Source organism: Pseudovibrio sp. Alg231-02 (assembly GCF_900143565.1).
Lineage (GTDB): Bacteria > Pseudomonadota > Alphaproteobacteria > Rhizobiales > Stappiaceae > Pseudovibrio.
In genome coordinates, this window is sequence record NZ_FREX01000003.1 from 455,189 (window position 1) to 567,217 (window position 112,029).

The window sequence follows — 112,029 nt, forward strand, 5'->3', positions numbered from 1 at the left end:
CGCTGCTGAGGTCTTTTGAGTTCATGCAGCCCTCGCTGATCCTCGGGTTTACCATTGGCGTAATCTATACCCTCTCGACGGTCTTGCCGTTTGTTTTGATTGAGCGGCTTGGGTTGACGCCTTTGCAGTTCGGCATGGGGATGGTGCTTCAGTCAGGTTCGTTCTTTGCTGGTGGCGTAGCCACTCGGCTGCTTCTACGGCGGTTCAGCACAGAGGCGCTTCTTGGGCCGGCGCTGGTTTTGTGCGGCTTGGGTGGATTGGCGTTGTTTACAGTCACGCAGCTTGAATACCTGAGCTTTTTGAGCATCATGATCCCGATTGGTGTGTTTGCTTTTGGCGCTTCAATGGCCCTGCCAGCTCTCTCTATGCGCGGAATGGAGCCGTTTCCCAAGATTGCAGGGGCTGCTTCTGCTTTGATGGGCTTTATGCAGATGGCGGGTGGTTTTCTGGGAAGTCTGGTTACCGCGATTGTTGTGCCTGATCCTGTGACTGCTCTGGGCGTTGTGATGCCAGGCATGGCCTTTCTCGCGCTGTTCCTGTTTGTGTTGCCGGTAAAAAAACGAGACGTGGAAGAACAGTCTGTCAGTCCTTAAAAGCACGCTGATTTGATCACCATGCAGTAAATATCGGCCATATCTTGTAGCAGGTAGAAAAGGTCTTTTGATTTTTGCTGGAAACAAAGGCGATGGGAGGCTATGAGGGGCCAGAAATTGGGAGGGAACCCTTATGGCAGAGTTTGATCATGGATTGCTGGAAAGCTCTCAGCGTCCGCTCGTCATGGGCATATTGAATGTAACTCCAGACAGCTTTTCTGATGGCGGGCAGTTTGATGCGCCAGCAGTGGCGTTGGCGCATGCAAATGAAATGATCGCTGAAGGTGCTGACATCATTGATGTTGGTGGTGAGAGCACGCGGCCCGGAGCGACGGTTGTTCAGGAACAGGATGAGCTGGAGCGTGTTCTGCCGGTTCTTGAGCTGATCAAAGAACTGCCGGTGCTGATTTCCATTGATACCTATAAGGCGAGAGTTGCTGCTGAGGCTTGCAAGGCCGGTGCGCATATCGTGAATGACGTTTGGGGTCTGCAGAAAGACCCTGAGATGGCTGATGCTGTGGCAGATGCTGGTGTGCCGGTGATTATGATGCATAACCGCACAGAGGTGGATGAGCAGCTGGATATCATGAGTGATATCGACCGCTTTTTTGAGAGATCCCTCAAGCTGGCCTCTGATGCGGGCATTGCCGAAGAACATCAGATTCTTGATCCCGGTTTTGGGTTTGGCAAAACTCTTCAGCAGAACTATCAGATCCTGAGCCGGCTCTCAGAACTTCGGAAATTCGGCCGTCCTGTCCTAGCGGGAGCTTCTCGCAAGCGGATGGTTGGATATGTGTTGAATAATGAAGCGCCAGAGCGTATGGCTGGGTCGCTTGCAGTACATACGCTGGCTCTGCAAAACGGAGCACAGATCCTGCGAGTTCATGATGTGAAACCGCACGTGGATGCAGTACGGATCTTCCAGGCGATGAAGGAACTAGGCAGCAGCCAATAATGACACAAGAAAAAATTGTTGCAGCTCTAGGTTTGGGCTCAAATCTTGGCGATACAAAAGCGAATATCGACGGTGCAGTGGCCGCATTGAATGCCGTCGACGGAATCTCAGTTTTGCAGAAATCATCTGATTATCGGACTCCGCCTTGGGGACCTGTGCCACAGGATGATTACCGCAATTGTTGCATTACCGTGGAGACGGTTCTTTCTCCGCGTGCGCTGTTGAATGCCGGTCTTGATGTTGAGAAGCAGCTGGGCCGTGTGCGTGATGTGCGCTGGGGGCCGCGGACGATTGATATTGATCTTCTGATCTATGATCATGCAAGCGTTGAAGAAGAGGGACTTCAAGTGCCTCATCCGCGCATGGGCGAGCGTGCCTTTGTGCTTATTCCGCTTGCAGAGATCTGGCCAGAGGCGCCGCTATTGGACGGACGAACTGCAGCAGAAGCGTTGGAAACCTGCGGAGAGAAAGAAGGCATCTACAAGCTGTAGATGCCTTGTCTTTGATCAGGCCGTTTTCATTCTGGCGACAAGATTATCTTTCAGTACCAGTTGATGATACAGCGCTGCGATGACGTGCAGCGCAAATGATGCAAGCAAGATCGGGGCTGCATAGCCATGGATTGCGGCTGGCGGGATGGTGATGTTTTCTGGCCAGGCTTGCCAGTCTCCTGCCATTGCGAGTTCCATGAGGCCTGCAAACAGTGACATGCTCATGCCGGAGATGACCAGAGCCAGTGGCGCGAGGTAGAGGAGCAAGTGGACCAGCTTGGATAAGCTGATCATGACGATGCCCCAATTGGGATCTGGTTTTGGACGTGCATGCTTGATCAACAGGACGATGCGATAGACGAGGAACAGGCCTGTCAGAGTGCCTAGCCCTGCATGTGCCATGAAGATATTGAGTTTTTCAGGCGAGATTGCGCTTCCTTCGAGAACTTTTCCCAAAATGAACACAGCAATGATGGTGACGGCGAACAGCCAATGAAGGATGATTGTCGGGCGGCTATATTTTTGTGGTGATGACATTGGGCTTACCTTTGGCGATAGGAATGTAGTTATTTTAGTTTACATGTAAATTAGATGTCAATAATATAATGAGATCAAAATATTCAGGAATTCGATGACCGAGACCCCCTCATATCTGCCCTCTATGGGGCGACTGCTGAACACCTTGTCTGAAGCAGCTTGCAACCTGGCTGAGGACTACTTACGTCCGCACGATATTTCTTTGGCTCAGTGGGTCGTGCTTTCTGCGTTGTGGCGGCAAGATGGACTGAACGTCTCGGAGCTTTCGGAGTATTCAAGCAAGAAGACAGCTGCGCTTTCTCGCTTGCTGGACCGCATGGAGAGCAAGGGGCTGGTCAGCCGTAGTGCTGTTGAGGATGACAAGCGGTCGGTGAAAATCCATCTCACGGAGAAAGGGCAGGGACTGTCTCATCTGATTGATATGTACAAGCATGTGAATGGGATTTTGCTGTCAGATTTGACCGAAACTGAGAAGGAACAGTTGCTCCCAATGCTGGAGCGTATGCTCAAAAGCGTTCAGGTGAAATCCAGAAAGTCGTGAAATCTGAACCTGATGCTAGCGTTCTCTGTCAAAACAGCAGGGGCCTCCGAAAAGAAAATTCATAGAATTTGCATTTTGCTCTTGAAGCTATAGCGACTAGAGGTCTTATCTTCTCTTGCAATGAAGAAATTGCATGGAGCGGATCATGTCCAACGCGGAAGATCGAGGCCAGAAACTCTCTCCGGAAGAGATCGAAGATCAAACCACGAAAAGCTGTTGTTCTAACAAAGCGGTGCAGCCTCAGGATACTGAGGGTTCCTGCTGCTCTGGTGACAGTGCTGTTCAAGAGAACGAGACCTCTTGCTGCTCCTCCGATCATGATAGCTCTGAAGATGATTGCTGCAGTTCTGCTAGAGAGCATGAGCATACGCATATACATGCTCATACAGGTTGCGGGTGTTCCAGCCAGAGTGAAGCGGCTATTCCAGATGTAACCAATTGGAAGGGCGCACGTTCTTTCCGGGTTGAGGGGCTGTGCTGCGCGGAAGAGATGGGAATTCTTCGCCGTGTTGTTGGGCCTGTTGTTGGTGATCCTGAATACCTTGCGTTTGATGTTTTGAACGGCAAGATGATCGTCTCTCCTGTTGCTCGCGACGTCGCTGATGAGAAGATCATCAAGGCGGTTGATACGACAGGCATGAAGGCGGCTTTGTTCATTGAACAAGAAGCAGCGGATGCCCGCGCGAAGCAGCATCGGCGTCTTGGTACATTTACAGTTGCCAGTGGCTTGTTCTGGGCAATTGCGCTTGTTGTTCAGGCGGTTTTGTTTTTCTCCAGCACCAACTCTACGGATGTGTTTAGTGTTTTCCAGTCCGTGCCGTCCGGGCCGGTAGAGGTTCTGTATATGCTCGCCATCGTCGCAGGATTGCGGTTGGTGGCGCCTAAGGGATGGTATGCGCTCAAGACGTTGCGGCCTGATATGAACCTGCTGATGCTGGTTGCTGTCGCTGGTGCTATCGGCATTGGAGAGTGGTTTGAAGGTGCGACGGTTGCCTTCCTGTTTTCTCTCTCGCTTTATCTGGAAAGCTGGAGTGTTGGGCGGGCGCGTAAAGCTGTTGCAGCGCTTATGGATATTGCCCCAACCGTTGTTCGCTTGCTCAAGCCTAACGGAAGTGAAGAAGACGTTCCTGCCAACAGTGTGAAGCCTGGCGCGACTTTTGTTGTTCGCGGTGGAGACCGTATTCCGCTTGATGGCGTCGTGCGCAAAGGTGTTGGCAGTGTTGATCAAGCTCCTATCACCGGTGAAAGTGTGCCGGTGATGAAAGAGGCAGGTGATGATGTTTATGCTGGTACCATCAACGGGGAAGGCAGCTTTGAAGTAGAAGCAACCAAGGGTGCTGATGACACCATGCTTGCCCGCATCATCCGTATGGTGAGCGAGGCACAGGCCCGGCGTGCTGCAGCAGAGCAGTGGGTCGAGAAGTTTGCCCGCGTTTACACGCCTGCGGTGATGGTTCTTGCGATTTTGCTCGCTACGATTCCACCTCTGCTGTTTGGTGCAGCCTGGATGGATTGGTTCTACCGTGCCCTTGTGCTGCTGGTTATTGCCTGCCCATGTGCGCTGGTTATCTCTACGCCCGTCTCCATCGTGGCTGGCTTGACCTCAGCAGCTCGCAATGGCGTGCTGATTAAGGGCGGTGTTTTCCTTGAATTGCCTGCGCGGTTGAAAGCTTTGGCCTTTGACAAGACTGGCACCATAACAAACGGTCTGCCGACTGTGACTGATGTTTATCCGTTGTCTGGGCATAGCGTTGAGGAGCTTCTTACACGTGCTGCTTCTTTGGAAGCTCGAAGCTCTCACCCACTTGCAGAAGCTATCCTGACACGCGCTAAGGAAGATGGTGTTGAGTATCAGGCTGCTGAGAATGTTGAGCTGTTGCCGGGTCGTGGTCTTTCTGGCCAACGCAACGGTAAGAGCTACTGGTTGGGATCTCGTCGTTTCCTGAATGAAAAGGACTTCGAGATTGGTGAAGCCGATGCGAAGGCTCGTGAACTTGAAGCTGAAGGGAAGACTGTTGTTGCAGTTGGAACTGACGCGCATGTCTGCGGGTTGATTGCCCTGGCTGATACCGTTCGCGATACGGCAGAAGAGCTGGTCTCTCAACTGCATAAAGCTGGCGTTGAGAAGCTGGTTATGCTGACTGGTGATAATAAAGCGACGGCTGAACGTGTTGCATCCTCTGTCGGTATTGATGAGGTGCGTGCCGAATTGCTGCCGGAAGATAAGGTCGCAGCCGTTGAGCAGCTCTCTCATGAATATGAGACAGTTGCGATGATTGGTGATGGTGTGAATGATGCGCCTGCCATGGCACGAGCCAGCTTTGGCATTGCGATGGGCGCGATTGGTTCTGATGCTGCTATTGAGACCGCTGATATCGCGTTGATGAAAGATGATCTTTCCCGCTTGCCGTGGCTCATTCACCATTCCAAGCGGACGCTCCAGATTATTCATCAGAACATCGCATTTGCATTTATCGTGAAGGGTATTCTGGTGGTGCTGACCGCGATGGGCTTTGCCAGCCTCTGGGCCGCGATTCTGGGTGATGTGGGAGCCACGTTGATTGTGGTAACCAACGCTCTGCGGTTGCTAAAGGACAAAGCGTAATCGCTAAAGCAGTTCGCATTTAAGCTGAATCACATGAACTGCTTTAGCCTTTGTTTTTGCGTATCTTTATCCGAAAACCGGTTTCCACTTTTCGGAGATACGCTGTAAAAGAAAAGCCGAGGTGGTTTGCCTCGGCTTTTTATCTCTTATTTTATGTAGAGCGCAGTTTCATTTGCGATCTGAATGTTTTTGTTGCGCGCAGCACCCATAATCAGGAACCAATCGATCAACGTCCAGATGCCGAGTGCACCGAGTGTGATGAGTTTGAGGATTCCGAGGCCGATCTGACCGGTGTAGAAGCGGTCGATGCCAAAGCTGCCGAGGAACAGGCCAAGCACGAGCGCTACAACAGGGTTCTTTTCTCTGCCTGCAAACATCACATCAAAGTCAGACTGTTTTTCAGCTGGGATGTTATCTCTCAGTGCTTTCAACTGCATAAAGTAATTTGCTTTGTTCATAATTCACCTTTCAATTGCACAGATGTGCGGGTGCAAATTCTTGATCGAAGAAGTAGCTCTTATATCTTTTGAATTGCAATCTGCAAGGTTTATATCGGTATCTTTTCGTCTGTTAAATTACTTAGTTGTTAGAGGCGGTTGGAAACTGGAGGTTTCGTCATTTGAGAGGTGAAATGACTGCCTTAACGAGAGGCTTGCGGAGAAGAGGGTTTATTGATCCACCATCCGCCTGACTCTCGACCAGCAACAATCCAGTAGATAAAACCTGCGATAAATCCGGCTGAAGCGGCGATGGATGAACCGGGGCGGAAGCCTTCGGAGGCTGGTGTTGGGACTGTGGTTCCTGATGTTGAATAGGCGATGATACTGCCCGTCTCGCTGGATGCATAAAACAGGTCGGCTGGAAGAGCACCGTCAATGCCCCAAAGTACCAGCGCGATAATACCACCTGCGGATACGTGGTAGATAACGCCGCGCCATTTCATGAGTTCTGCAAAGCCAATTGCGAAGCCGCTTGGGATGAGAGAGAGCGCGCCAATCGCGCTTGCAGAGATGATGGTACTCCATGTGATCACCAGTAACTGAATGATGTCAGCCTCTGGTCCACCATGAACGCTCAAAGTTCTGAAAAAGCCCCAGGATAAAAACAGGCCCGCCGCAATGATTGCGAGTGAGAAACCAAGAGCAATCCGGAGCAACTGGATGAATAGCTTGGTTCCGTCGATCATTGTGCAGTCCTTTGCATCTGTCTCTGGTGTCTAGGAAAACGGCTCACCCAGAGTACACCAAGAGCTACTGAGCAAATGAGGATTTCAAATGCAAATGTCCAGTGCAATATGAAGCTCCAAATATAGTTGTCATAGATAGCTGGAATTTTGACCAGTTCAACTTGAAGTTTGGAAAATGGTGCAAGCCAGAACACGGGAGCAGCAACACTATCAAGGAGCATATGTAAAAGGCCGCCCATACCAAGGCCAAGCGGAATGACACCAACACGGAAGTTCCGATGCAAAAGCACGGCAGACAGGGCAATAAGCATCATCCATGTCATTGGCCAGTGAGTAAGATAGTGCCGGTGATGGGTGCTCTGATTGTCTATGAAGTAGAAATAAAGCATGTCAGCGTCAGGTAAGACGCTGCCAATTGAAGTCCAAATGATGAGCCGCTTAGATTTTTGATCTAGGTATTTAGTTGCCGCTTTTCCGAGTAGATAGCCGGCGGGCAAATGAGCGATAAACATGATTGAAACCAATAGACTATGAAGTTCTGAGAAGCTTCAATCATGACTGTGGCGAGAGTTTGTGATGATCGCACAAAATACGCTGACTCGTATAAACGATTGGGTTTCAGCTGTTCTCTGTTCTGGTCAGCAGCATGGCTACGCTGATGAAGTGGAAGTCGTAGAGGTGTGGAGCCTCGCGGACGCGCTCTTCGCCTCGGGCATAGATGCTGTCGAGGAGCTCGCTGAGGTTTGGTGTGCCTGAGAGAGCGGCCTGTAGTGGAGCTTCAGTGAAGGCGCGGTAGAAGTTCACCATCTGGTTTGCGTAGGCTGATGCGTCGTTGTCTTGTTTGTACTGGTCAACAAAGGGGACAGGTGTTTCGTAACATTCTGCTTTGTCTATGGTGAACAGGTGAGATAGCGAGCCACTTTCGGGTTTTACTGGGGCTGTGAGCTGCTCCAAGCTGCGTATATAGACAGGATGATAGTAGCGCTCGTAGGTATCCTGAGAGATTGATCCGTTGGCGACGTGATCGAGCAAAGACAGATTGAACAAGTTCACGATCCCGTCTGCGGTTGAGACATGCTCATTTCTGCCGACAGTTTGCAGCAGGAGTTTGCCGCCGGGCTCAAGCTCATTTGCCCGTGCCTTCAAAAATGTTTCTAGGTCATAAGCAGCCTGTTTCTCGAAGACTTCTTTATCCTGTGCTGAAATTGAGCCTCTCTCGTTAGCAAGGCTCGGGCCGTTTGGCATAACGTAATCGGGCAGACGCTCCAACGGGCGCTCAGAGAGGAATACCGTGGCATTGAAGGATGTGGCCAGATGCGTGGAACCGGGCGGCAAAAGCTGGTTGAACATGGAACCACCGACAATGCTGCCGAAAACAGTTGGATCGGTGTAGGGTGACTGGGCACGGTTGCCGATGGCGTCAAGCAGAGTGGAGTAATCGTTGCTGGGCAGGTCACTATGGATTGTTTGGATCGAGTTGGAACCGCGCTGTCTGGCAGCTTCAGCGAGCTGCGCCATGATCTGCATTGAGTTTGCGCCTTCAGAACACCCATAATCTACAAAACGCAGGAGAGAGCTGTCATTTGGTATTGGCAGGCTAGCAATGGCTTCATGCAGCCATGGATACACATAAGCAATCGTGGCTTGTTGTGGTGTGGAGTTCTTGTTGTAAAAACCATCGCCCTTCATGCCGGTGGTTGTGGCGTGCTTTTGTGAGGAATGTGCTTTCTCGGTCATTGCATCGATATCCAATCTATCGCTCCGTCCTGAGGGGCACGATATTCAAACTCTATGCATATGAAGTGAACGAGACAAAGAAGGCCGGCGTTTCAGACAAACGCCGGCCTTCTTTTTGTAATCTTGCTTTATTTTGCTTAGGCGTCGCCTTGAGCCTGTGCTTTTTCCAGCGCTTCACGCTCAGATTTACGAAGACGCTCTGAAGCTGACTTCAGCTGGCCGCAGGCTGCGAAGATATCGCGGCCGCGTGGTGTGCGGATTGGAGAAGCATAGCCTGCGCGGTTCACGACATCTGCAAACTCTTCGATCTGTTCCCAATCAGAGCACTCATAGGGAGAGCCCGGCCATGGGTTGAATGGCAGCAGGTTGATCTTTGCCGGGATGCCTTTAAGCAACTGAACCAGTTTCTTTGCATCTTCCAGGCTGTCGTTGACGCCCTTCAGCATCACGTATTCGAAGGTGATGCGTTTTGCGTTGGACAGGCCCGGATAATCACGACATGCCTGAAGCAGTGTTTCCAGATTGTACTTCTTGTTGATCGGAACCAGTGTGTTGCGCAGCTCGTCATTCACAGCGTGCAGGGAGATTGCCAGCATGCAGCCGATTTCATCACCTGTGCGGGCGATCTCTGGCGTTACACCAGATGTCGACAGGGTGATGCGGCGCTTGGAGAGGGACAGTCCGTCTCCATCAGAGGCGATCAGAAGTGCTTTCTTGACGTTCTCAAAGTTATAAAGCGGCTCGCCCATGCCCATCATCACGATGTTGGTGATGCGGCGACGGTTGGATGTGGATGCATCCAAGCCACCTTCCGGTGCATCTGCATCCGGGAAGTCGTTGAGGCGATCTTTTGCGAGCATGAGCTGCGCAAGGATCTCTTCAGCTGTCAGGTTGCGAACCATCTTCTGTGTGCCGGTGTGGCAGAACGTGCAGGTGAGGGTACAGCCGACCTGGGAAGAGATGCAGAGCGTGCCGCGATCTTCTTCCGGAATGTAGACGGTTTCGACTTCAACTGGCTTGCCAGCACCGCGTGATGGAAAGCGGAACAGCCATTTACGGGTGCCATCAACGGAGACCTGTTCAGTGACGATCTCTGGACGGGCAATGGTAAAGGCAAACTCCAGCTTAGTGCGCAGGTCTTTTGAGACATTGCTCATTTTGCCGAAATCGGAAATGCCCCGGACATAGAGCCAGTGCCACAGCTGGTTGACGCGCATGCGGATCTGGCGCTCAGGGACTCCAACTGCAGCAAGGGCATTGCCTAGCTCTTCACGGTTTAAGCCGATCAGAGATGGCTTTTCTTCCTGCACAGGAATGGTTGCAGGAGAAGGGTTTGCTGCGCTGGTTGCCGCCGGATCAGCGGATTTGTGCGCGATGTCTAACGATACCGCCATGGTCATTCACCAGTTTTTCTTAGATGCTTGGCTTTAAGCTTATGTTCTTTGCGTATTCAAACCCGAAAAATGTGCCTCACTTTTCGGCAATACGATTCAGCAGGAAAAATAACAGGTTAAGTATACCCGTTGCTCGCTGCTAAAAATGCGAGAGGCGGTCGCTAGCAGCAACCGCCTACGTATTCGGCACGCTTATAGCCGAAATCGCTTAGTTTGAACATCCCAGATCTCAAATTGCGTGGCGGCAAGCTGGCGCAGGCAAGAGATCTCTGTAAATTCAAACAATTTCGGGCATCAGAACCTTATTGGCAGGCGCTGGATGCGTCTCTGACAGCAGCAGTGATGCCGCTCAAAGAGAATTTGTAGGAAGTTTGGGTGCCACGTGCGGACTGACCAGAAATAGACATGGAACTGCCTGCTTTCATTGCGTCAACCAAACGCTTTTCTTCCGCAGCGTTCTGAACCCATGCGCCGTCACCTTTGGTGAACATGGTGAACTGCTGACCATCAACATTGGTCGTGACCAAGGAGCCTTCTTTAAATGGATAACCCACTATAAAGCTTGGTTCATTGGCAACGCCTTCACTTGGACGGGTAGAAACGAAGAAGAAGACCTCTCCATGGTTTCTATCAGTCGGCAGTGACTGTGTTGGTGCGGAAATGGCATAACACACCTTACCACCGCTCTGGGTGTTAAAGGTGTAAGTTGCCCAATCCTTGTTTTCTTTCAAGAGGGCAGGAGACTGCGCATTTGCAGTCGCGCCCGAGATACCAAGAGCCATAAAGGCAGTTATCAGGATACGTGCTTGCATCTTCTCCAAACCGCGTTGCGTACGACAAAATCTGAGATTCTGTGCGAAAACCCATAAAACTTAATGTTAGGGTTACTTTAAAGATGGTTACAAAAGGGTTGATACCCTGTTTTTACAGAGGCAAAAAATTATTTGCCTTTGAACCGCTCTATGAATGCTGCCATCAGAAATCTGGCGGGAGTGTGGCACGCACAGCCATAATATCAAGCGTAAAGCCACTAATGAATTTCTGTTTTAAGTGATCGAAGACAGTAGATATGCAAGTTGATTTTCGGTTGTATTTAACGCGCTAGTAAATAAGGGCTAATCGCCTTTAAAAGCTCAGATTTTCCGGCATGTTTTCAAACTAATTGGCGGCATTTTACCCAGTAAAAAATATGGGCACCTTTCCACATAGTGTGCACAGATTGAGAGAAAATGCGAAGTGTGGAGCCTCAAAGAATTACGAATTTGTAATGTGAAAGAGACTGGGTGTGGAAAGGGAAACACCTTAAAAATTTATACAAGGCATTTGCTATGGTGAGAAATAAAGGTTGCCGTTTCAGAGTATGTATCAGAAATGGCAACCGTATTTCGAATCACTCATGAGTTGCTGTCGAAGCCGGGAACCTTTCGGCCACTTCGGAAAATTGGAGCGCCGTGAATATGTTCCAGTAATGGATCTTTCGGGGCGCCTGCAGTGAGAGAGCGCTCAGCGTACTTTCCGTGTGCCATATAGCGGTCATACAAGACCAGAGCGGCGGCTACACCAACATTCAAGCAAAACTTGGTTGGGATTTTGACGATGTAATCGCAGCGATCCTGCATCTCTTGTGACAGAGACCCACGTTCTGGCCCGAGTATATAAGCTGCTTGCAACGGATGTCCGAAGCTTGGAAGCTCGATCGCATCGTCGGTGAGCTCAACACCCACCATTTTACAGCCACGCGGGAATTGCATCTCATCAACCGAGTTCCAGGCGAAGTAGGGCAAGTGGTCCGGGCTCTTGGAGGTATCAGCCTTCATTGCTTTGCCAAGGCTTTTGATGTGCGCGTCGACTGTAAAAAAGTAACTTGCTCCGAATGCATGACCAGTACGCATCAGCGTGCCAACATTCATGGATTTTGAAAGCCCTTCAGAGCCAATAGCAAAATAACCGCGCATGCCCAGTTTTTCTCGTTGTTGATGTTGTGCGCTTCATACCTCCAACTGTGGTGTTCCCGCAAGTGTAGCGGCATGTATGGGTGTTTTAATCGCAAAATGGCACCAAAGACGGCTTTGAGATTTTGTGAATGCCCGTGTAATTTTGGAGGTCAGAGAGAGGGCCACATTTTATGAAAGCTGTTATCTGCGAAAAACTTGGGGGGCCGGATGATCTGGTCATTCGAGAACTGGACGACCCGAATTTTGGAGCTGGAGAGGTGTTGGTTCGTGTGAAAGCGGCGGCACTCAATTACTTCGATACATTGATCATTCAAGGGAAGTATCAGTTTAAGCCGGAGCTTCCGTTCTCACCATCAGGTGAGATGGCGGGCATTGTTGAAGCCGTCGGTGATGGTGTTTCGCGGTTCAAGGTTGGGGATCGGGTGGCCTCCTACGCGAAATGGGGAGCTGCAAGAGAGCTATATGTTGCTCCTGAGCATGAACTTGTGCGGGTGCCGGATGAGGTTTCGCTCAAGCATGCAGCTGGACTTTTGATCACTTACGGAACGGCTATTCACGGCCTTCGTAGCCGGGCGCGGTTACAGGCGGGGGAGACTGTTGCAGTGTTAGGTGCTTCTGGCGGAGCAGGACAGGCTGCTGTGGAGGTTGCAAAGCTGATGGGGGCCCGGGTGATTGCTTGCGCGTCTTCGGAAGATAAGCTTGCTCACGCAAAAGCTTGCGGCGCTGATGTTCTGGTCAACTATTCAGAGGGTGGTCTGAAACAGAAGCTGAAGGGTCTAACGGATGGTAAAGGGCTTGAGGTGGTCTATGACGTCATAGGCGGGGATCATGCTGATGATGCCTTGCGCGCTACGGGATGGCGTGGACGTTATCTGGTTGTTGGATTTGCCTCTGGTACGATCCAAAAGATACCCGCGAACCTTACCCTGCTGAAAGGCTGTGACGTTCTGGGTGTATTCTGGGGGGAGGCAGTCGTTCGTGAGCCTGAGGAGCATCACAAGGATTGCGAGCAACTGTTCCAATGGGTGGCTGATGGAAAACTGAAGCCGCATATCCATGCGGAATATCCGCTGGAAGACATTGCTCTGGGATTGGAGGAAATCTCCAGCCGCAGAGCCAAAGGCAAAGTGCTGCTCATTCCTTGATGGGTAGATACGGAAAAAGCGGGAGATGCTCCCGCTTTTCATCGTCAAATGGTAAGTCAGATTTCGTGAGATCAGACTTCCAGCATAGTCATGACTGGTGCGTGGTCGGATGGTTTTTCCCAACCGCGTGCGTCGCGAATAATCTGGACGTCTTTGGTGTGCTGTGCTGTTTCCGGTGTCATCCAGACATGGTCGAGACGGCGACCTTTGTTGGAGGCTGACCAGTCTTTGGCACGGTAGCTCCACCAGGTGTAAATCTTCTCGTCCATCGGCATGTGTTTGCGCATGGTATCTACGTAGTTGCCAGCTTCGCGCACATCTTCGAGGCGCTGGCATTCCAGCGGTGTGTGAGAGACGACTTTGATGAGTTGCTTGTGAGACCAAACGTCATTTTCGTAAGGTGCGATATTCAGGTCGCCGACGACGACTGACTGGCCGTCGAAGCCTTTGAACCAGCTTTCCATTTCATCGAGGAATTTGAGCTTGTGAGCGAATTTGTCGTTGACCTCAGGGTCCGGCACATCGCCGCCTGCTGGGACGTAGAAGTTATGGATGCGGACTTTACCGCCATTAAAGGCAACATCTGCTGCGATATGGCGGGTGTCGCCCATCTCGCAAAATTCTTTGCGCTCAACATTTTCCAGTGGCACGCGTGAGAGAAAGGCTACGCCGTGGTAACCCTTTTGGCCGTGTACCTCTACATGACGATAGCCAAGCTTATTGATTGCAGCCGTTGGGAAGCTTCCATCCGGGCACTTTGTTTCCTGCAGGCACAAAACGTCTGGGGCGTGGTCCAGTAACATTTTCTCGACAATAGGAAGGCGGAGGCGGACTGAGTTAATGTTCCACGTTACAATCTTGAGGCGGTTCGTCATGGGGGCGTGTTTACCTGCTTTGGAGAATCATACCTCGAACCTAAGGCTTAGGCGGGGTTCTGGCTAGAAAAACTGATGTGAACTGTGAATTTGTTCACGTTATATTCTTCAAGGCAAGACATAAATTGCTTCTAAAACCCGATGTTTTGTCAGTGCACGTTGTTAGCCCCTTGGTGGCACTCTTCTCTTAATTATGCTGGCTGTTGGTTTTGGCCAGCCTGCAATTAGGACTAGGGTCAAATGAAATACGCAATGCTTGTAGGCTGTTGTCTCGCAGCAGGTGTCGTGGCTCAATCTGTGAGTGCAAACAGCTTGTCTACGCGTTCAGGGTCCGTTGATTATCCTGGATTTCAGCAGGTTCAGTTCAATGAGCGCAGTAATATTATCCCGCCCATCAAACCTCTAGATCGTCCGGTTGAACCGGGAGATAGTTTGAGGCCGGGGCAAGCGCAGCCTTATTTGCCGACGGATCGGGATGCGGATCACTCGCAGTTTAACCCGCCTCCGGGAGCTTATCCTGCAGGGTCTGCGCGTCCGGGGTCTTTGCCCCCACCTCTGCCGGGGCCTTCCGGTCCTCTGCCTGCAGCTCCTCCGATTACAGGATTGCCTCCTTCACCGGGATCGCCTGGTTCACCCGGTTTTAGTGGGCCGTCCTATGGAGGCCCTTCTTATGGGCGATAGCACCTTAGAGAGGCTGGAGGGCAGTTTTATGAAAATTTTGGCCTGGGTGATTGCCGGTCTCGTGCTTCTGGCTGTTCTTATCTATTCCAATGCCGCCTTTGCGCAGCGTGGGCATGCCGGATACACCACGAATGGTGTAAACATGAGGACAGGGCCTGGCACCAGATATCCTGTCATTACGACAATACCGGCAGGTGGCGTGGTTTTCATCAATTACTGCACCAAGAACGGTTCGTGGTGTGATTTGACATTCCGAGGTGCTCCGGGGTGGGTTTCTGCCAGATATATTCGATATGGAGTTGAGGGACCGCACTATTCCCGTACGCTCCCTTATGTAGCGCCGTATGTGGGGCTGCCGTTTGTCTATCGACGCTATCCAATTTACCCGCGTTATCCGCGTTGGCGTCCATATCCGCGCCCGCGGCATGAAATTCCTGCTTATCCGCTGCAGCCTTCTCGTCCGATTGAGGTGCCTGCTGTCCCAATCAGGCCTGCTCAGCCGATTGCTCCGCCAATACGGCCATCTATCCCGTTAACACCAGCTCAGCCAATTGCGCCGCCATCCATTCCAGCGACGCCGTTGTCGCCTGCCCAATAGAAGAGAGCTCACGAGGTGTCTCGTGAGCTCCTGTTTCTCTATAGCTTATGCTGCCAGCTGACTTCGCGGTATTCAAAGGCATTTCCGGCTTTGCGAACATGCCCAAGACCTGGGAAGTCATGGTGGATGCCGACGACTGGTGTTCTATCTGCTGAAACCCGATCCAGTATTCTGCGCCGTGTCTGGCGAGCTGCATCCTGATCTACGTCGAAGGCGATTGTCCAATCCGGATTGGCGAACTGGAGCCCGATGGAGTGGATCGTGTCGCCCCAGATTAGCACTTCCTCATTATTGGAGTGAACGCGGATGCCCATATGTCCGGGTGTGTGACCGGGAAGGAAGACAGCATCCAACCCCTTGATGAACTCACCATCTTTGCTGATGAGTGTTTTGCGGTTTTGATAGGGCTTTGACACATTCTGAGCGAGATCGATGAAATGCTGGAGGTCTTTGGGAAACTTTGAGCGTGTGCTTTCATCATGCCAGAAGTTGTGTTCGACCTCATGAACGATGAACTCAGCGTTTGGGAAGAGCTTTTCTCCCGATTTAGAGATCAGCCCTCCGACGTGGTCGATGTGCAGGTGGGTGAGAACTACGGCATCTACATCAGAGGCGTTATAGCCTGCGGCTTTCAGGTTCTGATGGAAGCGGCCAAGTGTTGGACCCATTAAGTCTGCGGTGCCGGTGTCGACTACCACCAGTTTGTCGCCCGTATTAATGAGATATCCGTTTACAGAGATAGACATGTCCTGCGTATTGGGACTGAGGAAATTTTGCTTTAGAGTTTCCTGCGCTACCTTCTGGTCAAACCCAACGACCAATGACGGATCTAATCCCAAGTGTCCGTCCAGAATTGCCGTAACTTCAATGTCTCCTACAGAGAAGCGATAGATGCCGGGAACCTGTGTTCCAATTTTAGGCGCCGCTGCGAGCGCAATAGATGACATTGCCGGGGCAACTGCACCTGCGCCAGCAAGGGAAGCGGCTGCGGATAAAAAAGATCGGCGGGAAAGTGTCATGAAAGGCTCCTCATTTACAAGCATGGGAGCAATATTGTGGGGTTGATACTGGAAGTGCAGAGGGCCAAGTCTTATCTTGGATATAAGCAGTGCTTATGGGGCAGTTATGGATCTTCTGAATTTGCTGGAGAGTTTTGTTCGCGTCATCGACAATGGATCGTTGAGCGGTGGTGCGCGTCAACGCCATATCAGCCAGCCAGCAATGAGCCAGCAGCTGAACCTGCTTGAAGCTCAGGTTGGGCAGGAACTTGTTTTTCGTACCAACAAGGGCGTTAAGCCGACGGCTGCCGGAAAGACTGTCTATGAGCATGCGCAAAAGATGCTGCGTCAGAGTGCTTTGATGTTTGAAGAGGTGCAGGACCAGGCAGCAGCAGAAAGCGGTTCTCTGGTTGTTTCGGTTTCTCAGCCCATGGGCGCTGATATCATAACACCGCTTATCTTTGATCTTCGCAAACAGTACCCTGATCTTTCTGTCTCAATCAAAATGGACGACGACCTGATTGATGTTGTCCAAACCGGTATCGATCTGGCGATCCGTACGGGCGTTACTGGCGATACTTCTGGGATTTCCAGAAAAATTGCGATTGTTGAAACGTGTTTGGCAGCAAGCCCGGACTTTCTTGCAAAGCATGGTGTGCCGCAGACACCTGAAGCGTTGTCGGAACTCAACTACATTCAGTACAGAAACGAGAAGCTGGTCAGTTCGCTAGATCTGTTCAGACATGGGCAAAGGCATGTGGTCGCTTTGCAGTCTGAGTTTGTCGCTGGGCACCCTCAGGTGATGGTGCAGGCCTTGTTGAATTCGGTTGGATTTACGCGTATGCCGCTGTTTATGATGCGAGATTTTGAAGCAACCGGGCAACTGCAACGGCTGCTTCCTGACTATCAGTGCGAAGAGAAGCCGGTATATCTTGTCTACCCTTCACGCGAAGCTGTGACGCGAAAAACCGAGATCTTTATTGATGCGATGATTGAGCGGTTTCGGGATGTTGCTGGAATACGGCTGGTCGGGCAAAAGCCAGTGCAGCTTGCCCAACCAGCCTAAGTATTCTGGTCTTAGACCGTCTCGTTGACTTGCTCATCCACGATGCGGACGATGTCTGACATGATTTCTGTCAGGTGGAAGTCCTTCGGTGTGTAAACGGCTGCAACACCCGCTTTTTTCAGTTCTTTGGCATCCTCTGACGGAATAATGCCACCAATAATAATCGGGATGTCGTCCAAGCCGTTTTCTTTCATTTTGTCGAGCACATCATGGACCAGTGCCAGATGTGAGCCAGACAAGATCGACAGGCCGATGACGTGGACGCCTTCTTCAAGGGCAGCGTTGACGATTTGGGCGGGTGTCAGGCGGATGCCTTCGTAAACGACTTCCATGCCGCAATCACGGGCACGCACTGCAATCTGCTCGGCGCCGTTGGAGTGGCCATCCAGCCCCGGTTTGCCAACGAGGAATTTAAGGCGTCGACCTAGTTTCTCTGAAAGCTCGGAGACTTTTTGCTGCACACCTGTGAGGCTCTCGTTGTCATCCGGTGCTGCTTTACCGACGCCAGTTGGGGCACGATATTCGCCGAAGACTTCACGCAGGGCTGCGCCCCATTCTCCTGTGGTTGCACCTGCCTGAGCTGCTTTGATGGATGCTTCCATAATGTTGTTGTCAGAAGAAGCTGAAGCGCGGAGCTCCTGCAGAGCGGATTTAACTGCATTCTCGTCACGTTCAGCCCGCCAGGCCTGAATGCGTTGGATTGCTTCTTCTTCCACATGCTCAGGAACCGTGAGGATGCCGCCGTCTTCATCTGATGCCAGTGGAGATGGTTCGGTTTCGGTCCATTTGTTGACGCCGACGACGATCTGATCGCCAGATTCAATGCCTGCCAAACGTTTGGAGTTGGACTCCACGAGCTTTTGCTTCATGTAACTGGATTCAACGGCTGCGACTGCTCCACCCATTTCTGCAATACGCGCTAGTTCTTCTCGTGCTTGCTCTTTGAGTAGCTCGACCTTGGTTTCAATCTCTTTGGAACCATCGAAGATATCGGCATATTCCAGCAAGTCCGTCTCATAGGCCATGATCTGCTGCATGCGCAAGGACCATTGCTGGTCAAACGGGCGTGGCAGGCCAAGAGCTTCGTTCCAAGCGGGGAGCTGAACTGCACGAGCGCGTGCGTTTTTAGAGAGAACAACAGCCAGCATCTCAACGAGAATTCGGTAAACGTTGTTTTCGGGCTGCTGCTCCGTCAAGCCGAGGGAATTGACCTGAACGCCATAGCGGAAGCGGCGGTAGCGCTCTTCTTCAACGCCATAGCGTTCGCGGCAGATTTCGTCCCAAAGCTCTGTAAACGCCCGCATTTTGCACATCTCAGTGATGAAGCGCATGCCTGCATTTACGAAGAAGGAAATCCGGCCCACGAGTTTAGGGAAATCGCTTTCAGAGATGACACCAGAAGCACGAACATTGTCCAGAATTGCGATTGCGGTGGCGAGCGCGAAGGAGAGTTCCTGTACTGGTGTCGCGCCTGCTTCCTGCAGATGGTAGGAACACACGTTCATCGGGTTCCATTTGGGCATGTTCGTGTAAGTCCATGAAATCACATCTGTTGTGAGGCGCATGGATGGGGCCGGCGGGAAGACATAGGTGCCGCGGGACAGGTATTCCTTGATCAGATCATTCTGCGTGGTGCCGGCCAGCAGAGAGCGGTTAGCTCCTTGCTCATCAGCAGCAGCCACATAGAGCGCAAGCAGCCAAGGGGCTGTTGCGTTGATCGTCATGGAGGTGTTCATGCGCTCTAGCGGGATCTCGTTGAAGAGGGTGCGCATGTCTCCCAGATGAGAGATGGGTACACCAACCTTGCCAACCTCACCGCGAGAGAGCGGATGGTCCGGGTCGTATCCTGTCTGAGTTGGAAGATCGAACGCGACAGAAAGGCCCGTCTGACCCTTTGAGAGGTTCGTACGGTAGAGCCGGTTGCTGTCTGCAGCGTTGGAGTGTCCTGCATATGTGCGGAACATCCACGGACGGTCTTTTGTTGCGCCTTTAGGTGAACCGGTACTCATAGTCTATTGCCTCCCTGATCCTCCCAGCATTTTATAAGGGACAAGATCTCAATTCTGCCTACACCTTTGCATAGGTTTTAGTGGTTGGTGCAATGCAACATTAGAAGAAGTATTCTTCGCAAGTTAAGCAATAGTTGTATATATTTTATGAGTTCTTTGTAATGATAATTCTCAAATAGCCGATATTGACAGGTTGTATTGTTTTGCGTTGCAGCAAATAGTGGATTGGAAGCGTTAGCAGAGGACTTGCTTTCACTCTCATGAGGGAAGGGCGCAACGCAAACTTGGAGGAGAATATCATGAGTTCCGTTGCACGGGTTGTCGAAGCTGGGTCAGAGGGTGGCTCTGAGTTCAAGGACCTATATGAGATTGGTGAGATTCCACCGCTGGGACATGTTCCTAAGAACATGTGGGCGTGGACCATTCGCCAAGAGCGCCATGGTTCCCCTGATACAGCGATGGTCAAGGAAGTGGTGCCAACGTGGGAGTTGGATAGCCATGAAGTGCTCATTCTGGTTATGGCAGCAGGCGTGAACTACAACGGCGTTTGGGCTGCCCTTGGCGAGCCGATTTCCGTTTTTAAGGTTCATAAGCAGCCCTATCATATCGCTGGCTCTGATGCCTCCGGTATTGTTTGGGCGGTTGGTTCCAAAGTTACTCGCTGGAAAGTAGGCGACGAAGTTGTCGTTCACTGTAACCAGGATGACGGGGATGATGAGGAGTGTAACGGTGGTGATCCGATGTTCTCTAACTCCCAACGGATTTGGGGTTATGAGACACCTGACGGGTCATTTGCGCAGTTCGCTCGTGTTCAATCTCAGCAGCTGATGGCGCGTCCCAAGCACCTGACTTGGGAAGAGAGCGCTTGCTACACGCTTACACTGGCGACTGCATTCCGTATGCTGTTCGGTCATGCGCCGCATGATTTGAAGCCAGGTCAAAATGTTCTGGTTTGGGGGGCTTCTGGCGGTCTTGGCGTGTTTGGGGTTCAGCTGATTGCTGCTGCCGGAGCGAATGCGATTGGCGTTATTTCAGATGAGAGTAAACGCGAATACGTGATGTCGCTTGGGGCGAAGGCCGTCATCAATCGAAAAGACTTCGATTGTTGGGGCCAGCTGCCGAAGGTGAACTCGCCTGAGTATGATACGTGGACCAAGGAAGCGCGTAAGTTTGGTAAGGCGATCTGGAACATTACCGGTAAGGGTAATGACGTTGATATGGTGTTTGAGCACCCAGGTGAAGCAACGTTCCCAGTATCAACACTGGTTGCCAAACGTGGCGGTATGGTTGTGTTTTGTGCGGGTACCTCCGGCTTCAACCTGACCATGGATGCACGCTATGTCTGGATGCGTCAGAAGCGTATTCAGGGTTCGCATTTTGCGCATCTGAAGCAGGCGAGTGAGGCGAATAAGTTCGTGATTGATCGTCGTATCGACCCTTGCATGAGTGAAGTGTTCTCATGGGATCAGATTCCACAGGCTCATATGAAGATGTGGAAGAACCAACATGCCCCGGGAAACATGGCTGTTTTGGTGTGTGCACCAAAGACTGGTTTACGCTCCCTTGAGGATGTTATTGAAGCCACTGAAAACTAAGTAGGCTCACGAAAGGAAGTTGGCGCTTTTATGCGGCCAACTTCCCAATTTCCTTAAGTTTCTCACTTATATTTTTTTATTGAACGATGATTCAATATTATTAAATGAGCGCAGATTTTCTCTGCGCTTTTCTTTTTGTAATCTACGTGATTATTCGACATCATTTGACGTGATTTTTTTATTTCAATTTACTGTGACATTACCTGAATTTTCCGTGGGGATTACCTGTAAAAGAAAGTTTAAAATAGTCGTTTTGCTTCAGTAAATTTTTTTTCTCTTATTTTGCGTTTTAAATGGTGGTACTAGGGAGTTATGAAAGCTTTATAACTTCATATTCAGTGTATTCACGAAGTATATCTTTTTATATTTATTTTAAAAAAATATCTTGAGCAGATGTCTAAGTTGACAGAAAATTGAATATATCTATTTTTAACGGTGCAGTTGATGCGCTCAACCTAGTGTGTCCTGCAATTGCTGAGTTTTTGACTTAGCATTACGGCCAGAACGACAAGCTGTCCTTGGCGGCTTTTCTCTCTGACCGAACAAAAAGTATGTTTTGGTTGTTTGGAGGCATCCGTGTTGAATTTTAAATCTGCTCTCGCTGCGTGCGTAGTTGCATTCCCTTTTGCTGTGTCTACAGCAGAAGCTGCAGATCCTGTTTGTGAAGTTGACCGTCCTATCGTGTTTGCTGGTTTGGATTGGGACTCCAATGCTTTTCACAATTCTGTAGCTCAGTTCATTGCTGAAAAAGGGTACGGCTGTGAAACGGATGTCATCCCAGGCTCCACTATTCCGCTTCTGAACGGTATGGCGCGTGGTGATATCGACGTGACCATGGAAATCTGGCCAGACAACGTGACTGAAGCTCTTGCTGAAGGCAAAGCGAAGAACCAGTTTGTTGATCTTGGTGTGAACTTCCCTGATGCGACACAGGCTTGGTTTATTCCAAAATACCTGGTTGAAGGCGATGATGCGCCTGCAAAAGGTCTGAAGTCTGTATCTGACCTGCCAAAGTACAAAGACGTGTTTTCTGATCCGGAAGAGCCAGAAAAAGGTCGCTTCTACAACTGTATCGCTGGTTGGGGCTGTGAGGTCATCAACTCTAAGAAGCTCAACGCTTATGGCTTGCTTGATAGCTTTGTGAACTTCCGCCCTGGTACAGGTGCTGCACTGTCTGCTGCGATTGAATCTAACATTCGTCGTAAAAAGCCAATCGTATTTTATTACTGGGGTCCAACCTGGGTCATGGGTAAAGTCGCTGATGATCTGATCCAGCTGGAAGAGCCTGCCTACAGCAAAGAAGCCTGGGACAAGCTGTCTGCAGAGACAGATCCATCCAAAGTGACCGAGGCGGTTGCGTATCCTCTGTCTGCGACGCACGTCTTCGTGAACACAGAGTTCCATACTTCTGCGCCTAAACTGGTTGAGTTCCTGACTGCTTATGAAACCACCAGTAATGACGTTTCCAAAGCTCTTGCTTACATGCAGGACACTGGAGGAACCACAGATGATGCTGCTGCTGAGTTCCTGAAAAACAACGAAGAACTCTGGACCGGTTGGGTTCCAGCTGATGTCGCTGAGCGTGTGAAATCTGCTCTGTAATATCAAAGACAGCTGACTGTTTTTGAAAATTAGCGAATGAAAAGCGATCACGGAACTTGTTTCCGTGATCCTTGCTAAGAAGAATAAGAGGATCACATGGCTTTCGACGTGTTTCCCAACTTTGGGAAACCTATCCGGACTTCCACAAACGATCTGGTTGATTTTCTCGTCGTGAATTACGGCGATGGATTTGAGGCCTTTTCCAACTCCATCCTATTTTTGCTGGTGCGGTTAGAGCGACTTCTCCGTGGCGCAGATCCTATCGTGATCTTGATCTGCATCGGCCTGATTACCTTTGCTGCGAGCCGCCGTTGGGGGCTTAGCCTGGTGATGGTAGGTGCAATGTGGTTCATCGGTACATTGGGGCTTTGGGAAAAGTCTATGCAAACAGTGGCGATCTTGCTTGTCGCTGTGCTGATTTCCGTTGTGATTGGCGTGCCGCTTGGCGTTATCTCTGCTCGTTCAAACCGCTTCAGAGCTTTGCTCAATCCGGTCTTGGACTTGATGCAGACCATTCCAAGTTTCGTTTATCTTATTCCTGCGGCCATGCTGTTTGGTCTGGGTAAGGTGCCAGCTATTCTGGCTACTGTGATTTATGCTGCACCACCGCTCATTCGTCTGACGGATCTTGGCATCCGTTATGTGGATGAAGAGGTTGTTGAGGCCAGCCGGGCCTTTGGTGCAACGCGCTGGCAGATCCTTAAGGGCGTTCAAATCCCACTTGCGCTCCCTTCCATCATGCAGGGTATTAACCAGACTATGATGATGGCGTTGGCTATGGTGGTGATTGCGTCCATGATTGGTGCTCGCGGCGTGGGTGAAACCGTTCTGCTTGGGTTGCAGCGTAATGATGCAGGACAAGGTTTGCTCGGCGGCTTAGCGATTGTTGTTCTTGCCGTTGTGTTTGACCGTATCACACAATCAGCCGGACAACGGATGCAGGCGCATCGCAAGGTAACAGGGTGAGGCGCTAACACATGGCATTGATCGAAGTACAAAACATTACCAAGATTTTTGGCAAGGCGCCTGACAAGGAGCTTGCCAAGGTCAAAAATGGTATGGGCAAAGATCAGCTGCTTGCTGAAACTGACCATACACTTGGCCTGCATGATGTCTCCCTTAGCATCGAGAAGGGTGAGATCTTTGTGATCATGGGCCTTTCCGGTTCTGGTAAGTCTACGCTTATTCGTCACTTCAACCGCTTGATTGACCCAACAGACGGGCACATTCTGGTTGATGGAGAGGATGTTATGGCTCTTTCTGATAAAGAGCTGGAAGACTTCCGCCGTCATCGTATGTCGATGGTGTTTCAACGTTTTGGCCTGATGCCGCATCGGACAGTACTGCAGAATGTTGCTTACGGTCTTGAAGTGCAGGGCATTACAAAAGCAGACCGTGAAACCACAGCGCGTGAGTGGATTGAAACGGTTGGGCTTGGTGGTTTTGAACATCAGTACCCAAGTCAGCTTTCCGGCGGCATGCAGCAGCGTGTTGGTCTTGCCCGTGCGCTTGCAACGGATGCTGACATTTTGCTGATGGATGAGGCGTTTTCTGCACTTGATCCGTTGATCCGCTCTCAGATGCAGGATCAATTGGTTGAACTGCAAGAGAAGCTACATAAGACTATCGTGTTCATCACGCATGATCTGGATGAAGCTTTGCGTATTGGTGACAAGATTGCGATCCTTAAGGATGGTGTTCTGTCACAAGTCGGTACGCCGCCAGAAATTCTGCTTGAACCAGCTGATGATTATGTGCGGGCGTTTGTGCGTGATGTGAACCGTGCTCGCGTGTTGACCGTTGATACCGTTATGCAGCCACCTGCTGTGCGTATTACCCATGACAACATGGAAAAAGCGCTGGCTGATATGCGTCGACATGACGAAGATTTCGGTTATGTGGTTGAAGACAAAGAGTTCCGTGGCATTGTTACGCAAGAAGGCCTTGCTGAGGAAGTTGCTAAACCGGGTGATAGTCCATCCCTTTATGCTTTTGCTGATGACAGCAACGCAGTGGAGCTGGAAAGCACTTTGGAAGAAGCACTTCCAACAACATTGGAAGCAGATTATCCAGTTCCAGTTGTTTGCGAGGATGGACATCTCATGGGCGTGTTGAGCCCAGAGGAGATGGGTAGCGTGCTGACGCCTCCAGAAGAGCAAACCGATGCTGAGACTGAAGGTGCTGAAGAGAAGAATGAGACGGCTGAAACAGCCAAGCCTCATGCTTTGAAAGAAGCGTCCTAACGTTCTTACCAAGAAGTTTGAAAGGCCGGCTTTGTCCGGCCTTTTTTAATTCACTTATACGTGTGCTTTTAGTTTGAGCTTGGTTTGCCTCATTTAGTCGGTAGTGTGTCCGAGAGATTCGAAATTTGCCGAAAAGTGATTTTGTATGAAGACGTTTCGTGGTGGGAGTATTGCTCTGGTTCTTGCTGTTGGACTGATGCTCACTGGTTGTGTCAGCCCTGATGAAACGCCAAGCTACTATCAGAACTTAGAGAGCCACTCTGCGCAGATTGATGCGAGTGTTGTGGCTTCAATGATCTCCAGCTATCGTTCTCAGTCTGATTTATCGCCGGTTACGGTTGATCCAGCTTTGATGCGTGTTGCTCAGGCACAGGCAGATGGAATGGCTCGTGCAGAGGATGTTAACGTTGCGCGCAAGGGCGATCTTAAGCTCGCCGTCTTGATGAAGGGGGCCGGGCAAGGTGATGCTCATGCGGTGGGCAATCTCAGCGCTGGTTATCGCCGATGGGCCGAAGCCTTTTCTGGCTGGCGTGACTCGCCAAAACATAATGCAGTGATGCTGGATGCAAATGGAACGCGTATTGGTGTTGCAACGGCTTATGCGCCTCGTTCAAAATACAAGGTTTTCTGGAGCCTTGTTGTAGCTGGACCGCGTTAACCCACTTTCCTTTGGAGGCTAAAAGAGCGACCAAAGGCCAGTATCTCGTTGTGCGCTGCAGCGATAAACTCTCTTCACTAATGAATTTGGGTTTAGGGGATTTCTGGTGTGCTGCCACCACTGACTTCATACGAGGAATTGCGAGCTGAGTTTCGCTGGACTATTCCTGCGCGCTATAACATTGCGCATGATGCTTGTGATCGTTGGGCGGATATTGAGCCTAAGCGCACAGCTTTGCTGCATGTGCTGTCTTCCGGCGATGTTGAAGCGTGGAGCTATTGGCAGCTCAAAGGACATTCCTGCCAGCTTGCAAACTCGCTGCAGTCTTTAGGTGTAGCTCCGCGCGATCGTGTGGCATTGTTGTTGCCTCAAGCGCCTGAAACTGCCATCTCTCATCTCGCGATTTATCGACTCGGAGCTATCGCAGTTCCATTGGCTGCTTTGTTTGGTCCAGATGCGCTACGATACCGGCTGGAGGACGCTGGTGCGAAAGTGGTGATTACCAATCAGGCTGGACTTGAGAAACTTTCTGCACTTCGTGAGCAACTTCCGCTTCTTGAGCATGTTATCTGTGTCGATGGTGCAGAAAATGGAGCTCTTGGCTTCTGGAACTTGCTTGAGCAAGGCTCTGACAGCTTTGAGAGCTATGCGACAGGCCCTGATGATCCAGCTTTGATGATTTATACCTCAGGCACAACAGGGCAGCCCAAAGGCGCACTGCTGGCGCACCGTGTGTTGCTTGGGCATTTGCCGGGCATTCAAATGGCACATGAGATGTTGCCACAGGCTGGGGATGTGTTCTGGACTCCAGCTGACTGGGCCTGGGCGGGTGGCTTGCTAAATGCACTGCTGCCTTCGCTGAAGTTTGGGGTGCCTGTGGTGACTGCCCGGATCGACAAGTTTGATCCGGAAGGTGCATTTGACTTGATGGCTCGGCATGGTGTTCGCAACGCGTTCATTCCGCCCACCGCACTCAAGATGATGCGCAGTGTTGATCATCGTAAGTATTCTGAAAAACTTCGGCTGCGCTCTGTTTGCTCAGCGGGAGAGGCATTGGGGCGTGAAGCATTTGCCTGGTGCCACGAAGCGCTCGGTGTTGCGCCAAACGAGATGTATGGACAGACGGAATGTAATCTCGTGCTCGGGTCAGGAGCAGGGATGGGAGTTTCCCGTGCCGGGGCAATTGGCAAAGCTGTACCTGGGCATGACGTTGCTGTTATCCGACCAGATGGATCTGTTTGCGAACCAGAAGAGCAAGGCGAGATTGCAGTTCGTCGTGGTACGCCTGTTATGTTCCTGGGGTATTGGCAGAAGCCAGAGGCAGATCAGAGCAAATTCCTTGGTGATTGGATGCTGACAGGTGACCAAGGTGTTGTTGATATGGATGGATATGTCCACTTCGTCGGTCGCAATGATGATGTCATTACTTCAGCTGGTTATCGCATTGGGCCAACTGAGATTGAGGATTGTTTGATCAAGCATGAGGCGGTTGGATTGGCTGCTGTGGTCGGCAAACCTGATCCGGTGCGGACGGAGATCGTAAAGGCTTATGTTGTGCTGAAAGATGGCTTCGAACCAAGTGAGGGTTTGGTTGATGATATTCGCCAATATGTGCGCGTGAGTCTTTCTGCTCATGAATATCCACGGGAAATCGAGTTTGTCTCTGAAATGCCTTTGACGACCAGCGGCAAGGTTATTCGCCGGATTTTACGGAGTAGAGCGCAGGAAGAAGCTGAGTTGGTTGAAAGTTAGATTGCTATTTTCGACCAAGCAATTTCTTTATTTTGCTCTTTAATGCCGACTTTGCACGAGCACCTGCTTGTGCCTCCCACATTGCAAAGCGTGCTATTGGACCTTTACCAATAAAAACCGTGGCATATGAGAACCTTGAGGTCCAGGCCTTGTTTGCCATCTGATTGTCTGGTGTCGAGAGGGAATCGGCACCTGAGAACTCAGGGTCTTCGAGGAGTTTTTGGGTGCTGAAATAGATGAGAAGCTGACCGGGGGAGAATTTTGCGAGACTCTCGTCGAAGGTTGTTTTCCAGCCAAATATGCGGCCTTGCTCGCGGAGCAGGATGTTGGCCGCAATCAACTTGTCGTCGAGCCGTAACTGACCAATACGAATGTTATCTGCTTCGCCTGACTTTGATACCAGCTCACGCGTGAAAGCGGCATCAGGTGCTCTGGAAAGGAGCGCGGTGCCTTGCTTGCCTTTCCAGCCAACTGCCTCGAGTTTCAGAAAGTCTTCAAGGCCTGCCTGAATGTCCTTTGAGGTTTCCAGCATACTAAAGGAAAGCGATCCTTCCTTCTCTAGCCGGCGCTGGTTTTTAAAGGCACCTTTCCATGAGGACCGTTTTTTGAGGGCGTCAAAGTCGGCGCGACCTTCTCTGCCAGATAGCTGGAAGGCGCGATCTTCCTTTGAGGAAACCTGATACTTCCATCCGTGTGCTGAAAGTACGCTCTTCAGACACTTATAGACGGGGCCGCCGGCTCCATGGAAAGGGAGGATTAGTGTTTTAGTCCAGCTTAAGTTGCAGGCAGTTTCCAGCAGTTTGTTGAGTACCGCTGGCGTCGCTTCCTCAGAAATCAGCAGGGTGCCGAGTGGGCCATAATCACCAGCTAATGTGCTTGGTAGTTTGAAGAGGAGGCCACGCCTTACCATTACGACGGGCAGTGCCGCGTGCGCTTTTGTGCCGGAAGGATCGAGTGCCAATAACAGCTTGATTGAGCCGTTTGCCTTGTGTGCGTTGAATGCACTGACGAAACTGCTGGAGAAGAACGGGTTGGGCTCCAGTGCCTGTTGAGACAGTTGTCGCCACAGCTGTTCAGCTGTTTTGTCTTTGCCGGGTGTCAGCAGTTTAATCGTGGTGCTATCCTGCTTCATTGACTGGAGTTTCCCGTCTCTTCAATGGCAATATGAATGTGTGCAGGCCAAGGCGTTTGTAGGCGCTGCGGTAAAGAATGCATGCTTCAAAAAAGATGACGGATGTCGTCGCCAAAGCGGCTCCATACAGGCCGAATACTGGAATAAGTGCCGTGTTGAGAATGAGGTTTACGACAAAGACACTGGCATAGATCTTGGCGCAGGTGTTTTGGTGCCCTGAGAGGGTCAGTAATGCGTCAACCGGACCAACGGATGCACGGGCTAATACACCAATAACAAGGATGTAGAGGATTGGTGTGCCTTGAGCAAAATCCTCTCCAAACAGGGAGAGGAGGAATGGTCCGACTGCCATGACAAAGCCGCCCATGAGTAGTGTTGGCCAGAAGGTCATTTTGGCAGCGCTTGTCACGAAATCCTTGAGGCCATCTCGGTCACCAGAGTGATAAAGACGTGCCATGCGCGGTGCGCTTGCTGCGCGTACTGCGTAATAAACAAAATGCATCAGTGCGAGGGTGCGTGATGCTGCGAAATAAATGCCGACTTGATCTGGTGGGAGCCAGAGGCCGATTAAGATGACATCAGAGCTGGTGATGAGCTGGAAGAAGCCATCAACTGCCAGCATGGGAACCGATACAAGCAGCCATGACTTTATCTGAAGTCTACGTGGAGCAGGGTGCTGGACTTTTCGCAGCGAGACTTCCATCATGATCGTCTGAAAGAAGGTGATGGTCCAGACGGCTGCGATGGTGACGATGCAAGCTGTGATAGCTGTTGGCGGATAGCCCAGCAACAGCGCGATCAACATGAATGCGAGCACTAAAAGAGGGCGGCCAATAAAATCTGGCAGCATTGCTTTGAGTTGCCAGTCTTGCGCACGGGCAATGCCTTCCAGCATACCGGTGTAGGTGTGCATGGGCAGGCAGATTGCGATGAGATAAAGCGGCAGGATGTATGCATTGCTAATGAAATCAGAAAAGGTCCAGGCAATGGCTACACCGATTACTGCAATGGTTGTTGAGCTGAGCAATACAAGGAACCGAGCGCTGAAGAGCAAGCCGTTGAGAAGCTCGTGTTGCTTCTTCTCCAGATATTCTGGAATGAAGCGGAGAAGGGAGACAGAAAACCCAAGTCCTGAAAATACGCTCAGTATGATGATGACCGTCCAGACAACAATGAAGATGCCGTATTCAGAAGCGCCCATCCAACGAGCCAGAAAGACCTGCATGATGTAGGCGAGTGCTGCGCTCCCGATGCGTAAGGCAAAAACGATCAATGCTGAGCGTCGCGCTCCTCCAGCCTCGCCTTTGCTGAAGAGAGTGCTGAGTATTTTTCCAAGAAGCGGCAGCAGTTTTGCATGAGTGCTGCGAGGTAATAGCACTGCTGACCATTTGAGGAGGAGTTCTTGCACGCGATACGCCTTAATTATTTCTGGTCAATTATTACTAGTATGAAAATTAATATTTTCAGAATGCTGTTCTGTGGCGTTGTCGTGTTGATTGGTCCTTGAGTTAAAACAGAGGCTTAGCTGGACCTTGAAGGCTCTGAAGCTTTTGTTTTGATACTCTCGCAGTTTTTGATGCTTGACTCCTGTGCGATTTGACGGAATCAATATGAGAACATATAGAGAACAAAATGAAATTTACCGAGAATGATATGAACGCGAAAACATCGCAAATTGCAGAGCTGCGCCACCGCCTCGCGGTGTTAGAGGGACGCCTCCCTTCTGCCGTGCAGCTTGCGCCGGTCCCTGCATCCGCCCAAACTGAGCAGGGACCGGCTCCTCTTGGTGAGGTGCTGACTGTATTAGTCTGTAAAATGGCTAAGACAATCACGCTGGAAGGGTGCTCTAGTGGCTTATGATGAGGAACTTGGTGATCGGCTTCGTGAGGAGTTGGAAGGTATTATGGGGATTTCGGAGAAGCGGATGATGGGTGGGCTGTGCTTTTTTCTGGATGGAAACATGCTGGCCGGGGCGCACCGTATAAAGAGTGAAGAGGCTCGCTTTATGTTTCGTGTTGGAAAAGACAATGAAGTGGAAGCGCTCGGCCGAGAGGGGGCTGAGATTGTTGAGCTTGGTGGTCGCCGAATGGGAGGATTGGTGTTTGTGGCTGCTGAGGTGTGTGATCAGGCGGCGCTTAGAGAGTGGATTTCGCTCAGTATGAGTTTTGTCGCTGGGCTGCCAGCCAAACAGTTGAAAGGAAAAGGCTGACGCAGGTTGATCATAATCTGATCGCCTTCAATGTCAGCGCCTTCATATGAGCGTCACAGCTTTGTCGGTTGCTGTTCTTATAGACGCGGGTCTTCGCAAATTTGGGCGTCGCCTTTTAGTACTTTTTTGATTTCGTTGAAGGCTCGTTTCATGGTTGTGCCCTTGATCCAGCCAACGACCAACAACCGTAACCCAGGGTTCTTAGGGTGCTTTCCTGCGATGACTTTAACAGCCCAATATCGCCGTCCTGCAAAGCCAGGTTCAACGAGTTTGTAGGCGCGGAACTGTAAGTACTGGATTTCTGATAGGTTTTTTTTAGAAAAACTTTGTAATAGTGTTGTGCAATCTTGATTGGGCTTGCTAATTAGGACTAAAGATCCATCGTTTAAGTGTAGCTCCTTAGTAGATTCATAAATTTCACATCCGGACCCTACAGTATTAGGCGTGTTTTGTATTAGTGATCTCCACTTCATAAACTCCATTCTGTTTGCGTGAACTACGTTCATTTAGATATTTCCTGATCGATACCCATATTTGTGTGACATACACATATGTACCGATAGTTTGAAATAGTTTTTTTTCTAATTTTAATAAGTTTGGATGTAACGAGACTTGTCTGAACCTTGTCGGCGTTCCGCTAACCCGTTACGCAAAGGCGTTTTTCCCTGCGGAATGTGGTTGTTAATGAAGCAACCTAAAGGTGTGGGAAACTCGTGCTGACATACCAAAAATATATGGAAACGATGTTTTCTAGTGTTGGCATCTTATGCTGCTAGCTGATGCAGAATATCTTGGTAAGCCTCAGTTTAGGTTCAGTCATTGGTATGATGAGCTGAAAATGGCTTGTATGTAGTCGGTAAATGATAAGTCTGAGATCTCTGTTTTTAGACTTTCACGGAGAAGTTTGCTGACCTGGGTGAGGATCGGAACTTGCTTGTAGGGGGAGGTAAAGCCTTATCTGCATTGTGATATGGTCGTTACTGATGGAAGGCGCAGAGAAGTTGACTGTTGCTCTCGCAGCAAGACTGTTTTTACGCTCAGTCGATTTTGGATCAGGCTGTGAGGTTTAGAGGCGGCTGCCATCTTCCATCGGTTCAACATAATACCAGCGGCCCTTGCGTTTTTTGAAGAGGCTCAATTCTCTCTGTTCTCCGACTTGGCCATGGGCAAGGTATTTGGCGCAGAAGAGGACGCTACCTTTTGCATCACCTAGCTGCCCCTTATCGGTGCCCAGAATCTCAAGCCCTATCCATTGAGTTTGGGCAGCATATTCTGCGACCTCAATTGTACTGAAGGTTTTTTGGTAGCGGGGCCACAATGTGTCTTTCAGGTAGTCAATGCTTTTTGTGGCATAAGCGCTGTAACGTGAGCGCATGAGCTGCTCTGCAGTCTCGGGTAGGGCCTTGCCTTCCAGAAAAGGCTGGCAACAGATTTCAAAGTCTTTTCCTGATTTGCAAGGGCAAGGTGTTGTCATCGAATACCATCCTTTAGAGCTTGGAAGGCAGCTAAACGACAATTTTGAAGCCAGGTCAAGAAGGGCAAACAAGCTCCTCCAAGAGTGATTAAAGTTCGCCTTACTGGTTCAACGCTCCAACAGCGTCTTTTGCATAAGCTCGCAACAACAAGCCCTGTGTACGGTAGGATGGCAATGCAAAGAGGATGCATTCTGATTGTTGGGGCAGGGCCCAGTGGGCTGACTGCCGCAATTGAGCTGAAGCGACGCGGCTTTACGCCTCGTATCATTGATAAGAACTCGCGCCCTCACGCTCAATCTCGTGCCCTTGCCATTAATCCTCGAACCCTCCAAATCCTGCGGCCATCTGGTGTGGCAGACAAACTGCTGCAAAAGGGATGGCGGATGAACCATGTCCACTTTCGTGGGCCAAGTGATGAGCTTTTAGAGGTTGATCTATCAGATTTAGATGGGCCTTTTAATTTTATGCTGGCCCTGCCGCAATATGAGACTGAAACTGTTCTTGAACGACATCTGACAGAGCTGGGAATACCGGTCGAGCGGGAGTGTGAACTCGTCAAGCTGGAGCAGGAGGATGAGGTCGTCACTGCAGTTATACAAACCAGTAGCGGTGACGAAGAGGTACTTCACCCACCCATGGTGATTGGGGCAGATGGTGCACACTCAATTGTTCGTTCGCAAATGGGGTTCACCTTTTCAGGCAGTTCGTATCCGCAAGATTGGGGGCTGGCAGATGTGGAGTTGGAACCGACGCTGACGATGGATGGGCCGACGATGTTTGACAGGTCACCAAATATCTTCGGGGTCATTCCCTTTTCTGCGACACGGGCGCGCATTGTTGCCGATCACTCTGATCCACTTGAGACTATGCCGCCGATTTTGAAAGTTATCAAAGTCAATTGGAAATCGTCTTTCCGGATCTCTCACCGATTGGCCAATCTCTATCAGAAAGGGCGGGTCTTTCTGGTGGGAGATGCTGCGCATGTGCATTCTCCCTTTGGAGGCAGGGGGATGAACTTAGGGATTGAGGATGCTGCGTGGCTGGCGTGGCAAGTTTCTACTGGGCATACGCATCAATATATGTTGGATCGACGACCTGTTGCCGCGGAGGTTTTGAAGACGGTCGATACTGGCACACGGTTTTTAGCGTCAAACAACACAGCGATCCGTCTGTTCAGGCAAAAGTTTCTACCGGTGTTGGGACGCACAGATTATTTCCAGGCCCGGTTCATGAACATTATGTCTGCTGAGAACACACCATTTCCTCCTTGGCTTGAAGAGGATTAATTTGCTTAAGGCTTTGAAAAGGATGGAGAAGTGCAGATAACAAAAAACCGCCTTGCGGCGGTTGTTTTGTTTTTTTGGAGCGGGCGAGGCGATTCGAACGCCCGACCCTAACCTTGGCAAGGTTATGCTCTACCCCTGAGCTACGCCCGCATATCCAAAAAATTCCAACTTCGCGAAAACTCAGTTTCTTAGAGAAACTGGAGCGGGCGATGAGATTCGAACTCACGACCCTAACCTTGGCAAGGTTATGCTCTACCCCTGAGCTACGCCCGCATCTGTTTCGCTAGAGCCGTTTGTTGCGGCCCCGTCGGTGAGGTGGGAGCTATATGACAAAAGCTCGGGGTGAATGCAACAAGGAATTTGAAATTCATTGTGGGGTTTCTCAGAGCTTGTGGATGTGGAGGTCGTGAAGTGCCTCATAAAAAATATTATATAACAACAAGATAGATAGTTTTTTAGAGTTGTTTGATCGTTGTGGAAATAATTGCACTCGAGTAAAATAACCTATGTGATTTTGTCCGAGGTCGTGGATGGGCTGCATGAAAAAGAAACAGGTTCCCTCATATATCTCAATAAGATCAGGAATTTTTTAGTCACATTCAGAATGAGCATTAGCGAGCGTGGCTAAGAACAACATCCAGACGTCGTCAGGATCACAATTTGTAATTGGGGGCAGTATGTCGCAGCCGTGTATTAGTATATTCTAAGAGAATGTTTTGGGGGAGAAGTACATGCCCTTGAGAAACGTAAGTTGCACGCGGTCAAAGCTCTCAATTTTTTGTCTATATTAGAGTTATTCTAAGTGTAAGGAGGAATGCTTCGTGTATGCCTCGTGATTATAATTCTCGATATTTGTAGTATTAATAAGTATTGGTGAAATTCATATTTCAAGTATTTTTTGTATATCTCAATATATTCGATGATGGCTTTACGTTTTAAGCTGATGAAATTTTTGATATTACCATAGTAAATGTCAAGCGGTTGCATCAATGTGCTTTTGTTTGTAGTGATTCTAAACTCCATTATCTCGTGATGATGGAGGATTTCATGCGAGCAATAATTAAGACATTGATTGGCGCATCTGTTTTCAGCATGGCTGTTCAGGGAGGAGCTTTTGCTCAATCTGAGTTGCTGGAAGAGGCGCGTTCTTACTTCAAGCCGATCCCGCACGCTGTACCTAGTGTTAAAGACAACACGATTACCCGCGAAAAAATTGATCTTGGGCGACAGCTCTTCTTTGATCCGCGATTGTCGCTTTCGGGATTGTTGTCGTGTAACAGCTGCCACAATCTCGGCATGGGTGGGGATGATAATCTGGAAACATCCATCGGCCATGGATGGCAAAAGGGGCCTCGTAACGCACCCACCGTGTTGAATGCTGTGTTCAACCTTGCCCAGTTTTGGGATGGTCGTGCAGAAGACCTGAAAGAGCAAGCCAAAGGCCCGGTGCAAGCTGGTGTTGAAATGGCCAGCACGCCAGAGCGGGTTGAAGCTGTTCTGAACAGTATGCCGGGATACACTGAGCAGTTTTCAAGAGCATTCCCAGGTGAGGAGTTACCAGCGAACTTCGACAATATGGCGAAGGCAATTGAAGCGTATGAGGCAACTTTGATTACGCCTGCTTCCAAGTTTGATCTGTTCCTTGAGGGTAATGAAAATGCTCTCAATGCGCAGGAAAAGCAGGGACTACAGGTATTTATGGATACCGGGTGTGCCGCTTGTCATGGCGGTGTGAATATTGGTGGTGAGGGGTACTATCCATTCGGCGTGGTTGAAAAGCCGGGTGCAGATATTCTTCCCGTTAACGACAAAGGCCGGTTTGCTGTTACTCAAACTGCCGAGGAAGAATACGTTTTCCGTGCTTCACCGCTCCGCAATATTGATCTGACAGCTCCTTACTTCCATTCCGGCAAGGTTTGGGATTTGAAGCAGGCGGTTTCTATTATGGCCAGCTCTCAGCTTGGTGCTGAGCTGAGTGAAGAAGATATTGATGCAATTACTGTTTTCCTGAAGACCCTTACCGGAGAACAGCCAAGCGTTGAGTACCCAATTCTGCCAGTTCGGACCAACACCACACCACTCCCTGATCCGTCAGTCATGACGGCTCACTAAGCAAACTATTCGCCCTCGGTTTGCTAGAGGCAGGCGGTTCTTATGGACCGCTTGCCTTTTTCTATAGGTGGCTTAAAACGGTGCAGCATTTATGTGGCAAACACTTGGTTTGCCTCAGAGACTTGGGAGAGGTCGTTCTACATGCCAGCAAGCCGTTCACAACTGATATCTTTCTTGGAAGACTTGAACATTCCGGTTTCTACAATTGATCATGAACCGGTTTTTACGGTTGCTGAATCTGCTGATCTGCATGAGCGTATTCCAGGCGGTCACACCAAGAATCTCTTCCTTAAAGACAAAAAGGGTAATCTCTTTTTGGTCGTGGCCCTTCATGATGCTACGATAGATCTGAAGAAGATATCGAGCATCATTGGTGCATCTGGTCGTGTTTCTTTCGGCAAAGCTGATCTGCTTGAAGAGGTGCTGGGTGTTACTCCAGGATCCGTCACGCCCTTCTCTCTGATCAATGATCGGGAAGCACAACGCGTGTCCGTGGTGTTTGATGCAGATATGATGGAGCAGGAGGTTCTGAACTTCCATCCATTGCTAAATAATGCTTCAACGGCGATTTCAGCGGAAGGTCTGATGGTGTTTGCCAAGGCATGTGGGCATGATGCCAATGTGCTTGCGGTTTCCGCAGAGGCGCAGAAAGTCACTGAAGATCTATAAAAACTGGGTGATCGCCAATTGTAATTGGTCTCATCTAAGACCATTTTAGGCAGCAGTTAGAGATTTTGATATGAGGAGCGCTGATATGAGCAGCTCCCGGTTCAGTAAAGGGTCAAAATAATGAGTGGATCCGGTTATTCCGTAGGTGGCAGCTTTGGTGGCTCCCTTGGCGGTGGATATGGCGGTGGTTACCAGACCAACACACAGGCTGGCGCGGCATCTCCATCTGCAGCTCCGGCAGCCAATGCTGCTGACTTGATTGTTGATACGACCACTCAAACCTTTGTGCAGGACGTAATCGAGGGCTCCCGTAATCAGGTGGTCCTCGTTGATTTCTGGGCGCCTTGGTGTGGTCCTTGTAAGCAGCTTACGCCGACGCTTGAGAAAGTCGTCAAGGAAGCGAATGGTGCTCTCAAGCTGGTGAAGATGAACATCGAAGATTATCCGGAAGTTGCCGGTCAGATGGGTGTTCAGTCGATCCCGGCAGTGTTTGCGTTTAAAGGTGGCCAGCCTGTTGACGGGTTTATGGGTGCGCAGACCGAAGGTGAAATCAAAAAGTTTCTCGATCGTATTGGCGTAAATATTGGTCCAAGTGATCTGGAAGTGATGCTTGAGAAGGCTGATGAGCTTCGTGATGCTGAAGGGTATCCAGAAGCTGCACAGCTTTACGGTAGCGCGCTTTCTATCGACGCTGGCAACGTGCAGGCGTTGTGTGGGCTTGCTATGTGCTATCTGGCGCTTGGTGAGAAAGACCATGCAAAACAGATGCTCGATATGATTCCGGAAGATGAGCAGAACTCCCAGCATTTTGCAGCAGCCAAGGCTGCGCTTGAACTCGCTGAGCAATCTGAAGGGCTTGATGACCTTGCAGAGTTGCGTGAGCGTGTAGAAGCCAATGCAGATGATCATCAGGCTCGTTTTGACCTTGCGCTCGCTTTGGGCGGTAAAGGGGACAAGACTGGTGCTGTTGATGAGCTGATTGAGATTATTCGCCGTGACCGTGAGTGGAATGAAGATGGCGCGCGCAAGCAGTTGTTGCAGTTTTTTGAAGCCTGGGGCTTTAAAGATGCAGGTTCTGCTTATGGTCGCCGTAAACTCTCCTCAATTTTATTCTCGTAATCTAGGCCTAATGATAAGAGCGGAGAGCACTTAAGTGGCCTCGATGACTGTTGGAAATGCGACCTACGCAGGTCTGGATGATCTGCCGCAGGTTGTGCCGTTGTTTGTTTTGCCGGGAGCTATCTTGCTCCCGCGCTCCCACATGCCTCTCAATGTTTTTGAGCCGCGCTATACGTCGATGATCGACAGTGCTTTGCGTACTGATCGCATGATTGGGGTAATTCAGCCGCAGTTTGAAACCAGTGATGAAGAGTTAGCCGGTAGGCCAAAACTTTGCACTGTTGGCTGTATGGGGCGCATTACAGGGTTTCAGGAAAGTGGCGATGGCCGCTATCTGATTACGTTGTCTGGCGTTTCTCGCTTTGTGCTTCGTGGTGAGCTGGAAGAGCGTGCCCCATTCCGTCGTGGTCACGTTGATGCGACCCGCTTTGCTGGTGATTTGACGACCGGTATCGGAGAAGATGATGTCGATCGAGATCTGCTGCTTTCAACGCTCAAAGAATATTTGAGTGTGAATGACCTTGAAGCGGACTGGGATAGCGTCAATTCTGCCTCGACCGAGGTATTGGTCAATGCATTGTGCATGATGAGTCCTTATGGACCGAAAGAGAAGCAGGCTCTGTTGGAAACAGAGAATCTGAAAGTGCGTGCGGATACGCTCATTGCGCTGGCTGAAGTTGAGTTGGCACGTGGCAATGGTGGTACTGGCAGCACGCTTCAGTGATGCAGGTAAAGACAAAAATGAATGAGGGCTCTATGAGCGAATTTGAAGCGCCACAGCTGGACCGTCGGCTTTTGGAGCTGTTGGTTTGTCCTGTGACGAAGACAACGCTTGAGTACAATCCTGAGAACCAGGAGCTGGTCTCTCGCGCTGCGAAGCTGGCTTATCCAATTCGGAATGGAATTCCGATTATGTTGGAAGAAGAAGCGCGCAAGCTTGAAGACTAAAACGTATCCATGAGAACTGATGTGGGTTCTCTGATCGGGGTTACGTGCAGAGCTTATCTTTGAAGGCTAGGAGAGATGATCTTCTAGCCTTTTTTGCAGCTCTTGTGGTTCGCCGTAAACACGTAGTGTTTTTATGCGGGCGGTGGAACCTGCAATCACTTCTGCCGATGATTTGGGAACAGAGAGTGCTTTCGCAAAAAGGGCCGCAATGGCTTTGTTTGCAGCGCCTTTTTCTGGCACTGCGCGAACGCGCGCCATCACGAGCGGTCGGCCATCGGACTGCTCGCCTATCTTTTCAATTTGATCTTTGGAGGATCTGGGGGTGAGGCGGACGGTAATGAGAATTCCGTCAGCCTGCAGTTTCCAAGGGCGTTCTTGTTCAGCCACTACTTAAAATACGTAGGGATAAACGTAGAGGCCGATGACGCGCTCAATAAGGAAAATGCCGAGCAGCAGCACAATCGGAGAAAGATCCAATCCACCCATTGCTGGCAGGAACCGGCGGATAGGGCGCAGGAGCGGTTCGGTCAGATTGTAAAGTGTCTGCCCGATCATCGCGATGAACTGATTGTTTGAGTTCACCACGTTGAACGCATAGAGCCAGGAGAAGATCACATTCGCAATAATGACCCACGTGTAAAGATTTAGGATGATGAAAACGACATCAAGAATAGCGCGCATGGACTGGTTAAACTCCAAGTTTGCGAAGATGAACTAGCTGAATTGCTTCCCTGAAGACAGAGCTTGGGAAACAGAGTTGTTCCTCATGTAACTTTGAACTGAGGCACCTGCAAGGTCCAGCATGCCTCATTTTTCTATATTTTGAGCTAATTTCACGAAGCGGTACCTGAAAAAGTACCAATTAGCAGGGGGCGTTTGCCCTGAAACTAATAGGGCAAACAATTTTTGCTCTCATCTCGCATGCTTTAGCCAAAATGGAAGGCTGGCTTAAAGCTCTCTGGCAAGTGGATCGTCTGGTCTTGTTCAGGGAACATTTCCTGCATGAGGCAGGCGGCTATGCGGTGAGAAATGGCATAGGAAATTTTGAAGCCACCAGTTGCCACCCATGTTTTGTCTTTGCCTGGAATGAGGCCGACCAAAGGATCCCGTTTCTTACATTTTGGGCGGATGCCTGCCCAACGGGTGAGGATGGGTGCGTCTTTCAATGAAGGGCAAAAGTCAACTGCCTTGGAGAGCATGGTCTGAATGTCTGCTTCTACTGGCTCTTTACTGGTCCACTCCTGCTCTGAGGTGGAGCCGATAGCAACGGTGCCATTGGCATGTGAGACAACATAAATTCCGTTGTCATAGATAACTGGGAGAGGTTTGTCGGCCTTATATTCGAGCAAAAGGGATTGACCTTTCACACCCATGCCGATGGGTTTACCTGCGATCTTACTGAGTGGTTCGAAACCTTCATAACCTGCTGACAATACAACGCGATCAGCACTCAGGCTTTCACCATTGCCCAATGAAACGGTGCCTGTAGTCTCATCAAAGCCGAGATACTCGGTGTGTTCCATGATGTCGATGCGTGTTTCCAGCAGGGTTTTGAGACCTGCAGAGACAAGACGCGGATTGGCCCGTGCTGCCAAGGTGTCCCAAATGATGCCAAGTGGAGCGGCTTCTGGTGTGAGCCAGTCATTGAACGGTGTTTCTTTCACCACATTGAAGGTGAAGCCAGTTTCATCGCTTCTCCAGCGCTGCTTGCTTTCTTCAACGCGGGAGAGAGCATGTTCGAGCTTAGGTTCGGTGTAAAGCGGGATCAGGCGACCTGCACGGCTGTAGCCGACAGAAAGGCCAGTGGCTTCTTCCAGCTCTTCCACGATATCGGAGAGTTCGATCAGTGCATCCAGCTGGAACTGCTTCTTGTCGTTCCATTTACTCGGTACATGGGGCATCAACGCACCAACAAGGCCAGCGCTGGCGCCTGATGCGATGGTGTTTTTTTCCAGAAGAGCGACTTTCAAGCCTTTTCCGAGTGCGGCTTTGGCGACGCTAAGTCCGAAAATTCCCCCTCCAACAACAACTATATCGTAGGTCATGTTTTTTTATTTCCCAGGTTGGGGTATAAGCCCAGACCGATTTTTACGTTAGAGATTTGGCTTAGACATATGACAGAGCGCCCAAAATTGGAATGGGATGATGCGAATGTGCCTTATGCGTCGCAGTTTGGAGATACTTATTACTCCAAAGCCGGTGGATTAGGCGAAACGCGCTACGTATTTCTGCAGGGTAATCAACTCCCTGAACGCTGGGTGGGTGCACAGTCTTTTACTATTGCTGAACTGGGATTTGGAACCGGGCTTAATTTTCTCGCCACACTGGAATTGCTTCTGAGTTTGCCGGAAGCTGAGCGGACCAAGCTGACTTACGTTTCGTTTGAGCTGTATCCGATGGAAGCTGCGGAGATTGAGAAAGCGCTGTCGCCATGGCCCGAGCTCAAAGGGCTTAAAGACAAGCTGTTGGCTGCATGGAAGCCTCAGCCGGGTTGGAATCCAATCACCATTGATGGTGTGCGACTGCTGCTGGGTGTTGGGGATGCTCGTGAGATGTTGCCAACCCTGTCTATACCCGTTGATGCCTGGTTCCTTGATGGCTTTAATCCGGCACGGAACCCAGAGCTTTGGGGGCGAGATCTTATGCTTGCTGTTGGAGAGAAAACCGCTATTGGCGGGACTTTCGGGACATACACCGCGGCAGGTTGGGTGCGCCGAAACCTGCAAACGGCAGGTTTTGAGGTTGAGCGTATCAAAGGCTATGGCACAAAACGCCAGATGATGGTGGGGCAGAAAACTGCCACCACCGCAACCTGAGTAATCAGCATTCTGGCAGGTTGACTGCCAGACCACCTTTGCTGGTTTCTTTGTATTTGTCGTTCATCTCCACGCCAGTCTGGCGCATGGCTTCAACGCAGTTGTCCAGCGGCATGTAGTGGGAGCCATCTCCACGCAGAGCGAGTGAAGCTGCTGAGACTGCCTTGATAGCGCCGAGGCCATTGCGCTCGATGCATGGCACCTGAACGAGGCCTCCGACCGGATCACAAGTCATGCCAAGGTGATGCTCCAGAGCGATTTCAGCGGCGTTTTCAATTTGCTCGTTGGTGCCGCCAAGAGCTGCGCAGAGACCTGCTGCTGCCATTGCTGCGGCGGAGCCAACTTCGCCCTGACAACCAACTTCAGCGCCGGAAATAGAAGCATTGTGCTTGATTATGCCACCAACAGCTGCTGACGTGAGCAGGAAGGTTTTGATGCCTTCATCGTTGCTGCCCGGACAATGCTCGCGGTAATACTTGACGGTTGCCGGGATAACACCTGCTGCACCGTTTGTTGGTGCAGTGACAACTTTGCCGCCCGCTGCGTTTTCTTCGTTTACGGCCATTGCATAGACTGAGAGCCAGTCGTTGGCGACGTGCGGCATGCTCATGTTATTGCCGCGTTCGTCTTCCAGCTGTTGTTTGATTGCAGCTGCGCGACGCTTGACTGTAAGGCCACCTGGTAGCTCGCCTTCAGTATTCAGGCCGCGCTCCATGCATGCGTTCATCACATCCCAGATCTGCCAGAGCTTGCTGTCCAGTTCTTGTGGATCCAGAGAGGTGATTTCGTTGGCGCGCTTCATCTCAGCAATGGTTTTGCCGGATTTTTGTCCCATCTCCAGCATTTCTTGCGCTGTAGCAAATGGATAAGGCATGCCTTTAATTTCGTCGGGAGCCTGATCACCTGACGCTTCTGCTGCTTTCAGGCGGTCCAGTTCTTCTTCGGTCAATACGAACCCGCCACCGATGGAATAGAATGTTTCCTGAAGGTGCAGGCGGTCTTGGGCATCGTACGCTTCGATCACCATACCATTTGCGTGGCCTGGCAAGTTTTTCTCAAAGTCGAAGATCACGTCTTTATCAGGATCGAAGTCCAACTCTGGCAGGTCAGGAAGATGGAGCTTCTTTTCTGTTGCGATCTGTTTTTCGAGCGCCTCTGCTTCATCTGGATCCAGAGTTTCAGGCGTGCAGCCAGCAAGTCCCAGAACAACGGCTCTGTCAGTCGCGTGGCCTTTGCCGGTCCAGGCGAGTGAGCCGTGAAGCGTGCAGCGCAATCTCTTTGGTGCGCCTGCGCCGGGCCATATGCGGCGACCGTCTCTCAACTCATCCAGAAAACGTGCGGCAGCGGTCATCGGTCCCATTGTGTGGGACGAAGACGGACCTATACCGATCTTGAAAATTTCAAAGACGCTGAGAAACATGTGTTTGGCACCTTTCAGATGGCTGGGGGCGTTGTTTTTGTTTCATTAGGATAGAGAACAGCCACTATCACTGAATTTTCTAGGAATAATCGTCATAGCCTCTGAAACCAAGAGGATTATTTTTCCGGACATTTCAAATTGACGTCGCGTTTGTCCAGATACTGCAGAATTTATCTGTTCTGCTCGGAGGCTTATTGATTCAAAAAGATTTTTTTGGCACCGATTTACTGAAAGGATTGAAGAAAACGCTTTGGTTTCACGGGGAATTGATGGACTTGTTTTACTCAGTCAATGTGAATTGAGATGAAAAAACTACTAGTTGTTGAGTTTTATGATGCCAATGGGCAACAGTCTGTAGAAAACTCCTGAAACTGCAGGTCTCCAAAGTGACTTAAAACGTATATCATAGGTGGTAATTGCTTTTTCCCGATCAAGGCTGCACCTATGACCGCCTCTCTTCGTATTCTCGCAGGCTTAGCGCTTGCTTCCGTTTCCAGTCATGCACTGGCAGAAGATAGTTTTACGCCTGGTGATTTGACTGAGGAGCAAGCCAGCAAGAGATACGTCGTTGATATTGGCGTGGCTGGTTTTGTGAATCCCAAGTATGACGGTGCGGATGAATACATCATCTATCCGCTGCCACTGATTGCGTTTTCGCGGTTTTACCTGCCGGGCTTCGGTCAGGTGAAAGAGGGTGAAACACAAGGCCTCTTTATCTATCCGTCTTTTGGGTTTGTTGGAGAGCGTAATCCTTCAGATTCCTCCTCTCTGACAGGGACAACTCGTGTGCCTTGGGCTGGAGAAGTTGGCCTTGGTGGTGGCTTCCGTCATGATTGGTTCCGTGCATTCATCGAAGTGCGCCACGGTTTTAACGGTCACCGCGGCTTTGTTGGGCGCGCTGGAATTGACGTGATCACCGAAGTTACGGATCGTTTGACGTTTGTATTCGGCCCGCGCGTTGATGCTGCTGACGGTTCATACATGAACACCTATTTCAGCGTTGCAGCAGGTACTCCATTCGGCCCATACACCGCAGAAGGTGGTTTCAAGAGCGTTGGTGGTGTTGCGCGTGCGAGTTATGCGCTGACTGACAGTATTGGGCTGCACCTACAAGGTGGCTATGACCGTTTGATTGGCGAAGCTGCAGATAGCCCGATTACGCAGAACGACAATATGTGGTCTGTCGGGTTTGGTGCGACCTATCGGTTTGCTTGGGATATGTTCTAGGTAACCAGAGCATCGAATAGACTTGATGAATGAAGCCCGGAAGGATCTCCGGGCTTTTTTATTTTCTGCATGCACTGTGAGTTCTCACTGACTGTGCCGTGAATAAAGCGGCGTTTGAAGTGAAGCTTTGTGTATATTCATGAATAACAAGGTATGTATGATGTATTGGTATTGAGAGTTATATTACCTCAGTATTGAAGTATCCCTTCTGAGAGATCGTTAATAATACCCTTAGAATAAGTCGATGACAGACTCCTGCAGGTGCGCATGCTAATTCACCTTAAGTATTGCGTTGAGTGAGGGGGCTTCAGTATGCGTACAATTATTACTATATCAGGACTTCTGTTTATCTGTTTATTGCTTATGGTTCCGGCCAAGGCATCCTCCACTAAAGTGTTGGCGAAGATTGATATTTCCGAGCAAAGGATGCGGATCTTCGTGGATGGGAAGGTTCAGCATTCGTGGCCTGTTTCGACGGCCCGGCGGGGATACAGAACGCCAGTGGGCACCTTTAAGCCAACGCGAATGCACAAACGGTATTTCTCCCGTAAGTATAACGGGGCACCGATGCCTTACTCTGTGTTTTTCTATAAGGGGTATGCCATTCATGGAACGGATGTGGTTAAGCGCTTGGGTGCGCCTGCCTCACACGGTTGCGTGCGGTTGCATCCGAAAAACGCCAAGAGATTGTTCAGTTTGATTCAGGCAAATGGCCGATCAAACGCAAAGATTGTAATTGTGAAATAGTGAACACGCTTTACGTGCAGCTCTGAACATGATGTGATATCGGTCAAATAAGGCCCTTTACCCTTGCGAGCGCGTGGGTTCCTTACTAAATCAAGGGCTAAGAGATGTGCTTGAAGGCTTGTGAGCGGAAGAAGCAAGTCGGGTCGCAAACGCCTGCTCCTTCCGCTGTAGCGCTGAATACGCATAACTCAACAATCAGCGTGTCTTTCCTAACGCTAAAATCTTGCCAAAAGGTTGGCACGCTGATTTTTTTGAAAGACTTTTTTAGGGATAAAACGATTTTTCTGAGAGTTGTGTGTCGGGAGGATGCATTGCCCAAAGAAAAAGAGGGCTTTGAATACACGCTCAAAAACCCTCTTTATATTCTCTAAAGCTGATTACGCAGTACCTTGATATCAGCTGCTTATTTAAAAGCAAAAGCTGTGCCAGTTTTGCGATAAATTTTTGGCACAATATCTGGGGTGGCTGCGCTTCTTCTCTCCAACATGCGGGTTAATTTAACAGGTTGCTTACCTATGCTGCGTCGCAATTTGCAATGCGGTTTGGGAGTGTTAACCTTTGCGTTCAGATCTAGTTAAATTCGTGATCCAGGTTCAGCGTGCTGCGTTTGCCAATGCTGTCGTAATTGTCGTGCGCCCACTTCTTTGCAGCCTGGCGCCCAATGTCGTGCAAAAGTTCTACAAATTCCCACTGGGCGTTTACCTTGGATGAAGCTCCGAAAGGGGCGAGATCTTTTGTTGCTTCTATTCTGTGCATGTAAACGCGGGTGTATTCGTTCGAATCAAGACGACCTTCATCAATAAGCCGTGTCACAAACTCAATTGCGCGAAGCTCGCGCAGCAGGGTTGAGTTGAAGGTGATCTCATTCATGCGCTCTGAGATTTCCTGAGCGGTGTGCGGAAGTTCAACTCTCTCAACCGGATTGACCTGAATAAGAAGTACATCAGTAGAGCCACCGTGTTGGAATAGTGGAAACAAAGGCGGATTGCCCATAAAGCCGCCGTCCCAATAGGCCTCGTCGCCAATTTCTACCGCTTGATACATATGTGGCAAGCAACCAGACGCCATGAGTGAATCAAGGGTGAGTTCTTCCTTTGCAAAAACTTTGATTTTCCCGGTTCGAACATTGGTAGCGGCGACATAGACCTGCATCTGGTCGCAACTTCGCACACGTTCGAAGTTGATTTGCTCAGCAACGAGATCGCGGAGTGGATTATAGTTGATTGGGTTTAGTTGGTAGGGAGACATGACGCGAGAAAGCAGGTCCCATGCCAGATATGTCGGAGAGTTGTCCATGCTCCAATTGCCACAATAAACATCCATTGGGCTGCGTTGGAACGGACTGGTCTCTGCAGCTGCGCTGACGGACTTCCAAAAGCGGGCGAGGGCATCTCTTGCGCCTTGCTGCCCGCTTTCAACTAGGCCATCTGCCATGACGGCTGCATTCATGGCACCTGCACTTGTGCCTGAGATGCCAGTGATCTCCCAATCTTCGTTTTCAAGGAGCCAATCCAGAACGCCCCAGGTAAAGGCGCCGTGTGCGCCTCCACCTTGTAAGGCCAGATTGATTTTCTTTCGTTCTTTTTTCGCTGTCTTCCGAGTAGTCGCCATATGGACCTCCATGGGCCGCTTGGAAAAGAAAACTCCGGGAAATCATCTGAGCGTTATTGTGCTGTCCAGCCGCCGTCCATTGGCAAGAGAGTGCCGGTGATTGAAGCGGCTGTATCAGAGCACAAGAACACGGCTAGGCCGGCAACCTGATCGACTGTCACGAACTCTTTGGTTGGCTGAGCAGCGAGCAGGACTTCTTTTTTCACCTGCTCCTCAGTCATATTACGGGCTTTCATGGTGTCAGGGATTTGCTTTTCGACGAGCGGTGTCCAGACGTAGCCGGGGCAAATGGCGTTCACTGTGATGTTGTTTTCTGCAACTTCCAGTGCAACGGTTTTGGTCAAGCCTGCGATGCCGTGCTTTGCAGAAACGTATGCCGACTTGAATGGAGATGCCACCAATGCGTGAGCGGACGCGGTGTTGATGATGCGACCCCAGCCTGCTTTGCGCATGTAAGGCACGGCGGTACGGATTGTGTGGAATGCGGAGGACAGGTTGATCGCAATGATGGCATCCCATTTGTCGACCGGGAAATGCTCAATGGCTTCAACATGCTGAATGCCTGCATTGTTGACGAGGACATCGACTGAACCGAGGGATTTAACCGCATCGTGGATCATTGCGTGAATTTCATCAGGCTTGGTCATGTCGGCTGATGAGTACACGCACTTTACACCGAAGTCGGCTTCGATTGCAGCGCGCTCTTTCTCAATGGCATCGGCATCGCCAAACCCATTGATCATGATGTTGGCGCCTTGCTCTGCCATTGCGCGAGCGTAAGCAAGGCCGATGCCGGATGTGGACCCAGTGATTACAGCGGTTTTTCCTGAGAGCATTTCGAGTCTCCTGCCCAAATGTATTGAAAAAAGAGTTGGTGTGAGCTTGCGCCACTTTTTAATCTGGTTGCATTAGCAAAAAGCATAGTTGTTTAGCGTGCGGTGCAAAAAGGTCAGAACTGACCGCCGATCTGTCTTTTGTCCTTAATGGAAGGTTAGAGATGAGTGCATTGCGTCAAAAGTCGCTGGCTATTTTCAGTAGGCTGATGATGGAGTGGACCTAGCATCATTCTGAGGAGAGGTTTACTGTGAAAACTTGGGGTGCATGATGGCGTCTTGAGATGACATCAAACTGAATTGAGCGTGCGCTAAAAAGTTGACAGCGCGGGCTGCATGCTGCACTTGCTTGCCTAAAGATTTATCCCAGTGGAATGATCATGACTGACAAGAGCCAAACCTATATTTCTTCCCCGTTTCCGCGCCGTCGTTCTGTGGCTGTAGACGTTGGTGGGGTTATTGTTGGCGGCGAAGCGCCTGTTGTTGTTCAGTCCATGACGAACACCGACACCGCTGACATAGATTCAACGGTTGCGCAGGTTTCTGCTCTGGCGCGTGCCGGGTCCGAGCTGGTTCGTATTACGGTTGATCGTGATGAAGCTGCTGCAGCTGTTCCGCGTATCAAAGAGCGTCTGGACCGGATTGGGGTCAATGTTCCGCTGGTCGGGGATTTTCACTACATCGGCCACAAGTTGCTGGCAGATCATCCTGATTGTGCTGAAGCGCTTGATAAGTACCGGATTAATCCGGGCAATGTTGGTTTCAAGACCAAAAAAGACAAGCAGTTTGGCCAGATCATCGAAATGGCGATGAAGCACAATAAGCCTGTGCGTATTGGTGTAAACTGGGGCTCTCTGGATCAGGAACTGCTGACACACCTGATGGATAAAAACCAGGAGGAAGGCTCTCCGCTGACTGCGCAACAAGTGATGCGCGAAGCGATTTGCCAATCTGGTTTGTTGTCTGCTCAGCGTGCTGAGGAATTGGGGCTTGGTCGCGACAAAATCATTTTGTCTGCGAAAGTCTCACAGGTTCAGGATTTGATTGCCGTTTATACGGATCTGGCACAGCGTTGCGATTATGCTCTTCACCTTGGTTTGACTGAAGCTGGTATGGGCACAAAGGGCATCGTGGCGTCCTCTGCTTCCATGGGTATTCTGCTTCAGCAAGGCATCGGCGACACCATTCGTATTTCGCTGACACCTGAGCCGGGTGGGGATCGTACGCGTGAAGTGCAGGTTTCTCAGGAACTGCTGCAGACAATGGGTTTCCGCAGTTTTGTGCCTATTGTTGCTGCGTGTCCGGGGTGTGGACGTACGACCTCCACAGTCTTTCAGGAACTGGCTCAGGACATTCAGGCGCATATCCGCGAGAGTATGCCGAAGTGGCGTGAGCAATATCCGGGTGTTGAAGAACTCAACGTTGCTGTCATGGGCTGCATCGTGAACGGTCCTGGTGAATCCAAGCATGCTGACATCGGTATATCTTTGCCTGGTACTGGTGAAACACCTGCTGCACCTGTGTTTGTTGATGGTGCTAAAACTGTTACTCTTCGTGGGCCAAACATCGCTGATGAGTTTAAGGCGATGGTTCTGGATTATATCGAGAAACGTTTTGGTACTGGCGTTTCATCTGAACACGAGATTTACTAGATGTCGCTTGAGCGGTTTGTCAAAAAAGTAGAACACAAAATCAGAGAAAGCGCCCCGAAGGAAAAACCTTCGGTTCTGGTGATCTCTTCACAGGTTGTCAGCGGATGTGTTGGCATGCGCAGTGCTGTTTTTGCACTGGAGCGCATGGGCTTTAATGTCTGGATGCTGCCTACGATTGTTCTGCCATGGCATCCGGGACAAGGTGCTGGTGAGCGTATCTCGGCCAGTGAAGAAGCCTTCAAGCATATCGTTGAACAGATTTGCGCCAGTGATCGTTTGGGCGCTGTGAAGGGCGTTATCTCTGGCTACATGGCAAATGCGGCTCAGGTTTCTGATGTTGCAAAGATTGTGCAGGAAGTGAAGGCTCGCAATGATGATGCGGTCTATCTGTGCGATCCAGTCATTGGTGACAAAGGTGGTCTTTATGTTGCCGAGCCGATTGCTGAAGCTATTCGTGACCAACTGTTACCGCTTGCTGACGTGATTACGCCAAACCGTTTTGAGCTCGCCTGGCTCAGCGGGTTTGGTACTGAAATGGAAAATGAAGCTGTTGCGGCAGCGCGGACGCTGCAAGTGGAGCGGACGATCATCACATCGTCGCCAGCAATCCGTCGCAATTCCATTTCCAATTTGTTGGTCGGGCCACGTGGTAGCCTTGCGATTGAACATGCGGAAGTGCAGGGCGCTCCGCATGGCACTGGTGACTTGTTGGCAGCGCTTTATCTGGCTCGCAGTCTGAGTGGGCAGAGTGACGAAGAGGCATTGAAGAAAGCGACAGCTTCAACGTTTGAGTTGGTTGCGCGCTCTGTCAAAGTTGGTTCTGATGATTTGCTTTATGCTGAGCACCAAGATCCGCTTATCCAACCTATGGCGCTTGTGAACACTCGCCGCGTGGTAGAGGCGCCTGAGCGTGCCTGAAGCGGTGGCAGTTGATCCCGTCTGTGTGGCTGGGGTTGACGGTTGCAAAGCAGGTTGGATTGCCGTTTTCCGCTGGGTTGGTTCAGACCGTGCACCTGAAGTGCAGATCTTTCCTCATTTTGCAGATTTGCTGGCCTCTGAGCATGAGCCGCGTAAGATTGCGGTCGATATGCCGATCGGGCTGCCGGAGAAGATTGGCAGCAATGGTCGTGGGCCTGAGAAGGCGGTTCGTCCTCTTTTAGGTATGCGACAGTCAACGGTGTTTTCCATTCCCGCGCGGGCTGCGATCTATTGTGAGGATTATCGCGAGGCTTGCTCTGCTGCACTGGCGCATTCAACGCCACCCAAAAAAGTATCCAAGCAAGCGTTCCATATCTTCCCAAAAATTCGGGAGATTGATCAGCTCATGACGCCTGAGTTGGAAGCGCGGGTGTATGAAGTTCATCCTGAGGTGGCATTTTGGCGCTTAAACGGGCAGGAGCCCATTGCTATTCCTAAGAAGGTCAAGGGAAGCAGCTATCCTGCGGGCTTGGATGCGCGGAGAGATTTACTTGTGCAGTTTGGCTATGTAGCGAGCTTTCTGGACCAAAAACCGCCTAAAGGTGCCGCGCGGGATGATCTGATGGATGCTGCTGTGAATGCAGTTATTGCTGAACGGTTGCTGTATGGCCATGCGGAGCCGTTTCCGGCTGACTTCGGGCGAAATGAACGCGGTCTGCGCATGGCAATCTGGGCTTAGGTGTCGTCAGGTTCACGGCTTGCCAGTACGTCCAAACGTGGTTCATGGCCAACTCTCTTAAAGGTTTTGAAGCCCTGCTCCTCCAGAAGGTTTTTGAGCATGTTTGGATCAGACCATCTGACATCTCTCTCATAGAAAACTGATTGAACTCGAGGAAAGAAGCTTGTCTTGATGAGCTCTTTAATCACGGTTTCTTCATGCCCTTCAGCATTGAGTTTGACCACGATGTCGATTTCATCGGTGATCATCTCATCTAACTGCTGGGCAGAGATGGCTTGAATCTCTTCGGTTTTTTCGTCTGAATGCACGGTGTTCTGGCTGAGGGATGCGCCGCCGCTATGGGTTTTGCTGAGGAATATCTTAGCTTGACCAGTGTGATCGGAGACTGCTGCCTGTACTGCCTTTATGCGAGATGTAGCAAGGTTAAGCTCAATGTTTTGTTCCAGTAATTGGAATGTGCTAGCGACGGGTTCGAAGGCTATGACTTGCTGGCAGTTTGTGTTTTGAGCTGCAAGCAGGCTGAAGAGGCCTTGATTTGCGCCGATATCCAGCATGATGAAAGGCTTTTCATAGTCGACAAGATAACTGGTGAGGAATGTGCCGTAACCACCTTCGCAGCACATGCGGAATGTGGCGTCGAAGACATTGGGTGTGAGTTCAACACCATACCTCGTCAGAATGCCGGAGGAGAGGCCTAGTCGCACACCCCAGGACATTGGAATGTACTTTATGTAATAGCCAAGGAGCCCACGTAAGTGGCGGCGTTCGTTGATGTACTCTTTGCTGTGGTACTTTCCAAAGAAGGTTTTTGAGCCTGGCATTTGCCTAACCTGACTTGTTGATCTTCATTGAGACCAGCGTACATAAGTCAGGCTAGGTTTCGATTAACACAACGTCACAATTGCGGTTTGATGCGTGGTGCAGGGGCGGCTGGGTATGGATCTACGACCTCTGCAACGATCTTCTTCTCTTCACCAACACGACTGTTAGAGAACAGGGATGTGAAGTAGCTGAAAGCGCGTTCTGATTCAGAGGCTTTCTTCGGTGCTGGGGATGGTTCTTCAGATGCCAGCGCCAAAACTTTTGCAGCTTCTACATTCACAGGCGTTGCGTTTGGTGCTTCTGCTTTTGCGACGTCAGTTGTTGAGGTGCCACCAAAGAACGCTGCAATCTTTTCTTTGCGGCGTTTACTGCTTTCCATAGCGATCTGGATCTCAGCGGTTTCGCGTGCATCCCGGGTTTGCTTTTCTGCTACTGCCACCGCGATGTGCTCAGGCACTGTGTAGGCAGGGCAAGCGCCGCGTGCATTGAATTTGGTTCCGCGTGCGTCTGCCTTCGCGTTGAAGACGTATTCTTTTTCACAGACTTCAATGGATGGTGGGCGTTTGGTGACTTCAAAGTGGTCATAGCCACGCTTCAGCATGCGCCAGAATTCATAATGCTCGGAACTTGCGTTCTTGGCCATGTTGTCCGGTGTCATGCGGAATGGGAAGGCCTGAACCTGAAACTTTCTCTGACCGCCAAGGAAGCTATCGCGACCCAGAGAGTAGATATCTGCAATCTGCTCGTCCGTCATGGCGTAACACCCACGAGAAGAGCAGGCACCATGGACCATCAAGTTTGAGCCTGTGCGGTCATGAGCGCGGTCAAACTTGTTCGGGAAACCAAGGTTGAATGCGAGATAGTAAGAGGAAAACGGGTTCATCAGGCCCGGCGTGACTTCGTAGAAGCCTTCTGGTGCCTGCCGGTCGCCTTCCTTAATCTTCGGGCCGAGTTTGCCAGACCATTTGCATATCTCATAGGTTTCCAGCAAAGCATACTGGCCTGATTTGGTCTGTTTCCAGATCTCCAATTCAGACTCTTGCTTGAACAGGCGAACCATGATTGGAGACTTGAGCTCCATGTCCTTGGACTTCATTCTGTTGGAAAGGCTTTTGCTCACAGGTTGCTGGTGCTTCTCAGCGCCAAACTCTGTTCCCTGACAAGCGGCTAGCGTTAAAGCCAGCGCAAGCGCAGCAGCACGCTTTACGTTCTTGCCAGTCTCTCCCTGAAACACTCTAATCATGTGCTTGACCCACCATGCTGGGGCTAGTTTGCCCGAACCCCAATCTCGACTCGATACTAAGACTATCTGGGTTAAGGTTGATCGAATCTTACCACAGATCATTCTCTCTGAGATTGTGGGGTATTCCCCAAGATGCACTTTCCCCCGAGTTTGATTGGATCAAACAAAAAAGGCATCAGATATACTTCTGATGCCTTTTATAAAAAATTTAGTGGATACCCACAATAAATCCTAGGTTCGAATCAGCCGAGTTCACGACCTATGCGTAAGAACTTCTCGCGACGCTGCTTCTTGAGCTCGTCTGCAGACAGACCAGCCATCTTACTCAGAGCGGTTTCGATCGAGTTGCCTGCGCGATCAATTACGATCTCTTTTGCGCGGTGAGCACCGCCGATTGGCTCTTTGATGATCTCATCAATGACGCGGAAGCTGGAAAGGTCTTCTGCAGTGATCTTCATGTTGGTTGCCGCGTCTTGTGCACGGGTGCTGTCGCGCCAAAGAATGGATGCGCCTGCTTCTGGAGAGATCACGGAATAGATGGAGTGTTCCATCATTGCTACGTGGTTGGTGGTTGCAATTGCAATCGCACCGCCTGAGCCACCTTCACCAATGACGATGGAGATGTTTGGAACTCCAAGACCGAGGCACATGTCAGTTGAGCGTGCGATCGCTTCTGCCTGACCGCGCTCTTCAGCGCCGATTCCCGGGTACGCACCTGCTGTGTCCACGAAAGAGACAACAGGGATGTTGAAACGGTTTGCCAGTTCCATGATGCGGACGGCTTTACGGTAACCTTCCGGACGTGCCATGCCGAAGTTATGCTTCAGGCGGCTTTCGGTGTTGTTACCTTTTTCTTGACCAAGAATAGCGACTGATTGTCCACGAAAACGACCAAAGCCTGCGATAATGGCGCAATCCTCGGAGAATTTGCGATCACCGGCAAGAGGCGTGAAATCTGAGATCAGGGTATTGATGTAGTCCAGTGAATGCGGACGGTCTGGATGGCGAGCCACCAGAGTTTTCTGCCAAGGCGTCAAGCGAGAATAAATGTCGCTGAGTGCTTGATCTGCTTTTTCCTGAAGACGGGCAATCTCGTCTTCCACATCAACCGCTTCCCCACCTTCAGCCAGGATTTTCAATTCCTGTACTTTACCTTCAAGGTCAGCAACTGGTTTTTCGAATTCGAGGTAACTGCGCATATTGGATATTCACTCGTAACAATCAGCGGGCTTGACCCGCCGACTAAAAGGCGTTGGAGCGCGCTATAATTTTGGCGCGACACTGGCGACAGCTGGGTCATCTGTCAAGGCTTTGCATCACAAATGTGGGTGTTTGAACCCCTTCAGACAAGAAGGTTTGGGATTAAAGTGCAAATCCTATCTTGAAGCTGTTTTTTTGCGAAGTCCTGACGTTTGCGGCATATTGAGTTCTGCTGCTTCCAGGACAAGTGTACCTGTCGATGTCGGAATGGAGACCTTGTAAGGAATAAGAATACGGGTGTTTCCGATCGGTGCGAGCCATGTCTCAATGTTTGCGTTTTTGGCCAGATACTGAACAGCCTTTTTCTCTGGACGATGTCCAGCAACAGGCTCCCAGCGTGCGGAACAGACGACAACCGGACCGTTATAGCCTTTGCCTGAGACTTCACGCACTTCTTTGAACTTCATATTGATATTGAAGCGCGCCCAACCATCATAAATTGGCAGTTTGCGATTACATACTGATGGATCAAGCACTTTTGAGCGGGACGGTGCGCGTACAATCGCTGCACTTAACGGGTCCATCGCATTGAGCTTGTGCTTGCCAGTGACCTTAACGCGGGTCTTGGACGGTTTGTATTTTGGCGTGACCTGAGTTGTGCGGACATGGCCAGACCCCTGACCGAGATTGACATAGAAGTCTCGGTTGGATGCTCGAGAGGCCATGGTGTAGGTGCTTGGAAGGACTTTTGCGCCTTTCATCCACCCGGTCGCGTGTGCGCCGCCTTTGCCTGTGGAGAAGAGGGTTCCAATGCCAGCTGGCTCCATACCCACTTTTGCGGAATAGGCGTTCTCTCTGAGGATAAGCGATAAGGAGCCTTTTGCCACAGTGAAGCCTGCATAAGAAATATTGTAGACACCACCTAGGCGCTCTGTTTTCCCCAGAGCAGCTGTGGATAGTGTGCCAAATGAAAGTGCTGCGACGGCTATTACGCTCGATTTGCCAAGAAAATTGCAAACCTTAGAAACTGTTACTCGCACGATACTGTACCTCCGCAGCCGCAGACATTCGCGCCTGACAGCCTGAGAACTCAGGAAACTGAACAAAAAATTCAAACTCATTGAAATATGAAACTACCTAAACATGGTAACACGGTGGTTAAGAGATGTGAGTTTGTTCGAGTTTTGATTGAAAAATGGGCTTCGAACAGGCAAATAGGCAGCAAAGCCTTGACGAATTCTGCTGTACTAATTATAGCAAGCCAACTTTTCCGTACAGGGCCGGAGGTGGTTCCGCGTGACCGTGGTGTCCGCGACCTGCCGGTTTTAACAGAATGCGCCCAAAAATGAGGGCGCCTACAAATTAAAAAGGGTGACCCTCATGGCACGCCGCTGCGAACTTACCGGTAAAGACGTGATGACCGGCAACAACGTGTCTCACGCAAAAAACAGGAGCCGTCGTCGGTTCTTGCCAAACCTTTGTAATGTTTCCCTGATGAGTGAAACTCTCGGCGAAACTTACAAACTGCGTATCTCTGCACACGCTCTGCGTTCTGTTGAGCACCGCGGTGGTTTGGACGCATTCTTGGCGAAAGCAGTTGAAGCTGAGCTTTCTCCTAAAGCGCGTTTGCTGAAGACCGAAATCAAGCGTCGTCAGGCAGCTGCTTAATCACATCATTCTTGAAAGGGATTGAACGTGACTAAGTCGAATACTGCTCGACCACTGGCTCTTGCTATTATGGCAATGACCACAGTGGTTGTTGCTTCGAATTACCTTGTTCAATTCCCTGTTCAGGGAATGTTCGGGGCTGTTAATCTAGCAGACCTGCTTACTTGGGGTGCATTCACTTATCCAGTGGCATTCCTTGTAACTGATTTGATTAACCGACAGTTTGGTCCTGCTGCTGCACGCAAAGTCGTGTACGCTGGCTTTGCTGTTGCTGTTGCTCTATCTATCGTTTTGGCAACACCACGCATTGCAATTGCGTCAGGAAGTGCATTCCTGATTGCTCAGTTGCTGGACGTAACTGTGTTCCATCGTCTTCGTGATGGTCGTTGGTGGAAGGCGCCTGTCGTCTCTTCTACACTGGGCACCATGCTAGATACCGCGCTGTTCTTTAGCCTTGCTTTTGCTACACAGTTTGCGTTCTTGGGTTATCACGATGCGTTTGCGGTAGAAGTTGCACCATTGTTTGGTGTGTTTGCTCTGGAAGTTCCTCGTTGGGTTTCCTGGGCGATTGGTGACTTCAGCGTAAAGATCATCGTTGCGATGAGCATGCTTGTTCCATACCGCATCGCATTGGGAGTAATCGGCGCGGTACCTGCTTCGCAGCGCGGATAAGCTGTTCGTTTGAAAAGAATTTTAAAAGGCATCGGATTTGGTTCCGGTGCCTTTTTTTTGTTTTTGGGATTGAATGTCGGTGTAGCTCACAAAGACAGTCGTCGTTTACCGAGGCTTCGGTTTTGGCGCTGGGACGATCTTTGCCTCTTTGGGCGCACGAACGAATGGCTCTCTGAAAGGTTCGTTGTCTGTCAGAATGAAGCGCAGCAGCAAGGTGCGCTGCAAGAATGAGCGGTTATCATCTGACATGAGGGACAGGACTGTTTCTCCAAAAGCGTTCATATGAACGCTCAGAGCTTCCATATTATCAATCTGATAACTGAAATCAGCGGTCAGGAGCGTTTTGCCTGTATGGAGATGATCTGGTCGCAGGTTGGTGCCATCCAGCTGCCTGATGCGCATCCCAAGGCCTTCTGAGAGGTTGAATAAGCGCTCCAGGATCAAGAGATCGCCATTGGGAAGAAAGGCAGCATCCGTAACATCGTAGTTGCCTTGTTTTCCTATCCAGAATTTCCCCGGTCGCGGGCCTCCGATAATCCACGCTGGTCTGTTGTGCTTCAGAGATTTTCCGCGTTCGGCGATCGTTATGATCGCGCCGGAGAGTGGAGAATTGGGAGGGGCGACGGCAACAGATTCAAGGCTCTTGTTCTTTGCCAAACCTCGGATCTCTTTGGGGATCAGAAGGTGCTTAGCGCGTTCTTCGCCTGTTTTCAGGTTAAGCGGGTATGTCATGATCCCGCCTTTTCCTTCATGGCTGACGAAAATGCGAGGTGTGTTGGCTGAGCCGCCAATGCTCAGACCTTCTGTGTCGGCCCTGTAGGTGCGTTTGAGATTTCTGCCCTTGCTATCCAGCAGGGTTGCGGTTTCTGCGCCCAGCAGCTTGAGAGGCTTTCCTCGGCTGGTCTGGGATAGTTCGCCGCGCAGCCAGTGGCCGCGATCTGAGATAGCAATGATGTCTGAGCCACTGTTGAGCGTCAGCAAGCCGGAATAGCCGCCGAAGCGACCGTTTGAGCTGCTGAGTTCCAGGCCACCAAGAAACATGAGGGGGCCGTATTGCTCTGCTCGGGTACCAGAGAACTTGAAGCGGTTGATTTCCTTGGAGCGGACTTTCATTTGCTGAAAGCCGCTCTGCTGTGCGGTGCTCTCGCTGAAAGGCAAAGAAGCAGCGACTGCGGTTGTTACCGCTGCCGCTGCTCCTGTTAGCAAAATGCGTCGTGTTAATTTCATCGGCGTCCGTGACGTCTACCGCGATCCTGACTGCTGTTTTCATCAAACAAATCAGCAAGCTGATCAGTCATCGCGCCAGCCAGTTCTTCTGCATCTACGATTGTTACCGCACGTTTGTAGTAGCGGGTCACATCGTGGCCGATACCGATTGCGATCAACTCGACCGGAGATCTGTTTTCAATATCAGCAATCACACTGCGCAAGTGTTTCTCCAGATAGTTGCCTGGGTTCACTGAAAGTGTGCAGTCATCCACTGGTGCGCCATCGGAGATCATCATGAGGATGCGACGACGTTCCGGACGTGCAAGCAAACGCTTGTGTGCCCAGTCTAAAGCCTCTCCGTCGATGTTTTCCTTAAGCAGGCCTTCTCGCATCATCAGGCCGAGATTGCGTTTGGCGCGGCGCCAAGGGGCATCTGCGGATTTGTAGATGATGTGGCGTAGATCGTTCAGGCGTCCCGGATTAGACGGTTTGCCATCCTTGAGCCAAGCTTCACGAGATTGGCCGCCTTTCCACGCTTTGGTGGTAAATCCGAGGATCTCCACCTTTACGCCGCAACGCTCAAGTGTACGTGCCAGAATGTCGGCACATGTGGCTGCTACGGTGATCGGACGACCGCGCATGGAGCCAGAATTGTCGATCACCAGAGTGACTACGGTATCGCGGAACTCGGTGTCGTTTTCCCATTTGAACGCAAGCGGCTGCAGTGGGTCTATGACCACTCGATGGAGGCGGGCACTATCGATGATGCCTTCTTCCAGATCGAAGTCCCATGACCGGCTTTGCTGCGCCATCAGCTTACGCTGCAGGCGGTTGGCTAGTCGGGACACCGCACCAGACAGAGAGGCCAGCTGCTTATCGAGGAAGCCGCGGAGACGATCCAGCTCTTCCTGATCGCAGAGATCTTCTGCTGCAATGATCTCGTCGAAAGCCTGTGTGAAGATGTGATAGGCATCAGCAGACGGCTGATTGCTGAAGGGATGGTCCCGGCGTTCCTGTTCGCCCGGCTCTTCAGCCTGATCGGACATATCCTCTTCGGACATATCCTGCATCTCGCTGTCGACGCCTTCGGTTTCGCCGCTTTCCTGCTCTTCGCCGGAAAGCTCCATCTCTTCAGGCGCGCCCTCTTGTTCACCCTGATCTTCCTGCATGTCACCAGAGTTATCGGAGCGATCATCCTGGTCCTGCTGGCTTTCGTCGTTGTTCTCGTCGTCGTCCTCTGGTTCTTCTCCCAGCTCATCAGCCATATCAAGTGAGGTGAGAAGATCACGCATCTGCTTGGCGAACGCGATCTGGTCATCCATGCGGGTGACGAGTTTGTTCAGATCATGATCAGCTTTTTCTTCAACGAAAGGTCTCCAGAGATCCACCATGCGCTGTGCGCTTTTGGGGATCTCGCGGCCCGTCAGACGTTCGCGTACCAACAAAGCGATGGCATCCTGCATCGGAGCTTCGTCTTTGGTGGTGACTTCTGCGAAGTTGGCTTTGAAGTAACGATCCTCAAGCATGGCGTCGATGTTGTCGCCAGCGCCCGGCATACGGACAGCGCCAAGGGCTTCAACGCGGGCTTGTTCGACCGAGTTGAAGATAGCGCGTGCGTTTTCGCCTTGAGGAATGTGCTTGGTGTGAACAGCTGGATCATGACAAGCAAGGCGCAGAGCCATGGAGTCGCCCAAACCGCGAGTAACGGCGACTTCTTCCTTTGTCATCGTGCGGGAAGGTTCCGGCAGACGGATGCGTCCGCTGGTCATTCCCGGTTTATCCGGTGAAAAAACAACCTCCAGCTCAGGCTCGCCTGCGATGGCTCTAACTGTAGAGCCCATCGCTTGCTTGAATGGCTGGCTGGCAGGTTTGTTCTTGGCTGAGGAGTTGCTGGTACCTGCCATGTAACTCCCCTTAACTCATGACGATGTTTGCCGCTGATTCAGGAAGGTCTTCCCCGAAACAACGCTGGTAGAACTCAGAAACCAGCGCTTGCTCGGTATCGTCACACTTGTTCAGGAAGGTCAGTCGGAATGAGAAACCGATATCGCCAAAGATTTCAGCGTTTTCTGACCATGTGATCACTGTACGTGGGCTCATCACAGTGGAGAGCTCGCCGTTCATGAAGGCGCTACGGGTCATGTCTGCAACACGAACCATCTTGGAAACGATAGAGCGACCTTCTGCACCACTGTAGTGTGGAGACTTCGCCAGAACGATCTCGACCTCATTGTCGTGAGGCAGATAGTTCAGCGTGGTGACGATAGACCAGCGGTCCATCTGGCCCTGGTTGATCTGCTGCGTACCATGGTAGAGGCCGGATGTATCACCAAGACCGACGGTGTTCGCGGTTGCGAACAGGCGGAATGCCGGGTGTGGATTGATCACGCGGTTCTGATCGAGGAGGGTCAGGCGCCCGGAAACCTCAAGAACACGCTGGATCACGAACATCACGTCTGGACGGCCTGCGTCGTACTCATCGAAGACAAGCGCGACATTGTTTTGAAGGGCCCAAGGAAGGATGCCGTCCTTGAACTCGGTGACGGTGTGGCCGTCTTTCACAACAATTGCGTCTTTACCAACAAGATCGATACGAGAGATGTGGCTGTCGAGGTTTACGCGCACACAAGGCCAGTTCAGGCGGGCTGCGACTTGCTCGATGTGAGTTGACTTACCTGTTCCGTGGTAGCCGGAGACCATCACACGACGGTTTTTTGCAAAACCTGCCAGGATTGCGAGAGTTGTTGCGCGATCAAACAGATAGTCTGGATCGATATCAGGAACATGTTCGTTTGCTTCAGCGAAGGCTTGCACTTCCATGTCGCTGTCGATGCCAAATACTTCACGTACAGAAATTGTTTCGGTCGGCAGGGTTTGAGCGGTTTGCATCGTATCTATCATTTTTCCTCCGCGGCCCCACGTCGAAATCGGGGTAATGAAAATCTAAAAAATTCTAAGAGATCCGGGAACTGGTCAAACGTATGACCTAGCAATAACCGGATTTCTTGAGCACGTTGTAGGCCTGAATAATCTCGCGCAAGCGGTCTTCCGAAGAGCGGTCGCCACCATTGGCATCAGGGTGATGAATCTTTACCAGCTCTTTATAGCGAGTTTTTATCTCGGCGCCACGGGCGGTTACCCGAAGGTTCAATGTTTCAAATGACCTTTTCTCAAGTGCCAGCACCTTACGTTGCGGTTCCTGAGGTTGGCTACGTGCTCCGGTGGCGCCAGCGAAGATGTTGTGCGGGTCGTTGACGTCTTCGCCACCGATGTTTGTACGGCTTCCATCGCGGGCATTCGCGGCGTCTGCCTGCGAGTTTACGCCCATTTTCCAGGTGGGGCGATGTCCTGTCATGCTATCGCGCTGGTAGCTGCGAACACTGTCATCGTCCATGCCGGAAAAATAATTATACGATTTGTTGTAGGCCTTTACGTGGTCTACGCAAAAATGAAAGTACTGGCCTTCCCGATCGCGACCTTTCGGTGCTTTATGGGTGCCGGGCTGGTCGCAACCGTCCCATTCGCACTTTGGGCCTTTTGAGCTTGTTGTGCGTTCTTTGCCGGGTTTTACGCGAATGCTGTCGAAAATGGAGGATGCTTGCTTCATTTTTCGGTTTTCAGTTGCCTTGCGATTGGGTTAGCACCTGCCATAAAGCAGGTAGCCGACATAAATAGAAAAAAGTGACCCTGTTAGGCAAGGCCTTGACGACGGTTTCCTACGTGAGAGATATAGAAAACATGAGCACAAGAGACATCATGATCACTAAATTGGAAGCTGCGTTTAAGCCGCAGCTTCTTGAAGTCACCGACGAATCCGAGAGTCACCGCGGTCACGGCGGCTGGCGCGAGGGTGGACAAACCCACTTCCGGATCAAGATCATATCCACAGCCTTTGAGGGTATGTCCCGCGTCGCTATGCATCGTGCAGTAAACGAATGCGTGGCTGAAGAGATCGCCGGAGGCATTCACGCGCTTGCCATTGAAGCCAAATCTCACACGTAATTGGTTCTTACAGTAATTGGTACATTGGCACAGCTAAATCAATGCGGCAAATGGCTAGTACGTTGCAGGTGCTCGTGTTTTACCCGTTTGCGTTGTTATGTGCGTTGATTTGAGCGTTTTACGATAAATTTGCGTTCTTTAAGGGACTGCAGAAAAGGAAATGGGCCCGGCTGGGCCCATTTTTATTTGCTGGCTTTTTTCGCATCCTGAAGCGGGCTGAGCGCCATCATGCGCAAACGCGTGATGCGGTTCTTTTCCCGGCTCAGGACTGTGAAGCGGAATCCGTGGAAGGTGAAGATCTGACGTTCCTCGGGGATCATTTTTGCTTCGTGAATAACGAGACCGGCGATGGTTGTCGCTTCGTCGTCTGGCAGGTTCCAATCAGTCGCTCTGTTGAGGTCGCGAATCGGAACTGAGCCTTCGACGATCACGGAACCGTCTGCCTGTGGTTTGAGGCCGGGCAGTTCGATGTCGTGTTCGTCTGCGATCTCACCGACGATCTCTTCCAGGATGTCCTCCAGCGTGACGAGGCCCATCACTTCGCCGTACTCGTCTACCACGAGAGCGAAGTGGGTTTTGCGCTTCAGGAAGGCGTTGAGCTGGTTCTGAAGGCTGGTGGTGTCCGGTACGAACCAAAGCGGGCTCATGACCTTATCCAGCTCGAACTTCTCCATATCGCCTTTGAGATTTGCGATTGCGCGCAGAACATCCTTGGCGTGGAGCAGGCCGACCATATTGTCGGGATCATCACGCCATAGCGGAATACGGGTGAACGGGCTGGCCAACACTTCTTCCACCAGCTCTTCCGGTGGCAGGTCGGCATTGAGTGCGAACAGCTTGGTGCGATGAACCATCACGTCCGACACTTCTAGCTCAACCAGATCCAGCAGGCCGCCAATACGGTCTTTATCCGCTTTGATCAGACCGCCTTCTTTATGCTGAAGGTCCAGTGTGCCGCGCAGCTCTTCGTGTGCTGACAGGACGGCTGTGGAATCATCAATGCGAATGCCGAAGATGCGCAGGACGAGGCGTACAATTACCTCGATGGCGGCAACGATCGGTCCAAAGACAATCACCAGCACGCGAACAACAGGTGCAACGCTGAGTGCGAATTTTTCTGCGTTTGCGATCGCCCATGTTTTTGGCAGCACTTCAGAGAAGATCAGGACCAGAAGAGTCATGACCAGCGTTGCGTAGGCGACGCCTGCGTCTCCGAAGAGCTTCAGGAACAGGGATGTTGCGAGTGCAGAGGCCAGAATGTTGACAAGGTTATTGCCGAGCAGCAGTGCGCCGATGAGGCGCTCTCTGAACTCGATCAGTCTTGCAACAATAAGCGCTCTTTTATTACCGGATTTGACCAGCGCATGCATACGGGCGCGTGATGCTGCTGTCAGGGCAGTCTCCGACCCGGAAAAAAAGCCCGAAAGAACGAGCAAAATTACAATAGCGACAACGGAAGCCCAGAAAGCGTAGTCCGTCATTTGCCGAGTTTCTCCTCAAGAAACGCGCGGAGGGGTTCCGCGCTTACAGTTTTATCGACATAGGAAGTGCCGATGCCTTTTGTAAGGATAAAAGTGAGCTGACCACGACTTACTTTTTTGTCCTGTGCAATCAAGTCCATAAAAGTGTCGATTGGTGGCAGCTGGCCGGGGATCTGATCAATACGAGTTGGCAGGCCGACGGCTTCCAAATGCGTGATGACACGTTTGGTGTCTTCCGCCGGGCACAGGCCAAGCTGCTCAGAAAATTCATGGGCCAATACCATGCCGATGGAAACGCCTTCTCCGTGCACCAGTCGTTCAGTCTCATAGGCAACAGCACCTTCCAGCGAATGACCGAAGGTGTGACCGAGATTGAGCAGTGCGCGGTTGCCGGATTCCAGCTCGTCTGCAGCAACAACAGCTGCTTTGGCGCGACAGGAATGGGCGACTGCGTGTTCTCGTTCAGGCCCGCCAGCGAAGATACCTTCCCAATTGGCTTCCAGCCATTCGAAGAAGTCCGGATCATTGATCAAGCCGTATTTGGCAACTTCTGCATAGCCAGCGCGGAAATCACGCGGGCTGAGCGTATCCAGAACGGATGTATCTGCCAGTACCAAGGCAGGCTGATGGAACACACCGAGCAGGTTTTTGCCATGGCGGGAGTTGATGCCGGTTTTGCCGCCGACAGAACTGTCGACCTGAGCGAGCAGGGTGGTCGGGATCTGAACGAACTTCATGCCACGGCGAACGACACCAGAAACGAAACCGGAGAGATCACCAACAACGCCGCCACCTAAGGCAACAACAGCATCGCCGCGCTCAAGGCGCAGGGCGAGGATATCATCGCAGAGGCGCTCGAAGATCTCAAAACGTTTGGTTTTTTCGCCTGCTGGCACGACAAGTGTGCTGAACTCAACACCTGCGGACTGGAAGCTTTCTTCCAGTGCCTTTAAGTGGAGTTTCTTGACGGTCTCATCTGTGATGATGACTGTTTTGGCACCTGGGAGACGGGTGGAGACTTCTTCTCCAGCGCGTTTGATCAGGTTGCGGCCAATGAGGATTGGATAGCTACGGTCGCCCAGATCGACATTGACGAGCGTGGCGTTATTTTCTTCTGTCACTTTCCAACCTCGTTATTTTCAGATGCCTCATCAGAGAGAGGCGGTAGTCCTTTTTCCAGAGCGATCAGGATTTCTTCCATAACTGCTTCATGGGTCACATCACGCGACCAGATTGCCATGTCCGCTTCTTCATAGATCGGATAGCGCTCATCCATCAGCTTTTGCATGGTTGCCTCAGGATCCGCAGTTTGCAGCAATGGCCGGGTAGGGCGCTTGCGCACGCGGGTCATGATGACAGACAGCTCAGCCTTCATCCAGATGGAGATGCCCTTTTCCTTGATGCGGGAGCGTGTCTCTTCATTGATGAAGGCACCGCCACCTGTTGCGAGGACTTGTGGTCCTTCGTCTAACAGGCGTGCAATGACACGCTTTTCACCTTGCCGGAAATAGCTTTCACCGTGTTCAGCGAATATCTCTGAGATAGAACGATCAGCTGCTTTTTCAATCTCTGAGTCTGCATCAATAAAATTGAGAGCGAGATATTGAGCCAAACGGCGACCTACTGTGGATTTGCCACAGCCCATAATGCCAACAAGTACAATTGGCTTAGTGCCGAGGCGCTTCAAAATATCTTGCTGTCGTTGACGTTTTTTGTCTGACTTTGTGTCGTTTGCAGTCACGCCACGCCCTCGCCGATTCATCTACTCTTACTTACGCTTTGACATTATCACACCTTGTCCTGTCAAGGTTCTAGACCAAGAGTGTTTGCCAGCATTTAACTGCTAATTTTCTACAGAAACCGTAGGTGCCCCTTCACAGGCCTGGAGGATATCGCAAAATACGCGGTACACTGGGTGCCTTCGGGTTGAACCTTCACAGTGAAACGGTCTATTTTTGATTGTGAAGTATACTGCTACACCCCACCATCTGCGGGTGATCTAGGGGTATCCAGATTTATACGGGAGCATCCGGTTCTGCCATGCCAACATTGATGCGATTGCTGTCTATCATAGGTTTGATCGTTACTGGCGCTGTGCTGAGCATGTATCTGCTTGTCAGCTACGTTGAGCCGGAGCCACGTGAAATTATCGTCGAAATCCAAAAGGAAGGCTTCGAATAGGCTTTTTATGCGTCGAACTCTTGAGACTGAACGCTTTTTTGAAATGTTAAGCGTTGAGCGCGTCAGTGCGTTCAATACGTTGGAAAGCTACCGAACTGACCTGGAAGATTTTGATAGTTTCCTGAGTACGCAAGGTGTGGACCTGCTTGCTGTGCAGGTCACGGATGTCCGTGCCTATCTCTCTGACCTTACTGACCGCGGGTTTGCGGCCTCCTCTCAGGCGCGGCGACTTTCGGCTCTTCGGCAGTTCTACCAGTTCTGTTATGCCGAGGATATTCGCGATGATGATCCAACCCGAACCGTCGCTTCTCCGCGTAAAGCCTCAACTCTTCCCGGTGTGTTGAGTGAGGAAGAGGTGGATCGGCTGATCGGCAAGGCAGAACAGTTGGCTACTATCACGCATGATAGTGATGCAAAGCAGATCAGAGCTGCACGTGTCTACACATTGCTGGAAGTGCTTTATGCGACGGGTCTGCGTGTTTCCGAGCTTGTTTCTCTGCCAGTGTCAGCGGCTATTCGTGACAGCCGTCTTATCACCGTGAAAGGAAAGGGCGGTAAGGAGCGAGCTGTTCCACTGTCTCCCCGTTCACAGAAGGCCATGGTTGAGTATGTGCGGCTGCGTGCATCTTTAGGGGCTTATGCGGACAGTGTTTGGCTGTTTCCCTCTCACGGCGAGAGCGGGCACTTTACGCGTCAGGCGTTTGGGCGAGACTTGAAGGCACTTGCGTTGGAAGCGGATATTGACCGCAACAAGGTTTCTCCGCACGTGCTCCGCCACGCCTTTGCTTCGCACCTGTTGCAGAATGGCGCTGACCTGCGCGTGGTGCAGCAGCTGCTTGGGCATGCGGATATCTCAACAACACAGATTTATACCCATGTGCTGGAAGAGCGCCTGCAGAAGCTGGTGGAAGACCATCACCCGCTGGCGTGAGGGCACAAACAACTCAAGACGCACGTGTAGCGTTGGATGAAAGCGCTTAAATTTGGGGGAAGAGAAGAGTGGTGCCCCCGGCCAGACTCGAACTGGCACTTCCGAAGAAACCGGATTTTGAATCCGGCGCGTCTACCAGTTCCGCCACGGGGGCAACGGTTGGTAAGGGCGGAATATATCGAGATGGGGTGCGACGTCAATATTTTGATTCAGCTAACCACAGCATTTGTCAGCCTATACTTATATATATTTACGGGGGATAAGGGGGGTGAGGTCATATTTCCGGCCATAATCCTGTGATTGCTGCTGATGATTGAGGTAGGACTCCAGCGTGGGGCTGTTATTGAATGTTACCGCATTGCGAAATGAACCATATTCTTCGCTTGAATGAATGATTGTTTGGAGCATCGCTGACTTATGTTGCGTCGCCTTTATGACTGGACACTTTCCCTTGCTGCGGGACCACGTGCACCCCATGCGCTGAGCGCTGTCGCCTTTGTGGAAAGCTCTGTCTTTCCGCTTCCGCCTGACCTGCTTCTCATCCCGATGTGTGTGAGCAAACGTCAGCGAGCCTGGTTTTATGCTGCGCTGTGTACTGTAGCTTCTGTTCTGGGTGGTTTGCTGGGGTATCTCATTGGTGCCGTCTTGTTTGAGGAAGTGGCGAAACCGATCCTCGCGTTTTACGGTTACATGGATAAGTTTGACCAGTTTAAGCAAATCTTTGAGGACTGGGGCTGGTGGTTTGTGTTTATCGCTGGTTTGACGCCATTTCCGTACAAAGTAATAACTATTGCGAGTGGTGTTTTTGCTCTGAATCTCCCAGTATTCATTGCGGCGAGCATCGTCTCTCGTGGAATTCGGTTTTTTGCGGTTGCAGGGCTTTTGTACCTGTTTGGACCAGCAATTCGGGATTTCATCGAAAAGCGGCTGGGGCTGGTGTTCACTGTGTTTGTGGTGCTGCTGGTTGGTGGTTTCGCTCTGATCAAGTTTCTTTAAAGCGGCTGTCGTTTCTTTGAGAATGGGACAGTTGCTTTAATCTGTTTTGTGGCGCGTGTTCTTTGGAGTGCTGGTTTGGAGCCTCGGGAATGCGCAGGAGAGGTTAACTGGAAATGCTAGGACGCTTTTTTGCGCTGCTTCTGAAAGATCCGCTCACCTCTGGTGCTGCGCTGGTGACACTGGGTAGTGCCACAGCGTTGGCAACCGCGTGGGGTTTTGAGCTTATTGGTGGTTTTAAGCCATGCCCGCTGTGTCTCATTCAGCGTAATCCGTACTACGCTGGTCTGGTGCTGGGTATTCTGGCGCTGATCTTTACCCGGACCGAGAAGCTGCGCTGGGTTTCTGTGCTGGCGCTGCTGGGTGCGGCTGGTGGTTTTCTGTATGGCGGCGGTGTTGGTATTTATCAGGCTGGCGCAGAGTGGGAACTCTGGCTTGGCCCTAATGATTGCGCCGCTGGTGGCAGCATGGAGCTGGGATCTGCTTCCAACATGCTGCAGAGCCTTGCGACCACTAAGGTTGTGAGCTGCTCAGTTGCGCAGTTCCGCATCTTTGGTCTTTCGTTTGCCGGATTGAATGCGATTTATGCGAGTGTGATGGTGTTTATTACGTTGTGCGGTCTGGTACTTCCTCGTAAGAGCTGAGGTTCCAGCGCTTTGTTTTGATATGAAAAAAGCCCGGGGTTCTACGCAGCTCCGGGCTTTTTTGTGTCAGTTACAAAGAGAGGGGTTTAGCCTTCTTCTTTGTTGTAGCGCTCGATGCTTTCTACGATCAGACGCTTTGCTTCGTCCGCACCGTGAATGCCGGTGATCTTCACCCATTTGTTTGGCTCAAGATCTTTGTAGTGCTCGAAGAAGTGCTCAATCTGCTTGATGGTGATTTCAGGCAGGTCTTCGATGTTGTGTACGGATTCGTAACGACGGGTCAGCTTGCTGCTTGGGACAGCGATGATTTTCTCATCCTGACCGGACTCGTCTTCCATGACCAGAACGCCGATCGGACGGCAGCTCATGACGGCGCCTGGAACGATTGGGCGCTGGTTCACAACAACTACGTCGATTGGGTCGCCATCACCGCACAGGGTGTGTGGAACGAAGCCGTAGTTGCCTGGGTAACGCATAGGGGTGTAGAGGAAGCGATCGACGTACATTGCGCCGGATTCTTTTTCCATCTCGTATTTGATCGGCTCACCGCCAACTGGAACTTCAATAATGACATTGACGTCCTCAGGTGGGTTCTTACCGACAGGAATACGATCGATACGCATTTATGTATACTCCAATTTCATTTGCTGCCTGTATTACAGGGGCATCGGCCTGTTGCAAGATATATTTCGCAGTCGAGCTTGCGTATTTCGTTCAAGTAATTCCTGTCGGATAACTCTGGGATAAGTGGGTGCTTAATGTTGAAGAATTTTCAGTTCCTCATTGTTGCCATGACCGGAATTTTTGTTTGCACCACCGCTTTGGCCGAGAGTGTTTATTCCACGCTGGATTTAAACGAGACATGCGAGCTTCAAGACACCCCCGAAAATGCAGTGGGCTCTGCTGTGTGGATGTGTCAGGGATATAACGGTATCCCCGTTTACGTGGCTGAGGGTGATTTGCGGTTCTTCGTCAGTTATGGCGAGCAGGCGCGAGATGAACCTGCGGCGACGCAAGGCCTGAGTCCGTGGAACCGGCTTGGCTCCACCATTGAGTGGGTGCTGGAAGGTGGTGAGCCTGTGGCAACGATTTTGCGGTGGCATACGGACATTCCGGTGGATGTTGCGGGGGATGATAAAGCGGACGCGGACGGTTTCTATCGTGGGCAGGTGCTGGTGATCACTCAGCTGGGGCAGGGTAAGACTTGTCACGTCGGTTACGTGGATGCCCGTGCGACCAAGAATGCCAATAAGCTGGCGCGGGATGCTGCGGGGCTTTTGGCCGGAATATGGGATTGTACCAGTCAGCCGAAACTACTTGGGGGTGGTGGCCTGTCCCTTGGTCTCACTGATTAAGAGCCAGCGGTTTATCGCAGCGATAAGTTGTAGGGGGAAGCGGTTCGGTTCTCCTTCAGCACTGTGACGAGTGGGTCAACGGGGGGTAGGGGTGAGAGTCTTCACCACAGCTCCACAGAACCGAACCTGCTTGGGCAACAACGATAATTTGGCTGGCATTCGTGGCTCCTCAATGACCCAATTGGGGCGAAATAGAGAAACTACTGTGACAATTTTAGCGTGTACTCTGAATTCTCACGGGGTCCTTTGCCGGGCAACAAAAGGAGGTTCCCTTGCGTTCTTTCAGGCTTTGCCGCAGGATGGGCGGATTATGTGGTAAAATGGGGTTGCCGATGGCTTAGCATGCGTCGCGGATTTTCAGTTTCACGCTGCGTGCTCAATCAGATTGCCTCGGCGCATTCGCGATGCGAGAGCCGATATTCTGCTTTCTCCGGGATGCCCAACCACAGGATCTGAACGCAGGAGGCCTTCATGAGTGAAGGGGATGATATTGCAATAGTGTCCGGGAGCGTTCGCTCTCTTGATGGTGGCGCCAACAGCGCAGCCGTTCAACAAAAACCGAACCTCCCGAAACCGATAGTTGCTTTTCATCGAACGGAACTCGATCAGATCCTCAGGCTGTACGGACGCATGGTTGCCAGCGGCGAGTGGCGTGATTACGCCATCGGCCATGGCACAGATAAAGCGATCTTCGCCATTTTCCGCCGTGCCAGCGAAATGCCGCTCTACCGTATTGAAAAAGACCCCAAGCTTGCCCGCAAACAAGGTGCCTACTGCGTTGTTGGCACCGGCGGCATGATCCTCAAACGCGGCCACGACCTAGCCAACGTGCTGAAGGTGCTTGAAAAGAAGAAGCACTTGCGCGTGGTGGAGTGAGTTGGCGGACGGTTGGTCCGCTACCGGATAGCTCTGGTGAGCATCTGATGATTTTCAGAATGATGCTTTGCTGAATTGAAGCGCGAAAGGCGTGAAGCGATGGGGTGGTCTCGAATTGCGTTGCTTCTCCTTGTTCTCGTGGATGTGATGGGGCAAGGGCTGATTTTTCCGATCGTCAATAGCCTTGTGATGGTACCCGGCAGCACCTTTGTTCCCCTTGGCGACTCCCTTGCAATCCGGGAGATCGATTTCAGCCTTTTGACCGGAGCGTTCTACATCAGCTGGTTTTTTGGTGGTGCCTATATCTCCAAGCTTTCGGATTATATCGGGCGTAAGAAAGCCATCCTTATTTGCCTGTTTGGTGCCTTGTTCGGATATGGGCTGGCAGTTGTTGCGCTGCTTTGGTCAAACCTGGCTTTGCTGGTGCTCGCGCGTGCAATTACCGGGTTCGCTGCAGGCAATCAGCCAATCGCACAAGCTGCTCTTGTTGATCTCAGCTGTACGGGCGCAGAAAGAAACCGGAATATGGGGTATGTGACAGCAGCCATTGCCATTGGCTTGATTATCGGGCCGCTATTTGCGGGAGTGCTCAGTGATCCCTCCATCATGGGCAGTTATGCTTCGCTTGAACTGCCTTTTTATGCAGCGCTGGTGCTGATCCTGATCAACATTGTTCTGATCATTGTTTTCTTTGAGGAAACAAACCAGACACGCCGCAAGATAGATTTTGGCCTGTCAGAGGTCTTTCTCGTTCTTTGGCGGGCACATTCAAGGCCTACAATTTTGAAGCTGTGTGCTGTTTTCCTCTTTATAGAGGTCGGGCTGAGCGCCTTTTATATTTATCTCAATAACTACATGGTGTTGCGCTTTGGGTTCGATACGCTTCAAAACAGCATTCTCCTGATCATTTTTGGATCGGTTCTGGCTCTTGTAAGTGCGCTTCTGGTGGGGCCAATATCCCAACGATTTTCTAAGGTGGCGACGATTGCTGTGAGTGTGACTGTGATGGGAGTTGGGCTCCTGGCCTTTACTGTGAATGATGTGGCCTGGCTCTCCTATCTCCTGACAGTGCCAATCGTAGCGGCCTTTGCGCTTACCCTGCCTCTCATGTTTTCCTTGTTCTCTGCTGCTGTTGATGAGAGCGAACAAGGCTGGATCATGGGGATCACCATATCGAGCTCGACGGGAGGTCAGTTCCTGCTTGCTATTGCTGGTGCCTCTTTAATGACCGCTAACATTCATGGCGTGTTTATCGCGGGCATCGCCTGCTTTGCCATTGCGCTGGGGCTTATTTTCGTTCTGTGGCGCCAACCGGATATTCGAGCTTTGGATTAGGGACAGACGTTGGAATGGATTGAGAGGGAGGCGAGGACTGTGATGAGGATGGGGGAGACGGGCAGTCTGAGAAACTGCCCGTCGTGGATTGAGTTCGTCTCTTAAGAGACTTGCTCCAGGGCTTCTGAAAAGGCCTGCCAAAGTTCCTCTACCGGCTCGCATCCCACGGACAAACGGATAAAGGCGGGATCTACTGCATCTCCCCAGCGGGCGCGGCGCTCTGCTGAGCTGTGAACGCCGCCAAATGAGGTGGCAGGGCGCAAGAGGGAGCATGAGTTGATAAACTGTTCAGCCTGAGCTTCTGTTTCAAGCGTGAGGGAGATCAAGAACCCAAACCGTGTTTGTTGTGCTTTGGCCAACGCGTGGGCTGGGTCCGTTTCCAAACCAGGGAAACGAATAGACTTTACGGCTGGATGATTTGCAAGACGCTCTGCGAGCAGGGCTGCAGACGTACACATTCGATCATAGCGCACATCCAGCGTTTCGAGGCCTCGATGCAACAGCCATGCTTCTTGCGGGCCGGGGATGCAGCCGGAAAACTTTCGCCACTCTTCAACAGCCTTTAGGATCTCAGCGTTTCGGCTGGCGACATGACCCATCAGGGCGTCGGAATGGCCTGCCATGGATTTGGTATCTGAGGAGACGACAAGGTCTACACCAAAATCTAATGGTCGCTGACCAAGTGGTGTTAGGGTTGTGTTGTCGCAAATTGTGATGCCACCTGCGGCGCGTACAGCAGACGCAATTGCTGTTAGATCCAGCAGGTCGAGGCCCGGATTTGAAGGCGTTTCCAGAAATACAACGTTAAAGCCATCAAAGCCGCCGGTGGTGAACTCGGCAGTGTCCCGCTCAACGACTTCAACGCCGAACTTAGCCAGAAACTGGCTGGAGAGGATGCGGGTTACATAATACCCATCTGCCGGGACGAGTAGCCGATCTCCTGCTTTGAGCGTTGCGAAGAGGGCTGCTGAAATTGCCGCCATTCCAGAAGGAAAACATAGGCAAGGTGCTGCTTCGAGATGAGCGAGCGCATGTTCAAGCTGGGTCCATGTTGGGTTGCTGACACGACCATAATTTGGGAAGTCCTCCGGTAATCCTGGAAGATGGTACATTGAGCTTTGCACCAAAGGTAACGCAATCGGTTCACCCTTAGACAGGTTCTGACCACGTAGATGCAGGAACTCGCCCATGTTTGGTGAAGTGCGTTGTGTCATGCGGAATCTCCCATTGGATCGTATCAGCGCGCGTTCCGCACTGAGATGTTGTTTATGCTGGCCTTTATGAGGGGGGCTCAACGGTCATTACAGTGATGGTAATGTACGCGTAACGGAGATGTCTATCTTCCTATCAAATAGGAGAAAGTATCCCTTTGATGAGCAGCGTATTTTCAGCTTAACACATTACTTTTTGCATTAGAGGGCTCGCTTAAACACGAGGTGCTGAACGTTATGCCAAAGCGTTCTGCAGCCGTGTTGTAGCGATGAGTTTTGGCAGACGCCAAATGATTGGGAGGGAGATGAGGACTGCGATGAGGATGTAGTAGACGGGGGCGTAGTCCTTGCCGGTCTGGGTTACCAGATATGTGGCGACGATTGGGGTAGTGCCACCGAAGAGGGCCATGCTTAGATTGTATCCGAGCGCGACAACGCTGCAGCGCAGGTGGTCTGGCGCCATTAAGGTGAGGGCTGTGATGGAGAGTGCCCACCCGACTGTGCTTGTTAAGGTGAGACCGAACTGCCCAAGAAAAACGGATGTGATGTCCTCCTGAAGCATAAGCCACCAGCAAGGGCCTGCGAGGATGAAGGTTGCCAATGCCCCAGCGAGAAAAGCTGGCCGTAACCCAAAACGGTCCGCAGCTAGTCCGCAAACCGGAATAAACAGAGCCATAACAATCAGGTTGAGTGTTGTGACATTGAGAGCCGTGGATGCGCCAAAGCCTGGCTCCGCGCTTAAATATGAGACCGCATAGACGTAAATTACAAAGTAGATCACAGCGGTTGGAATGAGCAGCAAAATCATTTGCCCGATCAAACCAGAATGATCCCTCAGGCTTTGCCAAACAGGTGATGAGTTATCTGCTGGGTCTTCGTCCAGCACTGTATCGGTGATGTTTCGCCTGATGACTGCGCTGAAAATTGCGACCAGCGTGCCGAAACCAAAAGCCAGACGCCATCCCCAATCCGCCATCTGTTCGGCAGAAAGAAGGAGGCTGATGCCGGCTGGAACAGCCGAGCCGACGAGGCAGCCGGATATCATGGCACATGCAATCCATGCTCCTGTTAATGCCCGGCGTTCCGGCTCTGCTTGTTCCACCAGAAGGACACCGGAGGCGGTGTATTCTCCGGCCACGGCAATGCCCTGAACAATCCTCACCAAGACCAGAAGTATGGCTGCGGCGATCCCAATTTGATCATATGTGGGTAGCACGGCAATCGCGAGAGAGCCTCCGCCCATCAACAGGACGGAGATCATCATGGCCGTTTTCCGGCCCACACGGTCTCCAATATGGCCAAAGATTACACTGCCGATTGGGCGCGCTGCATATCCGACAGCCAGCACGGCGAATGCAGAAAGCAGTGAAGCTACTCTGTTTTCTAGCGGGAAAAACTGGGTGGCAATTGTCGCCGTGAGAAAGCTGTAAACGGTGAAGTCATACCATTCCAGAACGTTTCCACTCGTTGCAGCGATGATTGAACGTGGTGTTAGCCTCGTTTGCGATCTGGACATTCAGCCACCCTTTGTTCCGAGAGCTCGAGGCCTTGAAGTGCGAGCACGTGACAGAGCAATGTTTAGCAGCATTCCCTTACGGAAAAGGTATCGTGGGTGGTTGTCTGCCTTACTTCGCCAGCATGGGGTAGGTGAAGAAGAGGATGTGGGTGAGGTTGACGAGGAAGTGGACGCCTATGGCGGCTTCTACACGACCTGATTTCCAGAAGGTGGCGCCGTAGAACAGCCCCGCGACGAAGGCAAAGGCTGCGTAAGGCAGGCCGCCATCCAGATGGTAGTAGGCGAAGTGGAGTGAGGAGATCACGAGTGCCGCGGTGCCTGCCCAAAAGCTGCGCCCGAGCTTTTCCATCAGCTGGCCCATGATGAACTGGCGAAAGAAAACCTCTTCTGCCACGCAGGTGAACAGCAGGTTCGCGAAGATCCAGATTGGTAAGAAGGGCACCAGTTTCGGGTCGAACACCACTAGCCCTGCGGCGTAGGTTGCGCCGATCAGTACTGCCGCTGCTGGGAAGAAGAACAGCAGTGTTATAAGCAGGCTGCGGAGCCAGTCTTTGGCTGTGCGGATGCGGGGTGCTGCAAAGAGAAACAGCAGGAAGCCCAAAGCTGCCTTATCGAAATTGAGGTAAAGCGAGTATGGCACAGCATCCGGGCTGGTTTTTGCACCAGACAGGACCTGAAGATTGTGAAAGCCGGGAGCTTCATGCGTCATCACCAGATGCCCTGCCAGCAACAGCAGACCAACCATCACGTAATAAAGCCAGACAGGGTGCTTTTGCTGGAAGAGGACCGCACAGACCACAGCCCAGCTGAGAACGAGCAGGAGCCCGGTTGCATTCAATACGCCTGCGGTGACTGCAAGGACCAGTGAGAGAGCGAATAAGGTGAGCGGCACCCATCGCTGTGTGATGAGCGGGACGCTTGCAATAGCTAACCCGAGACTAAGATAGGCACTCAATGACAGCGGCATGATGAAACTTTGTGGGTGTCGCAATGGGCGGAAAAATGAACTCTCTGAAACTGTGAGGTAAAGCTGCCGCTAAGTCAAATGTGCAATGGTTGGGTTGCGTGGAAGGAAGCATCACCCAGCCTGAACTAAGCGGCCAGATACCGGGGGATGCGCGTTTAAATGCTCTGGAAAATAATCGGGGTGCTAAACCAGAATTTCCTCTTTCAGGCTGCTGACGAAACCAACTGTGTCGTTGAACTCAGCTTCTGGCAGGCTGAAGGCTTCCAGAGTGGTTTTCAGGTGGGCTAAAAATACATCCCAATCTGCTTCGGTGATGCCCATGCCGGTATGTGTGATCACCATGTCGCGGCCTGTGTAGTACAAAGGTCCGCCGGCGCTGTTTGCCAGATAATCAATCAGGAGCTGCTTTTCTCTGGCGATCCCATCATCACCGCGGTTCTGCCAGAAGCGTCCAAGCAGCTCATCGCTCTGTAGGCGTGGGAGGAGATTATTGACGACTGCAGAAATCGCGTCATAGCCGCCGAGGCGTTCGTATAAAGTTTTTTCGCTCATAATTCAGACCTTTTGTCCTGGGGGTTAAAGGGCTGAGGCTAAACAGCATTTAGGTAAATCTACTTGATGAATGTTAAGTCTGCATATTTCATGGATAAACAGGCTAAGGTCATTCATGTGGTTAGAGTGAATAGTATTAACCTGTTGAAAATAAAGATGTTTTGTGTGTGAAAGAAGGGTGTTTTGAGGTGATATGAGCACCGATTAGGAAACAGTGGGCTCTTCACGGTATTTCACAGTGTTTTGAGATTTTGGGATTGATTACAATGAGGTAGCTTTGTTGCCATCCTCATGCGTGGTTGCTAGACACTTTGATGTGATCGCTTTTATGATCATAATGATTTTGACCTTGTAAACCGAGAGAACTCCTATGATCCGTTTTGTTGCATTGCTCGTTTCGCACACCATAGTGCTTGTTGTTGGCTTTGCGCTTGGGATCTACTTCCTGCCTATCCTGACTGCACCGGATTCTCCTGAGACCGCCGTACTGGAGCAGAAAGCTCAGAACGCGCAATATTCTGCGGAGTTTAACCGCGAGCTGCGTGGCAGTGACTTCCTGCATTGGGGTGAGGGCAAGGTGAGTATCTCTCCAGAGATGATCGTTCATCAGGGTCGTCTTGCTCCGGGTCCAGATTATAAGGTTTACCTCACCACCGAGTTCGTTGAGCATGAAGATGAGTTCCTGCCAATCAAAGACAACTCGGTTCTGATCGGTGACGTCAAAACCTTCGACGGCTTCCTGCTGAATGTGCCTGAGGGCGTTGACATTGAGACCTACAACACCGTGCTGGTGTGGTGCGAAACCTTTGGTGAGTTTATCTCTGCTGCGAAGTATCGGTGAGACGGAGTGAGGCCGTGCGCCTTAAGGGCCATGGTAAGATTTTGTGCTCGAGCAGCAGATAAGCCTTGCGTGCTTGCTTCAGACCGGTAGAGGTTAGGAAAGACCTCTCAAATCCCTTTAGGTAAGTGCTGCTGCTCATGACACTCACGCAAGATATTGTTGCCTCGCCACATGATGTTCTGAAAAAAGTATTTGGCTATGACGCGTTTCGCGGCAATCAGCAGGTTGTGATTGATAGCGTAATGGCTGGTGAGAGCTGCTGTGTTCTTATGCCGACGGGGGCGGGTAAGTCGCTGTGCTATCAGGTGCCTGCCTTGTGCCGCCGCGGGGTGGGCGTTGTCGTTTCTCCACTCATTGCGCTGATGCAGGACCAAATTGCGACACTGCGCGAGCTTGGGGTGCGAGCGACGTCTATCAACTCCGCGCTTTCTCGTGAGGACATTCAGGCTGCTTATCGGGATCTTCGGGCTGGCGAGCTGGATCTGCTTTATGTGGCGCCGGAACGGTTGGTGCGGCCTGAGTTTGTTGGTTTGCTGGAAGAGTTAAACCAACGCGGGTTGATTGCGCTGCTGGCGATTGATGAAGCGCACTGTATCAGCCAGTGGGGCCATGATTTCCGCCCTGAGTATCGCGAGCTGACCAATGTACGGGCGAAGCTTGAGGGTGTGCCTTGCCTTGCTGTGACGGCGACTGCGGATGAACCGACGCGGAAGGACATTCAAGAGCGTCTTGATCTACCGCGCCTGATTTCCTCCGGGTTTGATCGGCCTAACATCACCTACACCGTGGGCATCAAGAGTAATCCGAAGCAGCAGTTGCGGCGTTTCCTGAAAGATCGACCAGCTGGTGAAAGTGGCATCATCTATTGCCTGTCCCGCAAGAAGGTGGAGGAGACTGCCGCGTGGTTGGTTGATGAGGGCTTTGATGCGCTGCCTTATCATGCGGGTTTTGACAGTTCCGTACGTGAGGCCAATCAGGATCGCTTCATCAAAGAAGAAGGCATGATCATGGTTGCCACGGTCGCGTTTGGGATGGGCATTGATAAGCCCAACGTGCGGTTTGTGGCGCATCTGGACCTTCCGAAGAACATTGAGGCTTATTATCAGGAGACGGGCCGCGCTGGGCGTGATGGCCTGCCGTCTGAGGCGTGGCTGGTCTATGGTATGCAGGATGTTGTGTTCCTGAACCAGATGATTGACCGAAGTGAAGCGCCAGAGAGCCAGAAGCAGATTGAACGGCAGAAGCTGCGGTCTTTCCTCGCTTACTGTGAGACGGCGACCTGTCGGCGCTCTGTTCTGCTGCGCTACTTTGGCGATGAGTGCGAACCGTGTGGCAACTGCGATACCTGTTTGAACCCGCCGAAGACTATGGATGGGACTATTGCCGCGCAGAAGCTGCTCTCCTGCATTTTGCGCACGGGGCAGAGCTTTGGGGCGAACTATGTGATTGATGTTCTGCTTGGTAATGCGAGTGAGCGGATCATCTCACGTGGGCATGACCAGCTGTCGACGTTCAACATTGGTGGTGAGTTCGACAAGATCAAGTGGAACGCCATTGCCCGGCAGCTATTGGCTGCCGGTCTGATCTACGCTGATCATGATGCGCATGGAGCTTTGAAGATGACAGCTCTGGGTATGGAGTTCTTGAAGGAACGCCGGACTATTGAGCTGAAGGTGGATCAGCTTGCCAACTCTGCGAAGATGGAGCGCCGGACTAAGATGCCAGCTAGGGCTCAGATTGAGGACATTGCGGATCAGGAGCTGTTTGAGAAACTTCGGGCGCGGCGGATGGAACTGGCGCGAGAGCGGAATGTGCCTCCTTATGTGATCTTCAATGATAAGACCCTGATTGAAATGGCAGTAGAACGCCCGCAGCGGTTGGAAGAGATGCTGGAAATCTCTGGTGTTGGCGAGTCCAAGCTGGAACGGTTTGGCCCTGACTTCCTGGAGATCATCCGCGATTAGAAAAAACAAACCCCACTAACCTGATTGTTAGTAGGGTCTGATCTGCGTGAGTTGCAGGGTTTTTGAGGTTTCTAGGGTCAAAAGATCAGCGAATAGAGTACGCCTGCGCTGACAGCCATTCCCAGGATCACGACCAAAAAAGCGGCGATCATCTGGTTTTTGAAGAGGGACTTGAGCAAGATTACCTCTGTCAGGCTAGCACCTGCGCTGCCGATGATGAGGGCCATGATTGCGCCGAGGCCCATGCCTTTGCCTGCAAGTGCTGCGGTGAGCGGGATCACGGCTTCTGCTCTGATGTAGAGCGGGATGCCGATGATAGCGGCCACAGGGATTGCGAGTGGATTGTTTTCACCTGCCCATGAGGACACCAGATCTGTTGGCATGAAGCCATAGATCATTGAGCCGATGGCGATGCCGCCGATCAGGTATGGCAGGACTTTCTTGAAGTCTGCCCATGTTGAGTTCCATACCCTTGCCCACTTGTTTTGAACTGGCGCACTTCCGCTGCAGCTGCTGCCGCATGAAGAGGTGGATGGGACAGCGTAGGCTTCTGGTTTCACAAACCTCTCAAAGCCAAGCTTTTCAAGCGTGTAACCTGCGATGATGGAGACCGCCAATGCGATGGTGAAGTAGAATACTGTGACACCCAGACCGAAAGTCACCGCGAACAAGCCGATGATAATCGGGTTAAGCAGTGGGCTGGCAAACAGGAACACCATCATGGTGCCAAAGCCGGCGCGGGCACGGAGCAGGCCTTTCAGGAACGGGATGGTGGAGCAGGAACAGAATGGGGTGATGACGCCAAGCGCTGCTGCTGTGACATAGCCTTTGCCGTTTTGACTGCTGAGGATCTTCTGCACGCGGCTTGGCGGAATGTATTCCTGCAAGATGCCGACGAAGTAACTGATCGCCAAAAAGAGGATCGTCAGTTCCACAGCAAGCACTGCGAACATTTCCAGGCTGCTTATGAGCATTTCAGAGGACAGTGACATTGGGTATGATCCTTATTACGATATTTCCGGATTTGTCGAAATAATAGAATAATAGGTTTTCATGTCAAGATATTTCTAGTAATATCGAAATATAAGAAATTCTGGTGAATGAGATGAATATCGAAAAAACTGCTAAGGCCTTGAAAGAACTTGGACATGTAACGCGTCTTGCAATTTATAAGCGGCTTGTGAAAGCTGGCTATAAAGGCCTTGCCGTGGGTACATTGCAGGAAGAACTGGAGATTCCGGGCTCAACACTGTCGCATCATCTGTCTGGTTTGGCCTCTGCAGGCTTGATCAAACAGCGGCGTGAGGGGCGGGTGCTTTACTGTGTGGCTCAGTTTGAGCAGTTGGATGAAGTTCTGCAGTTTTTGCGAGCTGAGTGCTGTATCGACGACAAGTTCTATACGGACGACAATGATCTCAAAGAGCTGAAGCGTGGCTGATCTTTGAATGAGGCTTAGTTGAGTTTCTCTGACTTGATGGCCAGCACGGAGGAGTTACAGTATCTGCATTTCACAATTGCAGGTATTTGAAGTGGTTGATCAGATTGAGTTTGTGCAGGCTGTCGCAGAGAGCTCCAGCTTGCAGGAGGCCGCACAGAAAGTGGGCGTGTTGTTCTCCAAGTTTCCCGGATACAAGCTGTTTACGCTTACGGTGGCGCATCCTGACGGGAGCCATGTGGTGCGGTTGTTTTCCAGCGCGGAAGGCTCTTATGGCACCTCCGGCACCAAGCCGATTGAAAAAGAAGGTGGCTGGTATGAGCGCGTGCTTGTGCAGCAGAAGCCGTTTCTTGGATACACCATTGAAGATGTGAAGGACTACTTTCCCGACCATGAGAAGATCGCAGCCATGGGGCTTGGTGCAACGCTAAACCTGCCTGTGGTGGTGTCAGGCGAGGTGATTGGCACGGTGAACCTGCTGGATGCAGACCATGCCTACACGGAAGCAGATGCGGAGAAGAGCTTTGCGTTGTCGCAGGCGCTGGCGCCACTCTTTTTGAAGGCACGGGAAGAGCTGGCTGTCGTTTGATTTCAATTCATCTGTTTTCGCTTAGTGGGCCTTTACCTTAAGGCTCGAAACCTTCCATTTTCGCCGAGTTTCTCCCGATTTGTTTCTCTCAGGGTAACCATGAATGGGGCATGAAAGATGCTCCATTCCGTCCGCGTTCTGCGCTGGCACCATGCAACCCCTGAGAGACGAGCGGTACAGGCTATGGCTTCTGGTGGCGAACATGAGCAATTCGCTGGGCATCTTCCTATCTTCATCACTGCACCGGGCAGTACAGATGTTTTGATGGTGGTCACCATCTTCATCGCCATTGGTGCGGTGTTGCTGGCGGGTGTCTTTTACTTTTCCCTGCATGCCCTGCCAGAGAAGATGGCGCACAAGTATGGGCGGTCGCATATGCAGATCGTGGCCCTACTGGCGGTGTTGGCGTTGTTCACGCACAACAACTACTTCTGGATTGCTGCGCTGTTGCTGGCTGCGATTAACCTGCCGGATTACGAGACACCGCTTAACACCATCGCCAACTCTTTGCGCAAGACGATAAAGGGGAAGAAACAGAATGATTGAGTTTCTTCTTTGCTCGCTTGTGACGATCCTGCCGGACTATCTGTTTCGTCGCTACAAGCAGGGTAAGCGGATCGGGCACGAGATTACGTTTTTTACGGTGTGGTATGAACTGCGCTGGGGGATTACCGGGGCGCTGATGCTGACCATTGCGTTGATCACGCTGGTTTTCTTCTATCACCCGACCACGTCTAACGTTCTGTCGCTGTATCGCACTGTCTCCATCCTGCCGGAAACGGCGGGGCGGGTTGATTTGGTGGTGGTGGAGAACAACGAGCATGTGAAGGCCGGGCAACTGCTGTTTACGCTGGATTCCTCTACTGAGAAAGCTCAGGTGGATACGGCGCAGAGTGAAGTGGATGAAATTGATGCTGAGATCCAGCTGGCGAATTCTGAGCTGATCAGTGCGGAAGCCATGATCTCTCAGGCGCAGGGTGCCTATAATCAATCTGTCAGTGAGTTGGAGCGGACGCTGGACCTACAACGGCGCAACTCTGATATTGTGACGCAGAAAGAAATTGATACGCGTGAAAATCAGGTGGTTGTGCGCAAAGGGCAGCTGGATGCGGCTGTGGCCAACCGGGATATCGTGCAGACGAAGATTACCGTGAGCCTGCCTGCACAGCGGACCAGCGCGATTGCGCGGTTGCATCAGGCGGAGTCCGCCTATCACAAGAAATTTGTTTATGCTGGCGTTGATGGTGTGATCACGCAGTTCATTCTTCAGCCGGGTGATATTGTAAGCCCGATCCTACGTCCTGCTGGTATTCTCGTGCCTTCTACGACGGGGTATGGGCGGTTTCAGGCGGGCTTTGGGCAGATTACTGCTACTGTGATCAAGGTTGGTATGGCGGCAGAGATCACCTGTGCATCGCGGCCGTTTGAGGTTATTCCGATGGTCGTGGTGGATACACAGGACTTTATCTCCTCAGGTCAGTTTCGCCCGACGGATCAGTTGGTGGATGCGCAGGATGTTGCGCGTCCGGGAACCTTGCTGGTGATCATGGAGCCGCTTTATCCCGGTGATACGAATGGTATTCCTCCCGGCAGCAAGTGCATTGCCAATGCCTACAGCAATTATGGTGAGCAGATTGCAGCGGGTGAGTTTGGGTTCTGGGGCGGCCTTTACTATCACATGGTGGATGCGACCTCGATCATGCATGCGCTGATCTTGCGGTTCCAGGCGTTGGCCTTCCCAGTCAAGGTGTTGGTGCTATCCGGTCATTAAAGCAGTTCGCATTTAAGTTGAAACACCTGAACTGCTTTAGTCTTTGTTTTTGCGTATCTCCGAAAACCGGTTTCCACTTTTCGGAGATACGCTGTAAAGCGTGTGGGGCGCTATTTTCGAGCGCCCACAAAGATGCCGGTGAGCACCATGCCGACCAGGCCGATGACGGTGGTTGCGGTGCTGCCTACGAGGAACTCCAGTACGCTGTCGGCCAGATTGAACGAGTTGCCATAGACATTTTTGAAGCCTGCCAGCACTAGGATGAGGGCAACTGTGCCGCAATACACACACATGAACCAGTAGGCTTTGCCTGCGTAGGGTTTGATGAGGGCGTCCAGCTCCTGCTTGGTTGCGAGCCGTGACTTGAGCTCCATCAGCTCGTTCTGAAGCAGGGTGTTGTCGTCAGACAGGGCCTGACGGTCTTTCAGCAGCTGCTCGAACCCGATCTTGGCGGGTGGGTCCACCTCAATAGGGAGCTTGGAGACGGCTGCGTCGATGTCATCCACAGTGAGTGGCTTTTCGAGTGTGTCCTCGAATGTATCGTTAGGCGGCATTGATCCGACCCGCTGTTTGTATGGACTGCTCTTCTTCTGCGTGAGAGCGGCCCGCTAAGGCGAGTTTGATGTAATATTGTCGGGTGCGTTCTGTATCGATTTCTGCGTTTCTCCCCTTTTCGAAGTAGGCATGGGCCCATGGAGAATTCGCTTGATGGGTGAGATCTGACAGTTGCTGCGGCGTGTAGTTACGGTACTTCTTCCAGACGTGATCAATGATGTCTTGCTCACTACCGTTGATGCGACCAGTGACGATCTGGCCGGTGACGGGATCTGCAATTTCACAATTGGGGCCTTTGTGCCCGCCTTCCTTTATGAAATCCCATATCTGCCGAAATACTGGGCCATTTTTCCAAGCTTGGGGAGCTGAGTTCACCAATGGCTCGCCGTTGATTGCGAGGTTCCAGCCGTTGGCGATGGCAACGAGTTTTTGAATGTACATCTGAGATGGATATTCAGAGCTGCCTCGGCGTCTCAGAAATTCATTGGCGATGGCACAAGGCGAGTGTCTTGGCATTTTTTGCCCCTACAAATGCTGTTGGAACAAGCAGAAAATTGCTTAGAAAAACATATGGTACGCTACGTTAAGAAAATAAAACCTCTTATTGATCTTGGCTAGTGAAATTTGGTTGTACCCCTGAAAACTAAGCGGTTACGTTGTGGTTATCTGTGCGTGTTGGATGCATTTAACTGGCTATAAATCAGGGAATACAGCTTTTACGACTGCGGATTGTAGCTGGTGATGTTTCCAGTGATTTGAGTCGGCGTACCATCGCTTACTCGGGAATGCGGAGTTGTAAACGTCGTTTCGTTTCTCTTTGGCCCGATTGATTATGTGGCTAAGTGGGGACTGCAAAACATAGGCAATTCCTGCAGGTATCAGCAGAACTGGCAGGTAGATGGCGGCGGCGATAGTGGTGATGACAGCCACTATGCTTGCGATCATATGGTAGCGCTCGGCCATGGTTGGGTGGGCTTTGTGAAAGTCCCTGAACTGGAAAACCTTGCGTTCATACCAATGGAACAGTGAGAGCGGTCCGTACATTTGGTGTCCTGCAGTGTGACTATGTTTCTGATGCCAGCTTGAAGCCTATATCTGCAGTGTCACTTGGCCAAGAAAAAAGCCCGGGGCGGGTGCCTCGGGCTTTTTCTGATTTGTACGCCTGATGGCTGCTGCGATTACTCGCGGTTGCCGAACAGGGACAGAAGCATCATGAACAGGTTGATGAAGTCCAGGTACAGACGCAGCGCGCCCATAATGGCTTTCTTGCCTGCTACTTCGCTGTCATCAACAGCTGCATACATTTCCTTGATCTGCTGGGTGTCGTAGGCGGTGAGGCCTGCGAATACCAGAACGCCAACCACGGAGATTGCGAACTGCAGAGCAGAAGACGCAAGGAAGAGGTTGACCACAGACGCGATGATGATGCCGATCAGGCCCATGAACAAGAAGGAACCCCAAGCGGAGAGGTCTTTCTTGGTGGTGTAGCCGAACAGGCTCAGCGCGCCAAAGGAAGCTGCAGAGATGAAGAATACACGAGCAATGGAGTTGCCGGTGTAAACGATGAAGATCGATGAGAGAGAAACACCCATCAAAGCTGCAAATGCCCAGAAGGTCATTTGTGCGGCGGATGCGCTCATCTTATTGATCCGTGCGCTCAGGAAGAACACGAAACCAAGTGGAGCAAGCATAACAACCCACTTCAGCGGGCTACCATACAGTGCAACACCAAGGCTGGTGAGCAAAGTATTACCCATCTGAGCTGCTGCCATAGATGGATCAGTCGTCGTCGCCATCATTGAGGTGAGCAGTGCGAGCACACCGGTGATTGCAACACCGACTGCCATGTAGTTGTAAACGCGAAGCATGTAGGCGCGCAGACCAGCGTCAAATGCGGCTGCATTGGCATGAGAGCCAGCCATTCCATACCGCGTAGAATTATTGCGGTCGAAGGTCGCCATGTGGATCCTCTCTCTTGTTAAACACGTGTTTGCTGTTGGTCATACCAAACAGCACGGGTGACTGACCCGAGTTACATATCAGCAAATATGGTGGGAAAAAGGGCGTAAGACAAGAGTGCACCCTGCCGATTTTTGTAAAATCGCCCCTTAAAGCAAGGTCTTTTGGTATAAACTTGGTAAAACCGGACCCTATTATTAACCAGTTGTAATGTTGCTGGTGGTGCAAGACCTTAGCCGGAAAATAGAAGAGTTGGTCTGTTAACTCATAATTCTGAGAGATGTGGACTGCATCTGCGTCGATCAACGCTTTTTTACTTGATGCAGTCCACGGAGTTTTACAGATTTCGTAAAACGGGTGCAGGTTTTTCTCCCAACACTCTCCAAGTGCCCAGTAATCCGAAGCCTACTGTGAAGATGAGAGCGCCGATAATGGCGGTGATGGCCGTTACGGGCAGAAGGGTGAAGCTGCCTTCCATCACACCTGTGATGATGAAGTAAGCTGCAAGCGAGCCTGTAAACAGGGCGAAGATTGCGGTGGTACCACCAAGGATCAGGTATTCCAGAATGTATGCCTTGATGAGACGGCCGCGTGTGGCGCCCAGTGTTTTCAGGATAACGGCATCATAGATGCGGCTTTGATGACCTGCTGCCAATGCACCTGCCAGAACCAGCACACTTGCGAGGAGTGTGATGGAGGAGGCTCCACGGATGGCCCATGCCAACTGACCGACAAGGTCATTTACTTGTGCGATGGCATCTTTCACTCTGATCGACGTGATGGTTGGGAAGGCTTGTGTGACTTCCTTCAATAGATCAAGCTCTTGTTGCAAGGTTGCTTCGCCTGGCCAGCCGACGGTTGCCAGATGGGTGTGCGGTGCGCCTGCGAAAGTGTTTGGTGAGAAGATCATCACGAAGTTGATGGACATGCTTTCCCAGTCCACCGTGCGGAAGTTCGCAATTTTCGCAGAGATCTGACGTCCAAGCACGTTGACTGTGATCTTATCGCCTACACTCAAGCCCAGCTCGCGGGCGTTGTCGTCAGAGAAGGATACAAGCGGTTCACCGGTGTAATCCTTCGGCCACCATTCGCCTGCTGTCACGACGGAGTTTTCAGGCAGGGTTTCAGAATATGTGATGCCGCGGTCGCCACGCAGGATCCATTCCGCTTCTGGTGGAGCGGGATAGTCTGAGGCAGGGATGTCTTTCAGCGCGACGATGTTTCCGCGCAGCATTGGAACTGCGTTGAACTCTGTGCCTGCTGCTTTTTCAGTAACGAGAGCTTCGAAGGCGTCTTTCTCGTGGTTTTGAATATCGACGAAGAAGAAGCTTGGAGCCTGCTCCTGAGCGGCCTGATTGAGTTCACGGCGTAGATTGCCATCAATCAGAGCCAAAGCGACCAATAGTGATAAGCCGAGGCCGAGTGAGAGCACGACGGATGGTGTCAGGGCGCCGGGGCGGTAGATGTTGGTGATCGCCAGACGCAGCTCTGTAGAGCGGACTGTTGGCACCTTCCGCGCTGCGGCCATGATGAGGCGGGCAACGACGAGCAATAGCAGATATGTGCCTGTACATGCGCCGATGAAGATGATGGCGATGGTTTTGTCGTAGGCCATGACAAGGGCAAGGCCAGCCAGCAGAACCAGTGTCACCGCAGCACCTGCGATATATAGCGGCTTTGGATAGCGGCTGCGGGTGCTGACTTCATCACGGAACAGCACGGTTGGTGCGATGTCGTGTGCTCTGCCGAGTGGCCACAGGGCAAAGGCGAGGGCGGTGAGATAGCCGTACGCCATGCCAAGCAGCAGCTGAAGCGGGTAGACTGCCTGTACTGCGTTGATTGGTAAAATGGATTGCAAGGCTGCCATGGCGACAAGTGGGATCAAGGCGCCCAGTGCCATGCCGATGATAATGCCAATAGTGGCGAGCACCATCATCTGAATGAGGTAGACCTTGAAGACAAAGCCGCCTGATGCGCCGAGGCATTTGAAGCTGGCAATGACTTCCCGGCGGGTATCCATGTAACTGCGCACAGCGTTTGCTACACCAACACCGCCAACCACGAGGGACGTGATACCGATGAGCGTGAGGAACTGGGCGAAGCGCTGAATGTTCCGTTGCAGGCTTGGGGCTGCTTCCAACTTGGAGCGGATACGCCAACCAGCATCAGGGAACTGACTGTTTGTCCGGTCAATGGCTTGCTGGAGCTGATCTTCCGGCACGTTGTCGCCCATGCGGACGCGGTACGTGTAGTTGACCAATGAGCCAGGGCGGATCAGGCCAGTGTCTTGCAATGCTTCCTGAGAGATGAGGAGGCGAGGACCGACTGTCATGCCTGACGAGAGTTTGTCCGGTTCCAGTTCAATTGTATCGGCGATGCGGAACTCGGTTTTGCCGACTGCAATCTGGTCACCAACTTCCAGACCAAGGCGTGCCAGCAGGGCAACTTCAGCCACAGCATTGCGCAGGCCTTCTGTTCTGCCGCTGATGGTCGCTTGCAGGTCCTTGCCAGAGGAGAGGTCGAACTCACCAATCAACGGGTAGGGATTATCAACTGCCTTCAGCTCAACCAGTGTCTGGTTACCTGCGGTGTCGGTACGGGCCATCGCCCGCAGGCTGGAGATTCTGGAGATGTCGCCCATACTTTGCAGGTGGGCGAGCTGATCTGGTGTTGCTTCTCGGTGAATGAGAGAGAATGCGAGGTCGCCGCCAAGGATGGCCTGACCTTCTGCTGAAATGCCTTCTGTCAGCGCACGGGAAAAGGAGGCAACGCCAGCAATGGCGGCCACGCCCAGTGCGATACAGGCGATGAAAACGTAAAACCCTTTGAGGCCGCCCCGCATTTCGCGCAGGGCAAAACGGGCTGCAAGGCCAAAGCCGGGCTGGAAACCGTTTGAGTTGCTTTGGCTCATTGGGCGCGTACCTCACGCACAGCAGGTGTTTCTTCCTCAACGGTGCCGGAATGCACCCGGATCTTGCGTTGACAACGGTCTGCCAGAGACGGATCGTGGGTGACGAGAACCAGTGTGGTGTTCTTGCGCTCCTGCGCATTAAACATCAGCTCGATGATTTGCTCACCAGTAGTTTCGTCCAGATTGCCTGTTGGCTCATCTGCGATCAGAATTTCAGGGTTGGTGACGAGGGCACGGGCGACGGCAACGCGTTGCTGTTCACCGCCAGAAAGCTGAGTTGGGTAGTGATTGAGGCGGTGGCCAAGGCCAACGGCTTCCAGCTCTTCCTTCGCACGATCAAATGCTTTGAAGTCACCAGAAAGCTCAAGAGGTACAGCGACATTTTCCAGAGCGGTCATGTTTGGGACCAGGTGGAAGGATTGGAAGATGATGCCGACGTTCTGACCACGGAAACGGGCGAGTTGATCCTCGCTCATTGCGCCGAGTTCCTGCCCTGCGGCTTTGACGGTGCCTTTGTCTGCGCGTTCCAGACCTGCCATTACCATGAGCAAAGTAGATTTGCCTGAGCCGGATGGTCCAACGAGGCCAACGCTTTCGCCGGTGCTGATAGAAAGATCAATACCTTTGAGAATATGGGTGCGGCCTGCGCCATGGCCCAGGCTGAGGTGAACGCCGTTTAAGTCTAATGCGGGATTACCTGTCATTCTTCTACCTTGATGTGCAGGCGATGCAAATCTCTGAATTACATCTTATAATAAATTTGTTGGCGGCTCTTGTCGCAGCCGCACTTGGGAAGCATATGGGTAGGGTGGATTGCATCGTCCAGCTCGGTTTGAAAAAATCTAAGGTATTTGAATGTCTGGATCACGAAAAGTTGAAGCTAAATCTGGTGTGCTGCGTTTTTTCAGTGGTGCTGTCGTTGCGCTGGGCCTTGCGTTTGCAGGTACTTCAACCGGAATGGCGCAGGATGGAGCCGAGCCGGTGAAGCTGGTTGCCTTTGGCGATAGCCTGACGGCTGGTTATCAATTGCCACCTGAAGATGCCTTTCCCGTAAAGCTGGAGAAGGCTTTGCAAGAGCGGGGCTATAACATCACCGTGGTCAATGCTGGCGTATCTGGTGATACCAGCTCAGGTGGCCTTTCACGGCTCGACTGGTCAGTGGGCGATGACGTAGACGGAGTGATCCTTGAACTGGGTGCCAACGATGCGTTGCGCGGGCTGGATCCGTCTATTACGCGCAAAAACCTGGATGCAATGCTGGAACGGTTGGGATCTCGCGATATTCCGGTGCTGTTGGCTGGCATGATGGCACCGCCTAATCTGGGTGATCAGTATGGTCAGGAGTTCAACTCCATCTATGGTGAACTTGCGCAGAAGCATGATGCGTTGCTTTATCCGTTTTTTCTGGACGGTGTGGCAGCGGAACCTGAGCTAAACCTTGGTGATGGCATGCATCCAACGGGTAAAGGTGTTTCGATCATTGTCGAAAAAATTCTGCCTTCTGTTGAACTGCTCATCGAACAGGCTAAATCATAAGAGCTGATACTCTTCCTTTTCAGGCTGGAACGCAGAGTCTGCTTTAAAGTATTGACTTACTGCGCCTTCCTGTCGGAAAAACACATCCTACTTTTCGAAGATGTGCTTGGTATGCTTACCAGGCCACTTCCTCTGCCGACCTCCATCCATGAGGCAGATTTAGCAATACAGAATTCGGGGCATGATCCGTTGTCTTTGGACGAGGCTGGATCTTTGTCCTTTATGTCCAATAAGGGCGTGAGAATGAAAAGCAGCTTGGGGCTGCAAATGGGGAATACATGGAATTTCGTAAATTGGGGCGTACAGACCTCAACGTTTCCAGCATCTGTCTTGGTACGATGACATGGGGTGAACAAAACACCGAAGCTGAAGGCCATGCTCAAATGGATTATTCCTTAGAGCAGGGCATCAATTTCTTCGATACTGCAGAGCTTTATGCTGTGCCGCCGAAGCCAGAGACCAAAGGCCGTACTGAAGAAATTATCGGAACATGGTTCAAGAAATCCGGTAACCGCGACAAGGTTGTTCTGGCAACCAAGGTTGTTGGCCGTTCTGCTCAGGACTGGCATCGTGAAGATGGTTCCACAAGCCAGCTTTCTCGTGTGCAGATCATGGAAGCCGTGGATGCCAGCCTGAAGCGTTTGCAGACAGACTATATCGACCTTTACCAGCTGCACTGGCCAGATCGTAATGTGTCCGGCTTTGGTTCTGTCAGCACCATCTGGCAGGATGCGGACCCGGCAGAAGACGAAAATGCGATCCATGAGACTCTTGAAATTATGCAGGAGCTCGTGAAAGCAGGTAAAATCCGTCATTTCGGTCTTTCCAACGAAAGCCCTTGGGGCACCATGAAGTTTGTGCAGGAATCTGAAGCGCGTGGATTGCCACGGGTTCAGTCTATCCAGAATGCTTATTCTCTGGTGAACCGCTTGTTTGAAGTGGGCGGTGCCGAGATTGCACAGCGGGAGAATGTTGGTCTGCTGGCGTACTCTTCTCTGGCACAGGGGTATCTGACTGGTAAATACCGGAATGGTGCGTTGCCAGCTGGTGCGCGTAAAACACTGTTCAAGCGCCTTGGCCGTTATGAGAACCCGTTTGGTCAGAAAGCTATTGATGCGTATTGCGACCTGGCAGAAGAGCTGGGTGTTGATCCAGCAGTTATGGCGCTTTCGTTTGCTCATTCCCGTTCATTCGTGACCTCTGTGATCATTGGTGCGACGAACATGGAGCAGCTGGCGACGGATATTCGTGCAACAGACTTTGAGATGACTGATGAGGTTGTGGCACGGATTAATGATATCCATCTGCAGTACTCCAATCCATGTCCGTGATTGGCAGATAGTTCTCTTTTATCTGCAGAGACAGAAATGTGCCGGAGCCTTGTGTGGGCTTCGGCATTTTTTGTTTTAAGGGGTGGAAAGAAAATCCCCAGATGTTCGTAGAGCTGTGATTTTCTGCTTGTACTCTGGCGTTAAACGTGAGCTAATTTATCATCTGCATTAGCGGAGGGTCCTGATATGCCTCGCCTTTTCACTGGCCTAGAGCTGCCTTCGGGCACCGGGATGATGTTGAGCCTTATGCGCGGAGGGCTGCGCGGCGCTCGATGGATCGACCCAGAAAACTACCACATCACATTACGGTTTATAGGCGATATTGACGATCGCATTGCTGACGAAGTTGCCTATGAGCTGGCACGGGTGCATCGTGCTCCGTTGACGATCAAGCTGACCGGGCTGGGATCGTTTGGGGGAGCCAAACCACATGCGCTTTGGGCACGCGTTGAACCCACTCAGGAGTTGGCGGAGCTTCAAGCTGAGCAAGAGCGCATCTTGCAGCGGCTCGGCCTACAAGCTGCTCGGCGCAAATATACGCCGCATGTGACATTGGCTCGGTTGAGGGGAACATCCCCTGCAGAGTTGGCACATTGGCTCGAGATACGTGGTGAATTCTCAGCGCCTGCATTCACCGCTGGGCGGTTTGTGCTCTTCTCAGCAAAAGCGGCAGTGGGTGGCGGGCCGTATCTGGTGGAAGAAAGCTATCCGCTGGCTGCCTGACGTGATGGGTTGATGGGGAGAGATGCCGTACTGGTGCACGCGTCTCTGCGGGTAGGACCGCTTAGGGCAGGTAGGAGGAGACGTTCTCCATTATCTGACTGCTCTGTCTCTCCAGCCGCCATGAGGTTTGGTGTACTAAGCCTGCTGCTGAGTGGGTTCCTGTCAGCTGATAGATGTCTTTGTTCAGGAAGGCGAGCAGTTCGTCTAGTTCCTGACGCGGGACATAACTGAGGGCGCCAGTTACATGCGCGTAGGCCAATGATGCTGGTTTAGCTGGAATAGTGTTAGTCGCTGTTTTCACTCGATATCGGATCAGCTTTGATTTGGGCTCAAGCCGTACAAGCTTTGATTTTGCTTTGAGCGGTTTCAGAGAGGACTTTGCTGGATAGCGTATGAGTTTGCTGTCGGTGGAAATTGGTTTCAATGCATTCTTAGAGGGGGCACTGATTTGAGTAAGGCCCGGGCCAACGGCGCGGGTCTGGGTTAATGCCCAGGTGCTACCAGCTAATGCCAGTGCTGAGCCCACGACAAGACTTGCAAAAATAAGAGGCCGCAACATCGCGCTCTCCAGTTCGATATAAATTAAATAAAAATTTAACTAAAATGTACCGTGCAAATTGCATAATGCAACCGGAGATGGTGAATTTATTAGCGTAAAGTTAAAATCGATAATTTGGTCCGGTTGTAAGTTAATTGTATTCAGCAAAAAAATTTAGAAAAATTGCATATGAACATGTTGCAGCCACAGTCATCAGAGAAATTGATCTAAGAAAAACAAAGGATAGAGGTCTGTTTATGGGAATGGATCGACTAATCGAGCAACAAATTCGCCGATCACAGATGAATGGTTCTATGGATCACCTTGAAGGTGCGGGAAAACCTATCCCCAGAAGGTCCGGGACAAATTTCGCTCAGAGCGCACAAATGAGTGTGGTGAATGGAGCTGGTGGTAGCATTCAGGGAGAACTGACTCTGCGCCGCGAGATCTCCACATTGGAAGATCAGCTTAAAGCTGCGACCAAGACTGACGAGCGATTTGAAATAAGAAAGACGCTTATGGATAAGCGCCTTGAACTCTCAGTTTATGAAGAAGCGCGACGGAAATAGTCGCGCTTCCTGTTCTTTTCGGGAAAACGCTTTACAGCTCGGTTTCATCCAGCAAACGGCGTGCGATAACTTGCGCCTGAATTTCTGCTGCGCCCTCAAAGATTGAGAGAATACGTGCATCGCAGAGTACGCGAGAGATCGGGTATTCCTGTGCAAAGCCGTTGCCGCCATGGATCTGCAATGCGTTGTCTGCTGCAGCCCAGGCCACGCGTGCACCCAGTAGTTTCGCCATGCCTGCTTCCAGATCACAACGTCGGCCACTGTCTTTCTCCCAAGCAGAGAAATAGGTGAGCTGGCGGGCGATCATGGTTTCGCAGGCGATGATGGCGAGCTTGTCTGACACGCGCGGGAAATTGATGAGTGATTTGCCAAACTGGACACGCTCTTGCGCATAACGCAGGCCAAGGTCCAGAGCGCATTGAGCGACGCCGATTGCACGGGCGGCGGTTTGAATGCGGGCGGACTCGAATGTCTGCATGAGTTGTTTGAAGCCCTGACCTTCCACCTGACCCAGCAGGTTTTCGTCTTTGACTTCAAAACCGTCAAACGCAATCTCGTATTCCTTCATGCCGCGGTAGCCGAGAACTTCAATCTCACCACCTGACATGCCTTCAGCCGGGAATGGCTCGGCATCTGTTCCGCGAGGCTTTTCCGCGATGAACATGGACAGGCCTTTGTAACCAGGCTCTTCCGGCTTGGTGCGGGTGAGCAGGGTCATGATGTCGGCACGGACCGGGTGGGTGATCCATGTTTTGTTGCCGGAGACCTTCCATGTGTCGCCGTCTTTAACTGCGCGTGTTTTTAGTGATGCGAGGTCGGAACCGGTGTTTGGTTCGGTGAAGACTGCGGTTGGCAGAGTTTCACCAGAGGCGATGCGTGGAAGCCACTTGGCTTTCTGTTCTTCCGTACCGCCGCCGAGAATGAGTTCTGCTGCAATTTCGGAGCGGGTGCCAAGGGAGCCAACACCGATATAGGCGCGGGAGAGTTCCTCTGAGACCACGCACATGGATTCTTTGCCAAGACCCATGCCGCCGAACTCTTCAGGAATCGTCAGGCCGAATACGCCCATCTCTGCCATCTCATTGATGATCTCAAGAGGGATGTATTCGTTTTTCAGGTGCCATTCGTGAGCAAACGGAGTGACCTTTGCTTCGGCAAATTTTCGCATCTCTTCTCGAATTTGCTCGTAGGTCTCGTCCAGTCCAGTTGCGCCAATGGTGGATTGACCTTCTGCGTGCTGCATGAGTTCTGCAAGACGCGTGCGCAGAGCTGGTTGGGTGCCGTCTGCGATGACTGCTTCAACAGCTTCTGTGTGATGACTGTTGGCTTCACTGCGGCTGATGCCCAGGTCAGAGAGGCGAAGGATTTCGCCCTGACTCATTGGCAGCCCGCCAAAGACTTGTGCGGTGTATTCTGCAAGACCAATGCGCAGGATCAGGCTTTCCACTTCGCCGAAGGTGCCTTCGGTTTCCAGCCGTTCGCCGTATGCGTTCAGCTGCTTGAGGGCTTCCACATAAGTTGCAAGCCAGGCAAGACCATGGGTGGCGCGCTGTTCCTGCTCCATGAGAGCGGAGGCGATGCGGCCATCTTTCAATACGCGCAGTTTTACGTTTTTGCGCGCGATGCCAAGCAGAGCTTCAAGAGATTTTAGCGCCTGAGCACGTGTTTCTTTCGATGGTGCGACTGCTTGTTCTATTGTATTCACCGTTTCCGACACGGCTTGCCTCCCTCAATCCACTCGGTCATTGTGCACTGCAAACTTAAATGGGATGTGTATTTGTGCAATGCCCTAAAGGTGGGAGCTTTCTTCATGAATATTTCTTGAAGTCCCGTCTATTATCTAACTTGAAACTTACAGAGAGACAGACCAGATCAGTTTTATGAAGAAACGTGGCCTTTGGGGAAAATTGTATCAGGTGCTTGCAGATGCTCTCGGGCATTTTAACTCTGATGATGGCTATGCTGTGGCGAGCCATGTGGCTTTGTCATCGTTGATGGCTCTGTTTCCATTTTTGATATTTGTGGCGGCGTTCTCAGGTTTTCTTGGTCTGAACTCGGTTGCGCAAAGTGCGACAGAGTTGATCTTTGATGTCTGGCCCGAACGTGTGGCTGGCCCGGTTTCTGGTGAAATCAAAGCTGTTCTCACTCAGCCGCGTGGTGATTTGCTGACCTTTGGTGTGGTCGTCACGCTGTGGTTCTCGTCCAATGGCGTTGAGGCCATGCGAGTTGGATTGAACCGTGCTTATCGTGTTCGAGATAATCGCAGTTGGTTCTTCTGCCGAACACAATCCATTCTGGCCGTTCTGATTGGAACAGCTGTTTTGATGGTTTCAACGTTCCTGATCGTGTTTGGTCCGCTGGCTTGGGAATGGGCTGTTCATCTGGCACCGGTTATGGAGCAGTTTAGCTACAAGGCGAATATTGTCCGTTATGGCATCACATCTTTGTTGCTGATGTTTGCTCTGCTGGCAGCTCATATGTATCTGCCGGCTGGCCGTCGTAGCTTCTTTGAAGTGTTGCCCGGTATTATACTGACAATGATCCTCTGGATTATCGCTGGTACAGCCTTTGGTGCTTATCTGGCGCGGTGGGCGAACTATGTGTCTTTGTATGCTGGTCTAGCTGGTATTATGACGGCCATCATCTTTATGTATCTGACAGCCGTCATCTTTATTCTAGGCGGCGAGTTTAATGCGGCGCTTATGCGTGTTCGCCGTGTGAACCAGCGTGTTGAGGCTGGTCCTTGTTCTGATGCAGAAGGCTGAGCTTAAGCTTTCTGCTTTGGCCGACAAACTGCGATTGCTACCACAACGATTGCCATGCCAATCAGCTGAATGAAGTTGAGCGTCTCTCCGAAAAGGAAGTAGCTTTCGATGGCTGCTGCGACGGGTGTCAGGTAGAACAGCGTTGCTGTTGTTGACGCGGCTCCATGCTGGAGCAGGTACATGAGCAGCAGGACTGCCCCCACAGACAACACAATGACCAGCCATGCCAGCGCGAAGATCAGATCTCCTGACCAGGTGATGACCCAGCTTTCCGTCATGGACAGCGGCAGCGTTATGAGCAAGGCGCCGAAATACTGGTAGAAGATGCCTGTGACCAGATCCGTATTCGTTGGCTGGCGCTTTTGCCATGTGGTGCCGAAGGCGATGCCAAGGGTTGCCACAAAGGCGGCTGCTACAGTCCAAAGAGGGATCTGCGCAACGCCGCTTCCCATCTTAGGCAGGATCACCAGCACGATACCAACAAACCCGGCGGCCAGGCCGATCCATTGGCGCGGCGTCACATCTTCTTTCAGCAGGAAATATGCAAGTGTGCCGGTGATGAAAGGCTGCAGACCAGTGATGAGAGCGGTTACGCCTGCTGGCATCCCATTGTCGATGGCCCAGAAGACCCCCGAGAGATAGATGCCATGGACCAGCATGCCTGTGATGACGGCATGGAGGACCTGCTGGCGCGTTAAGGCAAAGCTTCTACCAGATAGCCGGATAATGATGCCCATCAACGGCAGGACGAGTAGAAAGCGGAGACTCAAGAACGCAAAAGGCTCTGAGTAGGGCGCTCCAAGGCGTGCACCGATGAAACCGGTGGACCAGAGCAAAACGAAGATAATGGGAACTAATTTGGTAAGCGAGAGCAATGGTGTGTCTTATTTTTATGCGTCCTTAGCACATGACGCTGGGTGGGGTGAGCAACAAAATCATTTGTGCGATGCATTATTTGTAATCTTTAAACGATTTGAACCTATACCTGTGAGGAATAATTAAAAATACTATTAGTAATTTTATCGGTCTAGGGGTCTCCGATGCGAGTAAATTGGAAGCGGGCTATTTCTTCTACGGGAAATAAAGTTTTCTCGTTAACTCGAAATGTAAGTATTCGGTTTCGGGCAATTGCTCTTGGTATTCTGACACTTATCGGATTTGGTGGTGTTGGCTTTGTTTATCTTTGGAGCCAACAGCAAACAGAGGCTGCCTTTCTGCAGTCGAAAGAATACACTGAACTTGCTGAGTTGAGCCAGACAATTGCAATTACCGCAGGTGTGCTGCAATCGACTCAGAAAGATTATGAAAATGTGCCGAGTGACAGTCTGAAAAGTCGATTCGACACGTTGGTTGGTGAAGCGCAGACTGAATTGCAGGAGTTAAATGCGCTCCCGGTTGCCATGGATTATTTTCTTGAGATCTCTGATGCACGGGACACGATTGATGCAATCAGTGGTGCCTTTGAGATGTTGCATGGCTACCAGTCCACGCTTGGATATGATGCGGACCGTGGCTTGCAGAAAGAGCTGTCCGCCGCGCTTTCTCAGGCAGAATCCGCTGTTAAACAAAAGCACAGACGCAGCAAAGACCCCAATACGCTGAAGCTGATGCATACGTTTAGTGATCTGGCGCGTGCGCAACTGGACTATGCGCTTACGGGTAGCCAAAATTCTCTGGGTGCGTTTGAAGTTGCATTCTCACGTTATGAGCGCACCGTGCCGCGAGCACAAATTGACCCGGCTGTTGCTGAGAAGGTCAAAACCAACATGCTGGCCTACAAGAAGGCGTTCGAGGCTTACTCTAAGGCCTTTGATAAGCGGGCGACGAGTTCTGAGCTGTTGGCGAACCTGTTTGACCTTCTACCGCCACGGCTTGATGAGTTGAAAAACTCTGCGGTGCAGGGTGCGAATGATGCGCAGGCGCGCCTGACGGCGACCACACAGCAGACAAACCTTTATCTGGGCATTGCAGTTGGTGGTATTGCACTAACGCTGTTCATTCTTGGCTCTCTCTTGATCTTCGGTATTTTGCGTAATCTGAATGCGTTGCGTAATGCTATGGCATTGCTGGCGAAGAATGATTTGTCAGCTGTGATCCCTCTCAATAAAGGCGGTAAAGAAATTTCCGCGATGGCGCAGACACTTCAGGTGTTCCGCGATAATATTGAGGAACGCCGGATGCTGCAGGATCAGCAAGATCATGAAAATGCTGAGAAACAGGCCCGTGCCGAGCAAGTCGACAATCTCATTGTTGGTTTTGAGCAGACCGTTGCTGAGGCTTTGAATAGTCTGCACAGCGCTGCAGATGGGCTTGGGGAAGCCTCTAATGATGTGGGATCTGCTGCAGACAACGTGTCGAAAGAAGCTGTGTCTGCAGGACGTGCTGTTGAGAGTGCTGCTGAGAATGTTTCCAGCGCATCTGCTGCGACAGAAGAGTTGGCCATGTCTATCAACGAGATTGCGGGACAGGCTGAGCAATCAACGAGCGTTGCAGACCGTGCGGTTGAAGGTTCAAAAGCGACTGCTGAGACCATGAATCTGTTGAGTGATGCAGCAAATCGTATTGGTGAAGCTGTTGGGCTTATTCGTGATATTGCGAACCAGACGAACCTGCTTGCTCTGAACGCGACCATTGAAGCAGCCCGTGCGGGTGAACATGGCAAAGGCTTTGCTGTGGTGGCGTCAGAAGTGAAGATGCTGGCAAATCAGACTTCTCAAGCAACTGAGGAAATTGCACAGCAGGTTGGTTCCATTCAAGAAGCCTCAGCAGAAGCGGTTGGCGCTATTGGCGATGTGAGTGATGTTATTCACGAAATGAGCCAGATTGCGGCGGCTGTTGCAGCATCTGTTGAGCAACAGAACGCAGCTATTCAATCCATTACTGAGAATGTGGCGAATGCGACGCAGAGCTCTCAGGAAGGGGCGAGTGCAATGCAGATGGTTGAAAATGCATCCAGCAATGCACGTAGCACTGGTGGGACAGTGTCTGATCTTGCCGACGCGCTTTCTCGTCAGGCAGATCACATCAACAATACTGTTGGTGCATTCCTTGAAAAAGTGCGTGCTGCCTAAAGCAGTTTGCTTTCGTTTCGACAGCTTTAAACTGCTTTAGGGATTTGACTAGCGTATCTCTGAAAACTGCACGGCACTTTTCAGAGATACGACCTTAAGATCTTCACAAATTTTCATTTTAAATGTGGCGCTTGCTCTGGTTTTTATCAGGGCTAAGCGCCACATTGCTTTTGCGGTACGGGTTTGTTGAGCAAAGCAGACAATACGGATCTGCTGTGTTGTTTGACTGCGACTAATACGGGTTTTGAGAATGATTAATAAGATTGTTGTGGTGGGTGCTGGACAAGCAGGTGTACAGGCCGCGCAAACTCTTCGACAAAAGGGATATGAAGGTGAGCTTGTGATGCTTGGAAACGAGCCTCAGCCGCCTTATCAACGCCCTCCGCTCTCCAAGAAGTTTCTGAGTGGAGATGTGGCGCCGGATGCGCTGTTTATTCGTCCAGAAGCGTTTTATGAAACCAACAATATCGATCTGAAGGTCAATGCGCATGTTGATAGCATTGATCTTGAGAAGAAGAGTGTCAGGCTGGCAAGCGGTGAAGAGGTGAGTTGGGACAAGTTGCTGCTTGCAACCGGAACCCGCGCTCGCGATTTGCCATTGCCGGGTGCGGAGCTGGAAGGTGTTGTGACGCTTCGCTCCATTGGTGATGTTGAGCTCATCAAACAACTCTTTGTGCCTGGCAAGAAACTCGTTGTTATCGGTGGCGGTTATATCGGTCTGGAAGTGACAGCTGTTGCAAAGAGCATGGGGCTGGATGTTGTTGTGCTGGAAGCGCAGGAGCGTCTGCTGAAACGTGTGGTTTCGCCTGACATCTCATCGTTCTTCCATGGTTTGCATTCTGGCAATGGAGCGGAACTCTTTTGCGGAACCGGTGTGACCAGCATTGAAGGGACTGATGGCAAAGTTTCTTCTGTGAAACTTGCTGATGGCAGTGAAATTCCCTGTGATCTGGTGCTTTCTGCAGTTGGTGCAGTACCGAATGCGGAGCTTGCAGAGGCCGCTGGTCTGGACGTGGATGATGGCATTTTGGTTGATGGAGCAGGGCAGACCTCTCACGAGGATGTTTATGCTTGCGGTGATTGTGTTCGCTTCTTCTCAGAGCGCTATGGACGTAGCATTCGTCTGGAGAGCGTTCAAAATGCAATTGATCAGGCAAAAGCAGTCGCTGTTGCGTTGACTGATCCCGACCATGACCACAGTCACGACTATGATCCTCTGCCGTGGTTCTGGTCTGACCAACATCATATCAAGCTGCAGATTGCCGGATTGTCTAATGGATATGATGAGGCAGTGCTTGTTGGGGATACAAGTTCCGACAGCTTCTATGTGGCGTATCTGGAAAAAGGCAAGCTGATTGCGGTTGATAGCATCAATCATCCGCGCTCGCACATGATGGCGCGCCGGGTGATTGGGCAGGAATGGAAAGACGGTCTGCTTCCACCAGCTTAAGTCGACGATCTTAAAGGCGTGCCAGAGAGAGCTCCGGCACGCTTTTTTAGTCAAACCTCAGCACAAAGGCTGGATTTTGGTTTTAGCGGGTGTTTTCCAGAATAAGTCGGATCACTTCCTGCGGGATCTCCATGTGAACCATATGGCCGACACGATCGAAAACGTGGCAGGCGATTGGTCCTGGCAGTTTATGGCATTGACGGGTTGGCAGGATCTTGTCCTGTGTGCCCCAGACCACCTTGATTGGCATTGGCAGCTCGCCGAGTTTACTAGTTGGCAGCACGCCCTGACTTTCGCCTTCCAGAATAAGTCCTGATACAGCTTTGAGTGCTTCAGCAGCGCCAGGAGTGGAACGCTGTGTGGCAACATACTCTGCCAGTTTTCTTGGAAGTTCGAATTCAAGACCGACAAACTGTTCCAGCAGGACCTGTTGTTCTGCTTCGGTTTGGCCAACTGCGTAACGGCGCAGAAGCTTTGCGTTGATCTCTGGACCGAACCCGCCCGGAGCAAGCAAAGTGAGGCTTGCGATACGTTCTGGACTGCGCATGGCGATCAGTGTTGCAATCGCACCGCCCATGCTGTGACCGACTAGGTGGACGCGATCAAGTTTCAACGCATCGAGAGATTTCACAACGGCTTTTGCTGAGCCCACAGCGTTGCATGGCTCAAAATCGGCCAGTGCACGTCCGTGCGCAGGAAGGTCAAACGCGATTGTGCGACGTTTGTTTTCTAGCTGAACTTGAATATTGCGCCATGTGCTGGCGTCGCCGCCAAAGCCATGGATGAAAATAATTGGTTCTGCGCTTTCAGGGCCAAAGGCGGTGAAAGGCAGGCAGGTTACATCTTGGATACTATCGATATTCATATAGGGCCTCCCATTGGGCGTATTATATGCCCCTTTCATTCAGAGGTTTACCTGTGACTTAGGCTAAGGCAGGATTTTTTTATCAGCAGACGAACCGATAGAATTGAGCGAAAATTTTGCTTGGCATGAGGAAAATTGAAAAAAGTGAAACAAATGACCCGCGGAAGTGAGGTTTTGCTTGGATATCGATTATCAGATGTTGATAATCAGTCTCAATTTGAAACATATGGAAACTCAGAGGTCCGAGAATTTTTTTTGGTAGAGTTTGTTCTTTCTCGGCGCTGATTTATTTTTAAAATTCGACAGGTCCCGCAGGGTCAGGGGCTATCGCCAATTTCAGGGGGTGACGATGCGAGGACATCTTCGCAAGGGAATATTTGCTGTCATTTGTACGTTGGTTAGCTTTGTGTTTGTAGCACCGGCAAGCGCGGGCAAGCTGTGGAATCCAGACACACGCCAATGGGACATCTTCCCAGATTCTCCTGCTATGGCATCCAACTCAGCACGCCGTAAGTTCAAGCGTAAGCTGATCACGTACCGCACTAATGAGAAGCCAGGTACCATCATCATTGATACCGAAGAACGCTATCTCTACCACGTGCAAGAAAGCGGTAAGGCGATGCGTTATGGCATCGGTGTTGGTCGTGAAGGTTTTGAGTGGAATGGTACCGAGCGTATCACCCGCAAAGCAAAATGGCCGGGTTGGACACCGCCGGAAGAAATGCGCCGTCGTGAAGCGAAAAAAGGCCGTACTCTTCCACGTTACATGAAGGGCGGTCCAGACAACCCATTGGGCGCGCGTGCGCTGTATTTGGGTGCTACCATCTACCGTATCCACGGTACCACTGAGGACTGGAGCATCGGTCGTGCTGTTTCATCCGGATGTATCCGCATGTTCAACGAAGATGTTTCCTATCTTTATGACCATGTCGATATCGGTGCCAAGGTTGTCGTGAACTAAGTCACGAATGACAGGCTAAGAGAATTAAACCCGGGGTGACCCGGGTTTTTTATTGAGCGGACAGATACGGTTTAGCGGTAGCCATCTGAGACTGGCCTGCAGCACCCTTTGAGGGTCACTGGTTTTTGCCCTGGCTGTGTGATGGTGGCGACGGCCTCTCCCCAAACGAAAGAGTCCAATGGGGTGAAAGTGCATTGCTTCTCGGAGATAGTCATTTTTAGATCGATGCTTTCATTCCCCGCCTGAAGTAATGTGGCGTTCTTGTCTGTCTCAGCCTTTACTGACTGAAACGGGACGCGATGGAGCAGTCCGGTGATGTTCGAGTAAGTTACGACGCTGGAGTTCCACTCAATGCTCCAAGACGGCTCAGTTCCTCCGCAGACACCCAGAACCGGAAGATCTGTTCCGGCGAATGGGACGGGTATAGCGGCTTTCAGCTTTTGGGCTTCAACCCAACCTTCTATCTCTCCGAGGCTGACATGTTGCCAGTGCAGATCGTCAACCTGCTTTTGCTCACCGTCGGAGTTGAGGATTGTATCTCCAGGCAGTTGAACAATAACAGCTGCATCGTCTGATGGTGCATCGTAGATGGAGAGTAGAACGCCGAGGCTTTGGTCTACCTGACTGTAGTAGCCGGGGGGCACTTTGAGTGCCTGGGGAGTGGCTGGTTGCTCAGAGGCCGTGCCTGAGACTGGTGCCTTATCCTTTTGCGAAGAAGGTGGGGTTTCTAATTGTGCCGTGGCTGGCCGTGAGAGCATTCCCATTGAAATGCTGCTCACTAACATCAATGTTAGAAACTTATGAAATGCATTCCCAGAGAAATCTGAGGTCATCTTTTGCTCCTGAGACGCGGATGCTAACATCTCCGCTGCCGCTCGTTTTGTTTTCTCAGGATAGTAGCGGAGTATCGCCTAGGAATTCTTAAGTTGTAAGGTGCTGTTGTTTCTCGCCTTTTGGTTTAATGATGCTTGCAATTCTTTGTCGAGCCCGAGATGGAAGTTTGAAACAGCACCTAGATCACAGGTTGCCTGATGACCGTTTTTCTCTTTTCCGGTGCTGTTCGGGTTGGGTCATTAAGGTAGATTTCGTGATGATGTCCGTTAGGTTTCAGAGAATGTTCCGGGAGAAACTCCTGATGAAGTTTTGCGCAAACATTGCGAAGATCCTCATAAGGACCCTTGTGAAGGATCTGGACTGAACGGCCTTCTGTCAGAATACCTCTTTGCAATGATGCTGGTTTTTCTCCGAGACGCTCTATTGCAGTTTCCACGCCTTGAGCGAAGAGGGTGTCATCGGTCCAGTGAGGCAGGACAATCATCAAACGCCACTTCAACTTATCTTTGTTGCCGGCGACGAGATCGATCATATCGTCGGCCCACCACAGACACTCCAAAGGTGGTTCCACAAAGCGCTTGCCAAGTCGTTTCTTTGTGTCGAGCTTGATGGGGTAGATCACGGTGAAAAGCCATTTGATCGCCTGGGCGAATGCTTCTCCTTCCGGATTGCCATGTCCATCAATCATAGCGAATTGCATGTCGGGAACATCGACAAATGTAAAACGGTCGCTTGGTGGTCGATATAACTCATAGAGTCTGTCTCTGAAATCGGTTGTCGTCATAGCTATGTCCTCATGTGTTCCATGGTTTGCAGGTCATGTAGTCCAGAGTTTTCTGAAGCCAGTCGGCCTCTGATTTGAGCTGAGCGATGGAGTAGTCAAAGAGGGCTTCGACGTGATCAGGCAAAGGTTGTTGGTCTAATTGGATGTTTCCAATTCGGGAGATTTCTTTTTGTATTGCTTCGGCACGCTCGCTTAAAGCGTTAAGGGCTTGGTCTCGTTGCAGCGTCGGCCAATGGATCATGCCCAAGAGGAGGGATGAGTATGTTGGACGAACTGTTGTGATAGCTGAGAGGGTTTGTGCGATGAGAGCTTGGTGGCCTGCCTCTGTCATGAGGAAGCTCTTCTTAGCTTTGGCACCAGTGGGCTTCTCTGAGGTGACGAGGCCTTTCTTTTCCAACTTGCCCAGCACGAAGTAGATGGAAGAGAACCCGATTTGCGTCCACTCGCGCATGCCTCGCTGCTCTATGACCTGCTCCAGCTCATAGCCATGGCGGGGCATCTCGGAGACAAGGCCGAGGACGAGCAGTTCGCTGTCAGTGAGGCTTTCAGACATATTATTCTAGCCTTAGAATAAAATTATATTCTAGTACTAGAATAGGTAGTGTTGAGTCGTCAACGTCTGGCTTTTCAGAGGATGATGCGTGGGGAGGGTTATTGTTTGCGGGTGATCATGACGAGCATGTTGTCGCGTAGGCTGACATGCTGGCGATAGAGCAGGAGGCAGCGGCAGCTGAATTCACTTTCCCGCTTTTGGAAATACTCGGCATAGCGATGAATGTCGTGCCGGTTCACATCCTCGATCATGTAAACGCCATTGCTTGCGAGCAGGTCTACAATGTTCTCGAAGAAGACAATCCCCGCTTCGTAATGGTGGAGGCCATCATCGATGATCAGGTCGTAGGGCTCTGGCTTTGCGGTGGTTTTGAAGCCTGAGATGCTTTCCGGGCTGGTCTGATCCACCTGATATGTCTGAATGCGAGAATCAGAGAATAAGCATTTTTCGTCAATGTCGAGGCCGGTTATCTCAGCATTTGGGAAATAGTCTCTCCAGACGCGAAGGGAAGCGCCGGGTTTGCCTTCTTTGCCCATGTTTGAAAGGCAGCTGGTGTCATTCGTACCGATGCCGCATTCGAGCACGTTTGTGATCTTGTCGCGGCAATGATCGAAAATCATGCTGTAGAAATCGGTGTAGGTGTGAGGCTCCCAGTTGAACTGGGTGGTCTCCGGGCAGTTGGTGCCTTTGTCACTGCCGTACACGTCGCAGAGTTGAGCCAGATAACTGTTTCTTGCTGGTGCGTAGAACGCTTCGATACGCTGTCCGAGATGCTCTTCGACGGATGCTCGTGTTCTTTCCAGTTTGGTTTTTGGGGTGAGCTGTCGAAGGACCTTGTTAAAATCGAGCGTGCTTGAAGTGTTCATGTTTGCCGCTTCTTACAAATTAGAGCTGAAAGAAGCGTAGATTAACATTCTCAGGTTCTGGGAATACTCCCGCCTTTCTGGTGCAGATTTCCTTGGTGTGAAGCAGGAGGTCGTCTGTAATAAAAAAGGGCCGCCGAAGCAGCCCTTTCTTGAACTTGATTAATGTCGGATCAGACAAGTGCACCGTGGCAATGCTTGTACTTTTTGCCAGATCCACATGGACAAGGCTCATTCCGGCCTACACGACCCCAAGTTTCAGGATCATCTGACTCACGACCGTCTGGTGCAGATGCTGCACGTGCTTCAGCCAGTTGGCGGTCCGCTTCCATCATCTCGTCTTCACCAGTCATAGGATTGGTGTGATGTGCTTCCATGTGGGAAGGCATCTGCGGTGTTTCCGGAGCCTGCTGCTGAACCAATTCAACCATCATCAACTGTGATGTAGTGGTCTGGCGTAGGGTGCTCAGCATGTTTTCAAAGAGAGTGAAGGACTCTGTTTTGTATTCTTGAAGTGGATCACGCTGTGCGTAGCCACGCAGACCAACTGCAGAACGCAGGTGATCAAGGTTCGCCAGATGCTCACGCCACAAGTTGTCGATGGTTTGCAGAAGAACTGCACGCTCGATCTGACGCATAACGTCTGGACCGTAGTTTGCAGCCTTACTCGCCATAACCTGGTTGGCTTCCTTCTTCAGGCGCGCGGTGACTTCTTCGTCTGCAATGCCTTCCTCGTTTGCCCACTCAATAATTGGCAGGTCGAGGTTCAGCTTTGTGCGTGCTTCTTCCTGAAGGCCTTCTGTATCCCACTGCTCAGGGTAAGCGCGTTCTGGAATGTGTGCTGCGACGAGATCTTCGACGAACTCTTCGCGCATTTCCACAACAGCTTCCTGAGTAACTTCAGGGTCCATCATTTCGAGGCGCTGATCGAAGACGACTTTACGCTGGTCGTTCATCACGTCATCGAACTTCAGCAGGTTCTTACGAATGTCGAAGTTGCGAGCTTCCACTTTCTGCTGAGCTTTTTCCAGTGCCTTGTTGATCCAAGGGTGAACGATTGCCTCACCGTCCTGCAGGCCAAGTTTCTGAAGCATGGAGTCCATGCGCTCAGAACCGAAGATGCGCATCAGATCATCCTGAAGAGACAGGAAGAACTTGGAGTGACCAGGGTCACCCTGACGGCCAGAACGACCGCGCAGCTGGTTATCAATGCGGCGGCTTTCGTGGCGCTCGGTTGCGACAACGTAGAGGCCACCAGCCTGAAGAGCTTTTTGTTTGAGCGCCTCAACTTCTTTTTTGATGGCGTCTTCTTTTGCAGTACGCTCAGCGCCCTCGGGCATGTCGCCCAGTTCGTTCGCGATACGCATTTCAACGTTACCACCGAGCTGGATATCTGTACCACGGCCAGCCATGTTGGTTGCAATGGTCACAGCACCAGGCACACCTGCCTGCGCGATGATGCTTGCTTCTTGCTCATGGTAACGTGCGTTCAGAACTGCAAAGACCTTCTTTTTACCTGCATCCTTGCCGGTGTACATGCTTGCAAAGCCGAGCGGGTCTGACACATCGATCTGAGTGTAGCCGTTCTTGATGAGCAGATCGGCGAGCATCTCGGACTTTTCAATAGATGTTGTACCTACCAGAACAGGCTGACCACGTTCATGGCAGTCATCTACGAGCACCTGAATGGCGTCGTACTTTTCGGCAACTGTGCGGTACACTTCATCGTCGTCATCGACACGCTGAACAGCAACGTTGGTTGGAATATCCACCACATCTAGGCTGTAGATGTCCATGAATTCTTCAGCTTCCGTCATTGCTGTACCGGTCATACCAGCGAGCTTGTCGTACATGCGGAAGTAGTTCTGGAATGTGATGGACGCGAGTGTCTGGTTCTCTGGCTGGATAGCAGCTTTTTCTTTTGCTTCCAAAGCCTGATGGAGGCCCTCAGAGAAACGACGGCCCGGCATCATACGGCCAGTGAATTCGTCAATAATAACGACTTCGTCGTTGCGGACGATGTAATCTTTATCGCGTTGGAAAAGCTTATGCGCTTTCAGACCCTGCTGAAGATGGTGAACAGCTGTCACGTTCTCCACGTCATAAAGCGATTCGCCCTTTAGAAGATCTGCTTCTGTCAAGAGTTGCTCAAGCTTCTCGTTACCTGCTTCAGTAAAGGTTGCGGAGCGAGCTTTCTCGTCGAGTTCAAAGTCTTCTTCAGTCAACTGAGGAATAAATGTATCGATGAGATTGTAGAAGTCTGTGCGATCTTCCAGCGGGCCGGAAATAATCAGAGGGGTACGAGCTTCATCCACGAGAATGGAGTCGACTTCATCCACGATTGCATAATGATGCGGGCGCTGGCACATGGACTCGCGATCATACTTCATATTGTCACGAAGATAATCGAAGCCGAATTCGTTGTTGGTGCCGTATGTGACGTCCGCTGCATAAGCGGCTTTACGCTCTTCATCAGAGATGCCGTGGACGATCAAACCAGTTGTCAGACCGAGGAACCGGTAAACCTGACCCATCCATTCGATATCACGCGTTGCCAGGTAATCGTTCACAGTCACAACGTGAACGCCCTTACTTGTCAATGCGTTAAGGTATACTGGAGCAGTTGCAACAAGGGTCTTACCTTCACCGGTGCGCATTTCGGTGATTTCTCCAGCATGGAGAACCATACCACCGATGAGCTGCACGTCGTAGTGACGAAGACCAAGGACGCGGCGGGAAGCTTCCCGCACGACTGCAAATGCCGGGACCAAGAGGTCGTCCAGCTTAGCGCCGTTTGCCAGTTGCTCGCGGAACTCGTCAGTTTTGGCTCTCAGCTGTTCATCTGTCAGAGCTTCCATTTCCGGCTCCAAAGCAGAAATAGCGTCTACTGTGGGCTTGAGTGTCTTAATCCGACGGTCATTTGCTGAACCAAATATCTTACGAGCGAGTGCGCCGAGCCCCACCATGTGGCGGTCCTTCCTACTTTGGGCGCGCCGGTTTTTTCACGTCGCGGTCGGGCCCTAAAAATCTTCACATTCGTGATCTAACCAGTCAAAACTCTGTGAGTCTGATCTGGGTCACAGCATATTAAACACCTGCGAGTAAAAAAGCAGGCGACAGAGAGATAAGAGTGGGCCGAAAGGTTGTCAACGGCAGTTGCCGTCGCAATATAGTGCTTTGTTGTTTTGCAACTCTTTTTAAACTCTCCATAAACAGGAAAGAAAGTGATCTTATGCTTCGTAAATTTACAGGGATCCTAGGTAGTTCAGTTGCTGTTGCTGCTCTGGTTATTGGGCTGAGTGCAGCGCAGGCACAGGATGCTGATGCGGCTCCAGATCTGGACAAGCCAGTTGCGAAGGTTGGCCAGAGCGTTATTACCGAAGCTGATCTTGCTTATGCAGCTCAAGATTACGCGCAGCAGCTGCAGCGTGTTCCACCAACCGAATGGCGCAAGGTTTTGACCGATGTGCTGGTTGAGATGAACCTGCTTGCAGAAGCTGGTGCAGAAGAAAAACTTGCAGAAACTGATGATTTTAAACGCTTAATGGCATTTGAGCGCACGCGTGCACTTCGCAATGCGTATTTCCAGAAGTACATTCAGAGCGCTATCACCGAAGACGAAGTTAAGGCTGCTTACGAGGCTGAGTATGCCAACTATCAGGGTGCTCCAGAGATCAATGCAGCGCACATCCTTGTAGAGAAGGAAGATGAGGCGAAGGACATCATTAAGCAGCTAGAAGGTGGTGCAGACTTTGCTGAGCTTGCAAAGGAAAAGTCCACTGGTCCTTCCGGCCCTAATGGTGGTGATCTTGGTTTCTTCGGAAAAGGCCAGATGGTTCCCGAGTTTGAAACAGCTGCTTTTGCTCTGAAACCGGGTGAGTTTACAAAAGAGCCTGTGCAAACACAGTTCGGTTATCACGTAATCCTGAACAAGGAAGCACGCACACAGTCCGCTCCAGCCTTTGAAACGGCTGAAGGCCAGATCCGTCAGGAGCTGGTTCTGACGAAATTCCGTGAGGTGCTTGAAGAGCTGAAAGCCAAGAACACTGTGGAAATCATCGGTGCCGATGCTGATGAAGCGAAAGCTGAAGAAAGCAAATAATAGGCTAGTGCTTATTAGCTTTGCTGATTATTGAAATAAAACATCTTGTTTTTGTAGCCTCGGATGGCTTAGGCCTTCCGGGGCTACTTTTTTGCTGCATAGACACAGTTTTCTTCGGGAGGTTTTCATGTCCGCGACCATTTCTCCACTCGCACCCAAGTCCTATCCAGAACTTCCGGAAGTTAAGGGCGTTCGAATGGCAACTGCTGCAGCTGGTTTGAAGTATGAAGGACGTACTGACGTTCTCCTGGCTGTGTTTGATGAGCCTGCTCAGATTGCTGGTGTGTTCACGACATCTAAATGCACGAGTGCTCCGGTTGACTGGTGTAAGCAGAACCTTTCCAAGGGTGTTGTGCGTGCAATTATGGTCAACTCCGGGAATGCGAATGCGTTTACGGGCAAGAAGGGGCTCGCATCTGTTGAGCTTTCAGCGGACATCCTTTCAAAGGCGAGCGGGTTTGCTGCGGATGAGCTATATCTGGCGTCTACCGGTGTGATTGGCGAGCCGCTGCCGGCTGAGAAATTTGCTGGTGTGGCTGGTGGCCTGGTGGCTGATGCTGTCGCTGACAAGTGGATGGACGCAGCCAAAGCGATCATGACTACGGATACCTATCCTAAGATGAGCACGCGTCGTGTGAAGCTGGGTGATGCGACGGTTACGTTGAATGGTATTGCCAAAGGTGCAGGTATGATTGCGCCTGATATGGCGACCATGCTTGGCTTCTTGTTCACTGACGCTCCAATTAAAGCGCCTGCTTTGCAGAGCTTGCTTTCTGAGTGTGTGGGCGGCTCTTTTAATTCCATCACGGTTGATAGTGATACCTCTACCTCTGACACTGTGCTGCTAGCAGCCACCGGGTCAGCTGGAGGGGACTGGATTGAAGATGCTGCGGACCCGCGCCTTGCGGAGTTCCGTGAAGCTCTCTCCAGCATGATGCTTGAGCTGGCTCAGATGATCGTTCGTGATGGGGAAGGTGCGACCAAGTTTGTTGAAGTGCGAGTGGAAGGTGCTGAGAGCGATACTTCTGCAAAGCGGATTGCTATGGCGATTGCAAACTCTCCATTGATGAAAACTGCATTTGCTGGCGAAGATGCGAACTGGGGCCGCGTTGTGATGGCAGTTGGTAAGGCTGGTGAGCCTGCTGATCGTGATAAACTGGCGATTTGGTTCGGCGATATCCGTGTTGCGGTTGAAGGAGAGCGGGATCCAGATTACAGCGAGGAAGAAGCGTCTGCTGTCATGAAAGAAGACGAGATCATTCTGAAAGTTGATCTTGGCATCGGAAATGGCCGTGCGACTGTCTGGACTTGTGACCTCACCAAGGAATATGTGGCAATCAATGGTGACTACAGAAGCTAAGCGAGTTCAACCTCGCCAACCGAATTGCGATCTGGAAACGGTGTTGAAGCTGGAGCAGGCAAATCTGAATTGCTTTCCCAGCCTCATGGCGCATCATGATGGGAGCTGGATTTCCCGTCTCTCACCGGGTGGCAGTGCACGCCGGAACAACTCTCTGAACTTTTATGATGCCCAAGACGGTGATGAAGCCGAGAGCCGATTAGATTCTGCACGAGCACGCTTCAAACGGCTTGAGATGGCGTTCCATGTTCGCTGGACACCTTTGGTTCCCACAGATGTGGATCAGGTGCTGACCTCTCAGAAGTATGCTCGCGTTGATGAGACGCTGGTGCTGTCACGATCCATTTGGGGGCTTGGTGATACTGATGTGCCTAAAGGGTACAAACTCTCCGAAGTCTCACTGAGTGAATGGATTTCTAGTTACGCGCAGGTTGACGGTGCAAAGCGTGGGGAGCCTCTGAGTGAAACAGAGCAGGCACTTCATGATGTGCTTTCAAGAGTGACTGTTGAATTGGTCGCGCTGGTGCTTGAAACTGAAGATGGTGTTCCAGCAGCTGTTCTGCTTGGTGTGGTGGATGGCGATCTACTCGGCATCTTTAGTGTGAAGACGGCTGAAGCGTTTCGTCGTCAGGGACTGGCTTATGCCTTGATGTGCGAAGTGCAGAGTCTTGGGGCTAAGCGCGGTGCGGAAACTGCTTGGTTGCAAGTGGTGGCAGATAATGCTGCTGCTGTAGAGCTCTACGATTCCCTCGGGTATCGAGAAGCCTATGCTTATCACTATTGCAAAGATGCCCAGCCTTAAGAAAATCAGTAAAATTTCACTCGGGACCTTTGGTATGGTTTCCAAAAGGTTTTCAGAGTGGTCCTTTGTGAAACGGGAAAATAAATGAAAATTGTGATGGTTGCGGCGTGTGCCTTGATTGATGCTGATAACCGCATTCTGCTTGCTCAGCGCCCTGAGGGCAAATCAATGGCAGGTTTCTGGGAGTTTCCGGGTGGGAAGATCGAAGCTGGTGAGACACCAGAGGACTGTTTGATCCGTGAATTATCTGAGGAACTGGGAATTACAGTTAAAAAAGAGTGCCTTGCTCCCCTAAGTTTCGCGAGCCACACTTACGAAGATTTTCATCTGCTGATGCCACTTTACGTTTGTAGGCGCTGGTCGGGCACACCTCACGGGGCAGAGGGGCAAAACCTGAAATGGGTACGGGCAGTGCGTTTACGTGATTATGAAATGCCACCAGCAGATGAGCCGTTGATCCCGCATCTAATCGACCTTGTGTCTTATTAGCGGGAGATCACGGAGAACAAGAGGCAGTAATGGCGTTGAATGAGAAAGCGTATCACAATCAGAAATGTGGATTTACGATTGCTCATATGACCGAAGACGAGCGCGGAGCTGCTGCAGTTGAATACGCCATTCTTGCCGCTTTGATTGTTCTTGCCATTGCCGCCAGCCTGACTGCAATTAGCAGCACGATTTCGGACAACTTCCAGTTCATCTCAGATACTTTGCTTGCCGCGATTTCTGGCTAATCAGGACTTTATCTCTTTAGTCCCAAGCGCCTCGGCCAGGCTGTGTTTTGCAGAGCCGGGCTTTAGTGGTTTCTGTTGAGATTCATGTGGTGCCCAGCCGGACAGGGATGCGAAAGTGAAGGTTGCACGGATGCGTCCATCTGCATCTGAGTAATCCTGCGCATAGATCTCTGCCGCTTTCATGAAGACCTTCTTGCTTGTCGGTGACTTCAAGCGTTCTTTCAAAGGGTTCGTTGCACCCATTGCGCGCAGATCTCTGATCAAGTCAAACATGGTGTCGTATCTGACGGTTAACCGATCTATGTCGGTTACTGGGAGTGCGAAACCTGCGCGTTGGAGAAGGCCACCGAGATCTCTGGTATCTGCAAATGGTATTACGCGTGGTGATACGCCTTCACTAACTTCCATTTCGGCGCGCATCAGACAGTCTCGTAACTCCGCAAGGGTGTCAGTTCCCAATAAGAGGCCGAGGAAAAGGCCATCTGGTTTCAAGGCACGTTTGATCTGGATGAGTGTTCCCGGAAGATCGTCGAGCATCTGTAAGTTAAGTGAAGAGACAATCAGGTCCAGACTTTCCGGCGCGAAAGGCAGGACGGCATCATCTACAATCAAATCAGGATCAGACAGGTTTGGGTCTGCACCGAACAGATCGGCTCGCAGCAGGTGTTTGACTTTTCCTGACGCCTTTAGCGCTTCAAAGATGTGGCCGGTGTGACCGCCGAGATCTACTCCGCAGTCAAACTCTCTGCTGATGAATTCCAGACGATCTTGCAAATCTGCGGCAGCTGCCTTCATCAGGAAATCAGCGCCGTCTTGCGCTCTCTTCAATGCAGTCATGCGACGTTGTGCAATGAGTTTACGATCAAAGAGAGTGTGTTCGCTCATGAGGGCGCCTTTGGCCAGATTGTGCTGTGTGTGCACTATTGGAAATTATAACCCCATTGAACATGGAGTGATGTTCGACGGAGGCTTTGTTAGCTTATTTCTTCTGCAGATATATACGGTGAGCACAGATGAGCGACAAGTTTTCTTCTCTGGAGTGGTTGCCTGATGCAGTGGATAGAGCTGAGCAACCGCTTAAACCCAGCTTTCTTGATATGAAGGTGGCCTCTCATTTAAGGCGAGGACTGAACTTTGCTCTGGATGCTCTGTTTCCTCATAGCTGTCCGATTTGTA

General features: G+C 51.2%; 112 protein-coding genes and 3 tRNA genes (2 of these 115 only partly in view). 58 read left to right on the forward strand and 57 right to left on the reverse strand.

All coding sequences use genetic code 11. From position 1 onward, the window contains the following. The 3 genes from DHN43_RS11650 to folK form a co-directional block, all read left to right on the forward strand. Positions 1–593, forward strand: the 3' end of a protein-coding gene (locus tag DHN43_RS11650; RefSeq protein WP_108818669.1) for a multidrug effflux MFS transporter. 643 nt of this gene lie to the left of the window's left edge; only the last 593 of its 1,236 coding nucleotides appear in the window; its start codon lies off the left edge, out of view; the stop codon is at positions 591–593. Positions 594–726: 133 nt separating this feature from the next. After that, positions 727–1,548 (forward strand): dihydropteroate synthase, encoded by an 822-nt coding sequence (folP, locus tag DHN43_RS11655; protein WP_108818670.1) that lies wholly within the window; start codon positions 727–729, stop codon positions 1,546–1,548. Beyond that, complete coding sequence (gene folK / locus DHN43_RS11660) at positions 1,548–2,039, forward strand: 2-amino-4-hydroxy-6-hydroxymethyldihydropteridine diphosphokinase (protein ID WP_057460749.1); 492 nt, start codon at positions 1,548–1,550, stop codon at positions 2,037–2,039. Before folP ends, folK begins: the two co-directional genes overlap by 1 nt. 15 nt (positions 2,040–2,054) lie before the next feature. On the opposite strand, the gene DHN43_RS11665 is transcribed toward folK, so the two are convergent. Further along, positions 2,055–2,576 (reverse strand): cytochrome b, encoded by a 522-nt coding sequence (locus DHN43_RS11665; RefSeq protein WP_108818671.1) that lies wholly within the window; start codon positions 2,574–2,576, stop codon positions 2,055–2,057. 94 nt (positions 2,577–2,670) lie between these two features. Here DHN43_RS11665 and DHN43_RS11670 point away from each other — a divergent pair, with 94 nt between their 5' ends. Then, a complete protein-coding gene (locus DHN43_RS11670) occupies positions 2,671–3,117 on the forward strand; it encodes a MarR family winged helix-turn-helix transcriptional regulator (protein WP_063291126.1) in 447 nt (148 codons plus the stop codon). 145 nt (positions 3,118–3,262) lie between these two features. Beyond that, positions 3,263–5,722: a heavy metal translocating P-type ATPase gene (locus tag DHN43_RS11675; RefSeq protein WP_208980973.1), complete on the forward strand. Its 2,460-nt coding sequence runs from the start codon at positions 3,263–3,265 to the stop codon at positions 5,720–5,722. 146 nt (positions 5,723–5,868) lie between these two features. On the opposite strand, the gene DHN43_RS11680 is transcribed toward DHN43_RS11675, so the two are convergent. The 7 genes from DHN43_RS11680 to DHN43_RS11710 form a co-directional block, all read right to left on the reverse strand. Then, complete coding sequence (locus tag DHN43_RS11680) at positions 5,869–6,180, reverse strand: TM2 domain-containing protein (RefSeq protein WP_057460745.1); 312 nt, start codon at positions 6,178–6,180, stop codon at positions 5,869–5,871. 182 nt (positions 6,181–6,362) lie between these two features. Further along, positions 6,363–6,908, reverse strand: a complete 546-nt coding sequence (locus DHN43_RS11685; RefSeq protein WP_108818673.1) for a translation initiation factor 3 — start codon at positions 6,906–6,908, stop codon at positions 6,363–6,365. Then, the gene (locus DHN43_RS11690) at positions 6,905–7,420 is read right to left on the reverse strand and encodes a metal-dependent hydrolase (protein ID WP_108818674.1); all 516 of its coding nucleotides are present in this window, start codon (positions 7,418–7,420) and stop codon (positions 6,905–6,907) included. The genes DHN43_RS11685 and DHN43_RS11690 overlap by 4 nt, the downstream gene beginning before the upstream one ends. A 106-nt stretch (positions 7,421–7,526) precedes the next feature. Continuing rightward, positions 7,527–8,645, reverse strand: a complete 1,119-nt coding sequence (locus DHN43_RS11695) for a hypothetical protein (protein WP_108818768.1) — start codon at positions 8,643–8,645, stop codon at positions 7,527–7,529. Between the two features lie 137 nt (positions 8,646–8,782). Beyond that, positions 8,783–10,045, reverse strand: coding sequence for a 23S rRNA (adenine(2503)-C(2))-methyltransferase RlmN (rlmN, locus tag DHN43_RS11700; protein ID WP_108818675.1), 1,263 nt, complete (start codon positions 10,043–10,045; stop codon positions 8,783–8,785). 296 nt (positions 10,046–10,341) lie between these two features. After that, positions 10,342–10,821 (reverse strand): invasion associated locus B family protein, encoded by a 480-nt coding sequence (locus tag DHN43_RS11705; RefSeq protein WP_063286442.1) that lies wholly within the window; start codon positions 10,819–10,821, stop codon positions 10,342–10,344. Positions 10,822–11,433: 612 nt separating this feature from the next. Beyond that, entirely contained in the window at positions 11,434–11,994 is a 561-nt protein-coding gene (locus tag DHN43_RS11710; RefSeq protein WP_108818676.1) for an RNA methyltransferase, read from the reverse strand. 170 nt (positions 11,995–12,164) lie between these two features. On the opposite strand from DHN43_RS11710, the gene DHN43_RS11715 reads away from it, so the two are divergent. Then, positions 12,165–13,139, forward strand: a complete 975-nt coding sequence (locus tag DHN43_RS11715; protein WP_108818677.1) for an NADPH:quinone oxidoreductase family protein — start codon at positions 12,165–12,167, stop codon at positions 13,137–13,139. A 71-nt stretch (positions 13,140–13,210) separates the two neighbouring features. Here the strand turns inward: DHN43_RS11715 and xth are convergent, their stop codons facing one another. Beyond that, entirely contained in the window at positions 13,211–14,014 is an 804-nt protein-coding gene (xth, locus tag DHN43_RS11720) for an exodeoxyribonuclease III (protein ID WP_199914802.1), read from the reverse strand. Between the two features lie 709 nt (positions 14,015–14,723). Between xth and DHN43_RS11725 the strand changes: the two genes are divergently transcribed. Next, on the forward strand, positions 14,724–15,293 hold the full coding sequence (locus tag DHN43_RS11725; protein WP_208980972.1) for an SH3 domain-containing protein: 570 nt from the start codon (positions 14,724–14,726) through the stop codon (positions 15,291–15,293). 38 nt (positions 15,294–15,331) lie between these two features. Here the strand turns inward: DHN43_RS11725 and DHN43_RS11730 are convergent, their stop codons facing one another. Continuing rightward, positions 15,332–16,312, reverse strand: coding sequence for an MBL fold metallo-hydrolase (locus DHN43_RS11730; RefSeq protein WP_108818678.1), 981 nt, complete (start codon positions 16,310–16,312; stop codon positions 15,332–15,334). A gap of 106 nt (positions 16,313–16,418) precedes the next feature. On the opposite strand from DHN43_RS11730, the gene DHN43_RS11735 reads away from it, so the two are divergent. Then, positions 16,419–17,357 carry a LysR family transcriptional regulator gene (locus DHN43_RS11735; RefSeq protein ID WP_108818679.1) on the forward strand — a complete coding sequence of 313 codons (939 nt, stop codon included), beginning with the start codon at positions 16,419–16,421 and terminating at the stop codon, positions 17,355–17,357. A gap of 11 nt (positions 17,358–17,368) precedes the next feature. Here the strand turns inward: DHN43_RS11735 and DHN43_RS11740 are convergent, their stop codons facing one another. After that, positions 17,369–19,366: a methylmalonyl-CoA mutase family protein gene (locus DHN43_RS11740; protein ID WP_108818680.1), complete on the reverse strand. Its 1,998-nt coding sequence runs from the start codon at positions 19,364–19,366 to the stop codon at positions 17,369–17,371. 299 nt (positions 19,367–19,665) lie between these two features. Between DHN43_RS11740 and ccrA the strand changes: the two genes are divergently transcribed. The 6 genes from ccrA to DHN43_RS11770 all read left to right on the forward strand — a co-directional run bounded on the left by ccrA (position 19,666) and on the right by DHN43_RS11770 (position 27,216). Continuing rightward, positions 19,666–20,961 (forward strand): crotonyl-CoA carboxylase/reductase, encoded by a 1,296-nt coding sequence (ccrA, locus tag DHN43_RS11745; protein WP_057463569.1) that lies wholly within the window; start codon positions 19,666–19,668, stop codon positions 20,959–20,961. A 576-nt stretch (positions 20,962–21,537) separates the two neighbouring features. Then, complete coding sequence (locus DHN43_RS11750; RefSeq protein WP_108818681.1) at positions 21,538–22,563, forward strand: ABC transporter substrate-binding protein; 1,026 nt, start codon at positions 21,538–21,540, stop codon at positions 22,561–22,563. A 108-nt stretch (positions 22,564–22,671) separates the two neighbouring features. Continuing rightward, positions 22,672–23,529 carry an ABC transporter permease gene (locus DHN43_RS11755; protein WP_057463568.1) on the forward strand — a complete coding sequence of 286 codons (858 nt, stop codon included), beginning with the start codon at positions 22,672–22,674 and terminating at the stop codon, positions 23,527–23,529. An 11-nt stretch (positions 23,530–23,540) separates the two neighbouring features. After that, on the forward strand, positions 23,541–24,806 hold the full coding sequence (locus DHN43_RS11760; protein ID WP_108818682.1) for a quaternary amine ABC transporter ATP-binding protein: 1,266 nt from the start codon (positions 23,541–23,543) through the stop codon (positions 24,804–24,806). Between the two features lie 145 nt (positions 24,807–24,951). After that, positions 24,952–25,464: a CAP domain-containing protein gene (locus DHN43_RS11765; RefSeq protein WP_108818683.1), complete on the forward strand. Its 513-nt coding sequence runs from the start codon at positions 24,952–24,954 to the stop codon at positions 25,462–25,464. Positions 25,465–25,572: 108 nt separating this feature from the next. Beyond that, positions 25,573–27,216 carry an AMP-binding protein gene (locus DHN43_RS11770; protein WP_108818684.1) on the forward strand — a complete coding sequence of 548 codons (1,644 nt, stop codon included), beginning with the start codon at positions 25,573–25,575 and terminating at the stop codon, positions 27,214–27,216. 4 nt (positions 27,217–27,220) lie between these two features. Here the strand turns inward: DHN43_RS11770 and DHN43_RS11775 are convergent, their stop codons facing one another. Then, positions 27,221–28,348 (reverse strand): GNAT family N-acetyltransferase, encoded by a 1,128-nt coding sequence (locus tag DHN43_RS11775; protein WP_108818685.1) that lies wholly within the window; start codon positions 28,346–28,348, stop codon positions 27,221–27,223. Then, positions 28,335–29,756 (reverse strand): lipopolysaccharide biosynthesis protein, encoded by a 1,422-nt coding sequence (locus tag DHN43_RS11780; RefSeq protein WP_108818686.1) that lies wholly within the window; start codon positions 29,754–29,756, stop codon positions 28,335–28,337. Before DHN43_RS11780 ends, DHN43_RS11775 begins: the two co-directional genes overlap by 14 nt. A gap of 224 nt (positions 29,757–29,980) precedes the next feature. Between DHN43_RS11780 and DHN43_RS11785 the strand changes: the two genes are divergently transcribed. Together DHN43_RS11785 and DHN43_RS11790 are read left to right on the forward strand one after the other, a co-directional pair. Next, complete coding sequence (locus tag DHN43_RS11785) at positions 29,981–30,208, forward strand: hypothetical protein (RefSeq protein ID WP_208995247.1); 228 nt, start codon at positions 29,981–29,983, stop codon at positions 30,206–30,208. Continuing rightward, positions 30,198–30,557, forward strand: coding sequence for a TfoX/Sxy family protein (locus DHN43_RS11790; protein WP_108818687.1), 360 nt, complete (start codon positions 30,198–30,200; stop codon positions 30,555–30,557). Before DHN43_RS11785 ends, DHN43_RS11790 begins: the two co-directional genes overlap by 11 nt. A 77-nt stretch (positions 30,558–30,634) precedes the next feature. Here the strand turns inward: DHN43_RS11790 and DHN43_RS11795 are convergent, their stop codons facing one another. Together DHN43_RS11795 and DHN43_RS11800 are read right to left on the reverse strand one after the other, a co-directional pair. Then, positions 30,635–31,063 (reverse strand): hypothetical protein, encoded by a 429-nt coding sequence (locus DHN43_RS11795; RefSeq protein ID WP_108818688.1) that lies wholly within the window; start codon positions 31,061–31,063, stop codon positions 30,635–30,637. A 560-nt stretch (positions 31,064–31,623) separates the two neighbouring features. Further along, entirely contained in the window at positions 31,624–32,103 is a 480-nt protein-coding gene (locus DHN43_RS11800) for a YchJ family protein (protein ID WP_208995249.1), read from the reverse strand. Positions 32,104–32,205: 102 nt separating this feature from the next. On the opposite strand from DHN43_RS11800, the gene DHN43_RS27400 reads away from it, so the two are divergent. After that, positions 32,206–33,318: an FAD-dependent oxidoreductase gene (locus DHN43_RS27400; RefSeq protein WP_108818770.1), complete on the forward strand. Its 1,113-nt coding sequence runs from the start codon at positions 32,206–32,208 to the stop codon at positions 33,316–33,318. A gap of 75 nt (positions 33,319–33,393) precedes the next feature. Here DHN43_RS27400 and DHN43_RS11810 read toward each other — a convergent pair. Further along, positions 33,394–33,468, reverse strand: a tRNA-Gly gene (locus DHN43_RS11810). Positions 33,469–33,516: 48 nt separating this feature from the next. Then, positions 33,517–33,591, reverse strand: a tRNA-Gly gene (locus DHN43_RS11815). A 774-nt stretch (positions 33,592–34,365) separates the two neighbouring features. On the opposite strand from DHN43_RS11815, the gene DHN43_RS11825 reads away from it, so the two are divergent. From DHN43_RS11825 to DHN43_RS11845, 5 genes are all read left to right on the forward strand, one after another. Further along, complete coding sequence (locus DHN43_RS11825) at positions 34,366–35,430, forward strand: cytochrome-c peroxidase (protein WP_063291145.1); 1,065 nt, start codon at positions 34,366–34,368, stop codon at positions 35,428–35,430. Between the two features lie 141 nt (positions 35,431–35,571). After that, positions 35,572–36,099 (forward strand): prolyl-tRNA synthetase associated domain-containing protein, encoded by a 528-nt coding sequence (locus DHN43_RS11830; RefSeq protein WP_057463536.1) that lies wholly within the window; start codon positions 35,572–35,574, stop codon positions 36,097–36,099. Between the two features lie 120 nt (positions 36,100–36,219). Continuing rightward, positions 36,220–37,218 carry a thioredoxin gene (gene trxA, locus DHN43_RS11835; RefSeq protein ID WP_063286092.1) on the forward strand — a complete coding sequence of 333 codons (999 nt, stop codon included), beginning with the start codon at positions 36,220–36,222 and terminating at the stop codon, positions 37,216–37,218. 43 nt (positions 37,219–37,261) lie between these two features. After that, positions 37,262–37,942, forward strand: a complete 681-nt coding sequence (locus tag DHN43_RS11840; protein WP_057463534.1) for an LON peptidase substrate-binding domain-containing protein — start codon at positions 37,262–37,264, stop codon at positions 37,940–37,942. Positions 37,943–37,974: 32 nt separating this feature from the next. Further along, positions 37,975–38,166 (forward strand): Trm112 family protein, encoded by a 192-nt coding sequence (locus tag DHN43_RS11845; RefSeq protein ID WP_057463533.1) that lies wholly within the window; start codon positions 37,975–37,977, stop codon positions 38,164–38,166. A 66-nt stretch (positions 38,167–38,232) separates the two neighbouring features. On the opposite strand, the gene DHN43_RS11850 is transcribed toward DHN43_RS11845, so the two are convergent. The 3 genes from DHN43_RS11850 to DHN43_RS11860 all read right to left on the reverse strand — a co-directional run bounded on the left by DHN43_RS11850 (position 38,233) and on the right by DHN43_RS11860 (position 40,211). Beyond that, a complete protein-coding gene (locus DHN43_RS11850) occupies positions 38,233–38,553 on the reverse strand; it encodes a DUF167 family protein (RefSeq protein ID WP_063286091.1) in 321 nt (106 codons plus the stop codon). A 3-nt stretch (positions 38,554–38,556) separates the two neighbouring features. Further along, positions 38,557–38,847 carry a YggT family protein gene (locus DHN43_RS11855; protein ID WP_063286439.1) on the reverse strand — a complete coding sequence of 97 codons (291 nt, stop codon included), beginning with the start codon at positions 38,845–38,847 and terminating at the stop codon, positions 38,557–38,559. A 245-nt stretch (positions 38,848–39,092) separates the two neighbouring features. Then, on the reverse strand, positions 39,093–40,211 hold the full coding sequence (locus DHN43_RS11860; RefSeq protein ID WP_108818691.1) for an NAD(P)/FAD-dependent oxidoreductase: 1,119 nt from the start codon (positions 40,209–40,211) through the stop codon (positions 39,093–39,095). A gap of 69 nt (positions 40,212–40,280) precedes the next feature. Here DHN43_RS11860 and mnmD point away from each other — a divergent pair, with 69 nt between their 5' ends. Further along, positions 40,281–40,982, forward strand: coding sequence for a tRNA (5-methylaminomethyl-2-thiouridine)(34)-methyltransferase MnmD (mnmD, locus tag DHN43_RS11865; RefSeq protein ID WP_063291150.1), 702 nt, complete (start codon positions 40,281–40,283; stop codon positions 40,980–40,982). A 4-nt stretch (positions 40,983–40,986) separates the two neighbouring features. Here mnmD and DHN43_RS11870 read toward each other — a convergent pair whose 3' ends face one another. Further along, positions 40,987–42,402: an L-serine ammonia-lyase gene (locus DHN43_RS11870; RefSeq protein ID WP_108818692.1), complete on the reverse strand. Its 1,416-nt coding sequence runs from the start codon at positions 42,400–42,402 to the stop codon at positions 40,987–40,989. Positions 42,403–42,846: 444 nt separating this feature from the next. Between DHN43_RS11870 and DHN43_RS11875 the strand changes: the two genes are divergently transcribed. Together DHN43_RS11875 and DHN43_RS11880 are read left to right on the forward strand one after the other, a co-directional pair. Continuing rightward, on the forward strand, positions 42,847–43,629 hold the full coding sequence (locus DHN43_RS11875; RefSeq protein WP_063286087.1) for a MipA/OmpV family protein: 783 nt from the start codon (positions 42,847–42,849) through the stop codon (positions 43,627–43,629). A 312-nt stretch (positions 43,630–43,941) separates the two neighbouring features. Then, positions 43,942–44,376: a L,D-transpeptidase gene (locus tag DHN43_RS11880; RefSeq protein ID WP_057463526.1), complete on the forward strand. Its 435-nt coding sequence runs from the start codon at positions 43,942–43,944 to the stop codon at positions 44,374–44,376. A 570-nt stretch (positions 44,377–44,946) separates the two neighbouring features. Here DHN43_RS11880 and DHN43_RS11890 read toward each other — a convergent pair. Further along, entirely contained in the window at positions 44,947–45,987 is a 1,041-nt protein-coding gene (locus DHN43_RS11890; protein ID WP_108818694.1) for a patatin-like phospholipase family protein, read from the reverse strand. Between the two features lie 53 nt (positions 45,988–46,040). Then, positions 46,041–46,823 carry a 3-hydroxybutyrate dehydrogenase gene (locus DHN43_RS11895; RefSeq protein ID WP_063286084.1) on the reverse strand — a complete coding sequence of 261 codons (783 nt, stop codon included), beginning with the start codon at positions 46,821–46,823 and terminating at the stop codon, positions 46,041–46,043. Positions 46,824–47,194: 371 nt separating this feature from the next. Here DHN43_RS11895 and ispG point away from each other — a divergent pair, with 371 nt between their 5' ends. From ispG to DHN43_RS11910, 3 genes are read left to right on the forward strand one after another with little or no spacing between them, the layout of a single operon-like run. Further along, entirely contained in the window at positions 47,195–48,472 is a 1,278-nt protein-coding gene (ispG, locus tag DHN43_RS11900) for a flavodoxin-dependent (E)-4-hydroxy-3-methylbut-2-enyl-diphosphate synthase (protein ID WP_108818695.1), read from the forward strand. Then, on the forward strand, positions 48,473–49,390 hold the full coding sequence (gene pdxY / locus DHN43_RS11905; RefSeq protein WP_108818696.1) for a pyridoxal kinase: 918 nt from the start codon (positions 48,473–48,475) through the stop codon (positions 49,388–49,390). Beyond that, positions 49,383–50,129, forward strand: a complete 747-nt coding sequence (locus tag DHN43_RS11910) for a DUF429 domain-containing protein (RefSeq protein WP_108818697.1) — start codon at positions 49,383–49,385, stop codon at positions 50,127–50,129. The genes pdxY and DHN43_RS11910 overlap by 8 nt, the downstream gene beginning before the upstream one ends. Here the strand turns inward: DHN43_RS11910 and DHN43_RS11915 are convergent. The 4 genes from DHN43_RS11915 to DHN43_RS11930 form a co-directional block, all read right to left on the reverse strand. Then, positions 50,126–50,950, reverse strand: a complete 825-nt coding sequence (locus DHN43_RS11915; protein WP_108818698.1) for an FkbM family methyltransferase — start codon at positions 50,948–50,950, stop codon at positions 50,126–50,128. The genes DHN43_RS11910 and DHN43_RS11915 overlap by 4 nt on opposite strands. 74 nt (positions 50,951–51,024) lie before the next feature. Then, on the reverse strand, positions 51,025–52,194 hold the full coding sequence (locus tag DHN43_RS11920; RefSeq protein ID WP_108818699.1) for a L,D-transpeptidase family protein: 1,170 nt from the start codon (positions 52,192–52,194) through the stop codon (positions 51,025–51,027). A 242-nt stretch (positions 52,195–52,436) separates the two neighbouring features. After that, on the reverse strand, positions 52,437–53,393 hold the full coding sequence (locus tag DHN43_RS11925; protein ID WP_063286077.1) for an acetyl-CoA carboxylase carboxyltransferase subunit alpha: 957 nt from the start codon (positions 53,391–53,393) through the stop codon (positions 52,437–52,439). A gap of 177 nt (positions 53,394–53,570) precedes the next feature. Next, positions 53,571–54,434 (reverse strand): DUF3108 domain-containing protein, encoded by an 864-nt coding sequence (locus tag DHN43_RS11930; RefSeq protein WP_084405906.1) that lies wholly within the window; start codon positions 54,432–54,434, stop codon positions 53,571–53,573. A gap of 340 nt (positions 54,435–54,774) precedes the next feature. Here DHN43_RS11930 and rpmB point away from each other — a divergent pair, with 340 nt between their 5' ends. Beyond that, positions 54,775–55,062, forward strand: a complete 288-nt coding sequence (rpmB, locus tag DHN43_RS11935) for a 50S ribosomal protein L28 (RefSeq protein ID WP_057463517.1) — start codon at positions 54,775–54,777, stop codon at positions 55,060–55,062. A gap of 69 nt (positions 55,063–55,131) precedes the next feature. Beyond that, positions 55,132–55,734: a VUT family protein gene (locus tag DHN43_RS11940; RefSeq protein ID WP_057463516.1), complete on the forward strand. Its 603-nt coding sequence runs from the start codon at positions 55,132–55,134 to the stop codon at positions 55,732–55,734. 105 nt (positions 55,735–55,839) lie between these two features. Here DHN43_RS11940 and DHN43_RS11945 read toward each other — a convergent pair whose 3' ends face one another. From DHN43_RS11945 to DHN43_RS11960, 4 genes are all read right to left on the reverse strand, one after another. After that, positions 55,840–56,961: an esterase-like activity of phytase family protein gene (locus DHN43_RS11945; protein WP_108818700.1), complete on the reverse strand. Its 1,122-nt coding sequence runs from the start codon at positions 56,959–56,961 to the stop codon at positions 55,840–55,842. Then, positions 56,958–58,847, reverse strand: coding sequence for a cobaltochelatase subunit CobT (gene cobT / locus DHN43_RS11950; RefSeq protein ID WP_108818701.1), 1,890 nt, complete (start codon positions 58,845–58,847; stop codon positions 56,958–56,960). The genes DHN43_RS11945 and cobT overlap by 4 nt, the downstream gene beginning before the upstream one ends. Before the next feature lie 10 nt (positions 58,848–58,857). Next, positions 58,858–59,844 carry a cobaltochelatase subunit CobS gene (gene cobS / locus DHN43_RS11955; RefSeq protein WP_057463513.1) on the reverse strand — a complete coding sequence of 329 codons (987 nt, stop codon included), beginning with the start codon at positions 59,842–59,844 and terminating at the stop codon, positions 58,858–58,860. An 85-nt stretch (positions 59,845–59,929) separates the two neighbouring features. After that, a complete protein-coding gene (locus DHN43_RS11960; protein WP_057463512.1) occupies positions 59,930–60,550 on the reverse strand; it encodes a J domain-containing protein in 621 nt (206 codons plus the stop codon). Between the two features lie 149 nt (positions 60,551–60,699). Here DHN43_RS11960 and DHN43_RS11965 point away from each other — a divergent pair, with 149 nt between their 5' ends. Further along, positions 60,700–60,945: a BolA family protein gene (locus DHN43_RS11965; protein ID WP_441344333.1), complete on the forward strand. Its 246-nt coding sequence runs from the start codon at positions 60,700–60,702 to the stop codon at positions 60,943–60,945. A 182-nt stretch (positions 60,946–61,127) separates the two neighbouring features. On the opposite strand, the gene DHN43_RS11970 is transcribed toward DHN43_RS11965, so the two are convergent. Genes DHN43_RS11970 through DHN43_RS11980 form a run of 3 tightly spaced genes read right to left on the reverse strand, consistent with a single transcriptional unit; the run spans position 61,128 to position 64,167 of the window. Further along, positions 61,128–62,426: an HlyC/CorC family transporter gene (locus DHN43_RS11970; protein ID WP_057463510.1), complete on the reverse strand. Its 1,299-nt coding sequence runs from the start codon at positions 62,424–62,426 to the stop codon at positions 61,128–61,130. Next, positions 62,423–63,547, reverse strand: a complete 1,125-nt coding sequence (aroB, locus tag DHN43_RS11975) for a 3-dehydroquinate synthase (RefSeq protein ID WP_057463509.1) — start codon at positions 63,545–63,547, stop codon at positions 62,423–62,425. The genes DHN43_RS11970 and aroB overlap by 4 nt, the downstream gene beginning before the upstream one ends. Next, positions 63,544–64,167 carry a shikimate kinase gene (locus DHN43_RS11980; protein ID WP_057463564.1) on the reverse strand — a complete coding sequence of 208 codons (624 nt, stop codon included), beginning with the start codon at positions 64,165–64,167 and terminating at the stop codon, positions 63,544–63,546. Before DHN43_RS11980 ends, aroB begins: the two co-directional genes overlap by 4 nt. A 299-nt stretch (positions 64,168–64,466) precedes the next feature. Here DHN43_RS11980 and DHN43_RS27225 point away from each other — a divergent pair, with 299 nt between their 5' ends. Both DHN43_RS27225 and DHN43_RS11985 read left to right on the forward strand, forming a co-directional pair. Beyond that, on the forward strand, positions 64,467–64,607 hold the full coding sequence (locus DHN43_RS27225; RefSeq protein WP_167550253.1) for a hypothetical protein: 141 nt from the start codon (positions 64,467–64,469) through the stop codon (positions 64,605–64,607). 7 nt (positions 64,608–64,614) lie between these two features. After that, positions 64,615–65,538 carry a site-specific tyrosine recombinase XerD gene (locus tag DHN43_RS11985; RefSeq protein ID WP_057463508.1) on the forward strand — a complete coding sequence of 308 codons (924 nt, stop codon included), beginning with the start codon at positions 64,615–64,617 and terminating at the stop codon, positions 65,536–65,538. Positions 65,539–65,607: 69 nt separating this feature from the next. Here DHN43_RS11985 and DHN43_RS11990 read toward each other — a convergent pair. Further along, positions 65,608–65,692, reverse strand: a tRNA-Leu gene (locus DHN43_RS11990). Positions 65,693–65,955: 263 nt separating this feature from the next. Between DHN43_RS11990 and DHN43_RS11995 the strand changes: the two genes are divergently transcribed. Continuing rightward, complete coding sequence (locus DHN43_RS11995) at positions 65,956–66,534, forward strand: YqaA family protein (RefSeq protein ID WP_063316979.1); 579 nt, start codon at positions 65,956–65,958, stop codon at positions 66,532–66,534. A 113-nt stretch (positions 66,535–66,647) separates the two neighbouring features. Beyond that, positions 66,648–67,175, forward strand: a complete 528-nt coding sequence (locus DHN43_RS12000) for a disulfide bond formation protein B (RefSeq protein ID WP_063291163.1) — start codon at positions 66,648–66,650, stop codon at positions 67,173–67,175. Between the two features lie 86 nt (positions 67,176–67,261). On the opposite strand, the gene ppa is transcribed toward DHN43_RS12000, so the two are convergent. Further along, positions 67,262–67,798: an inorganic diphosphatase gene (gene ppa / locus DHN43_RS12005; RefSeq protein ID WP_057463505.1), complete on the reverse strand. Its 537-nt coding sequence runs from the start codon at positions 67,796–67,798 to the stop codon at positions 67,262–67,264. 135 nt (positions 67,799–67,933) lie between these two features. On the opposite strand from ppa, the gene DHN43_RS12010 reads away from it, so the two are divergent. The 3 genes from DHN43_RS12010 to DHN43_RS12020 all read left to right on the forward strand — a co-directional run bounded on the left by DHN43_RS12010 (position 67,934) and on the right by DHN43_RS12020 (position 70,741). After that, complete coding sequence (locus DHN43_RS12010) at positions 67,934–68,530, forward strand: hypothetical protein (protein WP_108818702.1); 597 nt, start codon at positions 67,934–67,936, stop codon at positions 68,528–68,530. A gap of 471 nt (positions 68,531–69,001) precedes the next feature. Then, positions 69,002–69,406, forward strand: a complete 405-nt coding sequence (locus DHN43_RS12015; protein ID WP_057463503.1) for a DUF2794 domain-containing protein — start codon at positions 69,002–69,004, stop codon at positions 69,404–69,406. A gap of 99 nt (positions 69,407–69,505) precedes the next feature. Further along, on the forward strand, positions 69,506–70,741 hold the full coding sequence (locus DHN43_RS12020; protein ID WP_108818703.1) for an MFS transporter: 1,236 nt from the start codon (positions 69,506–69,508) through the stop codon (positions 70,739–70,741). A 101-nt stretch (positions 70,742–70,842) separates the two neighbouring features. Here DHN43_RS12020 and DHN43_RS12025 read toward each other — a convergent pair whose 3' ends face one another. The 4 genes from DHN43_RS12025 to DHN43_RS12040 all read right to left on the reverse strand — a co-directional run bounded on the left by DHN43_RS12025 (position 70,843) and on the right by DHN43_RS12040 (position 74,987). Continuing rightward, positions 70,843–71,955, reverse strand: coding sequence for a cystathionine gamma-lyase (locus DHN43_RS12025; protein WP_108818704.1), 1,113 nt, complete (start codon positions 71,953–71,955; stop codon positions 70,843–70,845). Positions 71,956–72,187: 232 nt separating this feature from the next. Further along, positions 72,188–73,468 (reverse strand): MFS transporter, encoded by a 1,281-nt coding sequence (locus DHN43_RS12030; RefSeq protein WP_063294457.1) that lies wholly within the window; start codon positions 73,466–73,468, stop codon positions 72,188–72,190. Between the two features lie 109 nt (positions 73,469–73,577). After that, positions 73,578–74,435, reverse strand: a complete 858-nt coding sequence (locus DHN43_RS12035; protein ID WP_108818705.1) for a CPBP family intramembrane glutamic endopeptidase — start codon at positions 74,433–74,435, stop codon at positions 73,578–73,580. Between the two features lie 183 nt (positions 74,436–74,618). Further along, entirely contained in the window at positions 74,619–74,987 is a 369-nt protein-coding gene (locus DHN43_RS12040) for a group I truncated hemoglobin (protein WP_108818706.1), read from the reverse strand. A gap of 370 nt (positions 74,988–75,357) precedes the next feature. On the opposite strand from DHN43_RS12040, the gene DHN43_RS12045 reads away from it, so the two are divergent. Continuing rightward, positions 75,358–75,828, forward strand: a complete 471-nt coding sequence (locus tag DHN43_RS12045) for a DM13 domain-containing protein (RefSeq protein WP_108818707.1) — start codon at positions 75,358–75,360, stop codon at positions 75,826–75,828. A gap of 137 nt (positions 75,829–75,965) precedes the next feature. Further along, entirely contained in the window at positions 75,966–77,792 is a 1,827-nt protein-coding gene (gene recQ, locus DHN43_RS12050; RefSeq protein ID WP_208995253.1) for a DNA helicase RecQ, read from the forward strand. Positions 77,793–77,869: 77 nt separating this feature from the next. Here the strand turns inward: recQ and DHN43_RS12055 are convergent, their stop codons facing one another. Further along, the gene (locus DHN43_RS12055) at positions 77,870–78,784 is read right to left on the reverse strand and encodes a permease (RefSeq protein ID WP_108818709.1); all 915 of its coding nucleotides are present in this window, start codon (positions 78,782–78,784) and stop codon (positions 77,870–77,872) included. Between the two features lie 113 nt (positions 78,785–78,897). Here DHN43_RS12055 and DHN43_RS12060 point away from each other — a divergent pair, with 113 nt between their 5' ends. From DHN43_RS12060 to DHN43_RS12075, 4 genes are all read left to right on the forward strand, one after another. After that, positions 78,898–79,230 (forward strand): ArsR/SmtB family transcription factor, encoded by a 333-nt coding sequence (locus DHN43_RS12060; protein ID WP_108818773.1) that lies wholly within the window; start codon positions 78,898–78,900, stop codon positions 79,228–79,230. A 91-nt stretch (positions 79,231–79,321) separates the two neighbouring features. Next, entirely contained in the window at positions 79,322–79,816 is a 495-nt protein-coding gene (locus DHN43_RS12065) for a GAF domain-containing protein (protein ID WP_208995255.1), read from the forward strand. Positions 79,817–79,933: 117 nt separating this feature from the next. Next, positions 79,934–80,362 (forward strand): hypothetical protein, encoded by a 429-nt coding sequence (locus tag DHN43_RS12070; protein WP_208980968.1) that lies wholly within the window; start codon positions 79,934–79,936, stop codon positions 80,360–80,362. Beyond that, positions 80,355–81,587 (forward strand): HlyD family secretion protein, encoded by a 1,233-nt coding sequence (locus DHN43_RS12075; protein WP_108818711.1) that lies wholly within the window; start codon positions 80,355–80,357, stop codon positions 81,585–81,587. The genes DHN43_RS12070 and DHN43_RS12075 overlap by 8 nt, the downstream gene beginning before the upstream one ends. A gap of 110 nt (positions 81,588–81,697) precedes the next feature. On the opposite strand, the gene DHN43_RS12080 is transcribed toward DHN43_RS12075, so the two are convergent. From DHN43_RS12080 to DHN43_RS12105, 6 genes are all read right to left on the reverse strand, one after another. Continuing rightward, positions 81,698–82,141, reverse strand: a complete 444-nt coding sequence (locus DHN43_RS12080) for a hypothetical protein (protein WP_057463491.1) — start codon at positions 82,139–82,141, stop codon at positions 81,698–81,700. Further along, positions 82,131–82,658 (reverse strand): Panacea domain-containing protein, encoded by a 528-nt coding sequence (locus DHN43_RS12085; RefSeq protein ID WP_208980967.1) that lies wholly within the window; start codon positions 82,656–82,658, stop codon positions 82,131–82,133. The genes DHN43_RS12080 and DHN43_RS12085 overlap by 11 nt, the downstream gene beginning before the upstream one ends. Before the next feature lie 177 nt (positions 82,659–82,835). Next, complete coding sequence (locus tag DHN43_RS12090) at positions 82,836–83,186, reverse strand: hypothetical protein (protein WP_108818712.1); 351 nt, start codon at positions 83,184–83,186, stop codon at positions 82,836–82,838. A 134-nt stretch (positions 83,187–83,320) separates the two neighbouring features. Then, complete coding sequence (locus DHN43_RS12095) at positions 83,321–84,103, reverse strand: Bax inhibitor-1/YccA family protein (RefSeq protein WP_057463488.1); 783 nt, start codon at positions 84,101–84,103, stop codon at positions 83,321–83,323. A gap of 335 nt (positions 84,104–84,438) precedes the next feature. Continuing rightward, positions 84,439–87,012, reverse strand: coding sequence for an ABC transporter permease (locus tag DHN43_RS12100; protein WP_108818713.1), 2,574 nt, complete (start codon positions 87,010–87,012; stop codon positions 84,439–84,441). Further along, complete coding sequence (locus DHN43_RS12105; protein ID WP_108818714.1) at positions 87,009–87,716, reverse strand: ABC transporter ATP-binding protein; 708 nt, start codon at positions 87,714–87,716, stop codon at positions 87,009–87,011. Before DHN43_RS12105 ends, DHN43_RS12100 begins: the two co-directional genes overlap by 4 nt. Positions 87,717–87,867: 151 nt before the next feature. Between DHN43_RS12105 and DHN43_RS12110 the strand changes: the two genes are divergently transcribed. The 3 genes from DHN43_RS12110 to thpR all read left to right on the forward strand — a co-directional run bounded on the left by DHN43_RS12110 (position 87,868) and on the right by thpR (position 90,602). Next, positions 87,868–88,548 (forward strand): arylesterase, encoded by a 681-nt coding sequence (locus DHN43_RS12110; RefSeq protein ID WP_108818715.1) that lies wholly within the window; start codon positions 87,868–87,870, stop codon positions 88,546–88,548. Positions 88,549–88,826: 278 nt separating this feature from the next. Beyond that, positions 88,827–89,879, forward strand: coding sequence for an aldo/keto reductase (locus DHN43_RS12115; protein ID WP_108818716.1), 1,053 nt, complete (start codon positions 88,827–88,829; stop codon positions 89,877–89,879). Positions 89,880–90,065: 186 nt separating this feature from the next. Beyond that, positions 90,066–90,602, forward strand: coding sequence for an RNA 2',3'-cyclic phosphodiesterase (gene thpR / locus DHN43_RS12120; protein WP_108818717.1), 537 nt, complete (start codon positions 90,066–90,068; stop codon positions 90,600–90,602). 61 nt (positions 90,603–90,663) lie between these two features. On the opposite strand, the gene DHN43_RS12125 is transcribed toward thpR, so the two are convergent. Continuing rightward, positions 90,664–91,161 carry a hypothetical protein gene (locus DHN43_RS12125; protein ID WP_108818718.1) on the reverse strand — a complete coding sequence of 166 codons (498 nt, stop codon included), beginning with the start codon at positions 91,159–91,161 and terminating at the stop codon, positions 90,664–90,666. Positions 91,162–91,403: 242 nt separating this feature from the next. Here DHN43_RS12125 and DHN43_RS27405 point away from each other — a divergent pair, with 242 nt between their 5' ends. After that, complete coding sequence (locus DHN43_RS27405; RefSeq protein ID WP_082596895.1) at positions 91,404–91,709, forward strand: DnaJ family domain-containing protein; 306 nt, start codon at positions 91,404–91,406, stop codon at positions 91,707–91,709. A 31-nt stretch (positions 91,710–91,740) separates the two neighbouring features. On the opposite strand, the gene DHN43_RS12135 is transcribed toward DHN43_RS27405, so the two are convergent. Next, positions 91,741–93,414, reverse strand: a complete 1,674-nt coding sequence (locus DHN43_RS12135; RefSeq protein WP_063305109.1) for an acyl-CoA dehydrogenase family protein — start codon at positions 93,412–93,414, stop codon at positions 91,741–91,743. Positions 93,415–93,589: 175 nt separating this feature from the next. Between DHN43_RS12135 and DHN43_RS12140 the strand changes: the two genes are divergently transcribed. After that, the gene (locus tag DHN43_RS12140; RefSeq protein WP_057463480.1) at positions 93,590–94,474 is read left to right on the forward strand and encodes a YihY/virulence factor BrkB family protein; all 885 of its coding nucleotides are present in this window, start codon (positions 93,590–93,592) and stop codon (positions 94,472–94,474) included. A gap of 2 nt (positions 94,475–94,476) precedes the next feature. Here the strand turns inward: DHN43_RS12140 and DHN43_RS12145 are convergent, their stop codons facing one another. Then, positions 94,477–95,349 (reverse strand): DMT family transporter, encoded by an 873-nt coding sequence (locus tag DHN43_RS12145; protein ID WP_208995257.1) that lies wholly within the window; start codon positions 95,347–95,349, stop codon positions 94,477–94,479. Between the two features lie 165 nt (positions 95,350–95,514). Here DHN43_RS12145 and DHN43_RS12150 point away from each other — a divergent pair, with 165 nt between their 5' ends. Together DHN43_RS12150 and DHN43_RS12155 are read left to right on the forward strand one after the other, a co-directional pair. After that, entirely contained in the window at positions 95,515–97,545 is a 2,031-nt protein-coding gene (locus tag DHN43_RS12150; RefSeq protein ID WP_108818719.1) for a methyl-accepting chemotaxis protein, read from the forward strand. 250 nt (positions 97,546–97,795) lie between these two features. Continuing rightward, positions 97,796–98,995 carry an NAD(P)/FAD-dependent oxidoreductase gene (locus DHN43_RS12155; RefSeq protein ID WP_108818720.1) on the forward strand — a complete coding sequence of 400 codons (1,200 nt, stop codon included), beginning with the start codon at positions 97,796–97,798 and terminating at the stop codon, positions 98,993–98,995. 82 nt (positions 98,996–99,077) lie between these two features. Here DHN43_RS12155 and DHN43_RS12160 read toward each other — a convergent pair whose 3' ends face one another. Beyond that, positions 99,078–99,860, reverse strand: coding sequence for an alpha/beta fold hydrolase (locus DHN43_RS12160; RefSeq protein ID WP_063305053.1), 783 nt, complete (start codon positions 99,858–99,860; stop codon positions 99,078–99,080). Positions 99,861–100,209: 349 nt separating this feature from the next. On the opposite strand from DHN43_RS12160, the gene DHN43_RS12165 reads away from it, so the two are divergent. After that, positions 100,210–100,821, forward strand: coding sequence for a L,D-transpeptidase (locus DHN43_RS12165; protein ID WP_057463476.1), 612 nt, complete (start codon positions 100,210–100,212; stop codon positions 100,819–100,821). A gap of 71 nt (positions 100,822–100,892) precedes the next feature. On the opposite strand, the gene DHN43_RS12170 is transcribed toward DHN43_RS12165, so the two are convergent. The 5 genes from DHN43_RS12170 to secA form a co-directional block, all read right to left on the reverse strand. Further along, positions 100,893–101,654, reverse strand: a complete 762-nt coding sequence (locus tag DHN43_RS12170; RefSeq protein WP_108818775.1) for an SH3 domain-containing protein — start codon at positions 101,652–101,654, stop codon at positions 100,893–100,895. A gap of 179 nt (positions 101,655–101,833) precedes the next feature. Beyond that, a complete protein-coding gene (locus tag DHN43_RS12175) occupies positions 101,834–102,439 on the reverse strand; it encodes a GyrI-like domain-containing protein (RefSeq protein WP_063291182.1) in 606 nt (201 codons plus the stop codon). 10 nt (positions 102,440–102,449) lie between these two features. Beyond that, a complete protein-coding gene (locus DHN43_RS12180; RefSeq protein WP_108818721.1) occupies positions 102,450–102,992 on the reverse strand; it encodes a PadR family transcriptional regulator in 543 nt (180 codons plus the stop codon). 98 nt (positions 102,993–103,090) lie between these two features. Beyond that, entirely contained in the window at positions 103,091–103,858 is a 768-nt protein-coding gene (locus DHN43_RS12185; protein WP_208995258.1) for a class I SAM-dependent methyltransferase, read from the reverse strand. Between the two features lie 170 nt (positions 103,859–104,028). Next, complete coding sequence (gene secA, locus DHN43_RS12190; RefSeq protein WP_063291184.1) at positions 104,029–106,821, reverse strand: preprotein translocase subunit SecA; 2,793 nt, start codon at positions 106,819–106,821, stop codon at positions 104,029–104,031. Between the two features lie 266 nt (positions 106,822–107,087). Here secA and DHN43_RS12195 point away from each other — a divergent pair, with 266 nt between their 5' ends. The 5 genes from DHN43_RS12195 (at position 107,088) to DHN43_RS12215 (ending at position 110,853) form a co-directional block, all read left to right on the forward strand. Continuing rightward, positions 107,088–107,957, forward strand: a complete 870-nt coding sequence (locus tag DHN43_RS12195; protein WP_057463472.1) for a peptidylprolyl isomerase — start codon at positions 107,088–107,090, stop codon at positions 107,955–107,957. A gap of 127 nt (positions 107,958–108,084) precedes the next feature. Continuing rightward, positions 108,085–109,317, forward strand: coding sequence for a bifunctional glutamate N-acetyltransferase/amino-acid acetyltransferase ArgJ (gene argJ / locus DHN43_RS12200; protein WP_108818722.1), 1,233 nt, complete (start codon positions 108,085–108,087; stop codon positions 109,315–109,317). After that, positions 109,298–110,119, forward strand: a complete 822-nt coding sequence (locus tag DHN43_RS12205) for a GNAT family N-acetyltransferase (RefSeq protein WP_108818723.1) — start codon at positions 109,298–109,300, stop codon at positions 110,117–110,119. The genes argJ and DHN43_RS12205 overlap by 20 nt, the downstream gene beginning before the upstream one ends. 84 nt (positions 110,120–110,203) lie before the next feature. After that, entirely contained in the window at positions 110,204–110,608 is a 405-nt protein-coding gene (mutT, locus tag DHN43_RS12210; RefSeq protein ID WP_063286043.1) for an 8-oxo-dGTP diphosphatase MutT, read from the forward strand. A 29-nt stretch (positions 110,609–110,637) separates the two neighbouring features. Further along, complete coding sequence (locus tag DHN43_RS12215; protein WP_057463468.1) at positions 110,638–110,853, forward strand: Flp family type IVb pilin; 216 nt, start codon at positions 110,638–110,640, stop codon at positions 110,851–110,853. On the opposite strand, the gene DHN43_RS12220 is transcribed toward DHN43_RS12215, so the two are convergent. Beyond that, the gene (locus DHN43_RS12220) at positions 110,854–111,738 is read right to left on the reverse strand and encodes a methyltransferase domain-containing protein (RefSeq protein ID WP_108818777.1); all 885 of its coding nucleotides are present in this window, start codon (positions 111,736–111,738) and stop codon (positions 110,854–110,856) included. A gap of 128 nt (positions 111,739–111,866) precedes the next feature. Here DHN43_RS12220 and DHN43_RS12225 point away from each other — a divergent pair, with 128 nt between their 5' ends. After that, positions 111,867–112,029: the 5' end (the start) of a ComF family protein gene (locus DHN43_RS12225; RefSeq protein WP_063305047.1), read on the forward strand. The gene runs 683 nt beyond the window's last position; only the first 163 of its 846 coding nucleotides appear in the window; the start codon lies at positions 111,867–111,869; its stop codon lies off the right edge, out of view.

Bases quoted from the DNA above. Each gene is read 5' to 3' on its own strand.
- DHN43_RS27400 (WP_108818770.1), top strand. From the start codon at position 32,206: ATGCAAAGAGGATGCATTCTGATTGTTGGGGCAGGGCCCAGTGGGCTG.
- DHN43_RS11825 (WP_063291145.1), top strand. From the start codon at position 34,366: ATGCGAGCAATAATTAAGACATTGATTGGCGCATCTGTTTTCAGCATG.
- DHN43_RS11895 (WP_063286084.1), bottom strand. From the start codon at position 46,823: ATGCTCTCAGGAAAAACCGCTGTAATCACTGGGTCCACATCCGGCATC.
- ccrA (WP_057463569.1), top strand. From the start codon at position 19,666: ATGAGTTCCGTTGCACGGGTTGTCGAAGCTGGGTCAGAGGGTGGCTCT.
- DHN43_RS11730 (WP_108818678.1), bottom strand. From the start codon at position 16,312: ATGACACTTTCCCGCCGATCTTTTTTATCCGCAGCCGCTTCCCTTGCT.
- DHN43_RS12160 (WP_063305053.1), bottom strand. From the start codon at position 99,860: ATGAATATCGATAGTATCCAAGATGTAACCTGCCTGCCTTTCACCGCC.
- thpR (WP_108818717.1), top strand. From the start codon at position 90,066: ATGCCTCGCCTTTTCACTGGCCTAGAGCTGCCTTCGGGCACCGGGATG.
- folP (WP_108818670.1), top strand. From the start codon at position 727: ATGGCAGAGTTTGATCATGGATTGCTGGAAAGCTCTCAGCGTCCGCTC.
- DHN43_RS11675 (WP_208980973.1), top strand. From the start codon at position 3,263: ATGTCCAACGCGGAAGATCGAGGCCAGAAACTCTCTCCGGAAGAGATC.
- DHN43_RS12020 (WP_108818703.1), top strand. From the start codon at position 69,506: ATGGGGTGGTCTCGAATTGCGTTGCTTCTCCTTGTTCTCGTGGATGTG.
- mutT (WP_063286043.1), top strand. From the start codon at position 110,204: ATGAAAATTGTGATGGTTGCGGCGTGTGCCTTGATTGATGCTGATAAC.
- DHN43_RS11875 (WP_063286087.1), top strand. From the start codon at position 42,847: ATGACCGCCTCTCTTCGTATTCTCGCAGGCTTAGCGCTTGCTTCCGTT.
- DHN43_RS11760 (WP_108818682.1), top strand. From the start codon at position 23,541: ATGGCATTGATCGAAGTACAAAACATTACCAAGATTTTTGGCAAGGCG.
- DHN43_RS11830 (WP_057463536.1), top strand. From the start codon at position 35,572: ATGCCAGCAAGCCGTTCACAACTGATATCTTTCTTGGAAGACTTGAAC.
- DHN43_RS12100 (WP_108818713.1), bottom strand. From the start codon at position 87,012: ATGAGCCAAAGCAACTCAAACGGTTTCCAGCCCGGCTTTGGCCTTGCA.
- DHN43_RS11840 (WP_057463534.1), top strand. From the start codon at position 37,262: ATGACTGTTGGAAATGCGACCTACGCAGGTCTGGATGATCTGCCGCAG.
- DHN43_RS12105 (WP_108818714.1), bottom strand. From the start codon at position 87,716: ATGACAGGTAATCCCGCATTAGACTTAAACGGCGTTCACCTCAGCCTG.
- DHN43_RS12030 (WP_063294457.1), bottom strand. From the start codon at position 73,468: ATGTCCAGATCGCAAACGAGGCTAACACCACGTTCAATCATCGCTGCA.
- xth (WP_199914802.1), bottom strand. From the start codon at position 14,014: ATGACGAACCGCCTCAAGATTGTAACGTGGAACATTAACTCAGTCCGC.
- DHN43_RS12215 (WP_057463468.1), top strand. From the start codon at position 110,638: ATGGCGTTGAATGAGAAAGCGTATCACAATCAGAAATGTGGATTTACG.
- DHN43_RS11925 (WP_063286077.1), bottom strand. From the start codon at position 53,393: ATGCGCAGTTACCTCGAATTCGAAAAACCAGTTGCTGACCTTGAAGGT.
- DHN43_RS11715 (WP_108818677.1), top strand. From the start codon at position 12,165: ATGAAAGCTGTTATCTGCGAAAAACTTGGGGGGCCGGATGATCTGGTC.
- ppa (WP_057463505.1), bottom strand. From the start codon at position 67,798: ATGCGTATCGATCGTATTCCTGTCGGTAAGAACCCACCTGAGGACGTC.
- DHN43_RS11860 (WP_108818691.1), bottom strand. From the start codon at position 40,211: ATGACCTACGATATAGTTGTTGTTGGAGGGGGAATTTTCGGACTTAGC.
- DHN43_RS11705 (WP_063286442.1), bottom strand. From the start codon at position 10,821: ATGGCTCTTGGTATCTCGGGCGCGACTGCAAATGCGCAGTCTCCTGCC.
- DHN43_RS11965 (WP_441344333.1), top strand. From the start codon at position 60,700: ATGATCACTAAATTGGAAGCTGCGTTTAAGCCGCAGCTTCTTGAAGTC.
- mnmD (WP_063291150.1), top strand. From the start codon at position 40,281: ATGACAGAGCGCCCAAAATTGGAATGGGATGATGCGAATGTGCCTTAT.
- DHN43_RS11665 (WP_108818671.1), bottom strand. From the start codon at position 2,576: ATGTCATCACCACAAAAATATAGCCGCCCGACAATCATCCTTCATTGG.
- DHN43_RS12185 (WP_208995258.1), bottom strand. From the start codon at position 103,858: ATGAACACTTCAAGCACGCTCGATTTTAACAAGGTCCTTCGACAGCTC.
- DHN43_RS12010 (WP_108818702.1), top strand. From the start codon at position 67,934: ATGTTGAAGAATTTTCAGTTCCTCATTGTTGCCATGACCGGAATTTTT.
- DHN43_RS12125 (WP_108818718.1), bottom strand. From the start codon at position 91,161: ATGTTGCGGCCTCTTATTTTTGCAAGTCTTGTCGTGGGCTCAGCACTG.
- DHN43_RS11915 (WP_108818698.1), bottom strand. From the start codon at position 50,950: ATGCCAGGCTCAAAAACCTTCTTTGGAAAGTACCACAGCAAAGAGTAC.
- rlmN (WP_108818675.1), bottom strand. From the start codon at position 10,045: ATGACCATGGCGGTATCGTTAGACATCGCGCACAAATCCGCTGATCCG.
- DHN43_RS11985 (WP_057463508.1), top strand. From the start codon at position 64,615: ATGCGTCGAACTCTTGAGACTGAACGCTTTTTTGAAATGTTAAGCGTT.
- DHN43_RS12080 (WP_057463491.1), bottom strand. From the start codon at position 82,141: ATGCCGCCTAACGATACATTCGAGGACACACTCGAAAAGCCACTCACT.
- DHN43_RS11740 (WP_108818680.1), bottom strand. From the start codon at position 19,366: ATGAGTACCGGTTCACCTAAAGGCGCAACAAAAGACCGTCCGTGGATG.
- DHN43_RS12015 (WP_057463503.1), top strand. From the start codon at position 69,002: ATGAGTGAAGGGGATGATATTGCAATAGTGTCCGGGAGCGTTCGCTCT.
- DHN43_RS11995 (WP_063316979.1), top strand. From the start codon at position 65,956: ATGTTGCGTCGCCTTTATGACTGGACACTTTCCCTTGCTGCGGGACCA.
- DHN43_RS11685 (WP_108818673.1), bottom strand. From the start codon at position 6,908: ATGATCGACGGAACCAAGCTATTCATCCAGTTGCTCCGGATTGCTCTT.
- DHN43_RS11970 (WP_057463510.1), bottom strand. From the start codon at position 62,426: ATGACGGACTACGCTTTCTGGGCTTCCGTTGTCGCTATTGTAATTTTG.
- DHN43_RS12150 (WP_108818719.1), top strand. From the start codon at position 95,515: ATGCGAGTAAATTGGAAGCGGGCTATTTCTTCTACGGGAAATAAAGTT.
- DHN43_RS12060 (WP_108818773.1), top strand. From the start codon at position 78,898: ATGAATATCGAAAAAACTGCTAAGGCCTTGAAAGAACTTGGACATGTA.
- cobT (WP_108818701.1), bottom strand. From the start codon at position 58,847: ATGGCAGGTACCAGCAACTCCTCAGCCAAGAACAAACCTGCCAGCCAG.
- recQ (WP_208995253.1), top strand. From the start codon at position 75,966: ATGACACTCACGCAAGATATTGTTGCCTCGCCACATGATGTTCTGAAA.
- folK (WP_057460749.1), top strand. From the start codon at position 1,548: ATGACACAAGAAAAAATTGTTGCAGCTCTAGGTTTGGGCTCAAATCTT.
- DHN43_RS11920 (WP_108818699.1), bottom strand. From the start codon at position 52,194: ATGATTAGAGTGTTTCAGGGAGAGACTGGCAAGAACGTAAAGCGTGCT.
- DHN43_RS12085 (WP_208980967.1), bottom strand. From the start codon at position 82,658: ATGCCAAGACACTCGCCTTGTGCCATCGCCAATGAATTTCTGAGACGC.
- DHN43_RS12205 (WP_108818723.1), top strand. From the start codon at position 109,298: ATGGTGACTACAGAAGCTAAGCGAGTTCAACCTCGCCAACCGAATTGC.
- DHN43_RS12115 (WP_108818716.1), top strand. From the start codon at position 88,827: ATGGAATTTCGTAAATTGGGGCGTACAGACCTCAACGTTTCCAGCATC.
- DHN43_RS12025 (WP_108818704.1), bottom strand. From the start codon at position 71,955: ATGACACAACGCACTTCACCAAACATGGGCGAGTTCCTGCATCTACGT.
- DHN43_RS11940 (WP_057463516.1), top strand. From the start codon at position 55,132: ATGGCAATGACCACAGTGGTTGTTGCTTCGAATTACCTTGTTCAATTC.
- DHN43_RS11845 (WP_057463533.1), top strand. From the start codon at position 37,975: ATGAGCGAATTTGAAGCGCCACAGCTGGACCGTCGGCTTTTGGAGCTG.
- DHN43_RS12155 (WP_108818720.1), top strand. From the start codon at position 97,796: ATGATTAATAAGATTGTTGTGGTGGGTGCTGGACAAGCAGGTGTACAG.
- DHN43_RS12175 (WP_063291182.1), bottom strand. From the start codon at position 102,439: ATGACGACAACCGATTTCAGAGACAGACTCTATGAGTTATATCGACCA.
- DHN43_RS11680 (WP_057460745.1), bottom strand. From the start codon at position 6,180: ATGAACAAAGCAAATTACTTTATGCAGTTGAAAGCACTGAGAGATAAC.
- trxA (WP_063286092.1), top strand. From the start codon at position 36,220: ATGAGTGGATCCGGTTATTCCGTAGGTGGCAGCTTTGGTGGCTCCCTT.
- DHN43_RS11880 (WP_057463526.1), top strand. From the start codon at position 43,942: ATGCGTACAATTATTACTATATCAGGACTTCTGTTTATCTGTTTATTG.
- DHN43_RS11945 (WP_108818700.1), bottom strand. From the start codon at position 56,961: ATGAAATTAACACGACGCATTTTGCTAACAGGAGCAGCGGCAGCGGTA.
- DHN43_RS11735 (WP_108818679.1), top strand. From the start codon at position 16,419: ATGGATCTTCTGAATTTGCTGGAGAGTTTTGTTCGCGTCATCGACAAT.
- DHN43_RS11775 (WP_108818685.1), bottom strand. From the start codon at position 28,348: ATGAAGCAGGATAGCACCACGATTAAACTGCTGACACCCGGCAAAGAC.
- DHN43_RS12165 (WP_057463476.1), top strand. From the start codon at position 100,210: ATGCGAGGACATCTTCGCAAGGGAATATTTGCTGTCATTTGTACGTTG.
- DHN43_RS11725 (WP_208980972.1), top strand. From the start codon at position 14,724: ATGAAAATTTTGGCCTGGGTGATTGCCGGTCTCGTGCTTCTGGCTGTT.
- DHN43_RS11870 (WP_108818692.1), bottom strand. From the start codon at position 42,402: ATGTTTCTCAGCGTCTTTGAAATTTTCAAGATCGGTATAGGTCCGTCT.
- ispG (WP_108818695.1), top strand. From the start codon at position 47,195: ATGATCATGACTGACAAGAGCCAAACCTATATTTCTTCCCCGTTTCCG.
- secA (WP_063291184.1), bottom strand. From the start codon at position 106,821: ATGGTGGGGCTCGGCGCACTCGCTCGTAAGATATTTGGTTCAGCAAAT.
- DHN43_RS11710 (WP_108818676.1), bottom strand. From the start codon at position 11,994: ATGCGCGGTTATTTTGCTATTGGCTCTGAAGGGCTTTCAAAATCCATG.
- DHN43_RS11795 (WP_108818688.1), bottom strand. From the start codon at position 31,063: ATGAACGTAGTTCACGCAAACAGAATGGAGTTTATGAAGTGGAGATCA.
- DHN43_RS12095 (WP_057463488.1), bottom strand. From the start codon at position 84,103: ATGGCGACCTTCGACCGCAATAATTCTACGCGGTATGGAATGGCTGGC.
- cobS (WP_057463513.1), bottom strand. From the start codon at position 59,844: ATGATAGATACGATGCAAACCGCTCAAACCCTGCCGACCGAAACAATT.
- DHN43_RS12180 (WP_108818721.1), bottom strand. From the start codon at position 102,992: ATGTCTGAAAGCCTCACTGACAGCGAACTGCTCGTCCTCGGCCTTGTC.
- DHN43_RS12090 (WP_108818712.1), bottom strand. From the start codon at position 83,186: ATGTACGGACCGCTCTCACTGTTCCATTGGTATGAACGCAAGGTTTTC.
- DHN43_RS12055 (WP_108818709.1), bottom strand. From the start codon at position 78,784: ATGTCACTGTCCTCTGAAATGCTCATAAGCAGCCTGGAAATGTTCGCA.
- pdxY (WP_108818696.1), top strand. From the start codon at position 48,473: ATGTCGCTTGAGCGGTTTGTCAAAAAAGTAGAACACAAAATCAGAGAA.
- DHN43_RS11785 (WP_208995247.1), top strand. From the start codon at position 29,981: ATGAAATTTACCGAGAATGATATGAACGCGAAAACATCGCAAATTGCA.
- DHN43_RS12140 (WP_057463480.1), top strand. From the start codon at position 93,590: ATGAAGAAACGTGGCCTTTGGGGAAAATTGTATCAGGTGCTTGCAGAT.
- DHN43_RS12070 (WP_208980968.1), top strand. From the start codon at position 79,934: ATGCTCCATTCCGTCCGCGTTCTGCGCTGGCACCATGCAACCCCTGAG.
- DHN43_RS12040 (WP_108818706.1), bottom strand. From the start codon at position 74,987: ATGAGCGAAAAAACTTTATACGAACGCCTCGGCGGCTATGACGCGATT.
- DHN43_RS11695 (WP_108818768.1), bottom strand. From the start codon at position 8,645: ATGACCGAGAAAGCACATTCCTCACAAAAGCACGCCACAACCACCGGC.
- DHN43_RS11670 (WP_063291126.1), top strand. From the start codon at position 2,671: ATGACCGAGACCCCCTCATATCTGCCCTCTATGGGGCGACTGCTGAAC.
- DHN43_RS12075 (WP_108818711.1), top strand. From the start codon at position 80,355: ATGATTGAGTTTCTTCTTTGCTCGCTTGTGACGATCCTGCCGGACTAT.
- DHN43_RS12035 (WP_108818705.1), bottom strand. From the start codon at position 74,435: ATGCCGCTGTCATTGAGTGCCTATCTTAGTCTCGGGTTAGCTATTGCA.
- DHN43_RS12195 (WP_057463472.1), top strand. From the start codon at position 107,088: ATGCTTCGTAAATTTACAGGGATCCTAGGTAGTTCAGTTGCTGTTGCT.
- DHN43_RS27225 (WP_167550253.1), top strand. From the start codon at position 64,467: ATGCCAACATTGATGCGATTGCTGTCTATCATAGGTTTGATCGTTACT.
- DHN43_RS11765 (WP_108818683.1), top strand. From the start codon at position 24,952: ATGAAGACGTTTCGTGGTGGGAGTATTGCTCTGGTTCTTGCTGTTGGA.
- DHN43_RS12045 (WP_108818707.1), top strand. From the start codon at position 75,358: ATGATCCGTTTTGTTGCATTGCTCGTTTCGCACACCATAGTGCTTGTT.
- DHN43_RS12000 (WP_063291163.1), top strand. From the start codon at position 66,648: ATGCTAGGACGCTTTTTTGCGCTGCTTCTGAAAGATCCGCTCACCTCT.
- DHN43_RS12110 (WP_108818715.1), top strand. From the start codon at position 87,868: ATGTCTGGATCACGAAAAGTTGAAGCTAAATCTGGTGTGCTGCGTTTT.
- DHN43_RS11960 (WP_057463512.1), bottom strand. From the start codon at position 60,550: ATGAAGCAAGCATCCTCCATTTTCGACAGCATTCGCGTAAAACCCGGC.
- DHN43_RS12220 (WP_108818777.1), bottom strand. From the start codon at position 111,738: ATGAGCGAACACACTCTCTTTGATCGTAAACTCATTGCACAACGTCGC.
- argJ (WP_108818722.1), top strand. From the start codon at position 108,085: ATGTCCGCGACCATTTCTCCACTCGCACCCAAGTCCTATCCAGAACTT.
- DHN43_RS12170 (WP_108818775.1), bottom strand. From the start codon at position 101,654: ATGACCTCAGATTTCTCTGGGAATGCATTTCATAAGTTTCTAACATTG.
- rpmB (WP_057463517.1), top strand. From the start codon at position 54,775: ATGGCACGCCGCTGCGAACTTACCGGTAAAGACGTGATGACCGGCAAC.
- DHN43_RS27405 (WP_082596895.1), top strand. From the start codon at position 91,404: ATGGATCGACTAATCGAGCAACAAATTCGCCGATCACAGATGAATGGT.
- DHN43_RS11890 (WP_108818694.1), bottom strand. From the start codon at position 45,987: ATGGCGACTACTCGGAAGACAGCGAAAAAAGAACGAAAGAAAATCAAT.
- DHN43_RS11855 (WP_063286439.1), bottom strand. From the start codon at position 38,847: ATGCGCGCTATTCTTGATGTCGTTTTCATCATCCTAAATCTTTACACG.
- DHN43_RS11690 (WP_108818674.1), bottom strand. From the start codon at position 7,420: ATGTTTATCGCTCATTTGCCCGCCGGCTATCTACTCGGAAAAGCGGCA.